At 56.2% G+C, this 112,245-nt stretch carries 108 protein-coding genes, 3 tRNA genes and 4 pseudogenes (2 of these 115 only partly in view); 48 read left to right on the forward strand and 67 right to left on the reverse strand.

The window, feature by feature from the left end:
* Together ACR42C_RS02635 and ACR42C_RS02640 are read left to right on the forward strand one after the other, a co-directional pair.
* A protein-coding gene (locus ACR42C_RS02635) for an N-6 DNA methylase (protein ID WP_117054171.1) crosses the window boundary here: on the forward strand, positions 1-1,806 show its 3' portion. The gene continues 51 nt to the left of window position 1, outside the view; 1,806 of the gene's 1,857 nt are visible here — the last part of the coding sequence; its start codon lies off the left edge, out of view; the stop codon is at positions 1,804-1,806.
* A gap of 2 nt (positions 1,807-1,808) precedes the next feature.
* Positions 1,809-2,876, forward strand: a complete 1,068-nt coding sequence (locus ACR42C_RS02640) for a DNA adenine methylase (protein ID WP_001523814.1) — start codon at positions 1,809-1,811, stop codon at positions 2,874-2,876.
* A 37-nt stretch (positions 2,877-2,913) separates the two neighbouring features.
* Here the strand turns inward: ACR42C_RS02640 and ACR42C_RS02645 are convergent, their stop codons facing one another.
* The 4 genes and pseudogenes from ACR42C_RS02645 to ACR42C_RS02660 all read right to left on the reverse strand — a co-directional run.
* Positions 2,914-4,014: an HNH endonuclease gene (locus ACR42C_RS02645; RefSeq protein ID WP_479984713.1), complete on the reverse strand. Its 1,101-nt coding sequence runs from the start codon at positions 4,012-4,014 to the stop codon at positions 2,914-2,916.
* A gap of 432 nt (positions 4,015-4,446) precedes the next feature.
* Complete coding sequence (locus ACR42C_RS02650) at positions 4,447-5,028, reverse strand: hypothetical protein (RefSeq protein ID WP_248046853.1); 582 nt, start codon at positions 5,026-5,028, stop codon at positions 4,447-4,449.
* Positions 5,029-5,382: 354 nt separating this feature from the next.
* A pseudogene (locus tag ACR42C_RS02655) lies at positions 5,383-6,252 on the reverse strand (phosphorothioated DNA-binding restriction endonuclease).
* A 165-nt stretch (positions 6,253-6,417) separates the two neighbouring features.
* Positions 6,418-6,902: pseudogene (locus ACR42C_RS02660) on the reverse strand (transposase); the annotation flags it as partial.
* A 335-nt stretch (positions 6,903-7,237) separates the two neighbouring features.
* Between ACR42C_RS02660 and ACR42C_RS02665 the strand changes: the two are divergent.
* The 4 genes and pseudogenes from ACR42C_RS02665 to ACR42C_RS02680 all read left to right on the forward strand — a co-directional run bounded on the left by ACR42C_RS02665 (position 7,238) and on the right by ACR42C_RS02680 (position 9,644).
* A pseudogene (locus ACR42C_RS02665) lies at positions 7,238-7,752 on the forward strand (DUF2778 domain-containing protein).
* On the forward strand, positions 7,733-8,251 hold the full coding sequence (locus ACR42C_RS02670; protein ID WP_316379776.1) for a hypothetical protein: 519 nt from the start codon (positions 7,733-7,735) through the stop codon (positions 8,249-8,251). Before ACR42C_RS02665 ends, ACR42C_RS02670 begins: the two are co-directional and overlap by 20 nt.
* 1 nt (position 8,252) lies before the next feature.
* Positions 8,253-8,734: pseudogene (locus ACR42C_RS02675) on the forward strand (Hcp family type VI secretion system effector).
* Positions 8,735-9,176: 442 nt separating this feature from the next.
* Positions 9,177-9,644 carry a SymE family type I addiction module toxin gene (locus tag ACR42C_RS02680; RefSeq protein ID WP_166709977.1) on the forward strand — a complete coding sequence of 156 codons (468 nt, stop codon included), beginning with the start codon at positions 9,177-9,179 and terminating at the stop codon, positions 9,642-9,644.
* Positions 9,645-9,702: 58 nt separating this feature from the next.
* On the opposite strand, the gene ACR42C_RS02685 is transcribed toward ACR42C_RS02680, so the two are convergent.
* Both ACR42C_RS02685 and trpS read right to left on the reverse strand, forming a co-directional pair.
* Positions 9,703-10,071 carry a hypothetical protein gene (locus ACR42C_RS02685; protein WP_166709979.1) on the reverse strand — a complete coding sequence of 123 codons (369 nt, stop codon included), beginning with the start codon at positions 10,069-10,071 and terminating at the stop codon, positions 9,703-9,705.
* Between the two features lie 587 nt (positions 10,072-10,658).
* Entirely contained in the window at positions 10,659-11,660 is a 1,002-nt protein-coding gene (gene trpS, locus ACR42C_RS02690; protein WP_479984714.1) for a tryptophan--tRNA ligase, read from the reverse strand.
* Between the two features lie 199 nt (positions 11,661-11,859).
* On the opposite strand from trpS, the gene fosA reads away from it, so the two are divergent.
* The gene (gene fosA, locus ACR42C_RS02695; protein ID WP_479985177.1) at positions 11,860-12,285 is read left to right on the forward strand and encodes a FosA/FosA2 family fosfomycin resistance glutathione transferase; all 426 of its coding nucleotides are present in this window, start codon (positions 11,860-11,862) and stop codon (positions 12,283-12,285) included.
* Here the strand turns inward: fosA and ACR42C_RS02700 are convergent.
* Positions 12,271-13,278 (reverse strand): LacI family DNA-binding transcriptional regulator, encoded by a 1,008-nt coding sequence (locus ACR42C_RS02700; protein ID WP_479984715.1) that lies wholly within the window; start codon positions 13,276-13,278, stop codon positions 12,271-12,273. The genes fosA and ACR42C_RS02700 overlap by 15 nt on opposite strands.
* 185 nt (positions 13,279-13,463) lie before the next feature.
* On the opposite strand from ACR42C_RS02700, the gene ACR42C_RS02705 reads away from it, so the two are divergent.
* Both ACR42C_RS02705 and ACR42C_RS02710 read left to right on the forward strand, forming a co-directional pair.
* Positions 13,464-14,555, forward strand: a complete 1,092-nt coding sequence (locus tag ACR42C_RS02705) for a cellulase family glycosylhydrolase (protein WP_479984716.1) — start codon at positions 13,464-13,466, stop codon at positions 14,553-14,555.
* Positions 14,556-14,602: 47 nt separating this feature from the next.
* A complete protein-coding gene (locus ACR42C_RS02710; RefSeq protein WP_116343931.1) occupies positions 14,603-16,024 on the forward strand; it encodes an MFS transporter in 1,422 nt (473 codons plus the stop codon).
* Here ACR42C_RS02710 and ACR42C_RS02715 read toward each other — a convergent pair.
* Genes ACR42C_RS02715 through ACR42C_RS02730 form a run of 4 tightly spaced genes read right to left on the reverse strand, consistent with a single transcriptional unit; the run spans position 15,987 to position 20,733 of the window.
* The gene (locus ACR42C_RS02715; protein ID WP_069601666.1) at positions 15,987-16,808 is read right to left on the reverse strand and encodes an alpha/beta fold hydrolase; all 822 of its coding nucleotides are present in this window, start codon (positions 16,806-16,808) and stop codon (positions 15,987-15,989) included. The two genes, ACR42C_RS02710 and ACR42C_RS02715, sit on opposite strands and share 38 nt — an antisense overlap.
* A gap of 30 nt (positions 16,809-16,838) precedes the next feature.
* Positions 16,839-18,458: an MFS transporter gene (locus tag ACR42C_RS02720; RefSeq protein WP_479984717.1), complete on the reverse strand. Its 1,620-nt coding sequence runs from the start codon at positions 18,456-18,458 to the stop codon at positions 16,839-16,841.
* Entirely contained in the window at positions 18,455-18,862 is a 408-nt protein-coding gene (locus ACR42C_RS02725) for a DoxX family protein (RefSeq protein ID WP_302219251.1), read from the reverse strand. The genes ACR42C_RS02720 and ACR42C_RS02725 overlap by 4 nt, the downstream gene beginning before the upstream one ends.
* A complete protein-coding gene (locus ACR42C_RS02730; RefSeq protein WP_163330736.1) occupies positions 18,862-20,733 on the reverse strand; it encodes an amidohydrolase in 1,872 nt (623 codons plus the stop codon). Before ACR42C_RS02730 ends, ACR42C_RS02725 begins: the two co-directional genes overlap by 1 nt.
* Before the next feature lie 219 nt (positions 20,734-20,952).
* On the opposite strand from ACR42C_RS02730, the gene ACR42C_RS02735 reads away from it, so the two are divergent.
* The 5 genes from ACR42C_RS02735 (at position 20,953) to ACR42C_RS02755 (ending at position 28,175) form a co-directional block, all read left to right on the forward strand.
* Positions 20,953-21,639: a hydrolase gene (locus tag ACR42C_RS02735; RefSeq protein WP_023331928.1), complete on the forward strand. Its 687-nt coding sequence runs from the start codon at positions 20,953-20,955 to the stop codon at positions 21,637-21,639.
* A 61-nt stretch (positions 21,640-21,700) separates the two neighbouring features.
* A complete protein-coding gene (locus ACR42C_RS02740) occupies positions 21,701-21,922 on the forward strand; it encodes a DUF1427 family protein (RefSeq protein WP_479984718.1) in 222 nt (73 codons plus the stop codon).
* The gene (locus ACR42C_RS02745) at positions 21,919-22,179 is read left to right on the forward strand and encodes a XapX domain-containing protein (protein WP_479984719.1); all 261 of its coding nucleotides are present in this window, start codon (positions 21,919-21,921) and stop codon (positions 22,177-22,179) included. The genes ACR42C_RS02740 and ACR42C_RS02745 overlap by 4 nt, the downstream gene beginning before the upstream one ends.
* Positions 22,180-22,202: 23 nt before the next feature.
* Positions 22,203-22,583 carry a response regulator transcription factor gene (locus tag ACR42C_RS02750; RefSeq protein ID WP_116343925.1) on the forward strand — a complete coding sequence of 127 codons (381 nt, stop codon included), beginning with the start codon at positions 22,203-22,205 and terminating at the stop codon, positions 22,581-22,583.
* A gap of 9 nt (positions 22,584-22,592) precedes the next feature.
* A complete protein-coding gene (locus ACR42C_RS02755; RefSeq protein ID WP_320721071.1) occupies positions 22,593-28,175 on the forward strand; it encodes a trifunctional serine/threonine-protein kinase/ATP-binding protein/sensor histidine kinase in 5,583 nt (1,860 codons plus the stop codon).
* A 3-nt stretch (positions 28,176-28,178) separates the two neighbouring features.
* On the opposite strand, the gene ACR42C_RS02760 is transcribed toward ACR42C_RS02755, so the two are convergent.
* Complete coding sequence (locus tag ACR42C_RS02760) at positions 28,179-28,796, reverse strand: response regulator transcription factor (RefSeq protein WP_116343923.1); 618 nt, start codon at positions 28,794-28,796, stop codon at positions 28,179-28,181.
* Between the two features lie 179 nt (positions 28,797-28,975).
* Positions 28,976-29,362, reverse strand: a complete 387-nt coding sequence (locus tag ACR42C_RS02765) for a VOC family protein (protein WP_320721072.1) — start codon at positions 29,360-29,362, stop codon at positions 28,976-28,978.
* 81 nt (positions 29,363-29,443) lie between these two features.
* Here ACR42C_RS02765 and ACR42C_RS02770 point away from each other — a divergent pair, with 81 nt between their 5' ends.
* The 3 genes from ACR42C_RS02770 to ACR42C_RS02780 all read left to right on the forward strand — a co-directional run bounded on the left by ACR42C_RS02770 (position 29,444) and on the right by ACR42C_RS02780 (position 32,123).
* Positions 29,444-30,214, forward strand: a complete 771-nt coding sequence (locus tag ACR42C_RS02770) for a DeoR/GlpR family DNA-binding transcription regulator (protein WP_320721073.1) — start codon at positions 29,444-29,446, stop codon at positions 30,212-30,214.
* Positions 30,215-30,277: 63 nt separating this feature from the next.
* Positions 30,278-30,880 (forward strand): ATP-dependent Clp protease proteolytic subunit, encoded by a 603-nt coding sequence (locus ACR42C_RS02775; RefSeq protein WP_028015368.1) that lies wholly within the window; start codon positions 30,278-30,280, stop codon positions 30,878-30,880.
* Positions 30,881-31,001: 121 nt separating this feature from the next.
* Positions 31,002-32,123: a ribosomal protein uL16 3-hydroxylase gene (locus ACR42C_RS02780; protein WP_320721074.1), complete on the forward strand. Its 1,122-nt coding sequence runs from the start codon at positions 31,002-31,004 to the stop codon at positions 32,121-32,123.
* A gap of 496 nt (positions 32,124-32,619) precedes the next feature.
* On the opposite strand, the gene ACR42C_RS02785 is transcribed toward ACR42C_RS02780, so the two are convergent.
* Positions 32,620-34,038, reverse strand: coding sequence for an aminotransferase-like domain-containing protein (locus ACR42C_RS02785; protein ID WP_116342280.1), 1,419 nt, complete (start codon positions 34,036-34,038; stop codon positions 32,620-32,622).
* Positions 34,039-34,214: 176 nt separating this feature from the next.
* On the opposite strand from ACR42C_RS02785, the gene ACR42C_RS02790 reads away from it, so the two are divergent.
* Positions 34,215-34,376 carry a DUF1127 domain-containing protein gene (locus ACR42C_RS02790; protein ID WP_116342282.1) on the forward strand — a complete coding sequence of 54 codons (162 nt, stop codon included), beginning with the start codon at positions 34,215-34,217 and terminating at the stop codon, positions 34,374-34,376.
* A gap of 40 nt (positions 34,377-34,416) precedes the next feature.
* Here ACR42C_RS02790 and pdxR read toward each other — a convergent pair whose 3' ends face one another.
* Positions 34,417-35,805 (reverse strand): MocR-like pyridoxine biosynthesis transcription factor PdxR, encoded by a 1,389-nt coding sequence (pdxR, locus tag ACR42C_RS02795; protein WP_479984720.1) that lies wholly within the window; start codon positions 35,803-35,805, stop codon positions 34,417-34,419.
* 101 nt (positions 35,806-35,906) lie between these two features.
* Here pdxR and ACR42C_RS02800 point away from each other — a divergent pair, with 101 nt between their 5' ends.
* The gene (locus ACR42C_RS02800; protein WP_014882392.1) at positions 35,907-36,386 is read left to right on the forward strand and encodes a carboxymuconolactone decarboxylase family protein; all 480 of its coding nucleotides are present in this window, start codon (positions 35,907-35,909) and stop codon (positions 36,384-36,386) included.
* On the opposite strand, the gene ACR42C_RS02805 is transcribed toward ACR42C_RS02800, so the two are convergent.
* Positions 36,373-37,275 carry a LysR family transcriptional regulator gene (locus ACR42C_RS02805; protein WP_316379765.1) on the reverse strand — a complete coding sequence of 301 codons (903 nt, stop codon included), beginning with the start codon at positions 37,273-37,275 and terminating at the stop codon, positions 36,373-36,375. The two genes, ACR42C_RS02800 and ACR42C_RS02805, sit on opposite strands and share 14 nt — an antisense overlap.
* A 100-nt stretch (positions 37,276-37,375) precedes the next feature.
* Here ACR42C_RS02805 and ACR42C_RS02810 point away from each other — a divergent pair, with 100 nt between their 5' ends.
* The 6 genes from ACR42C_RS02810 (at position 37,376) to ACR42C_RS02835 (ending at position 43,104) form a co-directional block, all read left to right on the forward strand.
* The gene (locus ACR42C_RS02810) at positions 37,376-38,791 is read left to right on the forward strand and encodes an aldehyde dehydrogenase family protein (RefSeq protein WP_316379764.1); all 1,416 of its coding nucleotides are present in this window, start codon (positions 37,376-37,378) and stop codon (positions 38,789-38,791) included.
* 75 nt (positions 38,792-38,866) lie between these two features.
* Positions 38,867-39,190, forward strand: coding sequence for an antibiotic biosynthesis monooxygenase family protein (locus ACR42C_RS02815; protein WP_163330745.1), 324 nt, complete (start codon positions 38,867-38,869; stop codon positions 39,188-39,190).
* Between the two features lie 68 nt (positions 39,191-39,258).
* Positions 39,259-39,954 carry an ArsR/SmtB family transcription factor gene (locus tag ACR42C_RS02820; RefSeq protein WP_479984721.1) on the forward strand — a complete coding sequence of 232 codons (696 nt, stop codon included), beginning with the start codon at positions 39,259-39,261 and terminating at the stop codon, positions 39,952-39,954.
* A 561-nt stretch (positions 39,955-40,515) separates the two neighbouring features.
* Positions 40,516-40,986, forward strand: a complete 471-nt coding sequence (locus ACR42C_RS02825; RefSeq protein ID WP_320721166.1) for a MarR family winged helix-turn-helix transcriptional regulator — start codon at positions 40,516-40,518, stop codon at positions 40,984-40,986.
* Positions 40,983-42,050, forward strand: coding sequence for an HlyD family secretion protein (locus ACR42C_RS02830; protein WP_320721184.1), 1,068 nt, complete (start codon positions 40,983-40,985; stop codon positions 42,048-42,050). The genes ACR42C_RS02825 and ACR42C_RS02830 overlap by 4 nt, the downstream gene beginning before the upstream one ends.
* Positions 42,040-43,104 (forward strand): DUF2955 domain-containing protein, encoded by a 1,065-nt coding sequence (locus tag ACR42C_RS02835; protein WP_045259544.1) that lies wholly within the window; start codon positions 42,040-42,042, stop codon positions 43,102-43,104. The genes ACR42C_RS02830 and ACR42C_RS02835 overlap by 11 nt, the downstream gene beginning before the upstream one ends.
* On the opposite strand, the gene ACR42C_RS02840 is transcribed toward ACR42C_RS02835, so the two are convergent.
* Both ACR42C_RS02840 and ACR42C_RS02845 read right to left on the reverse strand, forming a co-directional pair.
* Positions 43,095-43,475 (reverse strand): tautomerase family protein, encoded by a 381-nt coding sequence (locus tag ACR42C_RS02840; RefSeq protein WP_151413548.1) that lies wholly within the window; start codon positions 43,473-43,475, stop codon positions 43,095-43,097. The two genes, ACR42C_RS02835 and ACR42C_RS02840, sit on opposite strands and share 10 nt — an antisense overlap.
* The gene (locus ACR42C_RS02845) at positions 43,475-43,783 is read right to left on the reverse strand and encodes a carboxymuconolactone decarboxylase family protein (protein WP_320721167.1); all 309 of its coding nucleotides are present in this window, start codon (positions 43,781-43,783) and stop codon (positions 43,475-43,477) included. The genes ACR42C_RS02840 and ACR42C_RS02845 overlap by 1 nt, the downstream gene beginning before the upstream one ends.
* A gap of 96 nt (positions 43,784-43,879) precedes the next feature.
* Here ACR42C_RS02845 and ACR42C_RS02850 point away from each other — a divergent pair, with 96 nt between their 5' ends.
* On the forward strand, positions 43,880-44,743 hold the full coding sequence (locus tag ACR42C_RS02850) for a LysR substrate-binding domain-containing protein (protein WP_320721168.1): 864 nt from the start codon (positions 43,880-43,882) through the stop codon (positions 44,741-44,743).
* On the opposite strand, the gene ACR42C_RS02855 is transcribed toward ACR42C_RS02850, so the two are convergent.
* Positions 44,733-46,001 (reverse strand): DUF445 domain-containing protein, encoded by a 1,269-nt coding sequence (locus tag ACR42C_RS02855; RefSeq protein WP_479984722.1) that lies wholly within the window; start codon positions 45,999-46,001, stop codon positions 44,733-44,735. The genes ACR42C_RS02850 and ACR42C_RS02855 overlap by 11 nt on opposite strands.
* Positions 46,002-46,171: 170 nt before the next feature.
* Between ACR42C_RS02855 and ACR42C_RS02860 the strand changes: the two genes are divergently transcribed.
* On the forward strand, positions 46,172-46,459 hold the full coding sequence (locus tag ACR42C_RS02860; RefSeq protein ID WP_116342617.1) for a BrnT family toxin: 288 nt from the start codon (positions 46,172-46,174) through the stop codon (positions 46,457-46,459).
* Complete coding sequence (locus ACR42C_RS02865; protein ID WP_116342305.1) at positions 46,446-46,748, forward strand: BrnA antitoxin family protein; 303 nt, start codon at positions 46,446-46,448, stop codon at positions 46,746-46,748. The genes ACR42C_RS02860 and ACR42C_RS02865 overlap by 14 nt, the downstream gene beginning before the upstream one ends.
* 30 nt (positions 46,749-46,778) lie before the next feature.
* Here the strand turns inward: ACR42C_RS02865 and ACR42C_RS02870 are convergent, their stop codons facing one another.
* Both ACR42C_RS02870 and ACR42C_RS02875 read right to left on the reverse strand, forming a co-directional pair.
* Positions 46,779-47,417: a LysE family translocator gene (locus tag ACR42C_RS02870; RefSeq protein WP_479984723.1), complete on the reverse strand. Its 639-nt coding sequence runs from the start codon at positions 47,415-47,417 to the stop codon at positions 46,779-46,781.
* A 47-nt stretch (positions 47,418-47,464) separates the two neighbouring features.
* On the reverse strand, positions 47,465-48,208 hold the full coding sequence (locus ACR42C_RS02875; RefSeq protein WP_320721174.1) for an AraC family transcriptional regulator: 744 nt from the start codon (positions 48,206-48,208) through the stop codon (positions 47,465-47,467).
* 151 nt (positions 48,209-48,359) lie between these two features.
* Here ACR42C_RS02875 and ACR42C_RS02880 point away from each other — a divergent pair, with 151 nt between their 5' ends.
* Positions 48,360-49,730: an NAD-dependent succinate-semialdehyde dehydrogenase gene (locus ACR42C_RS02880; protein WP_116342311.1), complete on the forward strand. Its 1,371-nt coding sequence runs from the start codon at positions 48,360-48,362 to the stop codon at positions 49,728-49,730.
* A 44-nt stretch (positions 49,731-49,774) separates the two neighbouring features.
* On the opposite strand, the gene ACR42C_RS02885 is transcribed toward ACR42C_RS02880, so the two are convergent.
* Complete coding sequence (locus tag ACR42C_RS02885) at positions 49,775-50,095, reverse strand: hypothetical protein (RefSeq protein WP_116342313.1); 321 nt, start codon at positions 50,093-50,095, stop codon at positions 49,775-49,777.
* The gene (locus tag ACR42C_RS02890) at positions 50,095-50,640 is read right to left on the reverse strand and encodes a YfaZ family outer membrane protein (RefSeq protein WP_116342315.1); all 546 of its coding nucleotides are present in this window, start codon (positions 50,638-50,640) and stop codon (positions 50,095-50,097) included. Before ACR42C_RS02890 ends, ACR42C_RS02885 begins: the two co-directional genes overlap by 1 nt.
* 410 nt (positions 50,641-51,050) lie before the next feature.
* On the opposite strand from ACR42C_RS02890, the gene ACR42C_RS02895 reads away from it, so the two are divergent.
* Positions 51,051-52,409, forward strand: a complete 1,359-nt coding sequence (locus tag ACR42C_RS02895) for an esterase-like activity of phytase family protein (RefSeq protein WP_479984724.1) — start codon at positions 51,051-51,053, stop codon at positions 52,407-52,409.
* A 72-nt stretch (positions 52,410-52,481) separates the two neighbouring features.
* Here the strand turns inward: ACR42C_RS02895 and ACR42C_RS02900 are convergent, their stop codons facing one another.
* The 15 genes from ACR42C_RS02900 to hpaG all read right to left on the reverse strand — a co-directional run bounded on the left by ACR42C_RS02900 (position 52,482) and on the right by hpaG (position 69,504).
* A complete protein-coding gene (locus tag ACR42C_RS02900) occupies positions 52,482-54,329 on the reverse strand; it encodes a 3'-5' exonuclease (RefSeq protein ID WP_479984725.1) in 1,848 nt (615 codons plus the stop codon).
* Positions 54,330-54,513: 184 nt separating this feature from the next.
* Positions 54,514-55,467 carry a GTPase gene (gene yjiA / locus ACR42C_RS02905; RefSeq protein WP_479984726.1) on the reverse strand — a complete coding sequence of 318 codons (954 nt, stop codon included), beginning with the start codon at positions 55,465-55,467 and terminating at the stop codon, positions 54,514-54,516.
* A gap of 10 nt (positions 55,468-55,477) precedes the next feature.
* Positions 55,478-55,681, reverse strand: coding sequence for a YbdD/YjiX family protein (locus ACR42C_RS02910; RefSeq protein ID WP_003856610.1), 204 nt, complete (start codon positions 55,679-55,681; stop codon positions 55,478-55,480).
* Between the two features lie 111 nt (positions 55,682-55,792).
* A complete protein-coding gene (locus tag ACR42C_RS02915) occupies positions 55,793-57,946 on the reverse strand; it encodes a carbon starvation CstA family protein (RefSeq protein WP_061099346.1) in 2,154 nt (717 codons plus the stop codon).
* 190 nt (positions 57,947-58,136) lie between these two features.
* Entirely contained in the window at positions 58,137-59,054 is a 918-nt protein-coding gene (locus ACR42C_RS02920) for a helix-turn-helix transcriptional regulator (protein ID WP_302219284.1), read from the reverse strand.
* 178 nt (positions 59,055-59,232) lie between these two features.
* Positions 59,233-59,745, reverse strand: a complete 513-nt coding sequence (locus ACR42C_RS02925; protein ID WP_479984727.1) for a 4-hydroxyphenylacetate 3-monooxygenase reductase subunit — start codon at positions 59,743-59,745, stop codon at positions 59,233-59,235.
* A 17-nt stretch (positions 59,746-59,762) separates the two neighbouring features.
* A complete protein-coding gene (gene hpaB, locus ACR42C_RS02930) occupies positions 59,763-61,325 on the reverse strand; it encodes a 4-hydroxyphenylacetate 3-monooxygenase, oxygenase component (protein ID WP_014168483.1) in 1,563 nt (520 codons plus the stop codon).
* Between the two features lie 212 nt (positions 61,326-61,537).
* Entirely contained in the window at positions 61,538-62,443 is a 906-nt protein-coding gene (hpaA, locus tag ACR42C_RS02935; RefSeq protein ID WP_316379750.1) for a 4-hydroxyphenylacetate catabolism regulatory protein HpaA, read from the reverse strand.
* Entirely contained in the window at positions 62,415-63,758 is a 1,344-nt protein-coding gene (hpaX, locus tag ACR42C_RS02940) for a 4-hydroxyphenylacetate permease (RefSeq protein ID WP_479984728.1), read from the reverse strand. Before hpaX ends, hpaA begins: the two co-directional genes overlap by 29 nt.
* 21 nt (positions 63,759-63,779) lie before the next feature.
* On the reverse strand, positions 63,780-64,574 hold the full coding sequence (hpaI, locus tag ACR42C_RS02945; protein ID WP_479984729.1) for a 4-hydroxy-2-oxoheptanedioate aldolase: 795 nt from the start codon (positions 64,572-64,574) through the stop codon (positions 63,780-63,782).
* Positions 64,575-64,584: 10 nt separating this feature from the next.
* On the reverse strand, positions 64,585-65,388 hold the full coding sequence (gene hpaH, locus ACR42C_RS02950; protein WP_326432046.1) for a 2-oxo-hept-4-ene-1,7-dioate hydratase: 804 nt from the start codon (positions 65,386-65,388) through the stop codon (positions 64,585-64,587).
* Between the two features lie 131 nt (positions 65,389-65,519).
* Positions 65,520-65,900, reverse strand: coding sequence for a 5-carboxymethyl-2-hydroxymuconate Delta-isomerase (locus tag ACR42C_RS02955; protein WP_192981915.1), 381 nt, complete (start codon positions 65,898-65,900; stop codon positions 65,520-65,522).
* 9 nt (positions 65,901-65,909) lie between these two features.
* Positions 65,910-66,761: a 3,4-dihydroxyphenylacetate 2,3-dioxygenase gene (gene hpaD / locus ACR42C_RS02960; protein WP_116342619.1), complete on the reverse strand. Its 852-nt coding sequence runs from the start codon at positions 66,759-66,761 to the stop codon at positions 65,910-65,912.
* A gap of 2 nt (positions 66,762-66,763) precedes the next feature.
* On the reverse strand, positions 66,764-68,230 hold the full coding sequence (gene hpaE, locus ACR42C_RS02965) for a 5-carboxymethyl-2-hydroxymuconate semialdehyde dehydrogenase (RefSeq protein ID WP_479984730.1): 1,467 nt from the start codon (positions 68,228-68,230) through the stop codon (positions 66,764-66,766).
* Positions 68,227-69,504, reverse strand: a complete 1,278-nt coding sequence (gene hpaG, locus ACR42C_RS02970; protein ID WP_479984731.1) for a 4-hydroxyphenylacetate degradation bifunctional isomerase/decarboxylase — start codon at positions 69,502-69,504, stop codon at positions 68,227-68,229. The genes hpaE and hpaG overlap by 4 nt, the downstream gene beginning before the upstream one ends.
* 271 nt (positions 69,505-69,775) lie before the next feature.
* Here hpaG and hpaR point away from each other — a divergent pair, with 271 nt between their 5' ends.
* Both hpaR and tsr read left to right on the forward strand, forming a co-directional pair.
* Positions 69,776-70,216: a homoprotocatechuate degradation operon regulator HpaR gene (hpaR, locus tag ACR42C_RS02975; protein ID WP_479984732.1), complete on the forward strand. Its 441-nt coding sequence runs from the start codon at positions 69,776-69,778 to the stop codon at positions 70,214-70,216.
* Between the two features lie 83 nt (positions 70,217-70,299).
* Complete coding sequence (gene tsr / locus ACR42C_RS02980) at positions 70,300-71,964, forward strand: methyl-accepting chemotaxis protein (RefSeq protein ID WP_479984733.1); 1,665 nt, start codon at positions 70,300-70,302, stop codon at positions 71,962-71,964.
* Positions 71,965-72,054: 90 nt separating this feature from the next.
* On the opposite strand, the gene ACR42C_RS02985 is transcribed toward tsr, so the two are convergent.
* The 18 genes from ACR42C_RS02985 to ACR42C_RS03070 form a co-directional block, all read right to left on the reverse strand.
* A complete protein-coding gene (locus ACR42C_RS02985) occupies positions 72,055-72,561 on the reverse strand; it encodes a GNAT family N-acetyltransferase (RefSeq protein ID WP_479984734.1) in 507 nt (168 codons plus the stop codon).
* Positions 72,562-72,590: 29 nt separating this feature from the next.
* A complete protein-coding gene (locus ACR42C_RS02990) occupies positions 72,591-73,064 on the reverse strand; it encodes a hypothetical protein (protein ID WP_316379745.1) in 474 nt (157 codons plus the stop codon).
* A gap of 1 nt (position 73,065) precedes the next feature.
* Positions 73,066-73,806, reverse strand: coding sequence for a winged helix-turn-helix domain-containing protein (locus tag ACR42C_RS02995; protein ID WP_479984735.1), 741 nt, complete (start codon positions 73,804-73,806; stop codon positions 73,066-73,068).
* Positions 73,807-73,934: 128 nt separating this feature from the next.
* A complete protein-coding gene (locus ACR42C_RS03000) occupies positions 73,935-74,891 on the reverse strand; it encodes a Csu type fimbrial protein (protein WP_116342347.1) in 957 nt (318 codons plus the stop codon).
* Complete coding sequence (locus ACR42C_RS03005) at positions 74,882-77,173, reverse strand: fimbria/pilus outer membrane usher protein (RefSeq protein WP_479984736.1); 2,292 nt, start codon at positions 77,171-77,173, stop codon at positions 74,882-74,884. The genes ACR42C_RS03000 and ACR42C_RS03005 overlap by 10 nt, the downstream gene beginning before the upstream one ends.
* Positions 77,094-77,870, reverse strand: a complete 777-nt coding sequence (locus tag ACR42C_RS03010; RefSeq protein WP_166710038.1) for a fimbria/pilus periplasmic chaperone — start codon at positions 77,868-77,870, stop codon at positions 77,094-77,096. Before ACR42C_RS03010 ends, ACR42C_RS03005 begins: the two co-directional genes overlap by 80 nt.
* Positions 77,871-77,872: 2 nt before the next feature.
* Entirely contained in the window at positions 77,873-78,370 is a 498-nt protein-coding gene (locus ACR42C_RS03015) for a Csu type fimbrial protein (RefSeq protein WP_116342353.1), read from the reverse strand.
* A gap of 32 nt (positions 78,371-78,402) precedes the next feature.
* Positions 78,403-78,942, reverse strand: coding sequence for a helix-turn-helix transcriptional regulator (locus tag ACR42C_RS03020; RefSeq protein WP_116342355.1), 540 nt, complete (start codon positions 78,940-78,942; stop codon positions 78,403-78,405).
* On the reverse strand, positions 78,939-79,577 hold the full coding sequence (locus ACR42C_RS03025; protein WP_116342357.1) for an EAL domain-containing protein: 639 nt from the start codon (positions 79,575-79,577) through the stop codon (positions 78,939-78,941). Before ACR42C_RS03025 ends, ACR42C_RS03020 begins: the two co-directional genes overlap by 4 nt.
* A 180-nt stretch (positions 79,578-79,757) precedes the next feature.
* The gene (gene opgB / locus ACR42C_RS03030) at positions 79,758-82,049 is read right to left on the reverse strand and encodes a phosphatidylglycerol--membrane-oligosaccharide glycerophosphotransferase (protein ID WP_479984737.1); all 2,292 of its coding nucleotides are present in this window, start codon (positions 82,047-82,049) and stop codon (positions 79,758-79,760) included.
* Positions 82,050-82,317: 268 nt separating this feature from the next.
* Entirely contained in the window at positions 82,318-82,800 is a 483-nt protein-coding gene (locus tag ACR42C_RS03035) for a YjjA family protein (protein ID WP_116342359.1), read from the reverse strand.
* An 84-nt stretch (positions 82,801-82,884) separates the two neighbouring features.
* The gene (gene dnaC, locus ACR42C_RS03040; RefSeq protein WP_045327555.1) at positions 82,885-83,622 is read right to left on the reverse strand and encodes a replicative helicase loader DnaC; all 738 of its coding nucleotides are present in this window, start codon (positions 83,620-83,622) and stop codon (positions 82,885-82,887) included.
* Entirely contained in the window at positions 83,619-84,164 is a 546-nt protein-coding gene (gene dnaT / locus ACR42C_RS03045; RefSeq protein WP_479984738.1) for a primosomal protein DnaT, read from the reverse strand. Before dnaT ends, dnaC begins: the two co-directional genes overlap by 4 nt.
* A gap of 558 nt (positions 84,165-84,722) precedes the next feature.
* Positions 84,723-85,151, reverse strand: a complete 429-nt coding sequence (locus ACR42C_RS03050; RefSeq protein ID WP_023310299.1) for an organic hydroperoxide resistance protein — start codon at positions 85,149-85,151, stop codon at positions 84,723-84,725.
* Between the two features lie 84 nt (positions 85,152-85,235).
* Positions 85,236-85,688 (reverse strand): MarR family winged helix-turn-helix transcriptional regulator, encoded by a 453-nt coding sequence (locus tag ACR42C_RS03055; RefSeq protein WP_028015419.1) that lies wholly within the window; start codon positions 85,686-85,688, stop codon positions 85,236-85,238.
* A 41-nt stretch (positions 85,689-85,729) separates the two neighbouring features.
* Positions 85,730-86,371: a TetR/AcrR family transcriptional regulator gene (locus ACR42C_RS03060; protein ID WP_233002929.1), complete on the reverse strand. Its 642-nt coding sequence runs from the start codon at positions 86,369-86,371 to the stop codon at positions 85,730-85,732.
* Between the two features lie 67 nt (positions 86,372-86,438).
* On the reverse strand, positions 86,439-86,912 hold the full coding sequence (locus tag ACR42C_RS03065) for a threonine/serine exporter (protein ID WP_024908279.1): 474 nt from the start codon (positions 86,910-86,912) through the stop codon (positions 86,439-86,441).
* Positions 86,903-87,679 carry a threonine/serine exporter family protein gene (locus ACR42C_RS03070; RefSeq protein WP_479984739.1) on the reverse strand — a complete coding sequence of 259 codons (777 nt, stop codon included), beginning with the start codon at positions 87,677-87,679 and terminating at the stop codon, positions 86,903-86,905. The genes ACR42C_RS03065 and ACR42C_RS03070 overlap by 10 nt, the downstream gene beginning before the upstream one ends.
* Before the next feature lie 411 nt (positions 87,680-88,090).
* On the opposite strand from ACR42C_RS03070, the gene ACR42C_RS03075 reads away from it, so the two are divergent.
* The gene (locus ACR42C_RS03075; RefSeq protein ID WP_116342369.1) at positions 88,091-88,828 is read left to right on the forward strand and encodes a helix-turn-helix transcriptional regulator; all 738 of its coding nucleotides are present in this window, start codon (positions 88,091-88,093) and stop codon (positions 88,826-88,828) included.
* A complete protein-coding gene (gene bglJ, locus ACR42C_RS03080) occupies positions 88,825-89,460 on the forward strand; it encodes a DNA-binding transcriptional activator BglJ (RefSeq protein ID WP_116342372.1) in 636 nt (211 codons plus the stop codon). The genes ACR42C_RS03075 and bglJ overlap by 4 nt, the downstream gene beginning before the upstream one ends.
* 38 nt (positions 89,461-89,498) lie before the next feature.
* On the opposite strand, the gene ACR42C_RS03085 is transcribed toward bglJ, so the two are convergent.
* Positions 89,499-89,957, reverse strand: a complete 459-nt coding sequence (locus ACR42C_RS03085; protein WP_023331967.1) for a YbaK/EbsC family protein — start codon at positions 89,955-89,957, stop codon at positions 89,499-89,501.
* A gap of 328 nt (positions 89,958-90,285) precedes the next feature.
* Here ACR42C_RS03085 and ACR42C_RS03090 point away from each other — a divergent pair, with 328 nt between their 5' ends.
* Positions 90,286-91,632, forward strand: coding sequence for a PTS sugar transporter subunit IIC (locus ACR42C_RS03090; protein WP_116342375.1), 1,347 nt, complete (start codon positions 90,286-90,288; stop codon positions 91,630-91,632).
* Positions 91,633-92,164: 532 nt separating this feature from the next.
* On the opposite strand, the gene fhuF is transcribed toward ACR42C_RS03090, so the two are convergent.
* Positions 92,165-92,953 (reverse strand): siderophore-iron reductase FhuF, encoded by a 789-nt coding sequence (fhuF, locus tag ACR42C_RS03095; RefSeq protein WP_316379735.1) that lies wholly within the window; start codon positions 92,951-92,953, stop codon positions 92,165-92,167.
* Between the two features lie 94 nt (positions 92,954-93,047).
* On the reverse strand, positions 93,048-94,112 hold the full coding sequence (locus ACR42C_RS03100) for a GGDEF domain-containing protein (RefSeq protein ID WP_061099315.1): 1,065 nt from the start codon (positions 94,110-94,112) through the stop codon (positions 93,048-93,050).
* 254 nt (positions 94,113-94,366) lie between these two features.
* Between ACR42C_RS03100 and ACR42C_RS03105 the strand changes: the two genes are divergently transcribed.
* The gene (locus ACR42C_RS03105; protein ID WP_116342625.1) at positions 94,367-94,597 is read left to right on the forward strand and encodes a DUF1435 domain-containing protein; all 231 of its coding nucleotides are present in this window, start codon (positions 94,367-94,369) and stop codon (positions 94,595-94,597) included.
* 41 nt (positions 94,598-94,638) lie between these two features.
* Here ACR42C_RS03105 and ACR42C_RS03110 read toward each other — a convergent pair.
* From ACR42C_RS03110 to rsmC, 4 genes are all read right to left on the reverse strand, one after another.
* Positions 94,639-94,724, reverse strand: a tRNA-Leu gene (locus tag ACR42C_RS03110).
* Positions 94,725-94,757: 33 nt separating this feature from the next.
* A tRNA-Leu gene (locus ACR42C_RS03115) sits at positions 94,758-94,844 on the reverse strand.
* A gap of 28 nt (positions 94,845-94,872) precedes the next feature.
* Positions 94,873-94,959 (reverse strand) — tRNA-Leu (locus ACR42C_RS03120).
* 174 nt (positions 94,960-95,133) lie between these two features.
* The gene (rsmC, locus tag ACR42C_RS03125) at positions 95,134-96,162 is read right to left on the reverse strand and encodes a 16S rRNA (guanine(1207)-N(2))-methyltransferase RsmC (RefSeq protein WP_047363626.1); all 1,029 of its coding nucleotides are present in this window, start codon (positions 96,160-96,162) and stop codon (positions 95,134-95,136) included.
* A gap of 102 nt (positions 96,163-96,264) precedes the next feature.
* On the opposite strand from rsmC, the gene ACR42C_RS03130 reads away from it, so the two are divergent.
* The 8 genes from ACR42C_RS03130 to ACR42C_RS03165 all read left to right on the forward strand — a co-directional run bounded on the left by ACR42C_RS03130 (position 96,265) and on the right by ACR42C_RS03165 (position 102,627).
* Entirely contained in the window at positions 96,265-96,678 is a 414-nt protein-coding gene (locus tag ACR42C_RS03130; protein ID WP_479984740.1) for a DNA polymerase III subunit psi, read from the forward strand.
* Entirely contained in the window at positions 96,647-97,090 is a 444-nt protein-coding gene (gene rimI, locus ACR42C_RS03135; protein WP_479984741.1) for a ribosomal protein S18-alanine N-acetyltransferase, read from the forward strand. Before ACR42C_RS03130 ends, rimI begins: the two co-directional genes overlap by 32 nt.
* 19 nt (positions 97,091-97,109) lie before the next feature.
* Positions 97,110-97,787, forward strand: a complete 678-nt coding sequence (gene yjjG / locus ACR42C_RS03140; protein WP_116342383.1) for a pyrimidine 5'-nucleotidase — start codon at positions 97,110-97,112, stop codon at positions 97,785-97,787.
* 91 nt (positions 97,788-97,878) lie between these two features.
* Positions 97,879-99,468 (forward strand): peptide chain release factor 3, encoded by a 1,590-nt coding sequence (prfC, locus tag ACR42C_RS03145; RefSeq protein WP_028015433.1) that lies wholly within the window; start codon positions 97,879-97,881, stop codon positions 99,466-99,468.
* Between the two features lie 300 nt (positions 99,469-99,768).
* The gene (gene osmY / locus ACR42C_RS03150) at positions 99,769-100,386 is read left to right on the forward strand and encodes a molecular chaperone OsmY (RefSeq protein WP_028015434.1); all 618 of its coding nucleotides are present in this window, start codon (positions 99,769-99,771) and stop codon (positions 100,384-100,386) included.
* A gap of 127 nt (positions 100,387-100,513) precedes the next feature.
* Positions 100,514-100,675, forward strand: coding sequence for a DUF1328 domain-containing protein (locus tag ACR42C_RS03155; RefSeq protein WP_003856556.1), 162 nt, complete (start codon positions 100,514-100,516; stop codon positions 100,673-100,675).
* 120 nt (positions 100,676-100,795) lie between these two features.
* On the forward strand, positions 100,796-101,848 hold the full coding sequence (locus ACR42C_RS03160; protein WP_479984742.1) for a patatin-like phospholipase family protein: 1,053 nt from the start codon (positions 100,796-100,798) through the stop codon (positions 101,846-101,848).
* Positions 101,845-102,627, forward strand: coding sequence for a TatD family hydrolase (locus tag ACR42C_RS03165; RefSeq protein WP_163331155.1), 783 nt, complete (start codon positions 101,845-101,847; stop codon positions 102,625-102,627). Before ACR42C_RS03160 ends, ACR42C_RS03165 begins: the two co-directional genes overlap by 4 nt.
* Here ACR42C_RS03165 and ACR42C_RS03170 read toward each other — a convergent pair.
* A complete protein-coding gene (locus ACR42C_RS03170) occupies positions 102,622-103,482 on the reverse strand; it encodes a YjjW family glycine radical enzyme activase (protein WP_479984743.1) in 861 nt (286 codons plus the stop codon). The genes ACR42C_RS03165 and ACR42C_RS03170 overlap by 6 nt on opposite strands.
* The gene (locus tag ACR42C_RS03175) at positions 103,457-105,004 is read right to left on the reverse strand and encodes a YjjI family glycine radical enzyme (RefSeq protein WP_479984744.1); all 1,548 of its coding nucleotides are present in this window, start codon (positions 105,002-105,004) and stop codon (positions 103,457-103,459) included. The genes ACR42C_RS03170 and ACR42C_RS03175 overlap by 26 nt, the downstream gene beginning before the upstream one ends.
* A gap of 262 nt (positions 105,005-105,266) precedes the next feature.
* Between ACR42C_RS03175 and deoC the strand changes: the two genes are divergently transcribed.
* From deoC to deoD, 4 genes are all read left to right on the forward strand, one after another.
* Positions 105,267-106,046, forward strand: a complete 780-nt coding sequence (gene deoC, locus ACR42C_RS03180; protein ID WP_032644972.1) for a deoxyribose-phosphate aldolase — start codon at positions 105,267-105,269, stop codon at positions 106,044-106,046.
* Between the two features lie 109 nt (positions 106,047-106,155).
* On the forward strand, positions 106,156-107,478 hold the full coding sequence (deoA, locus tag ACR42C_RS03185; RefSeq protein WP_116342627.1) for a thymidine phosphorylase: 1,323 nt from the start codon (positions 106,156-106,158) through the stop codon (positions 107,476-107,478).
* Positions 107,479-107,531: 53 nt separating this feature from the next.
* The gene (gene deoB, locus ACR42C_RS03190; RefSeq protein ID WP_316379728.1) at positions 107,532-108,755 is read left to right on the forward strand and encodes a phosphopentomutase; all 1,224 of its coding nucleotides are present in this window, start codon (positions 107,532-107,534) and stop codon (positions 108,753-108,755) included.
* Positions 108,756-108,930: 175 nt separating this feature from the next.
* A complete protein-coding gene (gene deoD / locus ACR42C_RS03195) occupies positions 108,931-109,653 on the forward strand; it encodes a purine-nucleoside phosphorylase (RefSeq protein ID WP_010427122.1) in 723 nt (240 codons plus the stop codon).
* A gap of 39 nt (positions 109,654-109,692) precedes the next feature.
* On the opposite strand, the gene ACR42C_RS03200 is transcribed toward deoD, so the two are convergent.
* Positions 109,693-110,265, reverse strand: coding sequence for a DUF1120 domain-containing protein (locus ACR42C_RS03200; RefSeq protein ID WP_479984745.1), 573 nt, complete (start codon positions 110,263-110,265; stop codon positions 109,693-109,695).
* Positions 110,262-112,245, reverse strand: partial view of a fimbrial biogenesis usher protein gene (locus ACR42C_RS03205; RefSeq protein ID WP_479984746.1) — the 3' portion only. Its footprint extends 440 nt past the window's final position; 1,984 of the gene's 2,424 nt are visible here — the last part of the coding sequence; its start codon lies off the right edge, out of view; its stop codon occupies positions 110,262-110,264. Before ACR42C_RS03205 ends, ACR42C_RS03200 begins: the two co-directional genes overlap by 4 nt.

Raw genomic sequence — 112,245 nt, forward strand, 5'->3', positions numbered from 1 at the left:
TTAGTTGTAGAGTTAGATAGGACTGGTGATGGGCAGAGCCGTTCAGAGCTAATCCGAGAACTGCTGGAGAAGTCAATCAAAGATGCTGACAAGAAGAAGAAAAATGGTGTAGTTTACACACCACAGTATTTAGCAGATTATGTTGCTGAGAAAATTATAAGTTATTCAGATCTATTCAAGGATAAGCAAAATAGCGAAAACATTCAAGTTCTAGATCCAGCATGTGGAGATGGAATATTATTAAAAGCACTTGAATGTAGACTAAAAAAAATAAATATAACAAATGTGAAATTCACTGGGGTTGACATTGATAAAAATGCCTTAATTAAAGCAAGAAAGCCGTTTGGTAATGATTTTTTTGGTGTTAATACTAATGCTTTATGTCCATATAATAATGACAGAATAAATGGTTGGAATTTATTGAAAAATAAATTCAATAATAAACGAGGATATGATTTTATTATAGCTAACCCACCTTGGGGGGCTGATACATCAAGCTATAAAAATTTAGTTAATAATAATACTTATGAATTATTAAGTGGACAATATGACACCTCAGATCTATTTGTTGAATTATGTATTTCATTATTGAGTGATTCTGGAATTGCTGGTTTTATTATTCCTGATTCATTATTTTCACATGACAGATTTTTGTTAAGAAAACATTTGCTCAACAATGCCGAAATTTTGTTTATTGGCAGATTTGGTGAGAAAATTTTTAAAGATGTTAATCGTGCATGTGCTATTATAATATTTAGAAAAAAGACTTCCTCTACTTTTGAGGATTACGAAATTGACTGTTTTCGTCTTCCAGTTGAAGAGAGAAATAATATAATAAATGGAACTGAAGTTCTTAGCCAAGTTGAACTAAAATATAGACATAAGGTGTTGTATTCTCGCTTTAAAAAGGATTCAAAGCATCTGTTTAATTTAGACATTGATTCTACATTGCAAAGCACATATGAGTGTATTTCATCTCACGACCACAAATTTGGAGATTATCTTTGTAATCATCGTGGGGTTGAATTATCAAAAAAAGGGAAGATCGTACAATGCCAATTTTGCAGATCTTGGAGTCCAGCATCAAAAAATGAAATTATAAAATGTAAAAATTGTGGTGAAAAATTAGTAACAAAAAGCACAAATGAAAAAGTCATAATTCACAAAGGTTATAACTATAATTGTAATCCTCTGATTGTTGGTGAGGATATTAACCGTTATAAAATAGATTATAATTTATGGATTGATACTTCAAATACTGGTATAAACTATAAAAACCCAGCAATATATGAAGGGGAGAAAATTGTAGTTAGAAAAACTGGTATAGGCGTATCTGCTTCGATTGATTATACTTCTAGTTATACAAATCAAGTGGTGTATATATTCAAACTGAGATCAGATTTCTTAGGTAAAATTCCACTGGAGTTTCTTTTAGCAATTCTGAATTCAAGGGCTATTTTCTTTTTTGTCTCAATGTCTAATGGTGAAATAGAATGGAAAAGCCACCCTTACCTGACTCAGCAGCAGATTATTAATATACCAATTCCTAATCTTTTGAAGATACCTAATAACGATCTTGAAATTATAAATAACTTGTCCAAAAGGTTAAGAGTCTTTCTAGAGAAGAGTGAAAAAGTACCAAACGATTTAGACGCTGAGTTGGAGCGTATGGTTGCTAAAATATATGGCTTGGATCAAGCACACTATGATGCTATTTTTAAAGTTCTGGACAAAGCACAAGAATTGATAGCAGTTAAAGCATTGAAAAATATAAAAATTTCTGACATTTTTGTATCAAAGGCATAATTATGGGTTACCGTTATATAGGTTCAAAAGTAAAAGTTATTGATAACGTTATTGGAAAAATTTCTGAATTATGCCCCTCAAAAGGTCGGGTTGCTGATCTTATGTCAGGCACAGGTGTGATTTCAACAGAATTGAGAAAACGCGATTACAAAGTAACCGCCAATGATCTAATGACTTATTCATATCATCATTCTATCGTTAACCTAAAATTCTCTAGCGCACCTAATTTTGAGAAGTTAATAGCATTTATATCAGATTTTCATGAAGTAAAACCTGAGCTTTCACCATACGAGAATGTTATTAATTTTTTGAATAATGTTAAACCAAAATGTGGCTACTTTTGGAACGAATTTTCTTGTGAAGGAAATCCTCAAAATAGTGAGAGACCAAGGAATTATTTTAGTCCAGAAAACGCTAGAAAACTAGATGGCATTAGAGAAGTCATAAACAATTTATCTTGTGATAATATTCTGACTGATTTGGAAAGAAGTTTATTGCTACATGATTTAATAATGGCGGCTAATGATATCGCTAATATTGCTGGTACATATGGACATTACATGTCCAGGCTAAATGGCAGGGCTTTGACTCAGTTAAATCTTAAATGCACAGATTTATTACTTAAATCTGATGTTGAAAATCACATCGTAATGCAAGGTTATGCAGAGGAGAATGCAAGCAAGATTCAATGCGACCTATGTTATATTGATCCTCCATATATGAAAAGACAATATGCAGCCAATTATCATATATTAGAAACGTTAGCCCGTGGAGATGAACCAGAGGCTATAGGTATTAGTGGATTAAGACCTTGGCGAGACCAGTATTCTAATTTTTGTACGAAAACTAAAATTAGAGATTCATTTAAGGAAATTATTACAAACATGGGATGTAATGAATTTCTTATAAGTTATAGTGAAGATGGATTACTTACAATAGAAGATTTTAATAAATTACTAGCTGATTTTGGTGATGTTAAAATAGAGGCGTTCACCCATAAAAGATTTAGAAGTAATAAAAGTGAATTACAAAATGAACTTACAGAGTACTTAATACATCTTCACCGTTGATTTTTAAGAGCCATATTTTGATATATGGCTCTTCCTATCAAATGAGTGCTGTGTGTTTTGGATGCCATGTTATTGTATATGGCAAATCATTTATATTAATCTGTAAAGTTCCGACCCCATGAGCATCGATGGAAATATTTTCCAGGTTTAAACCTTTAACTGTAGCATGGTGTAGCATTTTATGAATTAATGGGTTGACAACAATCAAATTTCGGATGTCGTCAGAGCCACCTTCACCGAGGGGTATTAGATGATGAACCTCTGTGTAGTTAATACCATCTTTTTTCTGAAAGGCAAACTGATTTCCAGTTATCTGACATGTGTTATTATATAAATTCTTCAGTTTTGTAACGATGGATTTGTTTCTTGCTTTTACTTTTCTAATATACTCCTTGCTCAGAACTTCGAACTGACTATTATCATTATTAAATAAGTCATCAATAAATGTTGATTCGTCATTCGCAGGGTTATATACCCCTGAAGTATATGTTTCCGTTCCTTGAGATTGAAGAGGATAATATTTATCTAACGGGTTTAAGTAAAGATAATCATTGCTGTGAAAATTTATTATTCCACTATATCCTTCAGCGTCTGCCGGTAATGAAAACATGGAGTTAATAGATTGCGGTGGAATACCTTTAAGGGGAAGTTGTGTCGTTCCGTCATTTAAAAACCACCCCGCCCATACTTTTCCCTCATAGGTAGCGGCAAGATAAACCATGAGACCATCGGGGCATTGTGATCTATCTGTATTATCTACGGGGATAGGGAAGCCTGATTGTGGGTGCCAGGCCCTTACTCTGTTTGAGCGAGAGGAAAAAAGCTTCTGGCTAGTTATACTTACTGACTGTTGTCTTCTCTGATAAATTTTCAAAGACTGAACTGCCGGATTCTGACCATTATCTAATGTGAGACTATAGATTGGGAATGTCCAGCTCGGCCCTTGTGTTTCTTGTTGAACAGAAACTCCATTTATTCCTGTAAAAAATTCGTGCCATTGTGCTGGTGTTACTGAGCTTGTTGGAAAATCTATATAAGCTTGACCTCCACCACCTAATTCCATGCCCGGTGGCTTATTAATGTTGAAAAAATCAGCGTTGGTTAAGTGTCTGTAAACTATAGACTTTACTCTTTCCATGATACTTACCTTCTAAGGTGCCATAGACTAAGACTATTGTACAAAAAATTGATTGTAAGTACATCCCTTTAGAGTAAATACGAGGATGTATTCATATCAATATATTGGTAAATAAATTTTCTTTGAAGAAATGTTGACTAGTTTTTAAAATATAATAGATTAATTTTATCAATGTTTTTAGGGGGGGGTAATATGAACTTTAAATTAATAATGTTTGTTAGCATTTTTATACTTTTAAATTTAATAAGTGTGATGTATGTTTCACAGGCCCCTGATATGTTTTTAGTAATGTTAGGTTCAGCTCCGCAACTTAAGTCTCCTTCTTTATTTTATGCCATTTCAGTTTTAACTATATTATTGGATGTTGTTTTTCTTATGTTTTGGACTTTCATAGGATGCCTCCATCTAACTAATATAAAGCGAGAAAGGTGATTAATTTTTCTTTTTGATAAGATGATAAAATACAAGCGCCAGCACTGAAAGAGATATCCCTATTTTTGCTTTAGATAGTATAGGGCTGTTTTCTACTTTTAAGTTTTTTATAGTTGGCTTTTTATCCTCGATTTCTCTTTTCCGCTCATCACAAAATTCACTAAATGTTATGGCTACTTTTGCTACACTACACATCATAAAGAGCAGCTTAATACTAAAAGTTCCTACGCTATTAACGTTAAAAAAATATTCATTTTTAACAAGAGCATCAATACCAAAAAATAGAATTGAATAAAGCCCACAGAAGCCGATTCCTAATAATAAGAGGTCGTTAAATGCTTTGATTGACTTTCTGCTTTTTAAGTATATTTTAAAAATTATCGCGCCGCCTAAGAATGGCAATAAATATAAAATTTTTAATGCAACGTTTGAGTTTGCAAGTTCATTTAAGAAAACATACTTTTTAAATAGGATCGGTAAGTATAGTATAAAACCTGTTGATATAGTTACGGCGAATATGCATGTGAATGTAAATATAATGAAATCTCTTTTAAACGTAATTTCTTTATCAATTAACATCATATATCCCGTTACTTACATTTAAATTTTTTGTGTAGTGTATTTTTTTAGGAAACGACATGCAAACTTTAACTCACACTAAAGTGTGAAGATTATCACTATCTAATCAATGAGTTGAACCGAATAGACAAATTCAATATAGCGAAAAAGGTATTAAATTGTCTATTTTAAATGTCTTTTAGTTATAAACGGCAGGTTTATAATGTGCAAAATGCCTGGCAATGATAGGCTTATATTGTCGATTCTATGATAACCACAGCATTGATGGTATCAATGATGGTATCATGTCAAAAGTGGTAAATTTTAATCTCTTAAGATCATAAGGATAGTTGCGATGTTCGAGTCCGGCCTTCGCACTCATTCTCTAAACACCTCCTTCCTATGCCACTCCACAAATCCTTCTCTTGGATAATTCCCTTTCACCACCGGCAGCGCAATTTGCTTCCCGGCAAAATCCCAGAACAACCGCCCAACGATCCCATTCCCTTTCACCGCCTCAGATACGAGTACCCGCATACTCTCATCCAGCCCAATCGATCCCTTTTCAAACTCCTTATGATGAATTGCACACAGGGCCAGTCCACTCGGGATCTCACTCGGTCCACCAGACTGCTTCCACTTGATATGCGCGGCTTCAAGTCCAACAGAGGCGTTATCATGTCGCATGTTAAACCCGCAGATTGCACACTCATAGTTATAGGCTCGCAGCACCTGCTAGCGGAACAGCTGATCTCGAACCTTACGGATCTGTTGAATATCAAAACCCATCTCATCCGCGATCTCTTCCTGAATACTTTCTGGAAAGTGTGCTTCAAGGATCTGCCGCGCCAGCGAGCCGATCAGGTTTCTATTCTTACTCAGCAACGCAAAGTGTTCTTCATCAAACCCGCCTGCGACGTTATGGTCCACAAGTTCTTTAACAGGCGGTTGTTTACTGCCAGTAGTTGAACAGAACTCAGTATTCTGAAGATCCCAAAAACCGTCGCCTTTGAGCCGCCAGAAAGGCATATTCGGGTAATGCGCTTTCCTCTATGGGCCAAAGCGTTCTAACAGGCCAAGCAGCTGCTCGTGGACCTCGGTTCCATAATCAAACAGTCGCGCATGCCCCTGCTGATAGTTCACCAGCACGTATAGAAGCAATAAAGGCTTATGCGGCGCACGCTGTTCGCCTTTGCGCCAGATGGTGATGTCGTCAATTGCCTGTTCGAGAGTTTTGCTGGAAGCCATCGCGTTACGGTAGAAGGTAAATAATTGCGATGATGATCGCAAAACCCAGACCAATCAACTCGCAATCAACAAAAACATGACCTTACCGTACATAACATTATTTCCTGAATCCCCCTCGCAAATTCCAAATTTACCCCACACCAAACCGCTGTATTTATATTCAATGTAATGCAGATGAACGCGTTTATGGTTCCAGGTATTGCCTCGCCTGCGCAGCAGTTGAAACAACTTCTAAAACCGTAGCGCGGATAGCGCTCTACCAGCTCAGTCAGTGCCTGGATCACCGCTCCATCACCCGGACATCGAGCTGGTAAAAATAAATCTTCCTGCTCAGCGATAATGTTCTGCAGGCCTAGCGTAAACTCATGGCAAATTGCGCCGTCAGATAGCTGGCGAGTTCACGGATTATCGCGGTTTTTAAAGCTTTTATTTGGTAACGTCTTTCAGAGCCCGGCATTCAAGGCTGAAATAGGCAAACATCTGTTTGGGCGACGATTTTCATCCTCCGGATCTTTGGTTTTTTAAATATCAGCTACTTCCATCCCGCCATATTTTGCTTTCCAATTTTAATAGCTGGCCTCAGAGATACAGGCTTCGCGGCAGACATCCTTAACGGCACGTCCGGCTACGAAGGACTTCAGAACGGCAATGAACTAGTGGTCAGTGAATCGGGCTTTACGCAAGGCGAGCTCCTCAGGCGGACATAATCAGTATGTCGGAAGATCTCTAAAAGTGAATGGTTCGTTTTTGCCGGGATACTTACACTGCCAGCGGTTCGGTCTCGCCCCTGAGGGCACATGGTCAACTTGATAAACTTAGCTTCCTAATACACCTCTGATGTTACCGCTTAACGGCCTTACACGTTGTCTTACCACCAACGGGCTATTATCTGAAAATCAGAAGTCTCTCGGAAGAAAACCTTCTTATGTCCGATTGCGTAGGAGTACGATAAGCCAACAAGTCATTATAGATAAAAGGGTTATCTATGGCTCTACATGGAAAGTTTGTAATTAATGATGCGTACTACTCCCCGTTATCGTTTCCTGGTATAGGCACTTTTTTAGCTTTCTCTGGTAATGGTGCTTACCGTAATCGTGGGGCATGTGGAATGATCCCCAAAGAGGGGCCAGTACCAGCGGTAAATACTGGATTGTTGACCGCCCTCAGGGTGGACTCAAGTCACAGCTAAACGCAGTGGGAAGAGACATTTATAATCACTTCGCCAATGGTGCAACATTCAAACATTCTGAATGGTTCGCATTATGGCGTGATGATTGGGGGAGCGATGATTACACATGGATTGAGAGCGTTAAGCGTGGCAATTTCCGTTTGCATCCAGGCGTACTATCAGAAGGTTGTATCACTCTCCCACATGATTCTGATTTTGCCATGTTGCGTAATGCTCTGTTGAGAAGCCAAAAAATAGATGTTCCTTGCATGAGGAAGCTACAGGCATACGGCACGATTGAGGTGATCTCCAATGGCAAAACATGCCCTTAGTTTATTCATCAAGATAGTGCTGTTCGCTGTTGTTGTGCTGATCGTTGCTGAAATGGTTCCGTATGATGGATTAGTTAATTCTATTACGGAGCTTTTCGATTTCCAAAGCGCCGACAAGTTTACCCGCTTCATTTTAGGTGAACCTGATTCAGAAGTTTGGGAATCGTTAGACGGCTACTTTAGCATCTTAATCAATACATTAATCAGCGTACCTGTCATGAGCGCTATTACCACGGCGTACCGTGGCGCGACTCACAAAGTTAGTCCAGCTGGTATCCCCAGAGAGTGGTTCAGTTCAACATTGCGACGGTTAGCTAAAATCTTCGGGTTTACCTTCCTGTTTTGGGCGTTATTTCGCTTACTGCCTTATCAGTCTTTATTCCCGGATCAAACGTATTCAAATTTCACAATAGCGGCGATTGTGGGCTTTCAGTTGCTCTTAACGATTGTTTGCTACTGGTTCATCACGAAGAAAATCACAACTAAAAGGAGTTTGTAAAATGCCTATTCCGGCTTACATGTGGCTGACGATGGCGGCGCAGACATTAAAGGAGCCTTAGACGTTCAGGATCATGAGGGGAGTATAGAGATTGTTGGCTTTAGTCATGGTCTGAACATTCCAGTAGACAGTGCCAACGGCAAGATTACTGGCAAGCGTTCACATTCTCCGATGATGATTGAAAAGGAGTTTGATAGCTCCAGCCCGTACCTATACAAAGCCGTTGCCACCGGTCAAACGTTGAAAAGTGCGGAGATTCGCTGGTATCGCATTAACCATGCAGGACAAGAAGAGTGCTACTTCGTCATGACCATTGAGGGTGTGAAAGTGACGGGCATTAACCCAGGGATGCCAAACGCTAAAATGGCAGGAAACTCGCAGATCAACCACATGGAATCTGTTTCCCTGATGTATGACAAAATCACCTGGCGTTATGTTGATGGTAATGTCCAGTATACGGACGATTGGAACGTAAGAGCGTAACAAATAGAAAGGAGGCATTGAGTGCCTCCTCTTTATTAACGCTTATCCTCTCAAAGGAGCCTGTCCGTAATGCTGTGTAACTGCCATTGTATTAAAGGTGATCGCTCAGTCGGTCACCGAACTTGATAATAAAACGACTCATTGCCAGCCCGCAGATCGGCGAATGGTTGCTCTGAGGTTCATGCGGGCGCTCACCTTATATTCTGATAGTCCTCGCTGCGTAATTTCTCTGACCCAACCCTTTTCCTGAATCTCCCTTGCAAATTCCAAATTTACCCCACACCAAACCGCTGTATTTATATTCAGCCCTGTATAATGAGCACCAGAAATTACGCCGAACGGCAAAGGAAGTAGCAAAGAATATTTAAAGAAGAATTCGCGATATGAAGGTGCTGCAACACCCCCATACCGCTAACCACTAACAACTAATCAGGAGTTGAAAATGGCTGCGACGAATTTTAAGCCAGAGTTTACTGTTTGCAAAACAGAATCAGACGCTTTCACCGGCATGATTGAAAACCGCGAGCTGGTACGCAAAAACAGCGCCCGGCGTTTACACGGCAACCAGCTCAACGCGGCCCCCGTCCATCCCCGCGCGGAGACGCCGCAGGACAGTGCCGCCTGCTGCGAACTTTATTCCCGCATAGATATGAAATACCTTCTGCTGGGCGGCGAGTGGTTAACCCGTGCGGGCTTTATCGACGGCATGCCCGTAAAAATCCGCGCCATGAAAGACTGCATTGTGATTACGCCGCAGCATACAAGAGAATTATGGGGATGCCTGGAAGGTATGAGCGTGGTGAATATAAATAAGCAGAAAGTCGTGCAGTGGTTGAAAACCTTTCCGGGAGCGCTGAATGATACAGGTGATGTTCCGGTGATTAAGCGTGGGAGTGGGAAGGCCGTTTAAACTTAAGACTAACGAGTGCGGGCATATGAGCACATGCCCGCACTATGCTAAAAATAACTCAATCATGATCTACCTGTTCAACTGCCTTAACCAGCACAGCATGAAGCTCGCCAACGGTTAAATCGCGTATCACCGGTTCCGAAATGCCTCGCAACCGGCGAATCAAGCGGCAGATACCAAAGTAATCTATGCCCTCGGTGCTAAAAAGAAACTCGTTTTCAGCGAGAGAAAAAGTTTTCTCATAACCATCTTCTTCAGTGACGAGCGTAACGCCAAACGCTGCCTCGCAGTCTTCAATCAGGGCATCGCCATCCATGCCGCATATATCGAGGTCGGCTTCGATTAGGGTGTTCTCATCAATGCGCTTGCGATGATGTCCCGAGGACTGACGTACAACCTCAATGACCTGCGAAAGAGTGGGGTACATTATGTTGGATTCCGTGGGTGAAGAAATGACGTAGACATTGATTAATAGACTGAGTTAACGCTTGGGGCTTATTATTGAAGGTACAAAGAAAATTAAAACAATCCACGTAAACATCCCAATGATCTTTATCGGCCAGGGTTCAAACACATCCAGACACACAATTGCGCCAATAACTAATAGCGGACCTTCTATTAGTTCAGCTATCCCCCCTAAAACATGTAACTTATGAGGCAGTGCCCGATTAAGTAATGTCGCAATAAGTTGTGCACTTCCTAAGATTATTGTTATTGCGATTGTACGGTCCTCCCAGTTATCAAAACTAACCAAAGAAATGAGGCATGTAGCCAGTACATAACCACAGAATAATATATTCAGCATGTAAATAATAAACTTGCCCATAGCATTTGCCGAGACGGTTAAAAAATAAAGAGTCTATGAATATAGCGCTCTTAATAGAATGACAAACAACAATGGCTAATAATGCATTTAAGAATTTATTGCGCCTTGCTTATTTTCGTAATAAACGAGTTAGCGGCTTGATGCCGGTACCATACACTCCACCGCTAACTCTCTCTTAACTCACACTTTCAAAACACCGGCACCCCCAGCCCCACCTTCACCTCCCTCAACGTCGCCTGCGTCACCCCCTGCGCCCGTTCCGTGCCGCGCTTCAGCATCGCCATCAATTCCCCCTTGTCCTGCATATACATCGCCCTCCGCTCCCGCATCGGCGCAATCAGCTCCTGCAAACACGCCTCCAGCTCGTTCTTACACGCCCGGTCGCCCAGCCCGCCCGCCTGATAGTGCGCCTTCATCGCCGCCACTTTCTCCTTGTCCGGATGAAACGCGTCGAGGTACGTAAACACCACGTTCCCCTCAATCTGCCCCGGGTCGCTCACCTTCAGGTGGTTCGGGTCGGTGTACATGGCGCTCACCGCACGATGAATGGTCTCTTCGCTGGCCGAAAGGTGCAGCGTGTTGCCCAGCGATTTTGACATCTTGGCGCTGCCGTCGATGCCGGGCAGGCGGCTGGTGTCGCTCAGCATCGCCTTGCAGTGGCGCAGCACCGGGGCGGGCAGCAGGCTGTTCATCTTGTGCACAATCTCGTTGGTCTGCTCAATCATCGGCAGCTGGTCGTCGCCGACGGGCACGCACTCGGCCTTAAACGCGGTGATGTCCGCTGCCTGGCTGATGGGGTAGGCCATAAACCCGACCGGCAGCGAGCGGGCAAAGCCTTTCTGGGCAATCTCGTTTTTCACCGTCGGGTTACGCTCCACGCGGGCGACGGTGACGATGTTCATATACAGCATCGTCAGCTCGGCGAGGGCGGGCAGGGCGGACTGCAGGCAGACGGTGGTCAGGTTCGGGTCGATGCCCGCGGCGAGGTAGTCGGCCAGCACTTCGGGAATGTTGTCGCGAATTTTTTGCGGGTTGCTGCCGTTGTCGGTCAGCCCCTGCAGGTCGGCTATCAGCACAAACTGGTTGTGCGTCTGCTGCAGCGCCACGCGCTGGCGCAGCGATCCGACGAAGTGGCCGAGGTGCAGCGGGCCGGTTGGGCGGTCGCCGGTGAGGATGGTTTGCTTGTTCATAAAGACTCCTTAACGTTGTAATGCCGAAAGGGGTCTTAGATGTGTGAAAGCCGCCTTTCGACGGCTATCTGAAAATGGGAAAAACTACTCCGTGCCGCCTTTAAGAAGGCAGCCACCAGCGGTTTACGGTGAGCACGGCGTGGTTTATGTTCATCTCTTTACCGTACCACGTCCGGCGCGAAAAACAAAAGGGCACGTCATGCTGCAATCTCTCAACCATCTGACCCTCGCGGTCAGCGACCTGCAAAAAAGCGTCACCTTCTGGCACGAGCTGCTGGGGCTGACCCTGCACGCCCGCTGGAATACCGGGGCCTATCTCACCTGCGGCGATCTGTGGGTCTGCCTGTCGTACGACGAGGCGCGCCGGTACGTGCCGCCGCAGGAGAGCGACTACACCCATTACGCGTTTACCATCGCGGAGGCGGATTTTGAACCGTTCTCGCAAAGGCTTAAGCAGGCGGGCGTCACCGTCTGGAAGCAGAACAAAAGCGAGGGGGCGTCGTACTATTTTCTCGACCCGGACGGGCACAAGCTGGAGCTGCACGTGGGCAGCCTCGCCGCGCGGCTGGCGGCGTGTCGCGAGAAGCCCTACGCGGGCATGGTGTTTACCTCAGACGAGGCTTGAGGCGCGCACCTTCAGCCTGCCCGCCAGCGTCACGTGCGTGGCGGCATCTTCCTGATTGCACAGGTACTCCACCGCCAGCCGTCCCAGCTCGCTGTAGGGCAGCTGGATACTGGTCAGCGGCGGGGTGAGCTGCTCGGAAATCTTCTGGTCGTCGTAGCCCGCCAGCAGCATGTCCTGCGGGATGCGCACGCCGTTCACCGCCAGCGCCTGATAGCAGCCAATCGCCAGCCAGTCGCTGGCGCAGAAGATGGCGTCCGGGCGCTCGGTCAGCTCCAGCAGAGAAGTCGTGGCGGTAAAGGACTCGCTGAACTGCCAGTTGGTCTGGCGCACCAGGCTGTCGTCGCACGCCAGTCCGGCCTGCTGTAATGCCGCCTGGTAGCCCGCCAGACGCTGGCGCGAGGCCTCCATCCAGCTCTCCCCGGTGATGTGGGCGATGCGCGTGGCCCCGCAGGCGATGAGGTGTTTAGTCACCTGAAAAGCGTTGGCGTAGTCGTCCGGGATAAACGACGGCAGCAGCGGCGAGCCGGGGTCGCGCTGGTTGAGCAGCACCAGCGGGATGCGGGTGCAGTCCTGGAACGCCGTCATGTCCACCAGCGTGGTGACCGGAGACGCGAGAATAATCCCGATGCAGTTACGCTTCTCCAGCTGGCGGATTATGTTCAGCGCCAGCTCGATGTCGTCGCCGTAGTCGTAGACGGTGAGCAACGTCTCGTTGCGCCACGCCGCTTCCCGCGCCTGGCTGATGGCGTCGATAAACGGGTCGAAGCTCTGCATGGAGCTCACCAGCAGGGCGATCTCCTCCTGGTTGCGCGGGGCGTGAACGGCGGGGAGGCGGTCGTAGCCGAGCTCGGTAGCCACGTTAATCACCCGCTGGCGGGTGTCGTCGCTGAGCTTGATGTTGCGGGACTGGTTAAGCACCAGCGATACCGTCGCCTGCGACACGCCCGCCGCCCGCGCAATATCGTTCATCGTCACTTTCGTTTTTCGCTTCATCCGTCCTCTCCCTTTCGCGATTTCGCATCATACCCTAACCGCACGCTTTAGCGCCGTCGATCACGTTTCTCATTCATCGAAGCGTGAACTTTGTGAGAGCCGTCGCTTTTCGGTGCGCCGTGATTTGCGCATTTATCCCGCAACTAATATTTATTAGCTAAATATTATCAGTAAGAGGACGCGTAATGAAAGAGCAGTGGAGCAGGGAGCAGGCACAGGCGTGGTACGAGCAAAAAGGCTGGCTGTGCGGGTTTAACTATCTGCCGTCGACGGCGGTGAACTGGACCGATATCTGGCAGGAAGAGACCTTCGATGCCAGCACCATCGAGCGCGAGCTGGGCTGGGCGGCGGACGCGGGCTATAACACCCTGCGCATCAACCTGCCGTTTATCGTCTGGGAGCACGACCGTGACGGGCTGATGGCGCGCATCGACCAGTTTTTGACGATTGCCGACGGTCACGGGTTCAGCACCATGCTGACTCTGATGGACGACTGCGGCTTCTCCGGCGACGAGCCGTACCTCGGCCCGCAGAAGCCGCCGGTGCCGGGCAAGCACAACAGCCAGGCGGCGGCGAGCCCCGGTCGCGATAAGGTGTGCGATCCCGACTGCCGGGCAGACATTGAACGCTATATCCGCGACGTAGTCCGCCAGTTTCGAGACGATAAGCGCGTGCTGCTGTGGGATCTCTACAACGAGCCGGGCAACCGCGGCATTTTCGCGACCGGCACGCAGGAGGTGCAGTACGACGCGAAGCTGGAGACCTGCGCGCACGAGCTGATGAAGCTGGCGTTCCGGTGGGTGCGTGAGGAGGACCCGACCCAGCCGCTCACCGTCTGCGCCTGGCGCCTGCCGCCGGAGGAGGAGGGCGAGACGTTCTTCCGGCATCCGCTGGACCAGACCGCGCTGGCACTCTCGGACGTGGTGAGCTTCCACGCCTACACCCACACCGGGCGCATGACGGCGATTATCCAGCAGCTGCAAAAGCTCGGTCGGCCGCTGTTCTGCACCGAATGGCTGGCGCGTCACGTGGGCAGCACCATCGAAGAGCAGCTCCCGCTGATGTACGCGGCGAAGGTCGCGCCGTACCAGTGGGGGCTGGTGCGCGGCAAAACCCAGACGTGGCTGCCGTGGCCGGTGGTGATGAAGGAGTCGACGGACTACTGCCGCCTCTGGTTCCACGACGTGTTTGAGGAGAACGGCATTCCGTTCTCGCGCCGTGAAATCGCCCTGATGCAGCAGCTGCGCAAGATCGCCCCTCAGGCGCAGGACAAATAATATCGACCCGGCGGACCACCGCCGGGCAACCAGGCAGGCATATAACAATGGCAACGACAATGAAAATACCGTCTCGCGAGTTGTGGTCTTATTTTGGCTATGGTTTAGGTCAGTGTTTTAGCTTTGGTTTAGTGGGTTCGTTTATTAACTATTTTTACACCGACGTGCTGGGGATCTCGGCGCTGGCGGCGAGCACCATCTTCCTGATTGCCCGCGCGTGGGACGCGGTTCACGATCCGCTGTTTGCCAGCATTATGGACACCATTAACAGCCGGTTCGGCAAGTTTCGCCACTTTTTGCTGATCGCGCCTTTGCTGATCACCGGCGTCACGCTGCTCTCGTTCTATAAAATCGAAGCGGACATGACCACCAAAATCCTCTACGCCGGGGTGACGTATATCCTGTGGGGGACACTGTACGCCATCTCCGATATCCCGTTCTGGTCGATGTCGTCGGTGATGACCAACGACTCCGCCCAGCGCACCCGCGCGGTGACGGCGGCGATGCTCGGGGTCAACGCGGGGATTGCCTGCGCCAACATCTTCTTCCCGAAGCTGGCGGCGTTCTTCGCCCAGTACAGCAACGATAAAGGTTACTTTATGGCGGCGCTGGTGATGATGCTGGTGGGCCTGCCGCTGATGCTCAACGGCTTTATGCAGATCAAAGAGCGCGTGCCGCCGAGCCCGGAGAAGGTGACCATCCGCGACACCTTCCACAACCTGCGCCAGAACAAGCCGCTGTTTATCGTCCTGCTGTCGTTCTTTTTCTGCGTGTTCCACAACGTGGCGGGCGGGCTGTATATCTACTTCTTTATCAACAACCTGGGCGACGGCAGCCTGCAGATGGCGATTGGTGTGATGGGGATCGTGGCGGCGGTGCTGTGCCTGGTTGCCCCGATGCTGACGCGCCGGATGCAGAAGCGGAAGCTGTTTATGATCCTCTGCGGGCTGGACGTGGCGGTGCGCGTGGTGATGTGGTTTGTCGGCTATCAGCAGGTGACGATGCTGTTTATTCTGCTCGGGCTGAGCACGCTGTTCGTGATGATGACCAACATCCTCACCTCGTCGATGATTGCCGACACCATCGAGTACGCGGAGTACCACACCCACAAGCGCTGCGCGGCGATTACCTTCTCCGGGCAGACCTTTACCGGCAAGATGTCGGTGGCGGTGGGCGGCGGGTTAATCGGCGTGTTTCTGACGATGATTGGCTACGTGCCGCAGGCGCAAATCCAGAGCGAAGGCGTACTGTCGGGGCTGTTCTTCGGGATCTGTTTGTTACCGGCTATCGGCTCGCTGATCCGAATGGGCTTTATGTCGCGCTTTACCTTCACCGAGGAGAAGCATGCGGAGATTTGTCGGCTGCTGGCGGAGCGGAACGCGTCTGCGAAAGCGCCGGGTGGCGGCTGCGCCTTACCCGGCCTGGAAAAAATTACAGCGACTTCACAAACGCCAGCAGATCTTCGTTGAGCTGATCCTGGTGGGTCAGCGCGAAGCCGTGCGGCGCGTTGTCGTACACCTTCAGCGTGGCGTTTTTGATCATCTCCGCCGCCAGCTTGCCGGTGCTTTCAAACGGCACGATCTGGTCGTTGCTGCCGTGAATAACCAGCGTCGGCACGTCGATTTTCGCCATATCCGGGCGGAAGTCGGTTTCGCCGAAAGCGGTCACGCAGTCGATGGTGCCCTTCAGCGACGCCAGCAGGGCGATGTTCAGCGTCTGGGTCAGGGCACCGGCGGAGACGGTCTGCCCGGCGTTGGTACCGTAGAACGGCGTCGCGAAGTCGCTGATGAACTGGGCGCGATCTTTACGCAGTCCGTCGCGAATGCCGTCGAACACGCTCTGATCCACACCCTGCGGGAAGGAGTCGGATTTGCCGAAGATCGGCGTTACCGCGCCCAGCAGCGCCAGACCGGCCACGCGCGCGCTGCCGTAGTTGTTGATGTAGCGCGTCACGTCGCCGCCGCCCATGGAGAAGCCCACCAGCGTCACGTCGCGCAGGTCCAGGGTGGTAATCAGGTCGTTGATGTCGGACGCAAAGGTGTCGTAGTCGTAGCCGTTCCACGGCTGATCCGAGCGGCCAAAGCCGCGACGGTCAAAGGCGATGGCGCGGAAGCCGCGCTCCGCCAGGTAGTTCAGCTGGCTGTCCCACATGTCGCCGTCCAGCGGCCAGCCGTGGCTGAAGAGAACCGGTTTGCCCGCGCCGCAGTCTTTGTAGTAAATCTGCGTGCCGTCTTTTGCCTTAAACGTTGCCATAGTGTCTTCCTCTACAGGTGATTGTTATGTTTAAACCGGCGCGACCAGATAGCGAATTGCCGGTGATGTTGTGCCCTGATGAAAAGCCAGAACGCGGCTCTGCAGCAGGAGGTCATTCATGGTGTGGCGCTCCTGCTGGCGCAGATGCTCAATCCAGGAGCCCATCAGGAAGGTCTCGATAAACAGACCGGGGCGCTCAATATCCTCGTACACCGCCCAGCTCATCGCCCCGGCGCGGCGGCGCACCCGGCGCAGCTCGTGTACCGCCTCCAGGAAGGCCTTCGCGTTGTGCGGGTCGATGATGTACTCGTGCGATACCAGCACCGGGCCACGCTCGTTGGGCAGGTCAATCTCCACGCCGTCCAGCGGCTGGCCGCTCAGGTCGAGGTTCAGGTCCGGATCTTTCTCCAGCTTCCAGCGGAACACGGTGGCGCTTGCCAGCACCATCCCCAGCGTGGCGACCACCAGCGAGGTCGGGGTGCCGAACTGCGAGGCGATTTGCCCCCAGATGGCGCTGCCCGTGGTCATCGAGCCGAAGAACACCGTCAGGTAGACCGCCAGCGCGCGGGCCTTCACCCAGCGGGCGGCGCTGCGCTGCGCGCCGAGGTTGAGGGTGGAGAGCACCGCAATCCACGCGAAGCCGGTGAAGAACTCAAACAGGTTGAGCAGCCAGACGTGGCGCACAAACGCCAGCGCCAGCATGGTGAGGGCAAAAGTCAGGCTGGCGGCCACCATCAGGCGGTCGGCGTTCAGCCGCTGGCGCAGGCGCGGTAGCAGGATCGCCCCGGCAATCGCCCCCAGGCCTATGCACGCCAGCATCACGCCGTAGCCCGCCGGACCTAAGCCCAGCTCGCGGCGCGCCACCAGCGGCAGCAGCGCCCAGCCCGCGCTGCCGAAAACGAAGAAGGCCACGGTGCGCACCAGCACGTTGCGCAGCACCGGGGCGGCGTGCACGTAGCGAATGCCGGAGCGCACCGCAGAGAAGAAGTGCTCCGGCGGCAGGCGCTGCACGGATGGCGCCGGACGCCAGCGCCACAGCACCCACGCCACGCCGACCACGGACAGCGCGTTCAGGGCAAACACCATCCACGGCCCGGCGAGCGACAGCAGAAAACCGCCCAGCGCGGGGCCAATCGCCCGGCTGATGTTCACCCCGAGCGAGTTCAGCGCCACGGCGGCGCCCAGCTCCGGCTTGCTCACCAGATCGGGCACCACGGCCTGGAACGGCGGCGAGCTCATCGCCGCGCCCACGCTCAGCAGAAACGTTGCCACCAGCAGCACGGTGGGGGTGACGTGTCCGGTGAAGGAGAGCACCGTCAGTACGGCGGCGGCGATGAACACCCACAGCTGGGAGAAGAGCAGGTATTTACGTCGGTCGACGATGTCCGCCATCACCCCGGACGGCAGGGCGAAGAGAAACATCGGCAGGCTGCTGGCCGCCTGTACCAGCGCGATATCCAGCGGGTCGGCGCTCAGGGTCAGCATGCTCCAGTTGATGCCGACGTCGCTCATCCATGAGCCGACGTTAGAGACCACCGTGGCGATCCACAGCATGCGGAACACCGGCTGGCTCAGCGGTTGCCACGGCGAAACCGCCTGCGCGGGCGTCGTCTCGACGTGTGCGTCGCGAACGTCGTTAACCTGGGTCATGCGAACCTCTCCGTTGCCTTACGCTGTAGCCGCCACTGGCCCGGCCCGGTGAGGGCGAGGGTGGTGAAGATAATCAGCAGCAGCCAGCCAAACTGCCCTTCGGCAATCGACCAGTTCGGGTGGACCGCCAGCATCGCCACCAGCAGCACGGCGATAATCGGCAGGCACGCCAGGCGGGTGTACACGCCCGCAATGATAAACAGCGGGCAAATCACCTCGGCGACAATCGCCGGGATCAGGCTGGCGTAAGGCCCGAAGCCAAACGGATCTTCAATGCGCGTCAGCTCTTCGCTGAAGTGCAGCACCTTTGGCAGGCCGTGCACGTAGAGCAGCAGCAGGCTGCCGGTCAGGCGCAGGAAGAACAGCCCCAGGTCGACCCGGGGCGGCATAGTAGTGTTTTTCATCAGAATGCAAAGCAGCTGCAGCCCAGCGCCCCCCAGAAAGCGTTATCGTCGGACACCGGCATCTCTGACGTGCGGGCGAAATCATGCTGGTGGCTGTGAACCCCGCACGGGCCGCTGCAGTGGTGAGCCACACTCAAGCCGACGCGTGCGGCCTGCGGCGGCGCGCTGCGGTAGTGGCCCGGCACCTTCACCACCGGGGACCACTCGGGCAGAACCGGAATGGCCGGCGGCGCGAGCGGGCCAAAGCTGCCTGCGGCGTAGACGATGTCGCCGTTGACCACCGTCAGGACGGACTCGATGCCCTTGATCTCCTCTTCCGGCACGCGGAAGTAGTCTTTGCTCAGCACGGCCAGATCGGCAAGCTGGCCGACCTTGATCTGCCCCTTCTGGTTCTGCTCGCTGGAGAACCACGCGCTGCCCTGGGTCCAGAGCATCAGGGCGGTATCGCGATCCAGACGGGCACTGTGGTCGTACATCTGCATTCCGCCGACGGTGCGCCCGGAGACCAGCCAGTAGAGCGCGGTCCACGGGTTGTAGCTCGCCACGCGGGTAGCGTCCGTTCCTAAGCCCACCGGCACGCCGGTCTCCAGCATTTTCGCCACCGGCGGCGTGTGGCGGGTGGCTTCGATGCCGTAACGCTCGGCAAAGTACTCGCCCTGGAAGGCCATGCGGTGCTGCACGGCAATGCCGCCGCCCAGCGCTTTGATGCGGTCGATGTTGGCCTGGGTAACGGTTTCCGCATGGTCGAAGAACCAGTGCAGGCCGTTGAACGGAATGTCGCGGTTCACCTTCTCGAACACGTCCAGCATGCGGCTGATGGATTCGTTGTAGGTGGCGTGCAGGCGGAACGGCCAGCGGTGCTCCACCAGATGGCGCACTACGCGCTCCAGCTCGTCCTCCATGCCTGGCGCGAGGTCCGGGCGAGGTTCGAGGAAGTCTTCAAAATCGGCGGCGGAGAAGACCAGCATCTCGCCCGCGCCGTTGTGGCGAAAGAAGTCGCTGCCCTGGCCCGGCGTGAGCATGTCGGTCCATTTTTCAAAGTCTTCCAGCTCGTGGCCCGGACGCTGGGTAAACAGGTTGTAGGCGATGCGGATGGTCATCTGCTTTTTCTCGTGCAGCTCGGCAATCACCTCGTAATCTTCCGGGTAGTTCTGGAAGCCGCCGCCCGCGTCGATGGCGCTGGTCAGCCCCAGGCGGTTCAGCTCGCGCATGAACTGACGGGTGGAGTTGACCTGCTGCTCCAGCGGCAGCTTCGGCCCTTTGGCCAGCGTGGCGTAGAGGATCATGGCGTTCGGACGGGCAATCAGCATCCCGGTCGGGTTGCCGTTGGCGTCGCGCTGGATCTCGCCGCCCGGCGGGTTGGGCGTGTCTTTGGTGTAGCCGACCACCTTCAGCGCGGCGCGGTTGAGCAGGGCGCGGTCGTACAGGTGCAGGATGAAGACCGGGGTATCCGGCGCGGCGTCGTTAATTTCGTCCAGGGTCGGCATGCGGCGCTCGGCAAACTGGAACTCGGTCCAGCCGCCCACCACGCGCACCCACTGGGGCGACGGCGTGCGCAGGGCCTGCTCTTTCAGCATCCGCAGGGCGTCGGCCAGCGACGGCACGCCTTCCCAGCGCAGCTCAAGGTTGTAGTTCAGCCCGCCGCGAATGAGGTGCAGGTGCGAGTCGTTCAGGCCGGGGATGGCGGTGTGGCCTTTCAGGTCCACCACTTTGGTGCCGTCGCAGTGGTGTTGCATCACCTCGGCGACGGTACCCACTTCCAGAAATTTTCCGTCGCGCACGGCAACGGCTTCCGCGACGGGGTTTTCGCGATCGACGGTGTGAAACTGGCCGTTAACCAGAATGAGATCGGCTTTACCGAGGGTAACCATAACTGCTCCTGACTGAGAGGGGGAATGGTCAGGATTATGGGAACCGGTTTCGGCAAAGATCCAGTTATACAATAGGATAGGTATACCAAAGTATAACTATACCTAAGGTTAACTATACGAAGAGATAATTACGCGCGGCGACGGAAAACCGCAGGATGAGGGTGACTTTATCGTCGTGGCACTCACGGCGATTTCTACCCTTAACCACTGGAAAATGCTATGACCTCTTCAAAGCTCGAAGTGTTAACCCCTGCGAACTGTCAGATCATCTTTATCGATCACCAGCCACAGATGGCGTTTGGCGTGCAGTCTATTGACCGCCAGGTGCTGAAAAACAACACCGTGGCGCTGGCGAAAGCGGCCAAAGTGTTCAACATCCCGACCATCATCACCACCGTTGAGACCGAAAGCTTCTCCGGTAACACCTATCCGGAGCTGCTGGACGTGTTCCCGGGCCAGGACATCCTGGAGCGTACCTCCATGAACTCCTGGGACGACCAGAAGGTACGTGACGCGCTGAAGGCAAACGGCAAGAAGAAGGTGGTGGTTGCCGGCCTGTGGACCGAAGTGTGCAACAACAGCTTTGCCCTGTGCGCGATGCTGGAAGGCGACTACGAAATTTATATGGTGGCGGACGCGTCCGGCGGCACCTCCAAAGAAGCCCACGACTTCGCGATGCAGCGCATGATCCAGGCAGGCGTGATCCCGGTGACCTGGCAGCAGGTGATGCTGGAGTGGCAGCGCGACTGGGCGCGTAAAGAGACCTACACCGCGGTGATGGATATCGTGCGCGAGCACTCCGGCGCGTACGGCATGGGCGTGGATTACGCCTACACCATGGTGCACAAAGCGCCGTCTCGCCAGAAGAGCGAGCACCGCACCTTAGCGCCTGTTCCGGCACGCTAAGTTCCGCTGGCGGGCTGGTCCCTCATCCGGCTCGCCGCTGCCTCTTTCTCTGGAGTTCACAATGAGTACTGGGCTGATATCCCTTGCGGCAGGCGTGTTGATTGGCCTGATGTATGCCGTGCTGAAGGTGCGCTCCCCCGCGCCGCCCGCGCTGGCGCTGATTGGCCTGCTGGGGATGCTGGCGGGTGAACAGGCGACGCGCCATCTGTTATCCCGCGACGGCGCGCCGCCGTCTCAGGTGATTGCTCCGCAGGCCAAATCGCAGACGGGAGCGACCTCATGAAAGCATGGATAATTTCTCTGGTGTGCGGCGTGGGTGCTGGGGTAATTTACGCTCTGCTCAACGTCCATTCCCCGGCGCCGCCGGTTGTCGCCCTGCTTGGCCTGTTTGGCATGCTGGTGGGCGAACAGCTCATCCCGGTGGGACGGCGTTTACTGAGTCGCGAACCGCTTACCCTCGCCTGGTTTCGTCACGAATGCGTACCGAAAATCAGCGGCACGGCGCCTCCTGCGCCCGCGAAGGACGATCGCGACGTTTAATGATTTGTTTGAGGAAAGACAGCATGACGCTGCCGTGGCGCATTGCCATCATTGATGACGAACGTTCCGTCCGCAGCGGGCTGAGTAATCTCCTGGAATCGGAAGGCTATGCCGCCGACACGTTTGATTCGGCAGAGGTATTTCTGAGCCATCCGCTCGCCCTGTCCGGCGCGGCGATGGTGATCGCCGATATCAAGCTGCGGGGCATGAGCGGCCTGGAGCTGTTTGAAAAGCTACGGCTGCTGGCCGTTCCCCCGCCGCCCGTGATCTTTATCTCCGGTCATGCTGATGAAAATATGCAGCGGTACGCTCTCAGCCTGGGCGCCGCTGCATTTTTGCGTAAACCCATTAACATCGATATTCTGCTGGATCATATACAGCGGGAGCTGGCCCGCCGACGATAAGGATCGCGGATGAACGAACACGAGCAGCCTGCATTCTGGCCCGCCCAGGGGAATCTTCACCAGGGGCGGGTTTTTGTCCTTAAAGAGGATGTGATTTTTACCGTGCTGGCGCAGGAGGGCGGTATCTCCTGGATGAACGCGCGCCATCCCCATTCCGGCGGCTCGTTCATCATTGCCACCGCGGTGAGCGACGAAGAAGAGGAGCGGGCGACACGGCTGCTCAAAAACGAGTTTGCTCTGCGCGACGTGCTGCAGGACAGCTGGGCCATCCGCGCCGTCGCGTCCACCCAGTACCGGGGGCGTTTCGCGCTGGTGTATGCGCCGTTTTCGTTTGAACTGCTGGCGCGGCGCGCGGGCAGGGCGATCTCGGGGATCTCGCGCTTTATCGAACTGGCGATCCAGATCTGCGCTCCCCTGCGCCAGATGCACCTGCAAAACCTGATCCACGGTGATATCAAGCCCGGCTCGATTTTTGTTCATCACGATGGCGCCTGCCGTCTGGGCAGCTTTGGCCTCTCCTGCAGCCTCTCCGGCGCCTTTTCCCAGACCCGGCTTGCCGTTTCAGGCGGTACGCCCGCCTACATGTCGCCGGAGCACACCACCCGCACCCGGCGCCCCGTTGACGGCCGCAGCGATCTCTACAGCCTCGGCATGGTGCTGTATGAACTCCTGACCGGACGCCTGCCGTTTGAGTTGGGGGAGGACGATCAGACCAACTGGGCGCACTACCATATTGCCTCGGAGCCGCTGGCCCCGGACGTGATTCGCCCGGACGTGCCGGGAATGCTGTCCACCATTATCCTGAAGCTGCTGGAAAAGCATCCCGATAACCGCTACCAGACGGTCGACGGGCTGATTGCCGACCTCCGCCGCTGCCAGGCGACGCTGACCTGCGAGGGCGAGATCGTCGCCTTTACCCCCGGCCAGCAGGACCGCACCCCGGCGATCCATCTGGCGGACTCGCTGTTCGCGACGCATCCGCAGGCGAATGACGTCATTGCTGCGTTTGAGCGGGTGGGGCAGAGCCTGGTGCCGGAGCTGGTAACGATCGGTGGGCCGTCGGGGATCGGCAAATCGTCGATCATCGCGACGGCGCTCAAAACGCTGCAGCAGCGTAAGGTGCTGCTGGCGGTGGGGAAAGTCGATCAGTTTTCGCCGTCCCTGCCCTACGGCGTATTAAGCTCCGCGTTCCGCACCTTGACGCTGCACCTGCTGGGGCTGCCCGCAGACGAGGTGGCGAAGTGGAAAATCCGCCTCTCCCGCGCCCTTGAGGGGTACGAAGCGCTGGCCGTCAGCCTGGTGCCCGAGCTGGGCCTGCTGCTTGAGAGCAAGCCGCGCTTCTCGGCGGATACGTTTTCCATTGATGCCCGGGCGCGCTTCAGCCATATGGTGCTGGCCCTGGTGAAAACCTTTGCCACTCAGGGCTGCCCGCTGGTGCTGGTGCTTGACGATCTTCAGTGGAGCGACGCCGCCAGCCTGTATACGCTGAAACATCTGCTGGTGACCTGCGGCGCTATCCCGCTGCTGCTGGTAATCGCCCACCGCGATATCGGTTCGTTGTCCGAACCGACACTGCAACAGCAGCTGGCGAGCCTGCCGGAGGCAGCGCAAAACGCGACTGAAATTGTCCCGCAGGCGCTGTCCGTGAAGGCGGTGGCGCGCTGGCTGGCGACGATATTTCGCACCCGCAGCGCGGCGACGACCGACCTCGCCACGCTGATCCATGAAAAAACCGGGGGCAACCCGCTCTTTGTGCACGAGTTTTTCCGCCGCATCGTGGATGACGGGCTGGTGGTGCACAACAAATATCAGGATAAGTGGCACTACGATCTGCAGGCGATCCGCGCCCGACACTACACCGAGAACGTCGTGACTCTGGTTCTGGAGCAGCTTGAAGAGCTGCCCGACGAGACGCGCCGTCTGCTGGGCAGCCTCGCCTGCCTCGGCGGCACGGGTGAGATGGAGATGATATGCCGCGTGGTCGGCATGTCGATGGCGGAAATGCGCTATGCGCTGCACCCGGCGGTGATGGCCCAGCTCATCGTGCTGACGGAAAAAGAGTACGCCTTCACCCATGACAGGGTGCAGGAGGCCGCCTTTGCGCTGCTGGATCAGCATGAGAAAAGCCATCTTCACCTGACCACAGCCAGCCTGCTGGCCGACGCCGCGCGTCAGGCGGCGGGGAACGAACTGCTGTTCCGCGCCGTTCACCACGTCACGGCCGCGCTGGACAGCATTCAGCCCGCGCCGCAGCGGCAGATGTTCCGCGAGCTGAGCCTGCTGGCCGCGCGACGGGCGAAGCGCACGGGGGATTATCTTTCGGCGCTCGGCTATATCCAGACCGCCAGAGCGCTGGGCAACGCCGGGGCGGTGTCAGACTTCATGCTCGATATCGAAGAGGCGGGCTGCGAGTTTGCGCTGGGCCATCTGGAGCGGACCCGCGAGCTGTGTGACGCCATTCTCGGCTGCCCCGGCGGGCTGACCGAAAAGGCGCTGGCGGCCAACCTGCTGGTGGAAGTCTACACTCGCCAGTCGGACAGCCGTCTGGCGCTGGAGGCGGCGCTCTGCTGGCTGGGGATTTTTGGTATTCAGATTGGCCGCTATCCGGAAGATGCCGACTGTGACGAGGCTTGGGCGCTCTTTTGCAACCGCACGGGCGACGCGCCGCAAAATCTTTTTGCCCAGCTCTCGCGGATGGATAACCCGGAAACCGAAGCGGTGATGAACCTGCTCTACAGCGCCAGCATTTGCGCCGGCTTCATCTGCCCGCGTCTGCACTTTTTGCTGCTCTGCCGCATGATGCACCTGACGCTCGACCACGGCATCACCGGCGCCTCCACCACGGCGATGGCCTGGTTTGGCGTGCTGATTGGCCACCGCTACGCCGAGTATCGCCTCGGGTTCCAGTACGGCACTCTGGCCCGCGAGATGGTGAACCGCCACGGCTACGACGCGTTCGAAGCCAAAACCCTGCTGCCCCTCGACCAGCTCAGCGTCTGGACCCAGCCTTTATCGTTTACCATCGAGTGCGCAAAGGCCTGCTTCACCGCCGCAGTGACCCACGGGGATATGACGGTAGCCTGCTTTGCGGCCTGCCATCAGGTCATTAACTTCCTCTCGCGGGGCGATCACCTGGACGGGGTGTTGACCAGCATCGATCGTGGCCTGGCGTTTGTGCGTAAAACCCACTTCCAGGACGTTGAGACCATTTTGATGCTCCAGCGCACCTTCGTGGAGTTTTTGCGCACGCCTGTCATCGGTACCTGGACCGCGTCGCAGGCGCTGCCCGAGACGCTGCTTCCCGCGTCGCCGGAGCAGGCCCCGGAGCAGACCTCGACCATGCTGTTCTGGTACTGGCTCTACCGCGGCATGGCGCACTTTACCTGCGGCGAGTATGCCGACGCGCAGGCGGATCTCGAGATGGCGGGCTGGTACGCGTGGTCTGCGCCGGGGCACATTCATCTGCTGGATTACCATCTCTACAGCGCGCTGGCGCTCTCCCGCCAGCTGACGCCGGAGACGTTTTCGGCGAATCACCGCCGCAGCATTCACGCCCACTACGACAAAATCGCCCTCTGGGCACGCGTTAATCCCGGCACGTTCGCGGATAAAGAGGCGCTGATCTACGCCGAAATCGTCCGTCTGGACGGGATGAACAGCATTGCGCTTGAGCAGTATGAGAAGGCGGTCCGGCTCTCCCGCGAGGGCGGGTTTAACCCTATTAACGCCCTGGCCCACGAGCTGGCGGGCCGCTTCGCGCTGGCCTGCGGCTACCCGACCGCGTCGGACGCCCACTTCCGCGGCTCGATTGCCGCCTGGGGCCGCGCGGGCGCGCAGGCTAAGGTGCGCCAGCTGGAGCAGGATTTCCCGCACCTGCTGGCCTCCGGGCAGGCCAGCGCCTACGACACGGTGGCGTTCGCCCAGAATGAAACGATCCGCGATCTGCAGAGCGTGATCAAAGCTTCCCGCGCGCTGTCGGAAGAGATCAATCTTGAGCGCCTGATCGAAAACCTGATGACGATCCTGCTCGAACGCGCCGGGGCGCAGCGCGGTCTGCTGCTTCGCGTGAGCGATAACCTGATCCCGGAGATCGAGGCCAGCGCCTGGACCAGCACCGACGGCGTGCGGGTGCGGATCCTGAAAGACGTGCCGACGGCGACCGACATGCCACTGTCGGTGCTGGCAGCGGTGATCCGCACCGGGCAGGAGATCCGCACCGGTAAGCCGGAGGAGTTTCATCCCTTCAGCCAGGATCCCTATCTGGTGACCTCGGGGGCAGCGGTCATGTGCGTCCCGATGTTCAAGCAGGCGCGGCTGGTGGGCGTGCTCTACCTGGAAAACCGCCTGATGCCGGAGGTCTTCACCGCCGAGCACTCGCGCGTGGTGAGCCTCTTGGGCGCGCAGGCCGCGGTCTCCCTGGAGACGGCGCGGCTCTATGCCGAGCTGCTTGCGGAGAACATCCAGCGCCGCCGGGTGGAAAAAGAGCTGCGTGCCAGCCAGACCTCGCTGATGCTGGGCGAGCAGATCAGCCACACTGGCAGCTGGCGCTGGGAGCTGGAGCAGGATCTGATGTTTGTCTCGGAAGAGTACGCCCGCATTCTCGGCCTGCCCGAGCAGCAAAAGATGATCTCCATGGCGGAGTTTTTGACTTTCGTTCACGAGGACGATTACGCCCGCATAAGCGCCATCGTTACCCAGAGCGTGCGCGACGGGCTCTCCATGCGCGCGGAGTTTCGCGTTAAGCGTCCCGACGGCTCAACGCGCTACATCCTCGGCATTGGCGATCCGGTGGGCGTGGGCAGCGAGGTGAACGAGTACTACGGCATCATCACCGATATCACCAGCCAGCGCGCCGCGGAGGATGCCATGCGGGTCGCGCAGGCGGATCTGGCGCGCGTTTCCCGGGCCACCACCGTCGGACAGCTGACCTCCTCCATCGCCCACGAGATCAACCAGCCGCTGATGTCCATCGTCTCGAACGCCGGGGCGAGCCTGCGCTGGCTCAGCCGCGAGCCCGCCCGGCTGGATAAAGTGCGTGAAGGGCTGGAGGAGATCGCCGCGGAAGGCGCGCGGGCGGGGGAGATCATTCGCAGCATTCAGTCCCTGACGCGCAAGCAGGATCCCACCTTCTCGCGCATCGACATGCACTACCTGATCCGCCATATCCTCACGCTCTCCCGCAGCGAGCTGGAGCAGCGACACATTAGCGTTGATTATCTGTTAAAGGCGCAGGACAGCTTTATCACCGGCGACAGCGTGCAGATCCAGCAGGTGCTGCTGAATCTGGTGATGAACGCGGTAGAGGCGATGGCCGAGGTGAAGGATCGCGCCAGCACCATTACCCTCAGCACCGGCAACGCGGACGGGAAAGTGATCGTCGAGATCGCTGACACCGGCAGCGGCATTGAGCCCGAGCGGCTGGAGCAGATTTTTGACTCGTTCTACTCCACCAAGCCGCAGGGGATGGGGATGGGGCTGACCATCAGCGCCAGCATCATCGAGCGCCACTGCGGGAAGCTGAGCGCGCGCCGCCGGGAGCCGCACGGCACGGTGTTTACCTTCGCGCTGCCGCTGGCGGCGCAGGAAGGGTAAACGTTACTCCGCGGGCTGGCTTTTGGTCAGGCGCTCAACGGCCCTGACCAGTTCCGCCACGGAGCGTACCTGCATTTTTTCCATCACGCGGCGGCGGTGCACCTTCACCGTGATCTCGCTTACGCCCAGCTCGGCGGCAATCTGCTTGTTGAGCTTGCCGGTGATGGCAAGCTCAAGCACCTCGTGCTCGCGCGGCGTAAGGGACAGATGACGCTGCTTCAGGGCGTAGTGCTCTTTATTGCGTGCGGCGTTGTGTTCCGCCAGCTGAAGCGCGGATTCAATGGCGTCGATAAGCGCAGTGGATTCGACGGGCTTGGTGAGAAATTCGTACGCGCCGCCTTTAATGGCGCGCACCGACATCGGAATAGTGCCGTGGCCGGTGAGAAAAATAATCGGGATCTCGCGCCCGCTGTCCTTGAGCGCGTCAGCCACCTCAAAGCCCGAGATGGCGGGCATTTGCATGTCGAGGATCACGCACGACGGCAGATCCTCAAAGCGATGCTGAAGAAACGTTTCTGCCGATGAAAAGCCGACGGCGTTCAGGCCCGCTGATTCCAGCAGCCCGATTACGGACTGCCTGACTGCGTCATCGTCATCAACCACATACACAATGTGTTCCATTCACCGCCCCGGTGCAGATTTAAATGTCGAGGATGCAAACCGTCCCGGTGGGTACGTAAGGGACTGTTTATGCTGCCTTTCATCTTAACACATTAACTATCATTATCATTTAACAATATGATAACCATATGAAGTATAGCGAGCCGGGGCAGGGGCGGTGAAGGAGCGAAACGCTGTTTTTATGCACCGACAAGCTCAATGCGGTTGCCGTCCGGGTCCGCGATCACCGCTTCATAAAAGCCGTCTCCGGTCATGCGCGGGGCGCTGAGCAGCGTGCCGTTTGCCTGCGCCTGCGCTGCCATGCGGTCCACCTGCGCTTTGCTGCCGACGTTGATGGCGATATGCGCCCAGCCGATAAACTCCGGGTGCGCGGGGGCGTCCGGCAGGCCCGGCAGCGTCATCAGCTCGATGGTCGGCCCGTCATCCAGGGTAATAAAGTGTGATTCGAAACCGGGGCGATTTTTACTGACGTAGCGTTCGTTGCTGCGGCCATTAAAAACCGTTTCCCAGAACTGAACCTGTGCGTTCAGGCTGCGGGTCCAGAGTGCGACATGTGCAATATTCATAGTTACCCTCGTTGTTTGTGTTGCGCGGTTATGCAACATTATGCGCATTGATACTCGATTAGACTTTTCAAAGGACTTTAAATGCTCGATTATGCAACTTTTCCTGAACAGCGACAAGAGCGGATCCGACAGATCCTTCAGGAGAGCGGAAGGGTGGTCTGTACCGAGCTGGCGAGCCAGATGAACGTATCCGAGCACACTATTCGCCGTGATTTACATGAACTTAGCAAAGAGGGCTATTGTAAAAAGGTCTACGGCGGCGCGGTACTTCAGCTTCCGGATGCGGGCAGTTTTTTCAGCCGTGAGCAGAAAATAAGTGCAGAAAAGCACACAATCGCGCAGAAAGCAGCAACACTGGTTCAGGCAGGTGGGTGCATTTTTATCGACGCGGGGACAACAAACCTGGCGCTGGCAAAAGCCCTTCCGGCGGATCTTAACGTCACGGTGGTGACCAATTCTCCGGCGATTGCCGCGGAGCTGCTGCATCATCCTCTGTGTGAGGTGATTGTCACCGGCGGGCAGATCCAGCGAGCGTCCGGCGGAACGGTTGGCGCCACGGCGGCGAGCCAGATTCAGGACATTATCTTCGATCAGGCCTTTATCGGCGGCTGTGCGATGGATCCTGAGGCGGGGCTTACGGGGTTTGATTTTGCCGACTGCGAGTTTAAAAAAGCCGTGATTGCCCGGAGCACCCAGACCATTGTGGCCCTGACCGCAGACAAGCTTCCTGGCGTCGCGCGCTTTGTGGTAGCGAAGAGCCGCGACATTGACGTGCTGGTGGTGGAAGAGGGGATGGAGCAGGGCGTTTTTGACGCGCTGGCGGCGCAGGATGTTCGCATTGTGTGCGCCTGAGGACTTTCACGGGTAAAACAGGCTACACTCTGGTTTTGAGCGCTAAATGCTGAGGACGTAACAATGCACTACACACTGAAAGAAAGCGACAAGGATAAAGCGGAAGGGTCAAGCGGCGCGGGCGCTCTGCAGCAAAAACTGCTGGAGTCCCGTTCGATTGTTATCTCCGGTGAGATCAACCAGGAGCTGGCGCAGAAAGTGATCACCCAGATGATCCTGCTGCAAAGCGTCAGCAACGATCCAATCAAGCTGTACATCAACAGCCAGGGCGGCCACGTGGAAGCGGGCGATACCATCCACGACTTCATCAAATTCATTCGCCCGGAAGTGCACGTCATCGGCACCGGCTGGGTGGCGAGCGCCGGGATCACCATCTTCCTTGCGGCGAAAAAAGAGCACCGCTACTCGCTGCCGAATACCCGCTTCATGATCCACCAGCCACTGGGCGGCGTGCGCGGTCAGGCAACGGATATTGAGATCGAAGCGCGCGAGATCATCCGCATGCTGGATCGCGTGAACAAGCTGATCGCCGACGCCACCGGCCAGCCGCTGGAAAAAGTGAAAAAAGACACCGACCGCAACTACTGGATGTCTCCGGCAGAAGCGCTGGACTACGGCATCGTGGGTAAACTGATTACCCATTATGACGAGCTGAACCTGGATTAAGTTTTCGCGGCGTTAGGTCGGGTGATACCCGACCTACACGCCCTCGTTTGACCCATGACAAGTTCCCCCTCTGCCTTCTTGCCTATAATCGCGCCTGTTTCTCCTCTCACTGGTGCTACCCATGGCGTATCAACTGAACCTGAACTGGCCGGAATTTCTTGAGAAATACTGGCAAAAACAACCCGTAGTGCTGAAAAATGCCTTCCCAAATTTTGTCGACCCGATTACCCCGGACGAGCTGGCAGGCCTGGCGATGGAGCCGGAAGTCGATAGCCGCCTGGTGAGCCATTTCAACGGCAAGTGGCAGGCCAGCAATGGTCCGTTTGAGCACTTTGACGATCTGGGCGAAACTGGCTGGTCGCTGTTGGCGCAGGCGGTGAACCACTGGCATATGCCCGCGGCGGAGCTGGTGCGTCCGTTCCGCGTCCTGCCGGACTGGCGTCTGGACGATCTGATGATCTCCTTCTCCGTGCCGGGCGGCGGCGTGGGTCCGCATATCGATCAGTACGACGTGTTTATCATTCAGGGGATGGGCAGCCGCCGCTGGCGCGTGGGCGACAAGCTGCCGATGCGTCAGTTCTGCCCGCATCCGGCGCTGCTGCATGTCGATCCGTTTGAGCCGATTATTGACGAAGATCTGGCCCCGGGCGATATCCTCTACATCCCGCCTGGATTCCCGCACGACGGCTTTACCCATGAGACGGCGCTCAACTACTCCGTTGGCTTCCGCGGGCCGAACGGTCGCGATCTGATCAGCAGCTTCGCCGATTACGCGCTGGAAAACGATCTGGGCGGCGAGCACTACAGCGATCCGGATCTGACCTGTCGCGAACACCCGGGCCGCGTGGAGAAGTACGAGCTCGATCGCATTCGTCAGATGATGATCGACATGATCGGCAAGCCGGATGATTTCACAAAATGGTTCGGCAGCTTTGTCTCCACGCCGCGCCACGAGCTGGATATCGCCGCCGCCGAGCCGCCGTATTCGGCAGAAGAGGTGCTGGACGCGCTGCAGGGCGGCGAAACGCTGTCTCGCCTGAACGGCCTGCGCGTGCTGAACGTCAATGGCAGCTTCTTCATCAACAGCGAGCAGCTGGAGACGGTGGACGCGAAGGCGGCGGATGCGCTGTGCCGTTACACCGAACTCGGGCAGGCCGAGCTGGGTGAAGCGCTGAATAATCCGGCGTTTGTTGAAGAACTCACCGGGCTGATTAATCAGGGGTACTGGTACTTCGACGAGTAGTGCGGCACGGTTTTCTCCCTCTCCCTGTGGGCTGAGGAATCCCCAGTAATGATTAAACAGAAGCAATAACGTTGTTTCAGAAAGATTGAAGACTTACAGCGACGCCCTGGTCCGGCTGTAAATCGCTGAGGCGTTTGCCTTCCGGCCGGGGCGAGGCGCAGGGATGCGCCGAGAGGGCGGGCTTTACAGGGACGTTACCTCCGCCCGTACCCGATAAGCCGGAAGGAATAAGCCGAGGGCACCGCGAAGCGGCGATTTACCGCCGGGAGCCCGGGTCGCCAGGGTGGTGGCGACTGAGCCACCCTGGCACGTTCACCGGTCATGTCGTTACAGAGTAGCAAGGAACATAAAGTGAACGGAATGACCACCAGAGCTGTATGTTCCCCCTCACCCCAGCCCTCTCCCTCAAGGGAGAGGGGGTCGTCCGTGCTGGCATTATTTTGTGGGGATCCCTCAGCCCTGTGGGAGAGGGGCGGAGTGAGGGCACCAGGCCGCACTAGCCCTCCTCCATCGCAATCACAATCGCCTCGCCCATCTTCTTCAATGCCTCGCGATTTTTCTCCGTCGGCGGCAGCGCCACGTTGATCCGCAGACAGTTGCGGTACTTCCCGGAGGCGGAAAACAGCGACCCGGCCGCGGCCTGGATCTTCAGCCGACACAGCTGCTTGCTGACGCACACCATGTCGACCTTCTCCGGCAGCTCAATCCACAGCAGGAAGCTACCCTGCGGGCGTGTGACGCAAATCTCTGCCGGAAAATACTGCCGCACCCAGCAGGTGTAGGTTTCCATATTTTGCTGATAAATCTGGCGCATACGGCGCACGTGGCGATGATAATGCCCGTCGCGAATAAACGCCGCCACCGCCATCTGGGTGCCAGGCACGTTAAACCCGCCCGCGGCGTATTTCATGTGCATCACCCGGTCGTAATAGCGCCCCGGCACAATCCAGCCGACGCGCAGGCCCGGCGCCACGGTTTTGGTAAACGAGCTGCAGAGGATCACGCGGCCGTCGATATCCATCGAATGAATAGTGCGAGGGCGCGGGTACTCCGCCGCCAGCTCGCCGTAAATGTCATCCTCCACAATCACGATATCGTGCCGCTGGGCGAGGGCTAACACCTGCTTTTTCCGCGCTTCGGGCATGATAAAGCCGAGCGGGTTATTGCAGTTGGGCACCAGGATCACCGCCTTGATCGGCCACTGCTCCAGCGCCAGCTCTAACGCCTCGATGCTGATCCCGGTCTCGGGATCGGTAGGAATTTCAATCGCCTTGATGTCAAACCCGCGTAGCATCTGCATGGTGCCGTGGAACGACGGCGATTCTACCGCCACGATGTCCCCCGGTTTACACACCGAGAGCAGGGCGATCGACAGCGCGCCGTGGCAGCCGTTGGTGATGACAATCTCGTTCGCCGCCACGGTAGAGCCGCTGTCCAGCATCAGGCGGGCGATCTGCTCGCGCAGCTCCAGGCGCCCGTCGAGCACGTCATAGCTCAGCATCTCGCTCGGGTTATGCTGCGCGATACGGCTCATCTCGCGCCACAGGGGCTTCAGGCTCGGCTGATTCACGTCCGGCGAGCCGCCGCCGAAGGAGATCATCTCTTTGTCGGCGCGGGCGTCCAGCAGCATCATCACCTCGTCCCACTGGGTGACGTCCACCGGGCGCTGAACCGGGCGGGTCATGGCCGGGACAGGCGGCTGGGCCTTGCGCTGCGAGACAAAATAGCCGGAGCGCGGCTGGGGTGTGATGAGCTGGAGGTTTTCGAGGATCTGGTAGGCCTGCTGTATGGTGCTGATGCTCACGCCGTGCTCCTGGCTCAGCGCGCGCACCGACGGCAGACGTTCGCCGCTGCGGTACAGCCCTTGTTCAATGCGTTCTGCCAGAAGGTTGGCCAGATGTTGATAGCGCGTCATGCTGTATCCTTTGTTTTCACCATACAGATTATAAAACCAGTACAGATTGCCGTAAAAATTGGCATGCAGATACTGTTTTAGCGGATCTGTATGTTAAAAAAAAGTTGTTTTTGAGTCTGTATTGCATGGGCCGATTTCCAGGATGATAACCCTACTGGCACAGCGAGGAGAGCATCATGGAATTCTACGAAAACCGTTCAAAACGTCCGTTTATTGTGTTTGTCTGGATCGGCAAAACGATCTGCAGCTGGTATCGCATCAACCGCACCCGCCGCATCCTGAGCCAGATGAGCGACGAGCAGCTCAAGGACGTTGGGTTATCCCGCAATGATATTTAAACCGCAGGCCGGGTAAGGCGTAGCCGCCACCCGGCGACGTTCAGCTCAACAGCGCAAGCGTCTGCCGCTTCGGCCTTTCCAGCAAATCCAGCGCCTCCTGATACGACCGCACGTTGTTATAGCCCATCACCAGCCCGTAGCGTTTGCCCGACCCGCGATACCACTCCGAAAGCGCGTTCACCTGCAGCTGCTGTTCCTGCCAGCAGCGCGCCACTTCCCGGTCACAGCTTCCTTTGGTCAGGAACGCCACAACATGCATTCCGCCGTCGTTTTGCTCGGTGAAAAACAGATCGCCATACAACTCGCGCAGGGCGGCAATCATCCAGTCGCGGCGGGTCTGATACAGCGCGCGCATCTTTTTCAAATGACGGAAAAAATGCCCTTCGTTGAGAAACGCGGTGAGGATCTTTTGCGTCAGCACCGGCTGGCCGCTGGTGGTAATGTCCGCGCAGTCGGTAAAAGCCCCGACGGTGCTGGCGGGCATCACCACGTAGCCCATGCGCAGCGACGGCATGATGGTTTTACTGAAGGTGCCCATAAAAATCACCCGGTCATGCCGGTCGAGGCTTTTCAGCGACGGCAGCACCTTGCGGGTGTAGTGAAACTCTCCGTCATAATCATCTTCGATAATCCACGCTTCGTTCTGGCTGGCCCAGTCGAGCAGCTGCTGCTTGCGCGGCAGCGAGAGCGTCACCGCCAGCGGGCTCTGGTGCGACGGGGTGACGATGGCAAAACGCGCGTCGCGATGGTGACGGAGCAGGTACTCGGTATCGATACCCGAACGATCGACCGGCACCGTGTGCAGGCGCGGCACGATCCGCTTGAGCAGTTGCTGGCCCATAAAATAGCCCGGATCCTCAAACACCACCTTGTCGCTACGGCTGGCGAGGGTGTCGAGGATCAGCCGCAGGCTGCCGCTGTAGCCGCTGGTGATCAGCACCTGTTCGGCGCTGCAGGACAGCCCACGTGAAATGTTGAGATAGCTGGCGATGGCCTGGCGCAGCGGATACCAGCCCAGCACCGGCGGGTTGAGCATCTCTTCCTGACGCATGGCGCGCGTCGCCTGGCCCGCCAGCAGCAGCCATTTTTTATACGGGAAGCTGTCGAGGGCGGGGATGCCGGGGCGCAGAAACCCCGCCCGCTCTCGCTGGCTAATGAGCGATGCCGGAAGCGCTCCGGTGGGCTGTTCCGCAGGGGCAGGCTTATCTGGCAGCAGTAAATCGGGGTTAACCCGCGTGCCGCGCGCGCCCTGGCTCACCAGATACCCTTCACCCGTCAGAATGGCATACGCCGTTTCGACGGTTTTACGCGCCACCTTCAACTCTTCCGCCAGAACGCGGATGGCAGGCACCTTATCGCCCGGCTTCAGCACCCCACGCGTGATGTTGTCGCGATAGCGGGTATAAATCTCGTAATAGCCCGGCTTCATGTCCTACCTCATTTCACGCTTTTTGTATCTTTTTACTATGTCATGAACGGCGTAGATTTGCCTCATCGCATGACACATGCCGCACAAAAAGAGGAAAGACAATGAGCACTCGCGTTAACCACCATAAAGTTACACCTGCCCTCGCCAACGCGCTGTCTGCCCTGAGCATGGAGGTGGCAAAAACCTCCATCGACCCGGCGCTGAAGCATCTGATCGACATTCGCGTATCGCAGCTGAACGGCTGTACCTTCTGCCTGGATATGCACTCGAAAGAGGCCAAAATTGCCGGCGAGCGCGAGCTGCGCCTGTACCATCTGGCGGCCTGGCGCGAGTCCCCGCTGTTCAGCGCCCGGGAGAAAGCCGCGCTGGCCTTCACCGAAGCGCTGACCCAGATTGGCGTTCACGGCGTGAGCGACGCGCTGTACCGCAGCGTGGCGGAGCACTTCTCGGACGTGGAGATTTCAGAGCTGAACTTCGCCATCGTGGCGATCAACGCCTGGAACCGTCTGGGGATCACCTCCCGCATGGCGCCGGGCTCGCTGGACGCGGCTTACGGGCTGAATAAGGCTAACCTGGAATAGTTCCGCGCTCGCGGATCATCGCCACCAGCGCCCGTAATCCAGGCGGGACGTGGCGATGGCCGGGGTAATAGAGGCGCAGCCCGGCAAAGGGCTGCGCCCAGTCGTTTAACACGCTAACCAGTTCTCCACGCTCAAGCTCTTCCCGGATATACAGTTCCGGCAAAAATCCCACACCTAATCCCGCTTTTACAGCGCGGATCGAGGCAAAAAGATCGGATGTCGCAAAGCGCGGCGGTACGGCAAGGGCGTACGTTTCCCCCCGACGCGCCAGCTCCCAGCGGTAGATCCCGCCGTGGGCCATGCGCATGCCGATCCCCTGATGTGAAAGCAGATCGTCCGGCGTCTGCGGAATGCCGTGACGGGCAAAATAGTCCGGCGTGGCTGTGACCAGCTGGCGGATCTCTCCGGTCAGCGGCACGGCGATCATATCCTGCGGCACGGACTCTTCGAGGCGGATCCCCGCGTCATAGCCTTCCGCGACGATGTCGATCATCTTCGCTTCGCTCACCGTTTCCACGCGCATCTTCGGATAGCGGATCATAAAGTCGATCAGCAGTTGGTCCAGAAACAGAGTGCCGATATGGTTCGGCACGTTCAGACGCAGCGTGCCGGCGGGTTCCCCGGTGTCGCTGTGGATCTCCTCGCCGGCGAGACGGATCTCCTGCAGGGCCGGGCCGATACGCGCCACGTAGCGCTGTCCGGCGTCGGTGAGCGCCACGCTGCGGGTGGTGCGGTTAAAGAGGCGGGTATCAAGGCGGCTCTCCAGCCCGGCGATGGCGTTGCTTACCGCCGTGGCGGACATGCCCAGCTCCTGCGCCGCGCCGCGAAAGCTGCCGCGCCGCACCACCGCCATGACCACTTCCAGCTCTGTCAGACCTGAACGATGCATAGATTATCCTGAAAATCGAAACAACCCTTGCAGCATAGCGTGGATTATCGCAACGGAGAAGCCGTGCCAGACTGTGCTCACACAGCCTGAGGAGGTTTATATGCACACCATCGAACAGATCTTTATTAACGGCGAATTTGTTACCCCGCACGGCACCGAGTGGTTTGATTTGTACAACCCGGCGACGGCGCAGGTTATAGGGCAGGTACGTCTGGCGGATGAGGTTGACGCAGAGCGCGCCGTTGCGGCGGCAAAAGCGGCGTTTCCGGCGTGGTCGAAGACCACAAAGCAGGAACGCATCGCGGCGCTGAAGCGCATGCACGCCGCCGTGGCCGCTCGTCACGACGATCTGCTGGAAGCGGTCATCGAAGAGTACGGCGCCCCCGCCTCGCGCTCGGCGTGGATGGCCAGCTATCCGGCGGAAGTGATTGCTCAGGCCATCGAGGCGCTGGAGGCGTTTGAGTTCGTCACCTCCGCAGGCGCTGCAACGGTGCAGATGACGCCGCTTGGGGTGGCCGGGCTTATCACACCCTGGAACAGCGACGCCGGGTTTATCTGCGGCAAGCTGGCGGCCGCGCTGGCGGCGGGCTGCACGGCGGTCATCAAGCCGAGCGAAATGAGCGCCCTGCAAACGCAGATTGTCACCGAAGCGCTGCGCGACGCCGCACTGCCGCCGGGCGTGTTTAACATCGTCACCGGACGCGGCGAGACGGTAGGTGAGACCATCAGCCGCCATCCGGACGTGGCAAAAATCTCGTTTACCGGCTCCACGAATACCGGCAAAGCGATCCTGCGCAATGCGGCGGAGAGCTTTAAGCGCGTAACGCTGGAGTTAGGCGGTAAATCGCCGACCATCCTGCTGGATGATGTGGATCTGGCGCAGGCGATCCCGCTGGTGATTCAGGCCGGGTTTATGAACAGCGGGCAGGCGTGCGTGGCCGGAACGCGCATTCTGGTGCCGCAGGCGCGTAAGGCGGAGATTGAAACCGCGCTGGCGCAGGCCGTGGCGGCGGTGAAATCCGGCGACCCGCGCGACAGCGCGACGGACGTCGGCCCTATGGTCAGCGAAAAGCAGTGGCAGCGGGTGCAGGGCTATATCCGTAAAGGCATCGAAGAGGGGGCGCATCTGCTGGCGGGTGGTGAAGGGAGACCGGACGGGACGCGAGACGGCTGGTTTGTGCGCCCGACGCTGTTTACCGACGTGAACAACCGGATGACGATTGCCCGTGACGAGATTTTTGGCCCGGTGCTGTGCGTCATCCCCTATCGTGACGAGGCGGAGGCTGTTGCGATTGCCAACGACACGGACTACGGCCTGAGCGCGATGGTGCTGGGCGGCGATGCGGAGCGCGCGCGCCGCGTAGCGCAGCAGATTGTCTCCGGTCGCGTGCTGGTGAACACCCTTGCCCATGAACCGAAAGCGCCGTTCGGCGGGTTTAAGCACTCCGGCGTGGGGCGCGAGATGGGCGAGTGGGGGATTAGGGCGTTTATGGAGCCGAGGTCGGTCCTGGGCTAAAACTTCGCTCTTTACCGAAGCATTGTGCTTTTCCATCCTGCATTCTCTCCTCAACATCACAGCGGAGAGACCCTCATGATCGCAGTCATTTTCGAAGCCAAAGCCGCGCCTGCCCATCAGGCGCGCTACCTGCAGCTTGCCGCAGAGCTTAAGCCTTTGCTGGCCGACATCGACGGCTTTATTGATATCGAACGGTTCCAGAGCCTGACGACCGACGGCAAAATCCTGTCCCTTTCCTGGTGGCGGGATGAAGAGGCCGTCCGCCGCTGGAAGCAGAACGTTTTCCATCAGGCGGCGCAGGCCGAAGGGCGGGAGTCGATTTTTACTTTCTACCGTATTCGGGTGGCGCAGCTGGTGCGGGAGTACAGTTCCGAAACCGGAGGGCACGCGGATGTATGACGTTCACCTTATTCTGCTGACGGATAATGATAAGCTGGCCGCAGAGATCACCAAACCCTGGGCGACATATGTTAAAAACGAGCCTACCTCCTGATAACAGCGCGGCGCTGGAGCAGGCCATTGCGGCGGTGGCGGCGGCAATGGCCGATCCGTCGCGCGTGAAGATGCTGTGTGCGCTGATGGACGGGCGGGCGTGGACCGCCACCGAACTGAGCACCGCGGCAGACGTTGCGCCGTCGACCGCCAGCGGGCATCTCGCCCGGCTGGTGGAGGGAAAGTTGATCACCTGCCTGTCTCAGGGGCGGCATCGCTACTATCGCCTGGCGGGGCACGACGTGGCGGCGCTGGTCGAGCAGATGATGGGGCTCTCCTGGAGCCGCATTGCGCCGCCGGAAACCACCGCGCCGAAGGCCATGCGGGAAGCGCGGACCTGCTACGACCATCTTGCCGGAACGGTCGCGGTGCAAATCTATGATTTCATGCAGGCAGAAGGCTGGCTGGAGTCAGACGGTTCAGCGCTCACACTGCATGGCCGGGAGCAGTTTATGAAGCTTGGGATTCCGCTAAATCCTAATACCCGTCGCAAGGCCTGCTGCGCCTGTCTGGACTGGAGCGAGCGGCGGTTTCACCTTGGCGGTGAGGCAGGCGCGGCGCTGCTTATTCATCTGGAAAGCAAAGGGTGGATACAGCGGGTGCCGGGGTACAGGGAGGTAGTGGTGACGGCGTCGGGGAAGGTTGCCGTCAGGAAGTATTTTAGCCGCTAAATTCCTCTGCGGGCTGAGGAATCCCCAGTAATTTCTCTACCTGAAGCGATGGATGTTGCTTCAGGAAAATGAATGGCTTTCAGCGACGCCCTGGTCCGGCTGTAAATCGCTGAGGCGTTTCCTGCAGGCCGGGGCGAGGCGCAGGGATGCGCCGAGAGGGCGGGCTTTACATGGATGTTGCCTCCGCCCGTCCCCGATAAGCCGAAAGGAATAAGCCGAGGGCACCGCGAAGCGGCGATTTACCGCCGGGAGCCCGGGTCGCCAGGGCGGCGGCGATTGAGCCGCCCTGGCACGTTCACCGGTACAGGAATCAAAGAGTAGCAAGGAACATAAGGTGAACGGAATGACCACCAGAGCCGTATGTTCCCCCTCACCCCAGCCCTCTCCCTCAAGGGAGAGGGGGTCGTCCGTGCTGGCATTCTTTTGTGGGGATCCCTCAGCCCACAGGGAGAGAGGGAGAGCGGGAACATCCTTTTCGCAATTCCTGCGCTTTTACCTCTCGTTTCTTGATACTTATCCTGATAACTATTATCTTGCCTGCGTGTGACGAGAGGTTTCCCCATGAGTGAAGAAGAACTGTTTAGCCGCAGGCCGATGGGCATGCGGATGGCGATGATCGTGCGCCAGTGGCGTGCGGTGATCGATGACGCCATTCTCGATACCGGGTTAACCCAGTCGAGCTGGACGGTGATGATGCAGCTTCATCAGCTTGGGGATAACGTTTCAATGAGTGAGCTGGCGGAGGTGCAGGGTATTGAACTGCCGCCGCTGATGCGCACCCTGACACAGCTGGAAAAACAGGGTTACCTGCTGCGCACCACATCGCCTTATGACAAGCGCATCCGGCTTCTGACGCTGACGCCTGAGGGAAAAGCCATATTAACAAGGCTCACTCAGGTGATTGAGACCTATCAGGCGCGCGTATCGCAACACATCGCGCCGGAACATATCGAGATTTTCAGCGCTACGTTGAATCAAATCGCCTGCAATTTGCGGACAATCCGCGAAGAAGACAACAAGACCGAAAAATAATGACCCCTGAACAAAAGTTTGCCCGCTGGGTAAGGGTGAGTATTGCCTCTTTCCTGCTGATGTTTATCTATTTTGTCGTCGCGGATATCTGGATCCCGCTGACGCCGGACTCCACCGTGATGCGCGTGGTGACGCCGGTTTCTCCGCGCGTCTCCGGCTACGTGGCGGCGGTACATGTCCACAACAACAGCCAGGTGAAGAAAGGCGATCTGCTGTTTGAGCTCGACGATACGCCGTTTCGCAATAAAGTGGAGGCGGCGCAAATCGCGCTGGAGCAGGCACGCCTGTCCAACGAACAGCTGGACGCGCAGATCGCCGCCGCGCAGGCCAGCCTGAAAACCGCGGTGCTGACGGCGCGGAACGACAAAGTGACCTTTGACCGCTACCAGAAGCTGAGCACGTTACAGAACGTTTCGCAGGCAGATCTGGATAAAGTTCGCACCGCCTGGCAGAGCAGCGAGCAGTCCGTCAGCTCCATTCAGGCCAACATCCGGAACCTGCGCATCCAGCGCGGCGAGCGCGAAGAGCACCGCAACGTGACGCTGCAAAAATACCGCAACGCGCTGGATGAAGCAGAGCTGAACCTCGGCTGGACGAAGGTCTACGCCCAGGCGGACGGCACGGTCAGTAACCTGCAGTTAAGTCCCGGTTTTTATGCCTCATCCGGCTCTGCCGCGCTGGCGCTGGTAAACAACCAGACCGATATCGTGGCCGATTTCCGCGAGAAGAGCCTGCGCCATACCCATCAGGGCACCGATGCCGTCGTGGTGTTTGACGCCTTCCCGGGGCAGGTGTTCCGCGCCCACGTGGCCAGCAGTGACGCGGGGATCCTCGCAGGCCAGGAGGCGGTTAACGGCCAGCTCTCCCAGCCGGAGACCTCTAACCGCTGGGTACGAGACGCCCAGCGCATGCGCATTCACGTCACGCTGGATGATTCGCTGCCGAAGCCGCTGCCAACCGGCGCGCGGGCAACCGTGCAGCTCTACAACAGCGAAGGGCCGTTTGCGCGCTTCTTCTCAGGGATGCAGATCCACCTGGTGAGCCTGCTGCACTATGTCTATTAATACGCTGGCGCGGGTGTTCACCCCGCACGGCAACATCGTCTATACGGCAAACGACTTTCGCCAGACCCTGCGCATCGTCTTTGCCGGGATGATTGCCCTGAGCATATCGAGCTTCTACAACACCAGCTATGGCGTGTTTTTCGTGGTCTACCCGATCATGCTGCTGTCGCTGGTGCCGGTCTTTAACCGCCACGTGGCGAAGCAGTTTATCTTCAGCGCATCGCTAAACTGCGTCGAAATGGTGATTATCATCGGCTATCTGTCGCAATGGCCGGTTATCATGACGCTGGTGGTGTTTGCCCTGTACGTGATGCGTTTTCGTTTTATGAGCAAAGGGCCGCTGTTCCTGTTTGGCTCGATGGGCGTGGTGTGCCAGAGCGTAATGCTCAACTTTATGAGCTACCCCACCACCAACTGGCACACGCTGCTGTTTTCCAACATCGAAGCGAGCGTGATGGCGGTGTGCCTGAGCGCGCTGATGAACTACCTGCTGCCAGACGTTGAGCCCCGCAAGCCGCCGCCGCTGATTGAGAAAGACGACGCCCGCGTGCGCCACGAGTCGCTGCTCTCCGGCAGCGTCGCGACGATGATTTTCGTGGTGTTTCAGATTAGCGACTTAAGCGATTCGCTCTCTGCGCTGATGGCGGGGATCCTGATCCTGTTCCCGATGCACTATCGCGGCGCGGTGATGAGCTCCATCTGGCGCGTGGTCGGGGTGGTGCTGGGCTGCCTCTATATTCTGGTGGTGCAGCTTATCCTTTACGATCACAGCAGCCATATGCTGCTGATGATGCCGCTGATTGGCCTCGGGCTGGCGTTTGGCGCGCGTCTGCACGTGATGGAGAAAGTGGGCGCGGGGGTGGGTTTTTCCAGCATCACCACCATCGGCATTATGTTCGGGCAGAACATGCACCCGGACAGCGATCTGGTGTTCAGCGATCTCTACCGCATCACCTCCGTGACATTTTCGCTGGTGGCGACGCTGACGATGGTCTTTCTGGTGCATTTGATCCTCAACCGCTTCGCTGCCACGCGCTACGTCATTCAGGGCTGATAGCGTATACCGCCGCTGAAGCTCCAGTCTTCAGCGGCAGTAAACTGGATAACGACCATCACGTCCCCACCATCGATGCCCATCTTCTGATTCAGTTGCGCAGCCAGCTGGCGATAGAGGGAAGCTTTCTGTTCATTGCTCCTCGGCTTACCGGCCACGATATTGAATAATATCGCCCCCTCCGTTCTGCCCGTGCTGAGATAGTGCCGGTCAATGTATCGATCCCCGGCAGCGAAGCATTCAAAAAAATGAAACCGGTCCTGCGCGGGAACGGCGAAGGTTTCCGTGAGCGCCTGGTGCAGAATGTCCGAGATCTGTTTTTTCTGCATCTCGGTATAGCGGTCACCCGTCATGATGCGAACAAACGGCATTATTTTTTCTCCTCTGCCAGGCAGGTCAGAGCGCTGACGGCTGCCGGCCAGCCTGCGTAAAATGCCAGGTGGGTAAACGCTTCGGCAATCTCGTCGTCCGTCACGCCGTTTTGTCGGGCGAAGTCGATATGCCAGGGAAGCTGCGCGGTGCGCCCCAGGGCGGCCAGTGCGGCAAGCGTGATCAGGCTGCGGTCCCGCGGGGTCAGCTGCGGACGCTGCCAGATATCGCCAAAAAGCACCTGCTGGCTGAGTTCCGCCAGTTTAGGGGAGACCTGCGCAAGCGTGTCGCGATTCAGTGTTGTATTCATTTTTTTCCTCCTGTTGTCTGGCAATGACTCTCGCAGGCTGCCACCATAAAGAAAATCGCAATGTTTCGGACGAAACGTCCCGAAAATGAGGATGATATGGATAAACGGTTTTCAGTATTAGACCTGGACGCGCTGCGCAGCTTTGTGGAGGGTATTCAGTCCACCAGCTTTGCCGTGGCGGCGGACAGGCTGTGCCGGTCTACCTCTGCGGTTAGCGCCCAGCTAAAAAAGCTGGAGCAGCAGTGCGGCGTGGCGCTCACCGTGAAGCAGGGGCGAACGCTGGCGCTGACCCCGGAGGGTGAAATTTTGCTGAGCTACGCCCGACGCATGCTGGCGCTAAATGATGAAGCGCTCCGGGCAATCAAGGGAGAGCAGCTGCAGGGAGAAGTGCGTCTGGGTATGCAGGAGGACTTCGGGGAGTCCGTGATGCCGCAGGTGCTCGGCGATTTTAACAGACAGCACCCTGAGCTCCGGTTGACCGCACGCGTCGAACGCAACCAGCCGCTGCTGCGGGGTGTTGAGGCAAACGAACTCGATCTGGCGATGGTCTGGCAGGAAGGACGAGAAGGCGACTATGTGCGCAGCGAACCGCTGGTATGGATTTGCCGGTCCCGTGAGGACGTTGAAGCACTTTTGCAACGAGGGGAGCCGCTGCCGCTGGTGATGTTTGACGCGCCCTGCCTTCTGCGCAGCCGAGCCATCGCGGCGCTGGATTCGGCAGGTATACCCTGGCGTATCGCTTTTACCAGCCATAGCCTGAGCGGGCTGTGGGCGGGCGTCAGCGCGGGGCTGGGGATTACGCTTCGCACAGGTATTGGCCTGCCAGAGACCTTACAGATCGACAACCGCCTGCTGCCCTACGCAGGAGAGCTGGGGATTGCGCTGCATCAGGGGAGCGCCTCCGCCGATGCAGCTATTACCAGCATGAAGGCGCTGATCCTCAGGACGCTCAATGGATAAGCGTCGGAATTTGCGAGAGTAAAAACAGGATCAGACCAATCGTCCCGCCCACCAATGTGCCGTTGACGCGGATAAACTGCAGATCTTTACCGATGTTAAGCTCAATCTGGCGGGACATGTCTTTGGCGTCCCAGCTTTTGACCGTGTCGCTGATGTGGCGGGTCAGGAAGGCCGCGAAATCCGGCGCGACGCGGTGCGCGGCCTGCTCCAGATGCTCGTTCAGCGACGCGCGCAGGCTGGCATCGTTAGACAGCGTTTCGCCAAACCACAGCCCGGCGTTGGCGATGCGCTGCTTCACCCGCGAGTCCTCGCTCTGCATATCCGCCTTCAGCCACTGGCGCAGGTCGGCCCACATCTCTCCCAGATAGCGGTTAAACGCCTCGTCGTTTTTCAGGTAGTGCTTGATGTTGTCGGCTTTGGCCGCCATCTCCGGGTCGTTTTTCAGGTTGTCGATAAGCTTCAGCGTGGCGCGGTCAAACGCCTGACGGATCTGGTGCGTGCGGTCGTGGCTGATATCGTCCAGCAGCGTATTCACCGCGTTTGACACCATCTCCGCGCTTTGATCGCCCAGCCACTCGGTGGGCAGCACCATCGCCTTGCGCGGGTGTTCGGTCTTCAGCCAGTGGACGATCTGGTCAGAGATAAACTCTCGCGTGCTTTCCCGCTGAATCAGGGTAATCAGGCGGTTGATGATGGCGTCCAGCAGCACCTGGTGGCGGTTGTTTTTGGTCATGCTCTCCAGCATCACGGCGCTGGTCTCGGTGAAATCCACCTTGTCGATGGCCTTATGCACCGCCCGTTTAAGCAGGCGCTGAATGCGTCCGTCATCGGTCAGTTCGAGAAAACCACTCATCACCTGCATCAGATGCAGCCCGACGCGCTGGGCGTTGTCGGGCTTGCTGAACCAGGCGCCAATCATTTGCGCGGGTTCATAGCGGCGGATCAACGCGACCAGCGACTGGGTATCGAGAAATTTCTCCTGCACAAACTGGCCGAGATTGTCGCCGATCCGGTCCTTATTGCGCGGGATAATCGCCGTATGGCGCGAGATAAATGGAATGGGCACCCGGCGGAACAGCGCGACGACGGCAAACCAGTCCGCCAGCGCGCCGACCATCGCCGCCTCGGCAATGGCCTTCACGCCGCGCACCCAGAAGGTTTGCGGCAGGAACAGGGTGGTGATAAACGCCGCGGCGGCAACCAGCAGCAGCGACAGCGCAAGAAGCTTGGCGCGTTTGAGTTCAGCGATTTTTTCCATGGGTTAAGGATAGAGGGAAGCGGGGGGAAAGTGCAAAGAAGGAGAAGGACCTCCGCGTTTCAGCTTCTGGAATACGCCTTCAGAAAATGAAATTGAACGATGTCGACCGGTTCAATTTACGAACGTTTTGTATATGCTTTTTTGTATATACAATAAGGGAAGGGTACACTATGCCAACGGAGTTTGAATGGGATACCAACAAAGCGAAAAGTAATCTTATTAAGCATGGGATCCACTTTGAAGAGGCTGTTCTGGTGTTTGACGATCCTTACCATTTATCTCTGCAGGATCGTCATGAAAATGGAGAGTTCCGTTGGCAGACCATTGGTCTTGTACATGGTCTAATTGTCATTATGGTCGCACACACGGTACGTTTTGAAAGTGGTGACGAAGTCATTCGAATCATTAGCGCACGAAAGGCGAACCGTAAAGAGAGGAGCCGTTATGAGCATGGTTAAACATAAACGCGGTAGTGCGCCTGAGGTTAGTGCTCGTCGTGAGGCTGAGCTCAAAGCACTCGCCGAAAAATCGGAAGCAGAGATTGATTACAGCGATATCCCTGCCACGGGGGATGAACAGTGGTCAGGGGCGGTGCGAGGGAAGTTCTATCGACCACTCAAAACTCAGGCATCTGTACGTATCGACGCTGACGTGATGGAGTGGCTTAAACGGCCTGGAAAAGGTTATCAGACGAGGCTCAATGCTATTTTGCGTGAAGCAATGCTGCGCGATCAAAACAAAAAATAAGCAATGGGCGGCGTCAGGCTGCCCGCTATCTCAGCGTATAATTTCCAGTAGCCGCCACAGCACCCACCCCCCAAACCCCATCAACACCACCCCCGCCGTGCGCTCAATCCACCACAGCGAACGGCTGAGCTTCTGTTGCACCGCCGATAAGCCCATCAGCGTCACCAGCGCCAGATCCCACGCCAGCACTACCATTACCATCCAGACGCCGCAGGTCGCCTGCTGAAGCAGCGTGACGTCCGGCCCCAGCAGCGCCTTCATCAGCGCCAGATAGAACAGCGCGTTCTTCGGGTTAAGCAGCGCCGAACCGAGCCCCAGCAGGATCTGCTTCATCAGAGAAGGGCACCGCTGTCGGGTTTCTGCAAGCGCCAGCGCCTGCGGCCGGCTGCGCACCAGATGCGAGCCGATCCACAGCAGGTACAGCGCGCCGCAAAGTTCGATAAGCGTAAACAGCCACGTAAACTGGCGCAGCGCGCTCCAGCCGATAATCACCAGAACAATATAGAGCGCGTTACTCGCGGCGATGCCGACGCACAGCCCGGCGCTGCCGCGCAGTCGATAGCGCGCCGCGTAGCCCACAAGCAGGAAAAAATCCGGGCCCGGGCTCAACAGCGCAACAAAATGCGCCAGCGCCAGAGCGGGAAAAGCGGAAGGGAAGAACAGTTCCATAGCGACCTCAGTTAACCATCTGAGGACAGGCTATGGCGCTGCAGAACCTATTTATTGTCTGATATTGATCGGCCCGTGGCGTACTGGCGCGGCGTGGCGGCGGTATAGCTGACGAAGGTCTTATGAAAATGGCTCTGGTCGGCAAAGCCGCTCTGGTAGCCGACGTCGGCGATGTCGTCCCCGGCGCGCAGCCGCGCTTTGGCGAACTCCACGCGGGAGATGTTGAGGAAGCTGCCCGGCGTCAGGCCGGTGTCCTGCCGGAAGGTGCGGATCAGCGTCTCCTTGCGCAGCGAGAAGCGTTGGGCAAGTTCGTCGAGAGAGGGCGGGCTGGTGAGATTGGAAAGAAACGCCTCCTGAACCTGCTGGCTGGTTGGCCGAAGCGCGTCTGCGTTATCCGCGCAGCGGGGAAGGGCAGAAAGCAGCGCCTCCACGGACACTGGAGACATTGTCTTAACGACGTCCAGGTAACGGGCAAACAGGGCAGGGTTACGAATCACCTGTAGCGCCAGAGGAAGATCGGTGTCGATATAGAGCATATGGTAGCTGCGCGGCTGCCCGTCGACGGGGTTGCAGCTGTGCGGCGCATAAGCCGGGATCGCAATCAGGTCCCCGGGATGAAGAATGTACTCTTGATCATGGCACACGCAGCAGGTCTGGCCCTCAACAATCGCCCCGATGGAGAGTTGAGGGTGACAGTGGCGTTTGTACGCCTGCGTGCTTTGCCAGGTGCTGCGCAGCTCAAGGCCCCTGGCGCGGTGAAAAGTCTGGCGAACGTGTCGGGTATCGGTCATGGAAACTCCTTCTGGACGTTTTTTATACCACGTCAGCGAACCGTCCGGCACTGCTTAACTCAGAACCTTCCGGATATACCCAACTTTACGTCCACAGCCAGTCATGTTGACTACCCTTAATACCCTAAGCGGTAAAACATGGAGATTCGATATGGCTTATCAGACAGTAAATCCTGCCACTAACCAGCTCATCAAAGAATACCCCTCACATACCGACGCGGATATCGAAGCGGCGCTCAGAGCGGCCGATGCGCTTTATCATTCCGAGTGGGCGAAAGGCGACATCAACCAGCGCCTGCCGGTGCTGCATAAGCTCGCCGACTTGATCGACGAGCGCGTGGAGGATCTGGCGAAAATTGCCAGCCAGGAGATGGGTAAGCTCATCGAACAGAGCCGCGGCGAGGTGAAGCTGTGCGCGCAGATCGCCCGCTACTACGCCGACAACGCGAAGCAGTTCCTGGCCCCGGTGAAGTATGACTCTGAACTCGGGGAAGCGTGGGTGGAGCATCACCCCATCGGCGTGCTGATGGCCGTTGAGCCGTGGAACTTCCCGTATTATCAGCTGATGCGCGTTCTGGCGCCGAACCTGGCGGCGGGGAACCCCGTCATCGCCAAGCATGCCAGCATCGTGCCGCACTGCGCCGAGACCTTTGCGCACCTGGTGCGCGAGGCGGGGGCGCCGGAAGGGGCGTGGACCAACCTGTTTATCTCGTCCGAGCAGGTGGCGAACATCATTGCCGACGATCGCGTACAGGGCGCAGCGCTGACCGGCTCTGAAAAGGCCGGCAGCGTGGTGGCCGCGCAGGCGGCGAAGCACATCAAAAAATCTACGCTGGAGCTGGGCGGTAACGACGTCTTCGTCGTGCTGGATGATGCAGACCTTGAGAAGGCCGTCAAAATTGGCGTGAATGCGCGACTCAACAATGCCGGGCAGGTCTGCACCGCGGCGAAGCGCTTTATTCTGCATGAGAAGATTGCGGATGCCTTCCTGAGCAAATTCACCGAAGCGTTTAAGCAGGTGAAAATTGGCGATCCGCTGGACGAGAGCACCACGCTGGGGCCGCTGTCGTCTAAAGATGCGCTGGAAACGCTCACCAGACAGGTTAACGAGGCGGTGAAAAACGGTGCCACACTGCACTATGGTGGCAAGCCGGTGCAGCGCGACGGGAGCTTCTTCGAACCGACGATCCTGACGAATATCTCCCGCGACAACCCGGCGTACTTTGAAGAGTTCTTCGGCCCGGTAGCGCAAATGTACGTGGTCAAAAACGACGACGAGGCGGTCGCCCTGGCAAACGACTCCCACTACGGCCTGGGCGGGGCGGTGTTCAGCCAGGATATCGAGCGCGCGAAGAAAATGGCGTCGCGGATCGAGACCGGGATGGTGTATATCAACTGGCTCACCGATACCGCGCCAGAGCTGCCGTTCGGCGGCGTGAAGCGCTCCGGCTACGGGCGCGAGCTGTCGGATCTGGGTATCAAAGAGTTTGTGAACCAGAAGCTGGTGGTGGTGCGTAAGTAAGAGGTAATAAAAAACCTGCCAGCCGGCAGGTTTTTTTAAAGGGATTATTGCACTTCGATCTTGTCCCAGCCGCTTTTAAACATGCAGCTGTCGACTAACGTATCCCGGCGATATTCATTCGCGTCTTCTACCGTGTAGCTCGTGGAAATATCCTTTTTCTTGTTCTTTTTGTCCGTTTTTTCCGAGCTCGAACCGGTCACTACGTTATCCGGGGGCAGATCGATCAGGGCCTGTGCTTCGCATTCCGTGAGCTTTTTATTCATCTCAGTATCGCTGACGCCTGGTTTTACCCATTTGTACTGGACGCACCCGGTGAGCATCAGCGTGAGGCTCAAAACGCAAAGCGCGGTGATGCGGTGTTTCATCAGAAGCTGACTCCACCGCCTACATATGCGCCGTCAATCAGGGTGTGGTTTGGACGACCATCTTTGCCGTCAACGCTCACGTGGCGGTAGCCCACTTTCAGCGTAACCGGTTTGATTGGGGTCCAGCTTACGCCGCCGTTGGCTTCCACGTAATTTTTCACGCTGTTGTTCAGGCCTTCTGGTGCCGCATAGCCTTCACCGTACACGTGGATGCTGTCGGTCAGCGCAACGTTTACGCCGCCGCCAATCGGGAAAGCAACGCCGTTATCGCCTTTTTTCGGGCCGATGTAGATGGCTTTTGCGCCCGCGTTCAGCATCACCGGGCCCACTTCCAGGTTGTAACCTGCGCCCACGCCGCCAGTCTGGGTACCGTCGTCGGTGTTTTTCAGCCAGTTACTTTCGAGATAAACACCGGATGAGGATTTCCCCATTTCCAGATTGAGGTTGGTAAAGTTTTTACCCTGTTCAATGCTGCCGCCCATTGCCAGTGCGGAACCTGATACGGCAGCCAGAGCAGAAAGGAGAAGGATATTCATTTTTTTCATGTTTCGTGCCTCATCATCAAATTAATCTGGGGGCACCTTAACAAGCGATGTTTATGACTGCAAATGTGATGCAAATCGACTTTTAATGCTGGTATTGTTAATTTTTTTATCTTTATTTGTAACGCCAAGGTTGGGTTGTTGGTGTGTCAACGCACAAATTTCAGGCGTTGAGGAACAGTTTAATTTTGTGACTAAACGAAATCTGAACGAGCCGGGGATAGTAATTTGAGATGAATTAATTGGGATTCTAATAATTTCCAATTCCATTTCTAAAATCACATAAAAAAACAATTTTTTACATCTTTGTGGTCAATATTCGTTCAGATGCCCGGCCACGTTTTCGTTCTATGTCATTTTTCTGACACGTTTGTTCATTACGTTGTGGGCTTCACTTTCTGGATACTAACAATATGAAAAGAAAAATTATTCCTGTGCTTATCGGTTGTGCGCTCTCTTTCTCTGGCCTGGCGGCACAGCCCACGGCGGAGCGCTATGTCGTCAGCTTCCCTGACGGCTCACACGTAAAATACAGCGGCGCGTTTGCTGACGCGTTTCCGAATGGACTCCCGGTGGGGATTGGTTCTGGCCTGCTGTTTACGGGCAAGCAGGGCGATGCCCTTACCTTCGCGACCGTGACCGATCGCGGTCCCAACGCCGATGCGCCCAAAATGGGCAAAAACGAAGCCAAAATTTTTGTCACTCCGGATTTCGCGCCGCTACTGATGACTATCCGCGTTCAGAACGGCAAAGCTGAGGCAACGGATGCCCGCCCGCTGCATGATGATAAAGGCGAGATTAACGGCCTGCCGCTGCAAAGCGGCGTGATTGGCTCCACCAATGAAGTAGCGTTCAGCGATACCCTCAAAATTCTGAAGGGTGACAACCGCGGTCTGGACACGGAAGGCATCACCCCGGACGGCAAAGGCGGCTTCTGGCTGTGCGACGAGTATGGCCCGTTCCTGATTAACGTCGACAGCAAAGGGAAAATTCTGGCGATCCACGGGCCGCAGGCCGCGGAAGGGGAAAAATCCATCGCGGGCGGTCTGCCAAACGTTATCAAATGGCGCCAGCCGAACCGTGGCTTTGAAGGCCTGACCCGGATGCCGGACGGGCGTATTATCGCCGCCGTGCAAAGCACGCTGGATATCGACGGTAAGAGCAAAAAGCAGGCATTGTTTACGCGTCTGGTCAGCTTCGACCCGGCGACCGGGAAAACGGCGATGTACGGCTACCCCATCGACAGCGCGGCCTACAGCAAAAACAGCGATGCTAAAATCGGCGACATCGTGGCACTGGATGACCAGCACATCCTGCTGATTGAGCAGGGTGAGGATAAAAACGACGCGATGCGTAACCTTATCTACAAGGTGGATCTGAGCAAGGCGAGCGACCTGACCACCTTCGACAAGCCGGGCGAGTACCCGGAGTTTGATGATGAGAAAACCCTGGCGCAGCGCGGCATTACCCTTGCTGCAAAAACGCAGGTCGTCGATCTGCGCGCGCTGGGCTGGCAGCAGGAGAAAGCTGAAGGGCTGGCGCTGATCGACAGCAAACGGCTTGCGGTGGCGAACGATAACGACTTTGGCGTGAAGGTGGCGATGCAGCACCCGGTCGAGGGCAAAAAGCTCAAGGATTATCGGGTGAACGCGGAAGGCAAGCTTACGCTGGATGATAAACCGGTGGAAACCACGCTCAGCGTGAAGCCGCTGAAGAAGCCGGAATCGGACAGCGAGCTGTGGATTGTGACGCTGCCGGAGGCGTTGAAATAATACCAGGCGTTACCCCTCACCCTAACCCTCTCCCCGCAGGGGAGAGGGGATTGTTCGGTGCTTACTGGACAGCTAGACCGTCTTAACGCTCTTTTCCCAGGTCTCGACCAGATGATCGCGCAGACTTCCGGTTCCGTGCATGGTCACCAGAAGATTCTGGCGCGCGCGGGTAAATCCAACATACAGTCGCTTAATATCGTCGCTCAGATCTTCTTCATTCCTTTCCTTTGCGGCATCCATAATGGCGACCGATTGAAATTCAAGACCCTTACTGCTTGGCAGCGGCATTACGCAGAGGAAATCATTCTGTGGTGACCAGTGTTTTTTATCATCGCTGGAGACAATCATCTGGTAGGGGATCTTGCGGGCTTCGAGCCTTGGTCCGAGCATACCCGAAATGCTGTAAGTTGAGGGGCAGAGTATGGCGATTTCCGACCAGGCAACACCCTGTTGTCGCTGCTCAGTGACCCAATCGAGAACGCGTGTAATTTCCTCGTCCTGATTATCAAAGCTTGCCAGCGCCGGATAGTTTCCGGACAGTCCACCTGCGGCGGGCAGCTGGTATTTGAGGGAATCTTCAATGTGATTATTGAGATAATTAAAAGCAATACTGCTGGCAAAATGGAGTATTTGCCGGGTGTTGCGATAATTGGTATCCAGAATAGTGGTGCGGCCCTGCGCCTTTATATCGACGCTGGACAGGGTAAAATCGAGAGCTTTCTTTTTCTGATAGATTGACTGAGCGTCATCGTAGAGGAAAAGCAGGGAGCTATCTTTATCGTCCGGCATCTTAGCGAGGATTCTTAGCCATTCCGGCTTAAAATCATGTCCTTCATCTATCAAAACGGCGCTGTACTGTTCTGGTTTGATAATGCCCTCTTCAAATGCCACCGTCAGCGCATTTTCCATTAGCTCAATAAAATTTTTGCCCCTGGGGGGAAGTCGTCGATGCGCGTTTAATTGCTGGTAGCACCAGGCATGAAAATGGATAACCTCGACAGGAAGCCTCAGGCTGTGCTGTTCGAGCTGCGCTTTGAGCTTTTTGGCCAGCGTAATGTTGTAGCAAATCACCAGTATCGGTTTGGTGTTTTCTATATTGTTGGCAAGCTCGATGCAGCGGTGATACAAAATGAGCGTTTTGCCTGATCCTGCCACACCATGAATGACCCGGTGTCCCGTCCCCATACTTCTGGCGAGTTGTTCCTGGTTCCTGTCCATCATGCATACCACATCAGGGGTGTGGAACGTAAAATTATCCAGGTCAACCCGCGTGACCGATGGGTTAATGCGGACATCGGGATAAAGATGCCATCGGATGCGGTCGAGCTGCTGTGGTGTTGTGTGATGAACGAAGTGGTGTTTGAGAAGGGATTCGAGCCGGGCGGAGATTTGTTCTCGGGTCATAAACTCGGTCAGTTCATCTTTGCAAATCACCTGGCTGGTGGGCAATATTTCTTCTAACGCTTCGGGGGTAAAACTCTTTTCCAGCTGTGCCCGGGTGATGTTGCTCAAATAAACACCGTATCCATACGGCATAATAAAGCTGCCTTCATAATCCCCTTGTTGTTGACGAAGCAGAGGATCGTTTTTCAGACTGTCAATGGTGTTAAAGGTATATTGTCGAACCTGTTCGAGTGGGTTTTTCAACGGCTCAACGCCGTTTTTGGTTTCATAGTGAATATGCGTTTTGTTGGCCGACTTTATTTTTGTGACAAACCAGTCTTTGACTTCTATAAACAGCAAACCTTTTTCGGGGGCGAGAATCACAAAGTCGGGATGCTCTTGCTTATCGCCCATTCGGGTATCATACCAGCAGGTACACTGTTCGCTGAGGCCCCCCTCCAGGAGTCTTGCCAGCCTTTTTTCTCCAGCCGTGATCTTCTCGCTACAGCTGCTGATTGTGGGAATAATGAGTGCCATGTGATGTCTACCAATTCATGAATAGTATAACTCTGCGCAATTAATATTGTCGTAAATATTAATCTAAGCAGGATTTCATTATTGTTAAGGACATTAACAGACAATATTGCAAACAGAAAGAGTGAAGCGCGGAATTTGCTTTAGGGGAACGCGCTCCCTTTCAGGATTATAAGGGAGCGATTGTTTATTTTTTCAGACCCGCAAACGCTGCCCGGATTTCTTCTTCCGGCAGCTGTATGCCAATAAACACCATCACGCTGTGCGGCGCTTCATCGCCCCACGGGCGATCCCAGTCGGCGCTGTACAGGCGCTGTACGCCCTGGAACAGCAGGCGGTTCGGCTCGCCGTCTATCCACAGCATCCCTTTGTAGCGCAGCAGCTTGTCGGCAAACGACAGCAGCAGGTTTTCCATCACGCGGGAGACCTCGCTCATGTCCACCGGGTAGTCCAGCTCCACCACAATCGACGCCACGTCGTTTTGCTTGTCGGACATAAAGTGGAAGCGCTGTTTCGCGGTGACGTTCTCCTCCAGCATAAAGCCGTTGGTGTTGAACAGCTGAGACAGATCGATGTCGCCATGCGTCACCGTGTAAATCGGCGCGCGGGAATTAATGCGCGTCAGCCGTTCGCGCAGTTTTTCGCTGTCGCCCGCCACGTCGGTTTTGGTCAGCAGGATGCGGTCGGCGTAGCCCACCTGAGACTGGGCGATGGTGAACTGGTTCATCTGCTCGTCGGCGTGAACCGCATCCACCAGGGCAATCACGCCGTCCAGCAGGTAGCGTTGGCAAAGAATCTCATGGGAGAAAAAGGTCTGAATGATCGGGCCGGGGTCGGCCATGCCGGTGCACTCGATCACCAGGCGGTCAAAGTCGATGTCGCCGCGATCGCGGCTGTCGAGCAGGTCCAGCAGGGCGTCTTCGAGCTCGTTAGAGCGGGTGCAGCAGATGCAGCCGTTGGTCAGGGTTTTGATCTGGGTGGCGCGATCGCCAATCAGCTGATCGTCTACCGAGACTTCGCCAAATTCATTTTCGATGACGGCGATTCTGAAGCCGTGCTGCTCGTTCAGGATGTGGCGCAGCAGGGTGGTTTTACCGGCGCCGAGGAAACCGGTCAGCAGGGTAACGGCAATCGGGGTCATGGTCTCTCCTTTAGCAGCAGCGGACGCCGCCTTCTCCACTTCCGCCGTAGCGCGCTTCCTGACGCTCGCGGAAGAATTCGGTGTAGGTCATGTACGGCTTGTCCGGATGATTGGTCTTCATATGCTCAACGTAGTTGTCATAGTCCGGAATGCCAATCAGCATTTTCGCCGCCTGACCGAGGTATTTTTTCGCTTCGCCTAAGTTACCAAACATTGTGGGGTCCAGACAGGAAAAGCCCCTCACCCCGGCCCTCTCCCCAAGGGGGAGAGGGTGTATAAAGTTTCCTCTCCCCTTTGGGGAGAGGGTTAGGGTGAGGGGGGATGATTAATGGTGCGAAGAGGTTTTCACGCCGCCTTCCGGTACCGGCACGTACGGGGTTTCTTTATCCGTACGGCCTTCGGTGTTGCGCACTTTCATCCAGGTTTTGATGCCGTAGAAGATAATGCTGTACACCACCACCAGGAACAGAATGCTCAGACCCGCGTTGGTGTAGTTGTTCACCACGATATGGTTCATGTTGGCAATCTGCTGGGCGGTCAGATCCGCGCCGCCTGCGGCAATCTTCTCTTTGTACTGGTTAGCCATGAAGAAGAAGCCTTCCAGTTGCGGGTTGGTGCTGAACAGCTTCAGGCCCAGCGCCCAGGTGGTGCAGAGCAGCAGCCACAGCGCAGGAACAACCGTTACCCAGATGTATTTGGTGCGTTTCATCTTCACGAGGACCACGGTACCGAGCACCAGAGCAACGGCTGCGAGCATCTGGTTAGAGATACCGAACAGCGGCCACAGGCTCTTCACGCCGCCGAGCGGGTCGACAACGCCCTGATACAGCAGATAACCCCACAGACCTACGCAGCCGGCAGTACCCAGAACACCTGCTACCAGAGAGTCGGTTTTCTTCAGGAACGGCACGAAGTTGCCGAGCAGATCCTGCAGCATAAAGCGGCCCGCACGGGTACCTGCATCCAGCGCGGTGAGGATGAACAGCGCTTCAAACAGAATACCGAAGTGGTACCAGAAGCCCATGTCCGCCCACGGCAGCACTTTGTGGAATACGTGTGCGATACCCACTGCCAGCGTCGGTGCACCGCCTGCACGGTTCAGCACGGACGGCTCGCCGATGTCTTTCGCGGTCTGCATGATCTGCTCAGGCGAAATCACGAAGCCCCAGGAGCTGACGGTCGCCGCCGCATGTGCGCTGGCCTCTTTCAGCTGCGCCATGATCAGCGCGGTATTTTCGCCACCCATCTCGTGCAGGTTTGGCATGGTGATGCCCAGACCCGCCGGCGGGGTGTTCATCGCGAAGTACAGACCTGGCTCGATGATAGACGCCGCGACCAGCGCCATAATCGCCACGAAGGACTCCATCAGCATTGCGCCGTAACCGATGAAGCGCGCGTCAGTTTCGTTGGCCATCAGCTTCGGCGTGGTGCCGGAGGAGATCAGCGCGTGGAAGCCAGACACGGCACCGCAGGCGATGGTGATAAACAGGAACGGGAACAGGGCGCCTTTCCACAGCGGACCGGTGCCGTCAATGTACTGCGTCACCGCCGGCATTTTCAGCTCAGGGTTGATGATCACAATCCCGATCGCCAGCCCGACGATCACGCCGATTTTCAGGAAGGTCGCCAGGTAGTCGCGCGGAGCCAGAATCAGCCACACCGGCAGCAGGGCGGAAACGAACGCGTAACCGATCAGCGCGAAGGTGATGGTGGTGTCTTTGAAGGTCAGCGCCGGGCCCCAGTACGGGTCGTGCGCAATCACGCCGCCGAAGTAGATGGAGGCGACCAGCAGCACGATACCGATGACCGACACTTCACCCACGCGGCCCGGGCGCAGGAAGCGCATGTAGATGCCCATGAACAACGCAATCGGTACGGTAGAGCAGACGGTGAAGACGCCCCACGGACTTTCGGCCAGCGCTTTCACCACGATCAGCGCCAGCACCGCCAGGATGATGATCATAATCAGGAAGCAGCCGAAGAGAGCGATCGTGCCCGGCACGCGGCCCATCTCTTCTTTGATCATCTCGCCCAGCGACGAGCCGTTACGGCGCGAGGAGATAAACAGCACCATAAAGTCCTGCACCGCCCCCGCCAGCACCACGCCCGCCAGCAGCCAGAGCGTACCCGGCAGGTAGCCCATCTGCGCGGCCAGCACAGGGCCGACCAGCGGGCCAGCGCCTGCAATGGCGGCAAAGTGGTGACCAAACAGCACGTAGCGGTTGGTTGGCACGTAGTTCAGGCCGTCGTTGTTAATGACCGCCGGGGTGGCGCGCGTCGGGTCGAGCTTCATGACCTTCTGCGCGATGTACAAGCTGTAGTAGCGATAAGCCACAAGATAGACGGAGACAGACGCGACCACGATCCACAGGGCGCTTACGTGTTCGCCCCGGCGCAATGCGACAACCGCCAGACAGAAAGCACCGAGGATCCCGAGTAAGGCCCAGGGCACGTGCTTAAGTAGTTTTTTAGTATCCATAGTAAGACCTGGTTTTTTATGTAATGAAAAAAGGGTCAGGGTTCGTTGTGAGGAGGTATTGATAATGCTGGAGCGATCGTGCCAGATCCGCGCGCGCGTAAAGGGCGGTAAATGCGTGAGTGGTTGAAAGTGACGGGTGAGCGGTCAAAGAACGCGGCGAGTGGTTAAGGCTCGCCGCTGGCGGGGGAAATTATGTGATTGAGATCACGTGGTTTTCCGGGCTGCGCTCCATCGACAGATAGTTTTCCAGCGTCTTGATGAGCTTCTCCTTCAGCCAGCTCGGCTCCAGGATCTGAATATTCGGCAGCCAGTAGAACAGCAGCGGCAGGATCTGGTTTTCGTGTGCCGCCTGGCAGCGAAGCGTGACGCCGCCGCGTTGTTGCTCCAGCAGCTCTTGTTCCGGCAGGAGATCGCGGCGCAGGAAGTAATGTGAAATATTATCCTTAATGAATATTTTCACGGTGAAAGTAGTTTCAGAAACCCACGGGTCGAGGCTTTTTTCCAGCAATGCCCGCACATTTTCATCAGGGGTAAAAACGTTTTTTTGAATATCAAACCAGCTAATCTGGCTTAATGAAAAGGATTTCAACCGGCTATTTTCGGTAGCTTGTAAATACCATATATTTTTTTTGTTAATGAGTTTATAGGGATTAATCAGACGGGTTTTACCCTTATAAACGATCTGACAGACATTATGGTTCTTAATCGATTTCTCGATTTTTGCTAAATGGCGGCGGATATCACGCTGTACCGTGTGCTCTGCGTCATTACCGAGGATGAGAATATGGTTTTCGTCGACGCGCGCCTCCAGCTTTTGCCAGAAGTCCGTATTTCTTTCAGGGAAAAAATTATCGGCATTCAGGAAGTTAGCCAGAGCGTGATGTAATCCCTGCCCGCCGGGAGATTGGGCGGAGTGGATCAGCCGATATAGCCCGTTACCGGTATGTTCAACAATGGGCGAGAGCGCATTTAAATCCCGGTAGACGGTACGCTCGGTAATTTTAAATTTCTCCATTAGCGCACTGCGGTTTACCACGCCGTGTAAATGTAGCTCAAGGAGAATATCGACCAGACGTTCAGCCGAGCGGCTCCGCGTCGTTTTAGCCATAAGGTCTTCCTGTATATTGGGTATGCGCTGAACAATGCAAAAAGCACTGACCGGAGATGTCAGTATTCAGGCACAGAAAATTTCTCTTATGGATATATAACGGCGTGATTTAGTGGAAACCTTAGGAATTTTTGTAGAAAGCGGCGCTGGCCCGAAAAAAGGCCAGCGCGAGGGGGGATCACACGGCGGCTTCCGCCTCCATCATGACCGGATGGAAACGACGCCTGAAGTAGATCAGGCCGTGTCCCGCGTCACTCAGGATGATGTTTTTCACTTCGACAAGATAAACCAGATGCGTGCCGATGGTTTGCACCTGGGTAATCTCGCCTTCGAGGCTGGCCAGCGCACCTTTCAGCACCGGCTGCGCCAGCGGGCCTTTCTGCCAGCAGGAGAGGGCGAAGCGCTCCTCCATTGTCATGCCGGTCATGCCGGCGAAGTGGCGGGCCATGATCTCCTGCTCGTGGTTCAGCACGTTAACGCACAGCCTGCCGTTGCCCTGAAAGACCGGGTTCATGGCGCTGTTGGCGTTGATGCACACCATCACCGACGGCGGGGTATCCGTCACCGAGCAGACGGCGGTGGCGGTAATGCCGCAGCGTCCGGCGTCGCCTTCGGTGGTGACCACATTGACCGCCGCCGACAGGCTGCTCATTGCGTCGCGAAAACGCAGGCGTTGTTCATCTAAATGCATTGCAACCTCCCGCTGCGCTATTTCAGCAGCTTGTCGAGCATGTTGATATCGCTGTTGTTGTGCAGGTGCGGCACCGTCCAGCCGTGCTGGTCGTATTCGGACATGCAGCGGTCGACCATCGCCATCATTTTGTCCATGTTGCCGGAGCTCTGCGCCTGACGCAGGCACTGCAGGCGGATCTCATCCTGGCTGCCGGAGTAGTTGATTTCGTACAGCTCGTGGCGGCCGCCAAACTCACTGCCGATGGCGTCCCACATCAGTTTTAAAATCTTGATGCGTTCGACGTGGTCCATACCGTTGGAGCCGCGCACGTATTTCGCCAGATACTGGTCGATCTGCGGGTTGTTCAGATCCCGGGCGCTGGACGGCAGGTAGATCAGCCCGGACGTCACGTTACGCTCGATGATGTTCTTGATCTTCGCGTAGGCCATCGGGGCCATGACGCGGTAGGTTTGCAGCGCGGCGTGATCCGGCAGATACGCGCCGTTTACCCACGGGGTGGCTTCGGAACACATGGAGTCGCTCAGCGCCCAGAACATATTGCGCCAGGCCACCACTTCGCCGAGATCCGCCTGTACGCCGCGGAACTCCAGGGTACCGGTGCACTCCAGGGATTTCTTCAGCAGGGCAGTGATGAAGTCGAGCTTCACCGCCAGGCGCACGCAGGCCTGCAGCGGGTACATGCGTGCAAAGCCGCCCTCCATCGTCCAGCGACGGCAGCGGTCGAAATCGCGGTAGATCAGCACGTTTTCCCACGGGATCAGCACGTGATCCATCACCAGAATCGCGTCGTTCTCATCGAAGCGGCTGGAGAGCGGGTAGTCGTACGGGGAGCCGGTAGCGCCTGCCACCATCTCGTAAGAGGCGCGGGAGATCAGCTTCACGCCTTCGGCATCCATCGGCGCGACGAACATCAGCGCGAAGTCCGGGTTTTCACCCATCACCTGCGCGGAGCCGAAGCCGATCATGTTGTAGTGGGTCAGCGCCGAGTTGGTTGCCACCACTTTCGCACCGCTGACGATAATCCCGGCGTCGGTCTCTTTCTCCAGCTTGATGTAGACGTCTTTCACCTCGTCCGCAGGCTTGTGGCGGTCGATCGGCGGGTTAACGATGGCGTGGTTGAAGTACAGGCCGGTTTCCTGAATGCGGGTGTACCAGTTGCGGGCGTTCTGCTCGAACTGGCCGTAGAAGGCCGGGTTGGCGCCGAGCGCGCAGCCGAACGCGGCCTTGTAGTCCGGCGTACGTCCCATCCAGCCGTAGCTCAGGCGCGACCACTCAGCGATGGCGTCGCGCTGCTGGCGAAGGTCGTCGGCGCTTTTCGCCACGCGGAAAAACTTGTGGGTATAGCCGCCGCTGCCGGTGTCGGTGCCCCAGCAGAGCGTGTCCTGCATGTCCGGCTTGTGCAGGGCGTCGTACATCTGCGCGATGGAGGCCGCCGCGTTGCGAAACGCCGGATGGGTGGTGACGTCTTTGACGCGCTCGCCGTAGATATAAATCTCACGACCGTCCTGCAGGCTTTTTAAATACTCTTCGCCGGTTAACGGACGTTTGGCGTCTGCGCGAAAATCTTCAGGCTTCATAGGGACCTCGTATCGGAATTGGGTTGTTAAATTTATGTTTTGTTTTTGTTGTTTAATTGAAGCCTGAGAGGGGCGAGACGTGAAGGGACGATTGGGACAACGGCGGGTACTTTTCGGGCGGGATTGGGATTTGTGATCGTTGTCCCCTCACCCCGGCCCTCTCCCCAAAGGGGCGAGGGTGTAATCGTTCCCTCTCCCCTTTGGGGAGAGGGTTAGGGTGAGGGGAAAGGTTTTACCGGTACTTTCTGCGCCCGATACGCGCTCGGTGAGCACCCCACTAATCGGTTAAAAAACCGGGCAAAATAGGCAGGATCCTTAAACCCCAGCTGCCAGGCAATCTCGCTGACCGCGCTGTCGGAGAAGAGCAGCAGCCGTCTGGCTTCGCGCAGCTGGCGGTCGAAGATCAGCCGCTTCGGCGGGCGGTTGGCAAAGCGGCGGCAGATATCGGTCAGGCGGGATTCGGTGAGGTGCAGCTCGCCAGCGTATTCCGGCACCGTCCAGTGCTGGTGGTAGTGCGCATCAATCAGCTGGGTAAAGCGCTGGAACAGCTTCAGCTCGCCGCGCATACCGCCCGAAGCGTGGTCGTCGAGCTTTGCGTTGCGCAGCAGCAGGGTAAAGACCGCCTGCGCCAGCAGGACCAGCGTGTGCTCGCGCCCCGGCAGCTGTTCCGTGGATTCCCGGGCAATCAGCTGCCAGTAATGCTTCAGCGCCGCCAGCTCGTCCGGCCTGTCGGCCAGCGAGAGGCAGATCCCCGGCAGGCCGAAGGCTTCCCGGGTGCCGGGGTAGAGCACCTCCAGCAGCGGCCAGATCAGATCTTCGCGTACCGTCAGCACGTGGCCGTCGCTGTCGGATTCGGTGATAAACGCGTGCGGCACCGACGGCGGCGTGAGGACAAACAGCGGGGCCTGCACCGAGTAGCGGTGATCGTCGAGCTGGAGCTCAATTTGCCCGGTATCGAGAAAGTGCATCTGAAAATACTGATCATGACGATGCGCCTGCATGTCGCGGCCAAAAAAGGCCGCCATGCGGGCGAACGACTGGTAGTGCACATCGTCGGTGCCCAGACTTTCGTCGTACTCCTTGCTGATATCAATGTTGGCGATAGGGCTCTGGCACATGCTCGTTCCTCTGTTGATCCCGCTGCGTCATCGGAATGCGCGTCAGCACCAGCGCGCCGACCACCAGCAGCCCGGCCACAAACCACAGCCCGGAGCTGAAGCTGCCGGTCGCGTCGCGCAGGATCCCAATCAGCAATGGGCTGACGGCGGATCCGACGTTGCCGATGGCGTTGATCACCGCCAGCGCCACCGCGCGGGACTGCAGGCTAATAACCTGGTCCGGCGTGGTCCAGAATATCGCCATGGCGGTAAAGGATCCGGTTGAGGCCATAATGATGCCAAGCAGCTGGATCAGGCTGTGATCGGTGGCCGAGGCCAGCATCCATCCCGCCGCGGCGAACAGGTACGGCAGGATGGTGTGCTTTTTTCGCTCTTTCAGCCTGTCGGAGCGGCGGCTCCACCAGATCATCCCGAGGATGGTGCAAAACTGCGGGATCGCCGCCAGCAGACCGATGACGATGTTGCTGCTGCCCGTGTTGAAGCTTTGCAGGATCTGTGGCGTCCAGATGTTAATGGCGCTCAGGGTGTTGGTCAGGCAGAAGTAGGCCAGCGTGTAGAGCAGTACCGCAGGCGTCAGCACCTCGCTCAGCGTCGATCGCGGTGTGACGGATTGGGCAATGGCGATCTCCTGCTCGCGGGCGATCATCGCTTTCAGCGCCTGCTTTTCGTCATCGTCCAGCCAGGTGGCCTGATCCGGCGTGTCGTTGAGGTAAAACCAGGTCACCACGCCGAGCACCACCGACGGCAGCCCCTCCAGCAGGAACAGCCACTGCCAGCCCTTCAGGTTCCATAGCCCGTCCATCGCCAGAATGTAGCCGGAGAGGATCGAGCCAAGCATCATGGTCACCGGCATGGCGATCATAAACAGCGCGTTGGCGCGGGCGCGGTGATAGGCCGGGAACCACCAGGTGAGATAGACCAGGATCCCCGGCAGGAAGCCAGCTTCGGCGATGCCCACCAGCATGCGCAGGACGTAGAGCGTTTCGGGGCTGGTGGCGAACATGGTGCAGGTGGAGGCGATGCCCCACACCACCATGATCCCGGCGATCCAGCGGCGCGCGCCGATTTTCGCCAGCATGATGTTGCTCGGGATCCCGCACAGCACGTAGGTGACGTAAAACAGCGTCGCGGCCAGGCCAAACATGGTCGACGTAAGGCCCAGATCTTTACCCATCGTCAGCCCGGCAAAGCCGATGTTGATGCGATCGAGAAACGAGAAAACAAACAGGATAAAGAGAAACACGATCAAACGACGGAACAGCTTATTTATTGCGCGATGTTCTACATCTTTATTATGCAGGGTTGAGGTCGTCATGTTGCGCTCCACATCGTACGTTTAGTAGACGGATTTATTGTTATCAACTGCTGTGGTGACGTCGGTAAAGCGGGCCGCCAGCACTTCGGCGCTGCGGGCGAGCAGGGTGGTATCCACACCGACCGCCACAAACAATGCGCCGAGGCCGAGATAGCGTTTCGCCAGCTGTTCATTCGCCATCAGGATGCCGGGCGCTTTGCCCGCGCTGAGGATCTGCGCGATCGCCTGCTCGATGGCGGCCTGCACCTCCGGGTGCTGCGGATTGCCGGCAAAGCCCATGTCGGCGCTCAGATCCGCCGGGCCGATAAACACGCCGTCGACGCCTTCCACGTCCAGGATCTGCGGCAGGTTTTTCAGCGCCTCGCGGGTTTCGATCTGCACCAGCACGCACATGGCGTCGTTAGCCTGATGCAGGTAATCCGGGATGCGGTTCCAGCGCGAGGCGCGCGCCAGGGCGCTGCCGACGCCGCGGATGCCCGCAGGCGGGTAGCGGGTGGCGCTTACCGCCAGCCGCGCCTCGTCAGCGTTTTGCACCATCGGCACCAGCAGGGTTTGCGCGCCTATGTCCAGCAGCTGCTTGATCTGCACCGGATCGTTCCACGACGGGCGCACCACCGGCTGGCTGGGATAAGGGGCGATAGCCTGAAGCTGAGTCAGGATGGTCTGCACGCTGTTCGGCGCGTGCTCGCCGTCGATCAGCAGCCAGTCAAAACCGGCCCCGGCCATCAGCTCGGCGCTGTAGCTGCTGGTCAGCCCCAGCCATAAACCGATTTGCGGGCGGCCCGCCTTCAGCGCCGCTTTGAATGCGTTTTGCATGGTCGCCTCCTTACACAAAGCGACAGCTGATGGAGCCCATGTTGCCGTAGTCAACATGGAAGGTGTCGCCTCTGCTGGCGGCAACCGGACGGGTAAACGAGCCGCCGAGGATGATTTGTCCGGGCTCAAGCTGCACGTCGTACGGCGCGAGCTTGTTCGCCAGCCACGCCACGCCGTTCGCCGGGTGGTTAAGCACGCCAGCGGCGACGCCGGTCTCTTCGATCACGCCGTTGCGGTAGAGCAGGGCGGAGATCCAGCGCAGATCCAGCGCGTCGGGCTTAATCGGACGACCGCCGAGGATCACCCCGGCGTTGGCGGCGTTGTCGGAGATGGTGTCGAACACCTTGCGCGGGCGCTGGGTCTCCGGATCAACGTTGTGGCAGCGGGCGTCGATCAGCTCCAGGGCGGGAATGACGTAATCCGTGGCGTTGTAGACGTCGAAGATCGTGCAGTCCGGGCCGCGCAGCGGTTTTGCCAGCACGAAGGCCAGCTCCACTTCGATACGCGGGACGATAAAGCGATCGACGGGAATGTCGCTGCCGTCGAGGAAGAACATGTCGTCCAGCAGCGCGCCGTAGTCCGGCTCGCTAATCTGCGAGCTGGCCTGCATCGCTTTCGAGGTGAGGCCAATCTTGTGGCCTTTCAGCACGCGGCCCTCGGCAATTTTCAGGCTCACCCATTCGCGCTGTACGGCGTAGGCGTCTTCGATGGTGATCTCCGGGTACTCCAGCGAGATCGCGCGGATCTGCTCCCGGGACTGTTCCGCCTGATGCAGGCGGTGGGCGATCAGGGTATGGGTATGTTTGTCGAGCATGGCGATATCCTGTTATACGTTTGTTTTCTCCCTCTCCCCGTGGGAGAGGGACGGGGTGAGGGCATCAGGCCGCAGAGATTTGCCCTCACCCTAACCCTCTCCCAAAGGGAGAGGGGACAGTCCGTGCGGTATTACTTAAACAACGCGTGCACGTTGTTCTGCTTAAAATTCAGCGTCGGGTGCAGCTCGTCGAGCTCGAACGACAGCGCCAGATAGCGGCTCGCCATCAGATCTGCAAAATGCGTTTTGATCAGTGCAAACAGCATCTCCCCCACGGCTTCCCGGCTCTCAAGACTGCGCCCGGCGCCGATTTTCAGCGTCATATGCACAAAGGCGTAATCGTGCTTGCCGTCGGCCATCTGCCAGGTATCCAGCCAGTGGGCGCGACTGCGGATACCGCCGATGGGGAAGATGCCCGTGGCGGCGAGTGCCTCGTTCACTTTGGCGAACAGCCCCGGCAGGTCGGCCTGCTCGCGGATGTTGTCGGTACATTCGGCAATAAAGTGCGGCATGGTGGCTCCTTACGCGGGCAGCGGGAAAACGGCGTTAACCTGGCCGGTGCCGGAGCTGGCGAACAGCTCGGTGAGGAACTCCACCCTGCCGTCGTATTTGTCCCAGCCGAGCATCCCCAGCAGCATCACCGTGTCGTGCATGTTGCCCTCGCCGTAGCAGTAGTCGGCGTACTCCGGCAGCATGCTGCAGAATTCTTTGAACTGGCCTTCGCGCCACAGCTTCACCACGCGCTCGTCCATCTGGCGGTCGAACTCGCGGGTGTAGCTGTTCATTCCCTCTTCCGCGCGCTGGTCGTCGATAAAGCGGTGCGACAGCGAGCCGCTGGCGAGCACCGCCACGGTGCCGTCGTATTTCTCGATGGCGCTGACGATGGCCTCGCCCAGCCGGCGGCTGTCGGCGAAGTCGTGAACCGTGCAGAACGCCGAGATGGAGACCACTTTGAAGTGCTTATCCGCGTTCATGTAGCGCATCGGCACCAGCGTGCCGTACTCCAGCTTGAGGCTCGGGATGTTGTGCGCTTTGGCGCGCACGCCCAGCTTCACCGCCTCGTCGGCAATCAGCTGGCCGAGCGCCGGGTTGCCGTCGTAGTCGTAGGTCATGTCGCGGATAAAGTGCGGCAGCTCGTTGCTGGTGTAGACGCCCGAGAAATGGTCCGCACAGTTAATGTGGTACGCGCTGTTCACCAGCCAGTGGGTGTCGAACACGATGATGGTGTCCACGCCCAGCTCGCGGCAGCGCTTGCTGATTTCTTTATGTCCGTCGATGGCCGACTGTCGGCAGCCGTGGTTTTTGCCCGGCAGCTCGGAGAGGTACATCGACGGCACGTGGGTGATTTTTGCCGCTAACGCCAGTTTACCCATGATCAGATCCCCCATTTTGGAATCGGGTGGTCGCCCATCGAGATGCAGACGTTCTTCATCTCGGCGAACACTTCGAAGCTGTACTCGCCGCCCTCGCGGCCGGTGCCGGATGCCTTCACGCCGCCAAACGGCTGGCGCAGGTCGCGCACGTTCTGGGTGTTGACGAAAACCATCCCCGCTTCGATGCTGCGCGCCAGGCGCAGCACTTTGCTGACGTCCTGGGTCCAGATGTACGACGCCAGGCCGTACTCCACGTCGTTGGCCAGGCGCAGGCCCTCCGCTTCGTCCTTAAACGGCAGCAGGCAGGCCACCGGCCCGAAGATTTCCTCCTGCGCCACGCGCATGCGGTTGTCGACGTCCGCCAGCACCGTCGGGCGCAGGAAGTTGCCGCCTTTCAGGTGCGCGGGCAGATCGGTCGGTTTGTCCGGGCCGCCCGCCAGCAGGGTTGCACCCTCTTCAATGCCGAGGCGGATATAGCCGGAGACTTTCTCCCAGTGTTGCTGGCTGATGAGCGCGCCAACCTGGGTATTCGGATCGTTTGGATCCCCAACGCGCAGGCGGTTGGCGCGCTCGGCAAAGCGCTTGACGAACTCCGGGTAGATGCTCTGCTGAATGAAGATGCGCGAGCCCGCGGTGCAGCGCTCGCCGTTGATCGAGAAGATGGTGAACAGGGCGGCGTCCAGCGCGCGCTCGATGTCGGCATCTTCAAAAATCAGCACCGGGGATTTGCCGCCCAGCTCCATGGAGTATTTCTTCAGCCCGGCGTTTTTCATGATGTTGCGCCCGGTGGCGGTGCCGCCGGTGAAGGAGACAGCGCGCACGTCGTGGTGGCGCACCAGCGCGTCGCCTGCCGTTGCGCCGTAGCCCTGCACCACGTTCAGCACGCCCGCCGGAATGCCCGCCTCCAGCGCCAGCTCGCCCAGACGGTCGGCGGTTAGCGGGGAGAGTTCAGACATCTTCAGCACCGCGGTGTTTCCGAGTGCCAGGCACGGCGCGACCTTCCAGGTGGCGGTCATAAACGGCACGTTCCACGGCGACACCAGCGCGCAGACGCCCACCGGCTGCACCAGGGTGTAGTTGAGCATCTTGTCGTCAACCGGGTAGGTTTTGCCGTTCATCTGCTGGCACACCTCGGCGAAGAACTCGAAGTTGTGCGAGGCGCGCGGAATGAGCACGTTTTTGGTCTGGTGGATCGGCAGGCCGGTGTCGGCTGTTTCCATCGCGGCGATCTCAGGCACGTTTTGGTCGATCAGATCCCCCAGGCGACGCATCAGGCGCGCGCGCTCCTTCATCGGCAGGTTAGCCCACTTCGGGAATGCCTCTTTGGCGGCGGCGACGGCCTGGTGAATTTCAGCTTCTCCGCCGGAGGCGACTTCTGCTAATACCTCGCCGGAGGCCGGGTTGGTGGTGTGGAAGTACTCGCTTCCGGCGACGTTTTTACCGTTGATCCAGTGGTTAATCTTTTTCATTTTGCAGTCTCCTCGCTGACAATCCGGTTTACCAGGCGGCCTACGCCTTCCACTTCCACCACCACTTCATCCCCCGGCACCACGTCTGACAGCCCTTTTGGCGTGCCGGTGGCAATCATGTCGCCCGGCTGCAGGGTCATAAAATCGCTCAGGTACGCGATCAGGAACGGGATGCTGAAAATGAGATCGGCGGTGGTCCCTTCCTGACGCAGCTCGCCGTTGACGAAGGTGCGAAGACGAAGGTTGTGCGGGTCGGGGATGGCCGCTTTCGGCACGATGTTCGGGCTAATGGGCGTAAGCCCGTCGCGGCTTTTGACCCGCAAGTTCGGGCGGTAGTAGTTTTCCAGGTAGTCGCGGATGGCGTAGTCGTTGCAGACCGTATAGCCCGCAACATACTCCATCGCCTCGGCTTCGCTGACCTTACGCGCGGTTTTACCGATGACCACCACCAGCTCCGCTTCGTAATGCATGTATTCGATATTGTTCGGGCGCACCGAGGTCTGGCCGTCGCCATTAAAGGTGTTTGGCGCTTTGATAAACACCAGCGGCTCGGTGGGGGGCTTGAAGTCCAGCTCGCTGGCGTGGTCGGCATAGTTCAGGCCGAGGGCAAACAGCGTGGCCTGCGGCGGCGTGCTGTGCGCAATAATGACGTTGCGCTCATCCACCACCGGGTTTTCCAGCGGCGGAAACCCTTCCGCCAGAATACGCACGCGATCCCCCGGGCGGATCTCAACGCGGCTTTGCGGGGTGCCGAGCAATATTGCATCGCCGGGATTAAGGGTGGCGAACTCGCTCAGGGCGCTCAGCAGTTCGGCGGCGTTGCGCTGAAGATCGGCCGTGTTCCAGTGGTCCGCTTCGCGGCCGTTGATCTCGGTGATAATGGTCAGGTTGTCTACGTTATCAACGGCGACAGGTTCGCCGAGCGGGCAAAATCCGTCCCGGCATTTGGCCTTGATGGCCGGGCGGTAGAAGCTCTCCTCCGGCAGGCTCACCTCGTTAGCCAGCGCATACCCCGCGATGTATTCCGCGGCCTCCTCCACGCGCACCCTGCTGGCGGTTTTACCCACCACCATTGCCACCGTCGCGCCGCTCAGCACCGTTTCCCCCTGCGGGAAGGGGATCGGTTCGCCCGCGCGAATCACGGTGTTATGCGGTTTGATAAACCACACCGGCGTTTTCGGCGGCGTGTTGTAGGGGGCTTTTTCAAATGCCTCACGCCAGGCTTCACGCTGGCTGTGATGGTTCAGCGCGACGGCAAAAACGGTACCTTTCATTCACATACTCCTTACCCCGACGGCCCGGGTTATGATTTCATTAATATATTAATGATCTGGTTTTATGCTTTTGCTGTTCATTTCGCAATCAGAAGTGAAGAATTTGTGATATGAATAACAATAAATTTACATATTGATTTTTATGTCTATTAAAATCATATTGTTAAATAAATTGACTGGTTTCTGTTAGACTTTTTGACGGAAAACGTGTTGTTTATAAAAACATCTTTTATGGATTGTTTACTTGTTAATGATGCAAAGGGGAGAGGCTATGCATGATTCATTAACCATCGCGCTATTGCAGGCGCGGGAAGCGGCGATGTCCTACTTCCGACCGATTGTGAAGCGCCATAACCTCACCGAGCAGCAGTGGCGCATCGTGCGCGTGCTGGCTGAGCATCTGTCGATGGATTTTCACGACCTGGCGTTTCGCACCTGCATTTTGCGCCCGAGCCTGACCGGCATTCTGACGCGCATGGAGCGCGACGGCCTGGTGCTGCGCTTAAAGCCGGTGAACGACCAGCGCAAGCTGTACGTGTCGCTGACCAAAGAGGGTAATGCGCTGTACGAGCACGCCCAGGCGCAGGTGGAAGAGGCGTATCAGCAGATTGAGGCGGAATACACGCCGGAGAAGATGAAGCAGCTGACGGCGCTGCTGGAAGAGTTTATTGAACTCGGAAACCGCCATAACGCAGCGCGGGAAGAAGAGTAAAAACCACAAATTCCAGGATGATTTTCGTAAAGTTTTCCCTTTCCAGGCCGAAAATTCTGTATCTGTCTGAGGAAAGAGAAAACATGTTAAACCGTATCAAGATTGTCACCAGCTTAATGCTGGTTTTAGCTATATTTGGCCTGTTACAACTCACATCCGGTGGTCTTTTCTTTAATGCTCTGAAGAATGACAAAGAGAATTTCACCGTCCTGCAAACCATTCGTCAGCAACAATCCACCCTGAACGGGAGCTGGGTTGCGCTGCTGCAAACCCGTAATACCCTTAACCGCGCGGGCATCCGCTACATGATGGATCAGAGCAATATCGGCAGCGGCGCGACCGTTAACGATCTGATGCAAATTGCGTCTGCCTCGCTGAAACAGGCGGAAAAAAACTGGGCTGACTATGAAGCCCTGCCGCGCGACCCGCGTCAAAGCGACGCCGCTGCGCTGGAGATTAAGCGTAACTACGATATCTACCACGGTGCGCTGGCAGAGCTGATTCAGCTGCTGGGGGCAGGTAAAATCAACGCCTTCTTCGACCAGCCGACCCAGAGCTACCAGGATGGTTTTGAGAAGCAGTACGTGAGCTACCTGCAGCAGAACGACAAGCTGTACCAGATGGCGGTTGAAGACAGCAACAGCTCCTTCAGCCAGGCGATCTGGGTGTTGATAAGCGTGCTGGTTGCCGTGCTGGTGGTGATCGTGGCTGTCTGGCTGGGTATCAAGCAGGCGCTGCTCTCTCCGCTGACGCGTCTGATCGACAATATTCGCCATATCGCCAGCGGCGACCTGGTGAAGCGCATTGACGTGGAAGGGTCCAACGAGATGGGTGAACTGGCTGACTCGCTGCGTCATATGCAGAGTGAGCTGGTGCGTACCGTGGGCGACGTGCGTAACGGCGCGAATGCGATCTACAGCGGCGCGAGCGAAATCGCGATGGGCAATAACGATCTCTCTTCCCGTACTGAACAGCAGGCCGCTTCCCTGGAAGAGACCGCTGCCAGCATGGAGCAGCTGACGGCGACCGTTAAGCAGAACGCCGAGAACGCCCGTCAGGCGAGCCATCTGGCGCTGAGCGCGTCTGAAACCGCGCAAAAAGGCGGTAAAGTGGTGGACAACGTGGTGCAAACCATGCGAGACATTGCCGGTAGTTCACAGAAGATTGCCGACATTATCAGCGTGATCGACGGCATTGCCTTCCAGACCAACATCCTGGCACTGAACGCGGCGGTAGAAGCGGCGCGTGCGGGCGAGCAGGGCCGTGGTTTTGCGGTGGTGGCAGGGGAAGTGCGTAACCTGGCCCAGCGCAGCGCCCAGGCAGCTCGTGAAATTAAGAGCCTGATTGAAGACTCTGTGGGCCGCGTGGAAGTGGGCTCAACGCTGGTAGAAAGCGCCGGTGAAACCATGGGTGAGATCGTGAACGCGGTGACCCGCGTGACCGACATCATGGGCGAGATTGCGTCTGCCTCTGACGAGCAGAGCCGCGGTATCGACCAGGTGGGTCTGGCGGTAGCAGAGATGGACCGCGTGACCCAGCAGAACGCCTCGCTGGTGGAAGAGTCTGCCGCAGCGGCGGCGGCGCTGGAAGAGCAGGCGAGCCGCCTGACGCAGGCCGTGGCGGTGTTCCGCATTCAGCAGGAGCAGATGAAGGCGCGCGAGTTTGCTGCCGCGAAAAGCGTTGCCGCGCCGGTGATATCGCGTAAGGCCGCGACGGCGGACGCGGGCGATAACTGGGAAACGTTCTAATCCTGCGCGTTGTGCCGGGTGGCGGCTGCGCCTTACCCGGCCTACGGAAAGGTGTTGTAGGCCCGGTAAGCGAAGCGCCACCGGGCGATATCAAAGCGGCAGACGCATGGCGCAGCGTGAGTTATACGCTAAGCCGTGCGCTGCTTCTTCTTCACGTTTTTCAAGCAGTTCAGGCGTGAGTTCAGTGACGTATTCAAACCCCAGCTTTGCATAGAAGGGCGCATTCCACGGAACGTCCCGGAACGTCGTCAGTGTCAGCGATGTCAGTCCCACTTTGCGGGCATGGTCAGCCGCACGGGCGATGAGCTGCCGGCCGATCCCGTTTCCCTGCCAGGCCAGATCAACCGAGAGCTCCACAATAAACAGTGACGAAGGGTGTGCCTCTGCAAGGAGAAACCCCACGGGACGCTCGTTCGCCAGCGCCAGCCAGCTTAGCCCCCGTTCGGCATAGCCGAGGTGCTGTTCAGCGGAAATGACCTCACCCTCGGCAAGCCAGGCGAGATCCGGGTCGTCACGAAAACGTTCGCCCGCCGCGCGTTCAAGGGCGGGCAGGGCGGCAACGTCGTCGCAGGTGGTGGGGCGAATGTAAATGTTCATGGCGGGAAGTATAGCCTGACCTTCCGACATTATTCCGAGCAGACCAGCACCGGCGAGTAAAAGTTGCTAATCACCAGCGCATCATGCGGCGTGCGCTCTATCGTCAGGAGCCTTTTTTTCCCCAGCGTCAGGCCTGCCACGTATTTTTCAAATACGCCGGGCGGCATCGCATCGTGGCTAAAACGCTCCACTTTTTGAATGATGATTTCATAGAGTTCCCCCTCCACGTGCCGCCACTTAAACATCTCCTGCCGCGACACTTCCCAATTTTGCGGGGCGTTCTCGACGTTGCCGTTTAGGGTGATGTACCCGGTTTTGTCGGGGTGGAACCGCATAATGATCTCCCCATCAAACGTGAAATCATGATTGTCGCGTCTGTCGGAGAAGGTCAGGTTACCGTCGCAGGCCACCGCCAGCGGGGGCGTGTAGAAGTACCACGCCAGCGCGGCGCCGATGAGCATCAGGTTAAAGATCAGAATGAGCCAAATTTTTATCTGTCGCATATCACCACTCGTAATAGTAAAGCGTACGGCAGGCGCTCGCTTTATCCCGCGTGAGGGAACACTGGGAAAGCACCAGCCGTCCTTCGTGGCCGTAAAAAAGCGTTCTCTGGATGTGCATATAGAAAATGGAATTTTGCAGACACGGGAGATGGCCGTCCTGCTGAAGGGTTTGCGCCAGGGCAATCGCCTTCTCGTGAAACACATCCGCCAGCGGCGTAAAGGTGTAGACCGGACAGGTGCCGATATGGGTCAGCAGATGGATCTCCCGCTGCGGGTTTACTGGTTTGATCGCCGTTATCCAGAGGCACAGCGTTACGATCGCCAGAGTAAGCGCGCCGCAGAACAACCGTTCCGGTCGAGCGCGCCATGCCGGTTTCGCCATTTTGGCGGCCGGGGGCGCTTCCTCCTGGGGCGTTACCGTGACGTCGGCGCTGAGCATAAAGCCCGTCTTAGGGACCGTGACGATAAACAGCGCGTCGGGAAGCAGGCTTGCCAGCATTTTGCGCAAAATACTGATGTACTGGTTTAACGAGTTGTTCGATCCCTGGAGCCCTCGCCGATCCCAGACCTCATGGAGAAAGGTGTCCCGTTCAATCACGTTGCCATGATGCTGGACCAGCAGCTTCAGGATGGTATTGGCCGTGCAGGTGAGGATCTGCGCATCCTCATCCGGCGCATTGATAAGAGAAACAGAACCGTCCTCGTCGTTGTAGACGATGGCGTCAGCAAGCAGATATTTCATAAGTTGTTGTAAAACAGACAGAGATAATGAAAAAAAAGAGAAGGTGTTTACATCTTCTAAGCAGAGATGCTGGCTATTTTAACGCCATTGTTACCGATAACATTGATCCAGACGGTTTTTTGAGTGGTTTAATAAGTCAGCGTAATTATCACGTCGTCAATAAATTCCCCCGTACCGCTCAGAGGCTGGGCCGGGACTTCTCCGTAAACGGTGAAGCTTTGGGTGCCGCCTGCGGGATGGGTGACGACCAGCGCATCCCCGCTGCGCGAATCGCCCCAGCGTTGCGTGGCAGCGGCATCCTGCCAGAGCGCATAGCGCAGGCATTGGCCTTCGTCGTTGCAAAGCTGCCGCTGATTGCCGCTGGCATGGTTGCCGTTGCCCATGGCAAGGGTAAACGCCGTGCCGGCCGGACATCGCGTGGTGAGTGTTGCCGTGGAACGCGTCGGGTGCAGCGTGGCGGTGCTGCTCAGCGTGCCGAAGTTAAGCGGGGTGACGCGTTCTATGTAGCACCCTTGGCTGATTTCGGCCTGCGCGCTGGTGCCGCCCTGCACCTGCTCGCCCTCCGCGGAGCCGTCCGAGCAATTTTGCAACGCATCCTGACGGGGGGCGCTGTGCCAGGCGATGCGCAGATTCATGTTGTAGTTGTAATAGTGGTACGCCGGCAGTTGGTTTTGCCCCGGCGGGAGGGTGGCGATAAGCGGAAAGCTACCGCTGATGCTGGTATTGCTTTGTGCAGTCAGGGTCTGCTGAATGAGATCCCCGCCGCTGGCGGGGCCCAGCTCCTGAGAGCGCGCGACGCCGTTAAGCAGGCGGAAGAGCAGGGTGTACTGTTTCCCCTCCTGGTCCCCGTTCGAGAGCATCTGAAAGGGTGGAGCATCAATGCTGCTCAGGCAGACGTTGATATATTCCATCGTGCCGTTATTGTCGGCCTGACAGCTAAATTTAACCTCGGTGTTGGTCGAGGCGGCATTTCCCGCCACGACGCTGCCAAAGTTGATGGCGGCGGGTGAGGTTATCCAGCACGCTGCCGCCATCGCCTTCATGGACAGCACGAGCAGCAGCAATAACGGTGTTTTTAATGACACAGTTGTTCTCCAATATTCTGTATTGATGACGCGGTGCGCGGGGCCGGAAGCGTGACCCGACACTCCCCCTCGCCGGTTTTCACCACCAGTTCACCCGGCAGGGGCGGATCTTCAAGCCAGATAAAACCGTCGCGTCCGACGATGGTCGCGCCGCGTGGCGTTGAAACGATGCTGCCCAGCGGGAGCGGCTTGTGGCGGCTGTCGACCAGCCGGGCCTGAACCGTCACGGCGTGATGGACATTAAAATCGACCTTTACCGCGCTGCCGTTGCCCGGTCTGGCATCCATGTCGGTGACGGGGGCCATAACATCGGCAGGGAGATCCAGCGGATTGATGCTGACCTTGCTGCTGTGGTATTGCGGCAGGTCGGTCAGCAGCAGATAGCCGTTTTCATCGGTTTCGCCTGCAGGGCGGTTTTCCAGCATTACCGGCACGTGTCCAACGCCGTGGGTGGAGACCAGCGCCAGACCCTGTTGGCTGTAGCGCAGGGCATGAAGGCTGCCATCCAGCAGCGTCAGGCTGCCTTCGGCTGAGGCGTACTGGTTGCCCAGCTTAGCGCCTTGCTCCAGCCCGACGTGCCACTCGCCTGCATGACCCAGATAGCCCACGTCCGCATAGGTATCCCGGCGCTCACCAACGCTTTGTCCCAGCTGCCATGACCAGCCGCCGAGCCGATCGTCCGGCTGGTGGCGATAATCCATGCGTGATGTCTCGCGGCTGGTCTGAACGGAGAGAGTATCCGCACGGCCTAACGGGACCGAAAGCATAAGCTGAACGTTACTCGACGCATCCGTAAACGAACGGGTATAGCTCAGCGTGGTGGAGAGATGGGCCGGCAGCGAGACGGACCAGGAGGCGTTGAGGTAGCGCTGTTTGTTGCCCTGAATGTTTTGCTGTACCCAGCCTGCGCCTACGGTACCAAAATGAGGAACGGAGTGGCTTAGCCAGACGCTATCGCTGCGTCTGACCGGCAGGGCGCCGATCGTGCGGGCGTTATCGGCAAAATTGGCATCAGTACGGACGGTGCTGGCAGAGAAGCCCGTCCCGCTGCCGTTCCATTGCCAGCCAAGGCCCCACTGTTTTCCCTGGCCATAAGGGCTGTCGCTCAGGGCAACATGCTGGCTAACAATCCCGATGTCGGGCGAGATCAGCCAGTCGACGCCTGTCCCGACATTGCGCAGTTTGCTCTGCTGTTCCGTGTGCAGCGCCAGCGTCAGCCGGTTACTTACCCCATAGCGCCAGCCCGCGTCGAGCACGGGATCGGGGGCATAGTCATTCGATCGCAGGGCGTAGTTTTGCCGCATCCAGCCGATATCCAGCGAGCCGCTGCTGAGCCCTTCCGCCAGCATCCCCGGTGCGCCGTAGAGATCGAGCTGTACGGTGCGACGCTGACCGTTGATGTCGGTAATGACCACCTGCGCCTGTCCGCTTCCGGTGAAGGAGGGTAGGGTATCCAGCAGAAAATCCCCCGGTGTCACGTGCTCGCTGCTCTGCTTAAGCCCGTCGATGTAAAGATCGACCGTTGAAGGCAGGACGGCAGTGTCGCTGTAGCGGCTGCGCGGTTCGGTGTTGAGCTGCGGATTAAGCTCAAAATTCCGCGCCCAGTGCAGGCCGCCAAAACGTACCTGCCGGCTCCAGCGGGTGCCCGTGGTGATGTTGTCGCCCAGCGCCAGGCTGGTCAGCGAGTCTGCGTTGTCCCACTGCCAGCGGGTTTCAAGACGCGTGTGGCTGGGCCGCCCAGCGCTGTTTTCCTCCCCCGCATGGCTTGAAAAGCTGCTGCTGAAGGTGCCGGGAAGCGCCCCGGATGCGGTCAACGAGGTCTGCGCGTTAAGCTGGCGGTTCCCCTGAGAGTCGCTGGCATAAAGGGCATACCCGAGCGTAAACGCGCTGATGGGCTGCGCCTCGGGATAGCGATACTGCGCGGTCGGCCTCTCGATAGTCAGGCGCTGCTGGCCGTCGAGCGCCTCTGCGTCGGCGGTAAGGGAGACCTGCTGAGCGTGTAAGTCGAGACTGACCTTCAGGCCAGGCAGGGACGTCAGTTCAACCCATTCGCTGTGGTCATCCGGGGCGCGAAGCCCCAGCTTTTTGAGGTCGCCGCGGTCAATCCACAGCGCCTCACCCACGACCCGGCAGGCCCACAGCTCCCCTCGAGGAGCGTGATTCACCGTGATGGCCAGCCATTGTACGGTGTCGGCGGCGGGTTCAACCCGGGCTGACAGCGTGAGCGGTAGCCAAAGCAGGAGCGCGAGTAGCGAGCGGGCGCAGGGGGATCTGGCTGGCATGGTGTTCATCATTGAGATAGGCGCGCAGTGCGCTGAGCGTGTGGTGTGAAGCCTGCTTAAGTGTCACAAGCGCGGTCTGTCCCGGTAGCACATAGCCCGCCAGCCCTTTCACCGATCCCACAACCTGCCCGCTGGCCGTCAGGGCCTGCAGGTGGCTCAGGCGAATATGGCTGTTCCCGGCGTTATAGCAGCGGATCGTTCCCGGGGGCTCCGCCTGTTCGCAGCTCAGGGCATCGCGGCTAACGGGCATATTCTGGTTTCCGGCAATAAAGACGGGAATCGAGTAGCGCAGCAGAAAGTGCACCGCGTTGGGGTTGGCCGCACGGGACGTTTCATCCGGCAGCTCATCAATGACCAGGCGGTAACTTTGCTCCTGTTCACGGATGCCGGGCTCCATAACGATGATGCGCACCAGCTGCTGCTGGCCCGGGGCCAGAGAGGTCATCGCCGGGCTACTGACCACCTCGTCGGTGGCCGTTAACACATCTTTGCCGTTTTGCTGGGTCCATTCGTAAACCCGTATCTGAGCATGGATGGCCGCTTTGCCGCTGTTCGTGAGGTAAACCGCGGATGCTCTTTGACCGCTCTGGAGATCGAGCGTCACGGGGGCCACCTGAAGCGTGGCGGCCAGCGCGTAGCGAGACAGCAGCGTCAGCATCAGGAGCCACAGAATGAAGCAGGGAAGACAGCGCCGCATGATCAATACACCAGATTTAAGGTGACATCGTCGCTGTAGGCGCCCGCCTGCGCGGTCGTCAGCGCCCCTGCGTCAATAACGCCATACAGCGTCTCTTCCTGCGCCATGCCGTTGCCGGTATCGGTAAGCCCATCGGTGCTGGTGATTTGTGTCTGTTTGCTCTCATCGGCAAAAAGTTTCCACGCTATCTTCTGTGCGCCCGTTTCACCGTTTTCCGGCTTCAGCCAGAAGGTGCCGTTTTCGCTGCTATCATTGCTGGTGGCGGAGAGCGTGAATGGCGTACCGTTGGTACAAACAATATCGACCTGCGTTTTGGCCTGAATTTCGCTTGATTCATCCGACCCGTGGCGTGAGAAATTGAGGTCGTTGGCTTTGAGGGTGCAGGATTTTACCACCTCAAGTGAAACGTGCATCGTCGCGCTTGCGGTGCTGTCTGCGGCGATCGCAGCGGCAGGAAGCAGGAGAGCGGAACAACATACAGCAGTGGAGATAATTTTCATGATCTTATTTCCTGACGTGAATAACAGTGCAATTACAGAGAAGTGGCCAGAGCGTCCAGCAGGCAGAGTTTTCGATGGAATTCTGCCAGGTTCTGACAGCAAAATTTGTTCATCGCGTTACGCTTGTGGGTGTAGATCGTTTTCGGTGACTTATTAAGGATTTGTGCGATACGCACCGGGCTGAAGCCTTTTTGAAGCAGCATGCAAACCCGCATTTCCTGGTACGTGAGCGTGGCGGTATTTTCTAAAGAGAAGGTCATGTCGCTAAAGCAGTGGCTTAGTTGGGCAAGGGACACATTTCCCGGGACCACTCTGATCCGCTCATTGCCTGGCAGGGCGTTAATGTCGTTGACCCTGGCCGTATCCGTAAATAACAGCCAGCTCTGCCCGGCGTGCGTGCTGAGCAGCTCCTGCAAACGCAGAAGCCCTTCTGGAGTAACGTTGTTGATCCAGTACGCCTCAGGACGGGGGGACACGGCCGTCGATACTATCGAATGGAGGCCGAGCCACAAAAACGCATTGCTGCTCAGAACGATGACCTGATAGCCGGCATTCGGGATGAAAGGCGTCATTTCATGCCCCACAGATAACCCTGGCCGTAGTCGGCCACGCTGGCGCGGGCCAGCGCGAAATCACCCGCGGTTTCGATGCCTTCTATCAGTACCTTACTGGCGACACGCTTGTACTGGCGGGTAAGGTGCAGGAACTTAGCCTGCTCGGTACGTCCGATCCAGAAGGTATGTTTGTCAATTTTGACGCCGCAGAAGCGGATCTGGCTGGCAAGCAGCTCGGGAAGAATGTCTTCGCAGACGTCGTCGGCCCACACTTCAACGCCCCATTGATGGAGCATCGCGATACCTGTTCGCAGGGACCGGCTTTGCATATCGTCGAGTTGTACCATCGTATGGAGATCGGTAACTTCGATAGCCAGCCTCTCCGGGCAGGAGGTTTCTTCTTTCAGCCTGTCGAGGAAGTCCGGTTCCAGCAGCAAATCCGATGTCGCATTGAGGTAATACTTGTCGCCTTCTTCGCAAGACAGGGTATGGCGAAGCTGCGCAAAGAAGTGTTCTTTACGCTGCGCAGAGGGCATTGAGCTAAAGTAGTCTTCAAGATTGACGTGGGGCTTTGCCGTGGACAATACCTCCCAGGCAATGACATTTTCACTGCGCAATGCCCGGATGGACTCGAACTTATAGCCGGTTAGCATGATAAAAGTGTGTACCGCTCCGTAGTGATTTCAGGAGCTGTACATTCTATGGTGGTGGCTTTTGGTGGGATATTTATAAATAAAATTGACTTATATAAAGAGTTTTTATCTGATTTATAAAATTTATATAGAATTATTTATTTTCATAACCGCCCGACGGAATGCCGGGCGGGGCATGCGTTAGCCTTGCTTGCTGACAATTTTGATTTCGACCATGCCAATCCCGAGCTGGCGGGGTGAGTGGCCGAGAATATTCCCTTCATTGGTGGACTGCGGGTCTGGCGGCACAATGACTAAAGTATTGCTGCGCGATGGATTGGTGAAATGCAGCGTGTGAGTGCTTACGTCGTTACCAAGCGTCAGCGTCTGCTCTTCATCGCCCACGCGCACCGGCACGGGCTTATTCGCGTTGGGCCCGTAAGCTCTGGCTGTGATCAACAGGTCGAACTGTTCCGGCAGCGGATGGGTGTACTCAATTTTCACCTCGTTGCCCAGCTGCGCGTTCGACCAGCGCCCCCAGGACTCCGGACGGGAGATGCCGCTAAACTGCTTCACTTCTTCAGGCGCACCTGCCACGTTAAAGATGAAGCTGTCCGCTTTATAGCGAATGTCGTTGTCGACGATTTTAAGCATGTCGATGTTGTGCTGATAGCGAGCCGTATCAATCACCGTATCTTTAAAGGCGGTTTTGCCTTTCCACTGAGCTTTGTCGACATGCTGCACGGTTTGTTCCCCGCCAAGCTGCCCCTGAGAGACGCACCAGTCGGTAGAAAGCGCCAGCGGCTGTGACCAGAGCTGGCCCATTTTGTAACACCGGTCGATCCAGACGAAGTTGTCGCGAGGGGCGAAATCGGCCAGCTGGAAACGCAGCGGCGCGGAGTACTCACTTTCCGGCAGCGGTTCAACGCGGCTATCCGACACGCGTACCAGCAGCGGCAGACGGAAATTGCTGCCGGAGAAGGCGACGGTGTTTTTATCCCGATCGATGGTGAAGTCTTTCATCTCTTTCGGGAAGTTCCACAGGCGGATGATGTCGGGCTTCCAGGCGAGAATTTTCTCCTTCATGTTGAGGAAGACCTCCGACAGGGATTGTCCGGACAGCGTGCTGCGCCCAAGGCCAATAAAGTTGTCGCCGCCCAGAATGTCCAGCACCGTCGCGCCGTTATCCATGGAGTTGCGCTTGGTGGCGATCGTCTCCTGCTGCGGCTTGTCGCCGCGCAGGACGAAGAACAGATTGCTGCGGTCCTGCTTGTTGAGCTGATCCCACGCGCTGTTTTTCATCGCCAGATGATCGGACGAGACGACGATGACGGTGTTTTTAAACCAGGGCGAGGTTTTGATTTTCTCGACCAGCGCGGCGATGTGCTCCTGGCTACAGGTCACGGCGCTGAAAGACTTATTGTTTTTGCCATCCACGTCATAGCTTTTGCGCTTACAGGTGCGCGAGACGAACCCGTCCGGATGGTGGGTATCCACCGTCAGCGCAAAGAGAGAAAAACGCTTCCCGGCGCGGGACAGTTCCTCAAATTTCTTCCAGGTTTCGTCCAGCACCGTATCGTCATAGAAGCCCCAGTCGTTGCGGTAGGTCGGATCGGCAACCGTCGTTTTTAACTCTTCCGAGCCATACAGGTGGTCAAAACCGTGGGATTTCAGAAACACATCTTTTCCGGCAAAGCGCAGGTTTGCTCCCTGCATAAAGTAGTTTTCATAGCCGGAGTTTTTCAGAATATCGCCCAGGCAAATATTCTGCGGGAAGAACGTCGACATTGAAGCGGAGGCGTTGCCTTCAAAAGGCGCGAAGAGCGGGATACCGCACTGGGAAGCCACCATTCCGGCGATAGTGTAATCCGTGCCGGGCAGTTGCATGGTGTGGCTGAAGTCGAGACCTTCATTTTTCAGCGCGCCCAGGTCCGGCGTCAGGTTAGGGAACGCGTCGTTATCAAAGTAGGTACGCTCCAGGCTTTCACCGTAGATGTAGACAAGGTTGAGCTTCGGGTTGGCGATCGTTTTCGACGGCTCTTTGTAATAGGCCACGAAGTCCGGATCGCCGTCACGCGACTGGGATTTCACAAGCTCGGTAATTTGATGAAACGCCGGGCTGGCATCAACGGAGGCCAGCGCCAGGAACAGCGCCAGCAGGCTGTAGCCATGATGGTGAGGGAGATGGCGACGGCGGCGCAGCACCCAGGCGAGCGCGCCGAAAATCGTCACCAGCGCCACGATCAGCCCCAGCCCCGGAAGGATGTACTTACCCACCCCCGCGCCCGTCAGGCTGTTCGTCAGGGTGTAGAGCACAGCATCGTTAATGCCGTCGCCGGTGAAGTAATCGCTGGCGTATAAGGTAATGTTTAAAATGATAAAAATGCCGAGCACCACCAGCGTGGCGATAAACCACCAGGTGTTACGGCCGGCTTTCCAGGCATAAACGCCGACGGAGGCCAGGAAAAGGATAAGAGAGATAAATTCTGACAACAGCATATCCTCATGACGCCAGGTGCTTCGCTGGCTAACTGTTTATTTTTGGTAAGACAATGTAATGGCGATGCCGTTTAGCTGCAATTTTAGTGTCACGAAAGTGTGCTGTTGTTAGGATTTGGTTTATAAAATCGTTTTTATGAAGGCGGTCTCATCCTGACAAACGGACGCTGAGACGGTGACAGGTAGGAAAAACGCTCGTTTAACGCCGCGATGCAAGCCTATCGCATTAAACGCGGCGTGTTGTGGCAGAAAATGGGGCGGATCAGGAGATGAAATTAACGCCTTGTTTCAGCACCAGATCGCAGGCTTTGGTTTTCACCTGTTTTGCCAGAGAGGAGTTGCCAAGGGTGCTCAGGTTAAGCTGCTGGCCGTTTTGCGCGTTAAGCAGGCCCTGAATGCCGTCCATATAGCTGGTATCTGCTTTCTGTTCCTGCGTATCGAGACCCAGTTTACCCAGCACCTGGTTTTTCACGTTTTGCGCGTCGGTCACGGACGCCAGCTTCTGCTTCGCGCAATATTCCAGAATCCCCGCCGCGTTGTTCATCGTGCCCGCGCTCAGGCTCTGGGAGCTATTGCTCAGCAGGCTGGTGAGAGAAGAAGCCGAGAGCCCGCCCTGGGCGCTGCTGCCCTCTTTGGTCAGCTCATTTGCTGCGCTTGACAGGGAATCCTGCCAGGAAGCCGCTTGCGCTGCGCCGGTAACCAGCAGCGCGCCTAAAAAGGTGCTGATAAGAATCTGTTTTTTCATAATGGCTTTCTCAAAAAGGTCCGTTTTGGGCCGGAAGGGGTTCCAGTATATACCTGCGCCCTGCTGGTGATTCCTGGAACTGTCTTAATACTCTTTGCCGGTGACGCGGCTGCGGTAACTGTCCCAGTCGAAGATGACATACAAACTGTTGCCCAGCTTCATGCGGTCCATGACGCGTTCACCCAGTAAACGGGTCATCTCGTCAATGTTGTGGTTCGTCAGCATGCCGGTGGGGCGTTTGGAGGAGGAGCGGCGATCGACAATCTGGTTAATGATGACCTTTTCATAACGGGATTCCGTCTGAACGCCTATCTCGTCGATGACCAGGAGATCCACATTGCTTAGATCGTTAAGCAGCTGTTCTTCGCTGGTTTCACGGTTGCTGAAGGTGTCTTTCATGGCGGACATGATATCGGCCACGGTGATGATGAGGACCGATTTACCGCGCAGAAGCAGCTCGTTGCAGATGGCGGCTGCGAGGTGGTTTTTTCCGGTCCCGGGCTTGCCGCTAAAAATGAAGCTCGCGATATTGCCGTCGAATTCATCCACGTACTGACGTGCGGCGGCAAGCGCGTTCATCTGCCCGGTGGTCTCAATTTTATAGTTATCAAACGAGCAGTTCTGATGCAGGGGACGAATACCGGAGCGGTTAAAGGTGCGCTGCATTTTCATCGCCCGGTTTTCGCGGGCGAGCGCGGCGGCACGAATTTCACCTTGCTCCTTTTGCCACGCCAGCAGCTCTTCACCCGTGGTGAAAGCGGGCTTCACGTTGGCAGGCATCATTTTTTGCAGACGTTTCATCAGGTCGCCGACGTTCTTCATTTCGCACCTCGGAATCCGCTTGGGATCTGTTTATCCGGTTCTGAAAACGTGTTGATATCGCGCTTTGGCTGGCCATTGTTGCTGGCGCGGGTTATTTGAAGATGACGCGCGAGCTTTTGCTGCCACTGGATGTGGGTGAACACTTTGCCTTCCGCCTGCCACCAGGCGGTAAACGCGGCGAGCTCTTCCGCGGTGGCGGGTTGGGTTAACGCAATGCCCCACAGTGCAGCCTGCCGCTGAAAATCCGCGTCAGGCTGCCAGCCCGCGTACAGGGCAAATTTACCCATCGGAACGGCCAGTGGGGCATTAACCGGTTCATCAAAGAACTGGTTATCCAGCGTGACGTCGCTCGCCGGGCGTGACAATTGCGCCTCGATCTCCAGAAGCTGTGCCAGACGTTCCGGCGTGATTGCGTAAAACGCCGGCGCGTTGTCGGCAAAAACCGCAACCGTGCCGCCTTCGGCGTGGGTCAACACACCGCGTGGGTCGCGCATAAAGGCATCAATGCCAGCAATGCTGGTGGTCAGAATTCTGGAGGACATAACGCTTACTCAACTGATTACTACGGGCGTGATATGGGCTTATGGTAGCACAGAGAGGGGGAAGGAAAGGAGGGGGAAGTGCAGGCTGGTGCCCTCATCCTGGCGGGCTGAGGGATCCCCAGTAATTTATAAGCAGAAGCAATAAGGTTGTTTCAGAACGAGTTAAAGCTTTCAGCGACGCCCTGGTCCGGCTGTAAATCGCCGAAGCGTTTCCGTAAGGCCGGGGCGAGGCGCACGGATGCGCCGAGAGGGCGTGGCCTGCAGGGATGCAGGCTCATGCCCGACCCGATAGCCTGAAGGAATAAGCTGAGGGTACCGCGAAGCGGCGATTTACCGCCGGGAGCCCGGGTCGCCAGGGCGGTGGCGATTGAGCCGCCCTGGCACGTTCACCGGTCATGTCCTTACAGAGTAGCAAGGAACATAAAGTGAACGGAATGACCACCGGAGCCGTATGTTCCCCCTCACCCTAACCCTCTCCCCAAAGGGGCGAGGGGATTACTCACTGCTCGCATTAATTTGTGTGGATCCCTCTCCCGGCGGGAGAGGGAACAGAACCGATTACGCGATGATATTCAGCGTGACGTCAATATTGCCGCGGGTCGCGTTAGAGTAAGGGCAAACAATGTGCGCCGCATCGACCAGTTTTTTAGCTTCAGCAGGATCCATACCTTCTACGTGGATATTCAGTTTTGCTTCGATACCAAAACCGGTTGGCAGCGGGCCGATACCCACTTCGCCTTCAATAAACGCATCTTTTGGCAGGGTAAATTTGTCGCGAGCCGCCACAAACTTCATCGCGCCCAGGAAGCAGGCAGAGTAACCCGCGGCAAACAGCTGCTCAGGGTTCGTGACTTCTCCCCCCATGCCGCCCATCTCTTTTGGTACGCCCAGTTTGACATCTAGTACGCCATCGGAAGAGGTCGCGCGGCCGTCACGGCCCCCGGTTGCTTTTGCTTTGGCGGTATAAACAACTTTTTCTAAAGACATGGCAGGTTCCTCATCTTACTTTTGTATGTGCTATTTAATAGCGTGCGATATATATGGGTAAACTAAGACGCGTAAAGTATAGCCTCACGCGCGTTGAATCTGTTGTCGCAAAAGTTCCAGCTGTTGCTTGAGCGCCAGCATGGTGTCGGTATCACACTGTGCGGCGCATCCCACCGCATGTGGGATACCCAATGCCTGCTGCTGAAGTTCACGTCCGGCTTCAGTCAGCGTGACGGCGACCTGACGTTCATCTTTGCGGGAACGGTGGCGGTTGATGAGCCCTGCGCTTTCCAGACGCTTCAGGAGCGGCGTCAACGTTGCGGAGTCAAGGAACAACCGTTCACCGATGTCCGACACCGTCACGTCATCCTGCTCCCACAGCACCAGCATCACCAGATATTGCGGGTAAGTCAGGTTCAGCGGTGCCAGCAGTTGCCGGTACAGCTTATTAAGCGCCAGATTTGCCGAATAGAGGGCAAAACAGAGCTGGTTATCCAGCAGGAGCGCAGCGGTCGTGTCGTTCGTTTTTGCGTTCATGAAATGAATATAGATTGTGTGCGATTTAATTGCAAGCAATATTATGGGCAGGTATAACGCAGCGCCACCTGAACGGCCATTTTACGGTAGTGCTGGCGCTGGGCCTGTTCGTCTGCACCCTCTTCAAACAGCAGGGTGAAGGTGTAGCTGTTGGCAACGTAGTGAAAGCTGAAGCTGCTGATCAGACGGTGAAGATCGCGGGCGTCAACCGTCTGGCTGAATAGCAGCTTTTCTTTGCCCCGGTGCAGGATGCCTTCCAGCAGGTCGAGCGCGCTGCGGTTGACCTGGCGAAGATAGTTTGACTGCTGCATAAAGCGGCCGCGCTGCATGTTTTCCATGCAGATTATGCGGATGTAATCCGGGTGGTCGGCGTGATAGTCAAAAGTGGCTTCAACCAGGTGGACCAGCGCTTCGACAGGGGGCATATCCGCCAGGCTGAGCGCTTTTTCACTGGCGCGAATTTGGGTGTAAACGTATTCCAGGACAAGCAGGTAGAGATTTTCTTTGTTTTTAAAATGGTAAACCACCATGCGTTTGGTGGTACCCGCTTTCTCGGCGATCTGCTCCATGCGGGCACCGTTCAGTCCAAATTCGGCAAACAGCGCGATAGCGCTCTGAAAAATTTTCTCTTTCAGGCTCGATTCTTCACTGTGCTCGGGGTGTTCGCTGCCAGGGTTAGCCACATCCTTTCCTTATTTTTACCAAACGGACCAGAAAGATTATCTCCACGGCAGCGAAATAACACAAATATCAAACGCGCGGGCGCTTGCGGTAGAGCCATAGCCCGGGTATCGACAGCCCGATAGAGAGCGCGCCGACGATGGAGGACGCCTTAAGAAAGTTGCTCAGGAGAAGAATCATCTGCGGCTCGGTGTAGCCAAAATGGCTGATTTTCACCGCGGAAATCATCGCCGTATAGGCAGATATGCCGGGGAACATCGGAATAACGGCGGCGACGGTGAACACTTTCGGATGCGCCAGATACCAGCGCGACCACTGAATACCGATGCTGCCGACCAGCATAGAGGCGATAAACGTCGACCATTCGATGTTAAAGCCCGCCGTCATCATCACCATTCGTGAGCCATGACCGATTGCGCCCAGCAGGGCACACCACGGCAGCGCGCGTTGCGGAACGTTAAATACCATCGCAAAGCCGACGGCAGGAATGGCGGCCAGGAGCATGTCCTGTGCCAGCGCCAGCAGAAAATCTATCACGCCCATCCGCGTAGCCCCCACAACGTCATCGCCATCACCACGCCGATGCAGGTCGCCAGCGTCAGCAGGCTGGCGATGGCCCAGCGTGCCAGGCCGGTATTGATGTGCCCTTTAAACATGTCGGCGACGGCGTTAATCAGTGGGAAGCCCGGCACCAGCAGAAGCACGCTGGCGGCCATCGCAATCGTCGGGGTAGAGGCAAACTGCGGCAGGCGCAGCAGCAGGCCAGACACCGTGGTGGCAACAAACGCGGTGATGCAGAAATTAATTTGTGGGTGCAGCTGCCGGTGCGTCAGCATCTGGCGCACGTACATGGCGATGCTGCTGGCGAAAAAGGTGACGATCGCGCCGTCCCAGCCGCCTTTATTGAGCTTACAAAAACAGGCGCACGATAGCCCCACCATGAGCACGACCAGCCAGCGTGGATAACGTAATGGCTTGATTTGGTTAAACCGTTTTTCAATCTCCTTGAGATCGAGAAGCTTATGCTCAGCCAGGATGACGATGTGCTGGACCTCAGTTACAACGTGCATATTAATGCCGCGGTCGTGGTTTTTACGGGTGGACGTCAGACACTGCCCGTCTTTAATGGTGGTCAGCACAATGGCGTTGGATGAGATAGCACTTTCAACGCTGTCCATTCCCAGCGCCAGTCCCAGCCGGGTTGAAAGCTCCTCGACCAGCGCGCTTTCCGCGCCGTGCTGGAGCAGAAAAAGACCGCACTGAATACAGAGCCGCGTGATAGCACGCTGCGTTGACCGATCTGCCTGCATGTCGTGTCCCGAAGAGAAAGTGGATAGTTGCCGATTGGCCCATAATGCCTACTTTTAGCACAAAGTGCGGTGACCTTTGCTGTGGATCAGATCAAGGTTTATGCAAACAGTTGCGACCCCCGCCACGAAAGGTTTTTTGTATTAATTTATCAATGCGGTGAATTATTAATTTGGAAATATAAGATATTTGTATTTAGTTATTCTAATTTTATATTGTCGTTATTTTAATGACTACGTAATTAAATTTATTTGCGCTTTGTGAGATATTAGCGCTGTTTTAGGCGTTTCTTAAACCAAGAACATATCTCATCTTCTGCTTGTATTAATCCGTTTTACACTCAGGGACGAAAATACTTATACATTGATGCGTTTAAGGTTACTCATCAAATGAAAAATGGACACGGAGGGTCTATGTTGTCACTGCCTGGTAAGCATGGCGTTGTCATTAGCCGAATACCCGTAATGCAAAATGGGCTAGGGGACGTAATGGCGCGTCATTTCCCCGATTTTGAATTGACCTACTGCCGCTCACTACAGGAGTTAACCCTGCTTCAGTTGCGCCGCGCAGACGTGATTATCGCCGATGTTTCAGGCGAATACAGGAACCCACGGGGTACGCTCGAAGAGTATTACCGCTTACTGAACCAGTACCGGGAAATCCACTGGATCTTTTTGGTCTCCCGGCCGTTTTACCCTATTGCCGTTGAGCTGCTTATGCGGCCGGAAAGCACGCTGCTTTCTGATATGGAACCTATTGAAGGTGTCGTTAACGCTATCCGGGCAGGGAGTGAACGCGCGGAGCGGATAAGCCAGACGTTATTAACCCCAGAACCTCAGGAAAGTGATGATGATGACGAACACTTTATTGCGCTCACGCACTCTGAACGTAAGGTGCTTCGCCTGTTAGGCAAAGGGTGGGGGATTAACCAAATCGCTACATTGCTTAAAAAGAGCAATAAAACGATCAGTGCGCAGAAAAACAGTGCGATGCGAAGGCTCTCATTGCGGAGTAATGCCGACATGTACGCCTGGATCAACAGTACACAGGGAATGAGAGAGCTGAGTTTAATGTCAGCCTATGGAGAGTTCGAGGAATGGAAAAAACCGATTCAACAAGACATATCGCCATCATCGAAAATTGCGCGATGAGTGCGGTCGGGCTGCAGCATCTTTTTACGCAGTCTGAACTCAGCCAATATCAACTGCACCTGTTTAATGATTTTGATGGCTTTAAGAAAGCACTGCATCACGTGAATTTTTTTTCGCTGATCTATTCGCTTTCCGATGCGCGAGAAGAGCGCCGTAACTGCCTGGCGCATCTGCGGGATCTTGCGTTTACGCATAGCCATATCCAACGCATTATCCTGGTCTCGGATGAGATGGAAGCGCGGTTGATTAGCCATCTTTCGCCTTCACGTCTGCACGGTGTGGTCAGTAAATCGGTGACCCTCGAACACCTGATGAAGGAATTCATGGTGTTGTTGAGCGAAACGCTGCGCATTAATGACAATATGCTTAACCACTGGTACTGCAGTCAGAACCGGATGTTAAGCCCAACGGAAAGAGCGATTTTGCGTTATATGTCATGCGGGTATTCCATCCCCGAAATCGCGGCGCAGCTTGAGCGCAATATCAAGACTATTCGCGCGCATAAATTTAATGCGATGGTGAAGCTGGGGGTGAACTCTGACGTAGGGTTGCTTGATGCAGCGGATATTCTTACCCATCTCCCGGTTAGAGAACCGCGAACTGCGGGGCTAAGCAAACCGACATTTTTGTAACCTGCCTTTTGCGCGCCAGATACGCTCTGGCGCATCATTCAGATGCACACATCAACCCACTTTGCGGATGTCAGCTCTGCCATTCTGTCTGGAGAAATACGCACGGCACTATGAATTGCGCCAGCGGCGGGGAGCACTTCAGCGTATTGTTTTAACGAGATATCGCAGTAAACCGCGAGCGGGTTTTCCAGCCCGAACGGGCAGACGCCACCAACGGGATGACCAGTAACGGTAACCACTTCATCGCTGCTGAGCATGCGTGCTTTCGCGCCAAACGTGTCTTTCAGTTTTTTGTTATCCAGACGCGCATCACCCTTCGCCACGACAAGAATCACCTCATTTTTAACCTTCAACGATAAGGTTTTGGCAATTTGTCCCGGCTCTACACGGTGGGCGGCAGCAGCCAGCGCAACGGTAGCCGTACTCTGGCTAAGTTCTATTACCTCTATCTCCGGCGCGTTGTCGGCAAAAAACTGCTGTACGGACTGCAAACTCATTGTTTCCTCCTGACAAATATCCTGCGTAATCTGTCATAAGAATTTATGCTCTGTAAATATCTCTTAAGTAACAAATATCCAGGATGGCTGATTTCTGGATCCTCTTCACAATCACAGAAACCGGTTACAGTAACCGGTTGCAGAGCGTGATGCGTAGATTAATACTGAGTATGTAACGTCCCCTGTATCCAATAATAAGAGCCAATTATGAAACCATTTCGTCTGAGCAGTACCGCTGGTACGCAAGCCAGCAAGGTTGTGAAGCTGATTTATGGAACAACGTGCGGCGCGAGTGCGCCCGTAATAAACGTCTGACAGGAGATCAACCATGTCTGCCAACCATGCTGCGTTTAATCTGATATTCCGTTTCGTTGAAAATTACGTGAGCCCGATTGCCGGGCGTATCTCGTCCCAGCGTCATGTCATGGCTATCCGTGATGGGTTTATCTCCGCGATGCCGTTCATGATTGTAGGTTCATTTTTATTAGTGTTTGCTTACCCGCCGTTTTCGCCTGATACCACCTGGGGTTTTGCGCGCGCCTGGCTGGATATGGCAAAGCAGTTTGAAGGCCAGATCCTGACGCCGTTTGATATGACGATGGGCATCATGTCCATTTATATCTGCGCGGCCATCGCCTATAACCTTGGCAAACATTATGTCAAAACGCACCAGCTGGACCCGTTCATGTGCGCGATGCTGTCTCTGATGGCGTTTCTGCTGGTTGCAGCCCCTAAAACTAAAGGCACGCTTCCCGTCGACAGCCTGGGTGGAACGGGTATTTTTACCGCCATTCTGGTGGCGATTTACTGCGTTGAGATGATGCGTTTCCTGAAAGCGCATAACATCGGTATTCGCCTGCCAGACCAGGTGCCGCCGATGATCAAAAACTCCTTTGACCTGCTGATCCCGGTGCTGGTGGTGGTGTTAACGCTTTATCCGCTAAGCCTGTTGATTCAGTCTCAGTTTGACATGCTGATCCCGCAGGCAATTATGTCCATCTTCAAGCCCCTGGTTTCCGCGGCGGACTCACTGCCCGCAATCCTGCTGGCGGTGTTGATTGGGCATCTGCTGTGGTTCGCCGGGATCCACGGGGCGGCCATCGTCTCCGGGATGCTGCAGATGTTCTGGCTGACTAACCTCGGGGCTAACCAGACCGCGCTGGCCGCCGGTCATCCCCTGCCACATATTTTTATGGAAGCCTTCTGGACGTTCTTTATCGTGATTGGTGGGTCGGGTGCGACGATGGGGCTGGTGATTTGCTATCTGCGTAGTCGCTCAGCGCATTTACGCTCTATCGGCCGATTGAGCGTGGTGCCCAGCTTCTTTAACATCAACGAACCGGTTATCTTCGGTACGCCGATCGTGATGAACCCGGTGTTCTTTATTCCGTTCCTGCTGGCCCCGATGGTTAACGCCGTGCTGGCCTGGGCGGCGATGACGTTTGATCTGATTGGCCGTGTTATTTCCGTAGTACCCTGGACGGCACCGGCGCCGATAGGCGCAGCATGGGCGCTGGGCTGGGATTTCCGTGCCGCTATTCTGGTGGTCGTTCTGGCCTGCGTATCGGCAATCATCTACTTCCCGTTCTTTAAAGTGTACGAGAAACAGCTGCTGGAGCAGGAAGCGGAAGAAGCGCAGCGTAACGCGGAAGAGGACAATCAGCAGGTGGCCTAGGTAAAAGCAAAACGGCAACTTTCAGGTTGCCGTTTTTAGTGTTTGTTCCCTCTCCCACGGGGCTGAGGGAACCCCAGTAATTTTTTAGCAGAAGCAATAAGGTTGTTTCAGAACGATTTAAGGCTTTCAGCGACGCCCTGGTCCGGCTGTAAATCGCCGAAGCGTTTCCGTAAGGCCGGGGCGAGGCGCACGGATGCGCCGAGAGGGCGTGGCCTGCAGGGATGCAGGCTCATGCCCGACCCGATAGCCTGAAGGAATAAGCTGAGGGCACCGCGAAGCGGCGATTTACCGCCGGGAGCCCGGGTCGCCAGGGCGGTGGCGATTGAGCCGCCCTGGCACGTTCACCGGCCATGTCCTTACAGAGTAGCAAGGAACATAAAGTGAACGGAATGACCACCAGAGCCGTATGTTCCCCCTCACCCTAGCCCTCTCCCCAAAGGGGCGAGGGGATTGTTCACTGCTCGCATTAATTTATGGAGATTCCTCAGCCCTGTGGGAGAGGGGCAGGGTGAGGGCATCAGGCCGCACTCTACTATTTCAGCGTGCAATCCCCGCACTGCTTGACGTCCGGCAGGCGATAGCGCTGGCAGCAGGTACGACGCACCAGAAGCCCGTCACGGAGCACAACGGTACGGAATAATGGGTTATCGCGGCCATCGGAAAGTTGTTTTGCAAAGAAGCAGGACTGACGCAGGGCCTCCACTTTCTCATCGCCGAGCAGCGGTTTCATTTCCGTTAAATACCAATGGATTAAATATCCGGTATTACTCCAGATAAGCTTCCCGTTGATCTCGCCCGTTGCTTCAAGTGCCTCCACCACTGGGATCAGGGCCTGGATGACAAGCTGTTCCAGACGTTCCTGAGCAGAGAACTGCTCTGCGCCGCGATCTTCGTGCAGGTCAATCCAGAAACAGGCTGCTCGGCCAGTTTCGTGGAACTCGACGTGAAAATGATCCGGGGAGAGCGCCAGCATGCTCTTTTGGGTTAACACCGCCAGCATGAGCGGGGGAACCATCAGCCCGATATACCATTGTGCCCACAGGGAAAGCAGCGGTTTATTTTCCCGCGTTAGGGTCGGCTGATTGCGATAGATATGGTCGGAATAGGTTGCAAGTAGCGACTGCAGCGTAGAGGGTTGCTGCCACTGAGCGAGCGTCATGGCGTGATGCGGGGGCGCTTCATCAAGCCTGATAAAGTCCAGAAGGTGGGCACGCGTCTGTGCAATCTTATCCCGTATGGCATCCGCAAGCGACGCATCCCCGCTGGTGAGCGGCGCTCGCCAGAGGAGTGGTTCAACGATGTGTGCGGTTTGCGTAGCCATAGTTGAGATAGGAATCTAAATGATAATGATTGCCAATCCTAACTATTGCTCATACCAATGGCAAGACTTTTGTCCTGATTAACCGCTTACGCGCTTAAGCGGTTTGTAGCTCTTCACTTAGCAGAATGTTATTGCGACCTAAATGCTTTGCTTCATAGAGCGCTCTGTCTGCTCTCTCCAGCGCGCCTTCAACGTCTTCATTTTCGAAAATGGCAATACCGATGCTGATGGTGACGTTGGTGGCGACACTTTCGTTGAAAAGATGAGGGATTTTCAAATCATAGACTTTCTGACGGATCCGCTCTGCCGTATGGCGGGCGTGTTCAAGGGAAATATTCGTCAGCAGCACCATGAACTCTTCCCCACCGAAACGCGCCACAATATCGCGTGAACGGACGGCATCACGGATGGCCGCAGAGACGCGTTTCAGTGCCTGGTCGCCCATCATATGGCCATAATGGTCGTTATAGGCTTTGAAGTGGTCGATATCCATCAGAAGGACAAAGTGTTCGCCGTTTTCTACCGCCGGCAGGTTCTCCAGACGGCTCTGCAGGCCGCGACGATTATAGAGCCCGGTTAGAGGATCCATCATGCTGAGATCGGTCAGCGTTTCCCGTTCTTCCAGCAGGCGAGAGAGCAGCTCCTGGGCGAAGCGATCGTTGCGCCTTTGCAAAATGTTATGAATAGCAATAGCCACCACAGGAAGTGCGAAAGAATAGGACATTCTTAGCCATATATCTTGGTCGCTTAACCACAGGCAGACAATAAAGGCGGGGAGCGAGTGCAGCGTAAATGCTTTGATATTACTGGCGAAGGCCAGCGTTCCGATAAAAAGCACCGTGAGTAAGGCTATTATCAAATACATAGCCTGGTCATGGGTAATTAGCGAAAATTTCGAATCAATTTGCCAGGCCCACAAAATACCAAAGATTGCTGAAACGGCAGGAATATTTATCTTCCGCGCGCGCTTTTTCCAGTGCCAGACGAACAGGCCAGTACTGATCGCGAAAATTGCAATCAGAGGGGCAGAAAACACGCGTACAGAATAGAGCGGGTTTGTTACCGAGAACACGGCTGAAGTTGCGTTCAGAAATAAAAATAAACGTAACGATAATTGATATTTTCTTTGAACCAAAGACCGCCAGGATTGTGATGTCATAGTCGTGCGTTTTTATTAAAATTTAATTAAAACAGATAAATAGGTGTGGTTTCGCACTAAAATATGCAAAAAACTCAAAGCGTAATTATAAGAAAAACTTTATGTGTAGTTAACAGGTGAGCAATTTATCACCTTAGGAAATTTCTGTCATTCTACATAAGGGTAAAGGCCGATCTTTTTTGCTTCACTGCGCGACAAATGATAATTTTTATCATATGATATTGTTTATCATTATCGTTATGAAAGGGCGATGTATGTTGAACAGGGCGCTGGGAAGTGCATGGGGAGTATTGTTGCCGGGCGTAATCCTTGGCGTGTTGATGTTTGCCGATCTCTCCATCAATATCTGGAAGGCCATCATTGTGTCAGGATTGCTGGTTACGTCAGGCATGATATGGCATAAGCAACTTCGTCACTTTGTTTTACTGCCATCGTGTGTCGCATTGATCAGTGGAATTCTGGTAATACTGATGAGTTTGAAATAACAGGGAAAACAAGAGGAGTTACAGAAGGGATGTAAGATAATTGGTGCGAGGGGGGGGACTCGAACCCCCACATCCTAAGGACACTAACACCTGAAGCTAGCGCGTCTACCAATTCCGCCACCTTCGCACAGTCATCTTACTTTTTTTGATATCGCCTCGTTGGTGCGAGGGGGGGGACTCGAACCCCCACATCCGTAAGGACACTAACACCTGAAGCTAGCGCGTCTACCAATTCCGCCACCTTCGCCCAGTGCGAGCAATATCAACGTGATTTATGGTGCGAGGGGGGGGACTCGAACCCCCACATCCGTAAGGACACTAACACCTGAAGCTAGCGCGTCTACCAATTCCGCCACCTTCGCATACCATCGATACTGTAAAAGTATCGTAACCACGGAGGCGCATTCTAGATGTTTTCAGCTTTACGTCAACTGAAAATTGCGCGCCTTTTATTGATTGCTGCAAAAATGGACGGAATTGAGACGCCTGCTTGCCGGATGGCGCTGGCGCTTATCCGGCAAGCATTTTATGGCAAATTATTTCTTTGCCTGACGCGTCATCACGGTGCGGTAGACCTTAAAGCGGCCAGTCTGGGCGATCACTTCATGGAAGCCGAAGGTTTCGTCCAGCACTTTCGGGTACGCCAGGAAGGCGTTCGCCACGATGCGCAGCTCGCCGCCGCTGTTGAGGTGGCGAGTCGCGCCACGGATCAGCGTTTGCGCAGCTTCGAGGCTGGTCTCCATGCCGTCGTGGAACGGCGGGTTAGAGATAATCATGTCAAAGCGGCCGGTCACGTCAGAGAAGACGTTGCTGGCAATCACGTCGCCTTCAATGCCGTTTGCGGCAAGCGTTGCGCGGCTGGCTTCAACCGCCGGGGCGCTTACGTCACACAGGGTTAAACGCACTTTTGGTGAATGACTGGCAAGCACCGTTGAAAGCACGCCCGCGCCGCAGCCCACGTCCAGCACTTTGCCTTTGGTGTGCGGCGTCAGGGTGGAGAGCAGCAGCTTGCTGCCCGTATCCAGCGCATCACGGCTGAAGACGCCCGGCAGGGTTTTGATGGTCAGGCCGTCAAGCTGGTATTCGTCCCAGAAGGTGTTGGCATCGAACGTTGTCTGCTTTTCCAGACGGCCATGATACAGACCGCAGCGACGCGCGCTGTCGACTTTGGTCAGCGGCGCGTAGGCTTCCAGCATCTGCTCGGCGCTACGGACGCCGCTGCGGTTTTCACCGACCACGAAAATATCACAGCCAACCGGCAGCAGGGAGAGCAGGTTCATCAGCTGGAACTGGGCTTCCGGCTTGTTCTTCGGCCAGTAGTAGATCAGCGTATCGCAGTCGGCAATATCGCTCTGCTCCGCCACCAGGCTGAAGCGCGCTCGCTCGCCCATCTGGCGGCTCAACACCTGCCAGTGGTGGTAGTATTGGGTGTGGGCACGGCTTTCAGCACAGTCGAAACGCGCGGGCAGGTCATCCTGCATATCTCCGGCAAACAGAATACGGCTTTCTTCGAAATCATCACTGTGACGCAGCAAGACTTCACTTGCCGGGGTAAATGCAGACATGAATTGTTCCTCAATAAACTCAGGCGGGGATTATAGTAGGTAGATGGCGCACTTTCGACACATTTGCTATATTTGCGCGCCTGAGAGACAGGAGTTATCCCTATGACATCCCGACGAGACTGGCAGTTGCAGCAGCTGGGCATTACCCAGTGGGCCTTGCGTCGCCCGACGGCGTTGCAGGGCGAAATCGCCATCTCCATCCCTGCGCACGTTCGGCTGGTGATGGTAGCGGAAGAACTGCCTGCCCTGAATGAACCCCTGATCGGTGATGTCCTTCGCAGCCTGAAGCTGACGCCCGACCAGGTCTTACAGCTGACGCCTGAACGGGTTGCCATGCTTCCTCCTGATAGCCGCTGTAACAGCTGGCGCATCGGAGAGACTAGCGACATCTCTCTTCAGGGGAGCAAAATCAGCTCGCCAGCACTGGACGAGCTGAAAGCCAATCCAAAGGCGCGCAGCGCGCTATGGCAACAAATCTGCGAATATGAACACGATTTCTTCCCTCACGACGCCTGACCTGACCGCAGCGTTCGCGATTGAAACACGCGCCCACACCTTTCCGTGGAGCGAGAAAACCTTCGCCAGTAATCAGGGCGAACGGTATCTGAACTTCCGTCTGGACGTTGACGGCACCATGGCCGCCTTCGCGATCACGCAAGTTGTTCTTGATGAAGCGACGCTGTTTAATATTGCGGTTGATCCCGCGTTCCAGCGCCGTGGGCTGGGAAGAGAACTGCTCGAGCACCTCATTCGCGAGCTCGAAACCCGTGACGTTTTCACCCTGTGGCTGGAGGTGCGCGCGTCGAATGTCGCCGCCATCGCGCTTTATGAAAGCTTAGGCTTTAACGAGGCGACAGTCCGCCGTAACTACTACCCCACCGCAGAGGGACGTGAAGACGCCATCATAATGGCTCTGCCGATTGGATAACGAAGATAAGGTTGTAACGATGAAATGGGACTGGATTTTCTTTGATGCCGACGAAACGCTGTTTACGTTTGACTCGTTTGGCGGCCTACAGCGGATGTTTCTCGACTATAGCGTGACCTTCACCGCTGAAGATTTTCAGGACTATCAGGCGGTGAACAAGCCGCTGTGGGTGGATTACCAGAACGGTGCCATCACTGCGTTACAGCTTCAGCACCAGCGTTTTGACGTCTGGGCGGAGCGCTTAAACGTGAGTCCGGGCTCGCTGAATGATGCTTTTCTCAATGCGATGGCGGATATTTGCGCGCCACTGCCGGGCGCGGTTTCTCTGTTGAATGCGTTGAAAGGCAAAGTGAAACTGGGAATCATCACTAACGGCTTCACCGCGCTGCAGCAAATCCGTCTGGAGCGCACCGGCCTGCGCGATCATTTTGACGCGCTGGTGATCTCCGAAGAGGTGGGGGTGCCGAAACCGGATCCGCGGATTTTCGATTATGCGCTGGCGCAGGCCGGTAATCCCGACCGCGATCGCGTGCTGATGGTGGGGGATACCGCAGAGTCTGATATTCTTGGCGGTATGAAGTCAGGTTTGTCGACCGTCTGGCTAAATGCGCATGGCCGCGTGAAGCCTGAAGGCATCGAGCCAACCTGGACCGTCACGTCATTGACCGAACTGGAGCAACTCCTGTGTAAACAATGATTGCCTGCCCCCCGTTGATGGGTAAAATAGCCGCAATTTTGTATTCCATGATGCGTGGCGTGCTGCCGCGCTTATAAAAGAAGATTTAATTATGACGTTGTCTCCTTATCTGCAAGAGGTGGCCAAGCGCCGTACTTTTGCCATTATCTCGCACCCGGATGCCGGTAAAACGACCATCACCGAAAAGGTGTTGCTGTTCGGACAGGCGATCCAGACTGCGGGTACCGTTAAAGGCCGTGGCTCCAGCCAGCATGCAAAATCTGACTGGATGGAGATGGAAAAGCAGCGTGGTATTTCGATTACCACCTCCGTGATGCAGTTCCCGTATCACGACTGCCTGGTAAACCTGCTGGACACCCCGGGCCACGAAGACTTCTCCGAAGATACCTACCGTACCCTGACGGCGGTGGACTGCTGTCTGATGGTGATCGACGCCGCGAAGGGTGTAGAAGATCGTACCCGCAAGCTGATGGAAGTTACCCGCCTGCGCGATACGCCGATCCTCACCTTTATGAACAAACTCGACCGTGACATCCGTGACCCGATGGAGCTGATGGATGAAGTGGAAAACGAGCTGAAGATCGCCTGTGCGCCAATTACCTGGCCAATTGGCTGCGGTAAGCTGTTCAAAGGCGTTTACCACCTCTATAAAGACGAAACTTATCTGTATCAGACCGGTAAAGGCCACACCATTCAGGAAGTGCGCATTGTGAAAGGTCTGGACAACCCGGATCTGGACGCCGCGGTTGGCGAAGAGCTGGCCGCGCAGCTGCGCGACGAGCTGGAGCTGGTGAAGGGGGCGTCTCACGAGTTCGACAAAGAGCTGTTCCTGAGCGGTGAAATTACCCCGGTCTTCTTCGGTACCGCGCTGGGTAACTTTGGCGTAGACCACATGCTGGACGGTCTGGTGGAGTGGGCTCCGCAGCCAATGCCGCGTAAAACCGACACTCGCGAAGTGGAAGCGAAAGAAGAGAAATTCACCGGTTTCGTCTTCAAAATTCAGGCCAACATGGACCCGAAACACCGCGACCGCGTGGCCTTTATGCGCGTAGTGTCCGGTAAGTATGAGAAGGGCATGAAGCTGCGCCAGGTGCGTATTGGCAAAGATGTGGTGATCTCCGACGCGCTGACCTTTATGGCGGGTGACCGCTCGCACGTTGAGGAAGCGTATCCGGGCGACATCATCGGTCTGCACAACCACGGTACGATCCAGATCGGCGATACCTTCACCCAGGGCGAAATGATGAAGTTCACCGGGATTCCGAACTTCGCGCCGGAGCTGTTCCGTCGTATTCGTCTGCGCGATCCGCTGAAGCAGAAGCAGCTGCTGAAAGGCCTGGTTCAGCTCTCCGAAGAGGGCGCCGTGCAGGTGTTCCGTCCAATCGCCAACAACGATCTGATCGTCGGCGCGGTGGGTGTGCTGCAGTTCGACGTGGTGGTTGCGCGTCTGAAGAGCGAGTACAACGTGGAAGCGATTTACGAATCGGTCAACGTGGCCACCGCGCGCTGGGTTGAGTGTTCAGACGTGAAGAAATTCGAAGAATTTAAGCGTAAGAACGAAATTCAGCTGGCGCTGGATGGCGGCGACAACCTGACCTATATCGCGCCAACGATGGTCAACCTGAACCTGACGCAGGAACGTTATCCTGACGTACAGTTCCGCAAAACGCGCGAACACTAATCCCCTCTCAGAGCACGGCAATCGCCGTGCTCTTCTTTTATTCCAGTCTTATTAATCCCTTGCGGAATGTTCTTAATTCACCGCTATTTCACGCTATTCGCGCGTTTTTTACTCAATTCTGAAAGCGGCATTGTGAGAGTGATCTATATTTAACTCAGTGTTTAGCACCGGGTGTGGATGAATTAACTGTTCAATGCATGTCGATTGGTTCTCCATTTCACCCGTGTGTTTATTCGCAATATATAAAACTACTAAGGAAGTATGTAGCCCGAATAGCGGGTAAAACACAGGAATAAATCGATGAATATGACAAGACTGAAGATTTCTAAAACTCTGCTGGCTGTAACACTGGGTAGCGTTCTGGTTAGCGGTTCCGCCCTCGCGGAAAGCAGCACCATGGATAAAGCACAGTCCACGGCCGATACCGCAGGGCAAAAAATCGATAGCTCTATGAATAAAGTCGGTAATTTCATGGACGACAGCTCTATCACAGCAAAAGTGAAAGCCGCGCTGGTGGATGATGAAGCCATCAAGAGCACCGATATTTCCGTTAAGACCGACAAGAAAGTGGTCACCCTGAGTGGCTTCGTGGAAAGCCAGGCGCAGGCAGAACAGGCGGTGAAAGTCGCTAAGGGTGTCGAAGGTGTGGCCTCCGTGAGCGATAAACTGCACGTTCGCGACGGTAAAAACGCGTCGGTGAAAGGTTATGCCGGGGATGCGGCAACCACCAGCGAAATCAAAGCTAAACTTTTAGCAGATGACATCGTGCCGTCTCGTAAGGTGAAAGTAGAAACCACCGATGGTGTGGTTCAGCTTTCCGGTACGGTTGATTCCCAGGCGCAAAGTGAACGTGCCGAGTCAATTGCGAAAGCCATTGATGGTGTGAAAAGCGTTAAAAACGATCTGAAAACGAAGTAATTCTGGACCATTCGCCCGCCGGGCTAAATCCTGCGGGCGAAATAAGAACGACTCTGGAAAAACGCCGGTGAGTGACCTGAGCGCTCACGTTTAGCGGCCGACATTAACTATGGTAAAGGAGAAGCTTATGTTTCGTTGGGGCATTATATTTCTGGTTATCGCGTTAATTGCCGCCGCATTGGGCTTTGGTGGTCTGGCAGGTACAGCGGCATGGGCAGCTAAAATTGTCTTCGTCGTCGGTATTATTCTGTTCCTGGTCAGCCTGTTTACGGGGCGTCGACGTCCATAGCAAACGCAATATTTCTTCAACAAAATAAAGCCAGTCCCTGCGACTGGCTTTTTCTTATTTGCGTTACAGGTCGGGTGCGTTACTGTGGAGTGATAAAATAATCAAAACAGGAAAGCAGAGGTGGGGCAACGAATTCCCGTTACGATCGGCAATATTGCGCCGCTGACGTTAAAACCGTTTCGCGCGGGTCAACTCGCACTGGTTTGTGAGGGGGGAGGACAGCGCGGCATTTTCACCGCCGGCGTGCTGGATGAATTTATGCGCGCGCAGTTCAACCCGTTTGACCTCTACTTCGGTACGTCCGCCGGGGCGCAGAATCTCTCTGCCTATGTCTGTAACCAGCCCGGCTACGCGCGAAAAGTAATCATGCGCTACACCACGGCGAAAGAATTTTTTAACCCGGTGCGCTTCGTGCGCGGCGGCAACCTGATCGATCTCGACTGGCTTCTGGAGTCGACCTCCAGCCAGATGCCGCTGGCCATGGATACCGCCGCCCGTCTGTTTGATAGCGGCAAAGCGTTCTGGATGTGCGCCAGCCGGGGGGATGACTACTCGCCGGGCTATTTCTCACCGCAGAAGGATAACTGGCTGGACATCATCCGCGCCTCCAGCGCTATTCCCGGTTTTTATCGTACCGGAGCTCTGCTGGACGGCATCAGCTATCTGGACGGCGGCATCAGCGACGCGGTGCCGGTGCAGGAAGCCGCCCGGCGCGGGGCGAAAACCATCGTGGTGATCCGTACCGTGCCGTCGCAAATGTATTACACACCCCAGTGGTTTAAACGGATGGAGCGCTGGCTGGGCGACAGCAGCCTGCAGCCGCTGGTGAACATCGCAAAGCAGCATGAAACCACCTACGGCGCGATGCAGCGCTTTATTGAAAAACCGCCGGGTAATCTGCGAATTTTTGAAATCTATCCGCCGAAGCCGCTGCTGAGCATGGCGCTGGGCAGCCGCGTCCCTGCGCTGCGCATGGATTACAAAACGGGGCGGCTGTGCGGGCGTTACTTCCTGGCGACGGTGGGGAAAATGCTGGCAGAGCAGCCGCCGCTTCATCGGCATAAACGGATTATTATGCCGCCTGCGGTTGTCGCCAATGATGCCCTGACGATGCCGCTGGTGGATATCCCGCAGGCGAATGACGCTTTACTGGATAACGAGGATCTGGCGTGACGCACCTCTTTGTTGATACCCACTGCCACTTTGATTTCCCGCCGTTTGCGGGGGATGAAGCGCAAAGCATTGCGAAAGCTGCCGAGGCAGGCGTTCAGGCCATCATTGTGCCGTCAGTAGAAGCGGCCTATTTTTCCCGCGTGCTGGATCTTTCCACGCGCTACCCCGCGCTTTATGCCGCGCTCGGCCTGCATCCGATTGTCATTGAGCGCCATCGTGATGAGCATCTTGAAGAGCTGGATCAGGTGCTGCAAAGTGCAGGAGAGAAACTTGTCGCCATCGGCGAGATCGGCCTCGATCTCTATCGCGAGGATCCGCAGTTTGAACGCCAGCAGACGATCCTCGACGCGCAGCTCAGGCTGGCAAAGCGTCACGATCTGCCGGTGATCCTCCACTCAAGGCGCACGCACGATAAGCTCGCAATGCACCTTAAACGTATCGATCTGCCGCGAAGAGGCGTTGTACACGGTTTTTCCGGCAGCCTGCAGCAGGCGCAGCGTTTTATTGAGCTGGGGTATAAAATTGGTGTCGGTGGCACCATCACCTATCCGCGCGCCAGTAAAACCCGCGATGTGATGGCTCAGCTGCCGCTGTCCGCGCTTCTGCTGGAAACTGACGCGCCGGATATGCCGCTGAATGGTTTTCAGGGGCAGCCGAATCGCCCGGAACAGGCGGCGCGCGTTTTTGACGTGCTGTGCGAACTGCGTCAGGAACCTGGAGATGTGATTGCCGGCGCGCTGCTGGAAAATACCCGTTCGGTTTTTGGCATCACGCTATAGATAAAGCGCCGGACGAATCACCGTTATTTTCTTTTTTTCCAGCGCCCGGGCCAGCGGTTCAACGTCCTCCGGCGTGGCGCTGCGCCATGACGCTGCCTCGCCGTAAACCCCATGCGCATGAAAAGCGTTGATGCGCACCAGCACATTCCCAAGCCCGTGGATAAAGGTCGTTAGCGGCTTGAGATGTTCCAGGTAATCACACTGCTCCGGAATAACCAGCAAGCGGAGTTCCGTCAAACGGTGACGATCTGCCAGCCAGCGGATGCTCTGTTTAATCTGCGGGTTTTCGCGCCCGGTCAGGAAGCGGTGATGCTCGTTCCCCCACGCCTTCAGATCCAGCATCGCGCCATCCAGTACCGGCAGCAGCTTTTGCCAGCCGGTTTCGCTTAACAGACCGTTGCTGTCTACCAGACAGGTTAAATGATGTAGCTCAGGATCGGTTTTGATCGCGGTAAACAGGGCGATTAAAAACGGCAGCTGCGTGGTGGCTTCGCCCCCGCTGACGGTAACGCCCTCAATAAAGGGGGCGGCTTTTCGGATCTGCGTGAGGATCTCCTCCACGCTCAGGCGGTTCGCCATAGGCGTTGCCTGCTGCTGGCACAGGCGCAGGCAGGTGTCGCACTGCTGGCAGTGACTCTCCTGCCACCAGACGCGTCCTGCCTGAATGGTCAGCGCGTCATGCGGGCAGTGGGGCACGCAGTCCCCGCAGTCGTTGCAGCGCCCGATGGTCCACGGGTTGTGGCAGGTTTTGCAGCGCAGGTTGCAGCCCTGCAGGAACAGCGCCAGGCGGCTGCCCGGCCCGTCCACGCAGGAGAAGGGAATGACCTGACTAACTAAAGCGCATCTGCTGTTCATGGCTTATCACGCGAGGCTGACGTTCCAGAATTCGAGTATTGCGTGCGGCTTCTTCACCCAGCCAGGTGGTATTGGTGCGCGATCCGGCTTCGCGGTACTTTTCCAGATCCGACAAGCGCACCATATACCCGGTTACGCGGACCAGATCGTTACCGGCGACATTCGCGGTGAACTCACGCATACCGGCCCTGAACGCACCCAGGCAAAGCTGAACCACCGCCTGAGGATTGCGTTTTACCGTCTCATCCAGCGTTAAAATATCGCTAATCCCGGAGTGATAGTGTTTATGGTGCGGCGCAACGGCCAGCAGATGACTGATGGGGTCCGGCTCGTCGCCGTAGGGCAGACGCGCGCCCGGCGTGGTGCCCGAATCGGAGCTGATGCCTGACTGGGCGTGCAGCATCGCGCGCTGCTTCCAGCCGTGTTTCACCGGCGTGTTTTCGACAAACGCTGCAAGCTGTTCGCTGATGCGATAGCCCAGCGCGTTAGCCTGTTCGTCCTTTCCGTAGCGTCCCGCTATTCCTGCTTTCTCACAGAGCGCGTTTACCGCTTCCGCCAGGCCGTACATGCCAAACATCGGCACAAACCGATCGGCATCAATCAGCCCCTCTTTCACCAGGAAGCTATTCTCAAAGAAGCCGGATTGCTCATACAGGAACTCGCAGCGGGCATTGATGATGGCAATTTGCTGCTGACAGTAGTGCGGGAGCGTGCGGGTGAAGAAGTCTTCAATGGATGTGCTGCGTTCGGCGATTGCCTTGAGGTTAAGGCGCACCAGGGTGCTGCCACCGCCTGCAAGCGGCAGGGAGTTGTAACAACTCACCACGCCGTAACGGCCTTTTGTGAAAATTTTATCATTCATTGGGCCATTGGAAATATGCGGTTTGCTGCATTCACATATGTTTTTTGCCACCTCAAGCAGCAAGTCGTCCGGGGTGATATCGGGATCGTAGATAAAGGTCAGGTTCGGCGCGACCTGCTTCAGCTCTGCGTCGGCACGCAGAATGGCGCGGGTGATGGGGCCGTCGGTAGGCCCGATGTTTGCGTGCATAAACGCATCCGGCAGCGTACGGTCGAGATAGCGCCAGAAACGTTTTACTCGGCTATCGATCTCTTCTTGTGTTAGAATTCTAACATACGGAGTTAATATCGCATCAAGCTGACCGAGATAGACCGGCATCGATGTGACGGACGGAACATGGTGGTAGAGGATGGTTAACAGCGAGAGGGCGTCGTCGAGATCTTTCGCCCCTTCCAGCTCCAGCCATTCTGAACCGTTAGCCAGAAATTTTGCGTAATCCGGCAGAACGTAACGGGGTTTGTAAGGCGCGTGGCCTTCGAACATGTCGCAGATAAACCCTTCGTCCAGCGCGGCTCGCGCGGCCTCAGGAAGTGTCGGATACGGCAGGTTGTTTTCCGCTTCCAGCGCCAGAAAATGACGTTTTTGTTCCGGGGTTAACACCGGGCTTGTCACAATGTGCTGGCAACGTTGTTGCAGGGCGTCGGGGCTGGAGTGGGGCATATTCGCTTCCTTGAGTGTTCTGCGGATGATGAGCGAATTGTAGGAAGCCAGCCTGTCGGGGCTTTTGATCCGACAGGGGGTATCGCTGCTTTAGTCGGCAATTTACGCGCTAAAGTTTGAAGAAGATCTCATTACAGTAATGCAAATTTGTACGCAGTTTTCATTAACTGTGATGAATGTCGAAGTGTGGATGCGGGTGGATGTTAGAATACTCACAGACCCGCAAGGTAAAATTTATACGGCACTGCCGTTGGAGAATGTTATGACCGATTTAACTGCAAGCAGCCTGCGCGCGTTGAAACTGATGGACCTGACCACCCTGAACGATGACGACACCAATGAAAAAGTCATCGCCCTGTGCCATCAGGCGAAAACGCCAGTGGGCAACACCGCCGCTGTCTGCATCTACCCGCGCTTTATCCCGATTGCCCGCAAAACGCTGAAAGAGCAGGGCACTCCGGACGTGCGCATTGCAACCGTGACTAACTTCCCGCACGGCAACGACGATATCGAGATCGCGCTGGCGGAAACCCGTGCGGCGATTGCCTACGGTGCAGACGAAGTTGACGTGGTGTTCCCTTACCGCGCGCTGATCGCTGGCAACGAGCAGGTCGGTTTTGACCTGGTGAAAGCCTGTAAAGACGCGTGTGCGGCGGCAAACGTGCTGCTTAAAGTGATCATCGAAACCGGCGAGCTGAAAGAAGAGGCGCTGATTCGTAAAGCGTCTGAAATCTCCATCAAAGCCGGTGCGGATTTTATTAAAACCTCTACCGGTAAAGTGCCGGTGAATGCGACCCCGGAAAGCGCGCGCATCATGATGGAAGTGATCCGCGACATGGGCGTGTCCAAAACCGTTGGCTTCAAGCCTGCGGGCGGCGTGCGTACCGCGGAAGACGCGCAGCAGTTCCTGGCAATTGCCGACGAGCTGTTTGGCGCAGAGTGGGCGGATTCCCGTCACTACCGCTTCGGCGCGTCCAGCCTGCTGGCCAGCCTGCTGAAAGCGCTGGGTCACGGCGACGGTAAGAGCGCAAGCAGCTACTGATTGCCAGACAATGCCGGATGACGCTTCGCTTATCCGGCCTAAAGGATCGTAGGGCGGGTAAGCGTAGCGCCACCCGCCACAACTCCCCCGATTCCGCATGGAGGTTACCGTGTTTCTCGCACAAGAAATTATTCGTAAAAAACGTGATGGTCAGGCATTAAGCGACGAAGAGATCCGCTTCTTTATCAACGGCATTCGTGATAACACCGTCTCAGAAGGGCAGATTGCGGCTCTGGCGATGACCATTTTCTTCCACGATATGTCGATGCCCGAGCGCGTGTCGCTGACCATGGCGATGCGAGATTCAGGAACCGTTCTGGACTGGAAAAGCCTTAACCTTAACGGCCCGATTGTGGACAAACACTCCACCGGCGGCGTGGGCGACGTGACGTCTCTGATGCTCGGCCCCATGGTGGCAGCCTGCGGCGGTTACATTCCGATGATCTCCGGGCGCGGCCTGGGCCACACCGGCGGTACGCTCGACAAACTGGAAGCCATTCCGGGCTTCGATATCTTCCCGGACGACAACCGCTTCCGCGACATTATTAAAGACGTTGGTGTGGCGATTATCGGCCAGACCAGCTCTCTTGCTCCGGCAGACAAACGTTTCTATGCAACCCGCGATATCACCGCGACCGTTGACTCCATCCCGCTGATCACCGCCTCTATCCTGGCGAAGAAACTGGCTGAAGGGCTGGACGCGCTGGTGATGGACGTGAAGGTGGGCAGCGGCGCCTTTATGCCGACCTATGAACTCTCTGAGGCGCTGGCCGAAGCGATTGTTGGCGTCTCTAACGGCGCGGGCGTGCGCACCACCGCGCTGCTGACCGACATGAACCAGGTGCTGGCTTCCAGCGCCGGTAACGCGGTTGAAGTCCGCGAAGCCGTGCAATTTCTCACCGGCGAATACCGTAACCCGCGTCTGTTCGACGTCACTATGGCGCTGTGCGTGGAGATGCTCATCTCCGGCAAACTTGCTAAAGACGATGCGGAGGCCCGCGCGAAGCTGCAGGCGGTGCTGGACAACGGCAAAGCGGCGGAGATCTTTGGCCGCATGGTGGCGGCGCAAAAAGGCCCGACCGATTTCGTCGAAAATTACGCGAAGTACCTGCCGACCGCGATGCTCAGCAAAGCCGTCTATGCGGATAGCGAAGGCTTTGTCTCTGCCATGGACACCCGCGCGCTCGGCATGGCTGTCGTGTCTATGGGCGGCGGTCGTCGTCAGGCATCCGACACCATTGATTACAGCGTCGGCTTTACCGACATGGCCCGTCTGGGCGACAGCGTTGACGGCCAACGTCCGCTGGCGGTGATCCACGCCAAAGATGAAGCCAGCTGGCAGGACGCGGCGAAAGCGGTGAAAGCCGCCATTACGCTTGATGATAAAGCGCCGGAAAACACCCCAACGGTCTATCGCCGTATCACCGAATAGCGGTATACTGATCTGATCGCATTTTTATGAAGCACTAAGTACGGAGAACAATTATGAAACGTGCATTTATTATGGTGCTGGACTCATTCGGCATCGGCGCAACCGAAGATGCAGAACGTTTTGGTGACGTGGGTTCCGATACCATGGGTCACATCGCGGAAGCCTGTGCTAAAGGCGAAGCGGACAACGGTCGTAAAGGCCCTCTGACTCTGCCAAATCTGACCCGCCTCGGTCTGGTGAAAGCGCATGAAGGTTCTACCGGTAAAATCGCAGCCGGTATGGACGGCAACGCGGAAGTGGTGGGCGCCTACGCCTGGGCGCACGAGCTCTCTTCCGGTAAAGACACCCCGTCCGGTCACTGGGAAATCGCCGGTGTGCCGGTGTTGTTCGACTGGGGCTATTTCTCCGATCACGAGAACAGCTTCCCGCAGGAGCTGCTCGATAAGCTGGTCAAGCGTGCCAACCTGCCGGGCTACCTCGGTAACTGCCACTCTTCCGGTACCGTGATTCTGGACCAGCTCGGCGAAGAGCACATGAAAACCGGCAAGCCGATTTTCTACACTTCTGCTGACTCCGTGTTCCAGATTGCCTGCCACGAAGAGACCTACGGCCTGGATAAACTCTACGAGCTGTGCGAAATCGCCCGTGAAGAGCTGACCGAAGGCGGCTACAACATTGGCCGCGTGATCGCGCGTCCGTTTATCGGCGACAAAGCGGGTAACTTCCAGCGTACCGGTAACCGTCATGACCTGGCCGTTGAGCCACCAGCGCCAACCGTGCTGCAGAAGCTGGTTGAAGAGAAAGACGGCCACGTGGTTTCCGTGGGTAAAATCGCGGATATCTACGCCAACTGCGGCATCACCAAAAAGGTCAAAGCGACCGGTCTCGATGCGCTGTTCGATGCCACCATCAAAGAGATGAAAGAAGCGGGCGACAAAACCATTGTCTTTACCAACTTCGTGGACTTCGACTCCTCCTGGGGCCACCGTCGCGACGTTGCGGGTTATGCTGCTGGTCTTGAACTGTTTGACCGCCGTCTGCCTGAGCTGATGGAGCTGGTGGGTGAAGATGACATTCTGATCCTGACCGCAGACCACGGCTGTGACCCAACCTGGACCGGTACCGACCATACCCGTGAGCACATCCCGGTGCTGGTGTATGGCCCGAAAGTGAAGCCGGGCTCGCTCGGTCACCGTGAAACCTTCGCGGACATCGGCCAGACCCTTGCGAAATATTTTGGCACGTCTGACATGGAATATGGCAAAGCCATGTTCTAAACGGATTGGGTGCGGCCTGATGCCCTCATCCCGCTCCTCTCCCACGAGAAATACGGGTGCGGTCTGATGCCCTCACCCCAACCCTCTCCCACGAGAAACACGGGTGCGGCCTGATGCCCTCACCCCAACCCTCTCCCACAGGGAGAGGGAGAAATTACATGAAAAGGAACTGAAGATGGCAACTCCTCACATTAACGCAGAAATGGGTGATTTCGCTGACGTCGTATTGATGCCGGGCGACCCGCTGCGCGCGAAGCACATTGCAGAAACCTTCCTCGAAGACGTGCGTGAAGTGAACAACGTTCGCGGCATGCTGGGCTTCACCGGTACCTATAAAGGCCGCAAAATCTCCGTCATGGGCCACGGTATGGGTATCCCATCCTGCTCCATCTACACCAAAGAGCTGATCACCGACTTCGGCGTGAAGAAAATCATCCGCGTGGGCTCCTGCGGCGCGGTGCGCATGGACGTTAAGCTGCGTGATATCGTTATCGGCATGGGTGCCTGCACCGATTCCAAAGTTAACCGTATGCGTTTCAAAGACCACGACTTCGCGGCGATTGCTGACTTCGGCATGGTGCGTGACGCAGTCGACGCGGCAAAAGCGCTGGGCGTTGAAGCGCGCGTGGGTAACATCTTCTCTGCTGACCTGTTCTATGCACCGGACGGCGGCGAGATGTTCGACGTGATGGAAAAATACGGCATCCTGGGCGTGGAAATGGAAGCGGCGGGTATCTACGGCGTCGCGGCTGAGTTTGGTGCGAAAGCGCTGACCATCTGTACCGTCTCTGACCACATCCGTACCCACGAGCAGACCACCGCTGCCGAGCGTCAGACCACCTTCAACGACATGATCAAAATCGCGCTGGAATCCGTTCTGCTGGGCGATAAAGAGTAATGTTGTCTTTGCCGGGCAGCCATGCTGCCCGGCATGTTCTTACTGCTGCGTTAACACTTCCCACATCAAATCACTTTCAAGCGTTGTGATATCCGTTGAGTATGAAAATTGCCTATCGTTAAGTACGGGCGTCAATTTCATGGTGAAACTCATATGGCTACCGCTTACCGGAGCCTGGTTATCGACGGCAATGATCCCATCGTTATTACGCAGTAACAGGCTTTCCTGACTCTCTCCGCTCGGGGTGAACTGCGTGCGATCGACCGTTTTTGAGAACGCGTAGCTTTTTCCGTCCACCACCATATTGCTCACGCGCACTGCCAGACCGCTGTTATCACCAAAGTAGAAACGGCCTTTTTCCCCGGCGCGCCCCTGGATAAACAGGGCGATGGGCTGGCTTTCCGGGCAGTTGACGTTGACGTTGATCTCCCTGGACGGCATCTGGTTCCAGCCTTGTTTTGCCTCCACGACGTCATTCTGCTTCAGCAGGCCAAAGCTGACGCCGCTGTTCGTAAAGGAGAGCTGGCATTCATCATCCGCCAGGGCCATGCGGGCTGAAAGTGAAGATAAGGCTGCAACGGCAATCAGCAGATATTTTCCCCGGGAACTCATTGGCAAACTCCTTGCGCCATTTCATAGAACGCTTCTTTGTCCTGAGCGTCACTCAGCGTGTATTTGATGCGGCACAGGCGCTGCATATTGTCATCCACGGCATACAGCGTCGGACTTTTCGACATATCGGAAACGAAAATGCGCCCGTCATCGACGGTGCTGACCAGATAGTTGTTTTTCTCATCCACAATACTGGTGCCTTTCGGTAACCAGCTGCCGTCAGCCTGTTTCACTTCCAGCATGACGCGGCGGGTGTTCAGTACCTCAAAATTCAGCTCTTTGAAGGCGGCGTGGGCTGCCGAGATATTTTTGATCCCGTTAGCCAGGTCCATGCTCTTCGGTAAGGTGTTGGCGTTCACTTCGATACGTGACTTCCGCCACTCCGTCATTTCAGGAACGACGGCCTGACCCCAGCGGTCGGTCCAGACGCGGCCCTGAGGCGTGGAGATTTCAATGCCGCTCTCAGGTTCACTCAGACGAGCGATACCGAAGGTCTCTTTCACCTCGTATGGCGAGAAGGTCAGGCCATGTTGGTGCGCGGCGATCCCGCCGGAGAGCGTTGCGCTGTAGTTGCGCTGGTCGCTGCCAGTGGTTCCTCCTCCAATACCGAGCTGGGTGTAATGGAGGTTAGTATTAATGTTGCCGTTGAAGCTGTTTTCGTGATTCTGGTCATCACGATCGGCAGAGAGATAGTAGTTTGTGTCCTGTCCCAGCGAACCGCTATTTTGCAGGCCATAGTTGGTCTTCTCACCCTGGCTGCGCATATACGCACCGACACGCTGCGATCCCAGCGGGAAGCTGACGTTGACGTAAAACATATCATCGTCGTTCAGCGTGCTGCCGTCGTCGTCGTCCGACTGCTGATTCACGGCGTGCTGCCAGTTGGCAGTAATATTTATGTATTTGAACGACTGGCTCCAGGAGACGATCACGTTGCGGGTATCATCGCTGTCGTTGGTTGCCTGATAGCCGTAATAGCCCAGAGAGAAGGTACCCAGCATATTATTGCTCCAGCTCAGGTTCGCGCTGTAGCTGCTCTGATAACCGTCAAAGTCGTCGACAAGGGCTTCCGTCAGTTCGCGATAGCCGGTGCTGTATTTCGCCGCGCTTAAGCTGACGTTCAGGTTGCCCGGCATCGACATCCCGGCCCTCAGTTCTCCCTTCGCCCCCTGCTGCGATTCGCCGTAGTTTGCTTTGCTGCCCAGCAGCGAGCCGGAAAGCGTCATGCGATCAGCCGGGAGCCACTGCAGCATGCCCCCGACGGCCTGGTAGTCCTGGGCGAGTACGCCGGATGCGGTGGTGATCCAGTCCCTGTCGAGACGCCATCCGTCGGAAACGTTGTAGACCCAGGGCATGGAGTAATCGCTGTCGACGTCGCGAACGCGGCCCAGCGACATCGCCAGGCCCACCGGGCGCGATACCTGGAAGTTGAACGAAGAGGACGGCACGGTAAAGCGGGTAATGGAGTTGTCGGTTTCCACCACGCTGACGTCGAGGTTGGCGTTGCTGCGGACAACTGGCACGTTTTCAAGGCTGAACGGCCCTGCGTTAACCAGCGTGGAGTAAATCAGCTGTCCTGACTGGCGAACTTCAACGCGCGCCTGGTTGCCCCGCGCAAGCCCCTTAACAGTAACGCCAGGCGTATCCTGCGCTAAACCCTGTTCGGGAATAAACTGTACGCCGTTGATGGCCGCACCGCCGAAAAGCTGAGACTGAACGTTAATTTGCCCGACCTGCGCGCGAACCTTCTGTGACTGGAACACGTGTTCACCGTAGGTATACAGGCTGTCTGAACGGTATTTCCCGTTGTCGTCGGTGATCATGTAGCGGCTACGTACCGCCCACTCCGAGAGGTTAAATCCGGCTTCGAGGTTGGCCTGGGTATAATCCTGGCTTTCTGAACCGCTAAATTCACTGCGGCTGCTGAACAGGTTGTAGTTTAACAGCCCGGCGGTACCGCCCTTAATGAAGTTTTGCGGG

The sequence above is a fragment of the Enterobacter sp. MG-EB028 genome (genome assembly GCF_056673305.1).

Coding starts and splice junctions, on each gene's coding strand:
- ACR42C_RS02640 (WP_001523814.1), top strand. CDS start 1,809: ATGGGTTACCGTTATATAGGTTCAAAAGTAAAAGTTATTGATAACGTT.
- ACR42C_RS02645 (WP_479984713.1), bottom strand. CDS start 4,014: ATGGAAAGAGTAAAGTCTATAGTTTACAGACACTTAACCAACGCTGAT.
- ACR42C_RS02650 (WP_248046853.1), bottom strand. CDS start 5,028: ATGATGTTAATTGATAAAGAAATTACGTTTAAAAGAGATTTCATTATA.
- ACR42C_RS02670 (WP_316379776.1), top strand. CDS start 7,733: ATGGCAAAACATGCCCTTAGTTTATTCATCAAGATAGTGCTGTTCGCT.
- ACR42C_RS02680 (WP_166709977.1), top strand. CDS start 9,177: ATGGCTGCGACGAATTTTAAGCCAGAGTTTACTGTTTGCAAAACAGAA.
- ACR42C_RS02685 (WP_166709979.1), bottom strand. CDS start 10,071: ATGTACCCCACTCTTTCGCAGGTCATTGAGGTTGTACGTCAGTCCTCG.
- trpS (WP_479984714.1), bottom strand. CDS start 11,660: ATGAACAAGCAAACCATCCTCACCGGCGACCGCCCAACCGGCCCGCTG.
- fosA (WP_479985177.1), top strand. CDS start 11,860: ATGCTGCAATCTCTCAACCATCTGACCCTCGCGGTCAGCGACCTGCAA.
- ACR42C_RS02700 (WP_479984715.1), bottom strand. CDS start 13,278: ATGAAGCGAAAAACGAAAGTGACGATGAACGATATTGCGCGGGCGGCG.
- ACR42C_RS02705 (WP_479984716.1), top strand. CDS start 13,464: ATGAAAGAGCAGTGGAGCAGGGAGCAGGCACAGGCGTGGTACGAGCAA.
- ACR42C_RS02710 (WP_116343931.1), top strand. CDS start 14,603: ATGGCAACGACAATGAAAATACCGTCTCGCGAGTTGTGGTCTTATTTT.
- ACR42C_RS02715 (WP_069601666.1), bottom strand. CDS start 16,808: ATGGCAACGTTTAAGGCAAAAGACGGCACGCAGATTTACTACAAAGAC.
- ACR42C_RS02720 (WP_479984717.1), bottom strand. CDS start 18,458: ATGACCCAGGTTAACGACGTTCGCGACGCACACGTCGAGACGACGCCC.
- ACR42C_RS02725 (WP_302219251.1), bottom strand. CDS start 18,862: ATGAAAAACACTACTATGCCGCCCCGGGTCGACCTGGGGCTGTTCTTC.
- ACR42C_RS02730 (WP_163330736.1), bottom strand. CDS start 20,733: ATGGTTACCCTCGGTAAAGCCGATCTCATTCTGGTTAACGGCCAGTTT.
- ACR42C_RS02735 (WP_023331928.1), top strand. CDS start 20,953: ATGACCTCTTCAAAGCTCGAAGTGTTAACCCCTGCGAACTGTCAGATC.
- ACR42C_RS02740 (WP_479984718.1), top strand. CDS start 21,701: ATGAGTACTGGGCTGATATCCCTTGCGGCAGGCGTGTTGATTGGCCTG.
- ACR42C_RS02745 (WP_479984719.1), top strand. CDS start 21,919: ATGAAAGCATGGATAATTTCTCTGGTGTGCGGCGTGGGTGCTGGGGTA.
- ACR42C_RS02750 (WP_116343925.1), top strand. CDS start 22,203: ATGACGCTGCCGTGGCGCATTGCCATCATTGATGACGAACGTTCCGTC.
- ACR42C_RS02755 (WP_320721071.1), top strand. CDS start 22,593: ATGAACGAACACGAGCAGCCTGCATTCTGGCCCGCCCAGGGGAATCTT.
- ACR42C_RS02760 (WP_116343923.1), bottom strand. CDS start 28,796: ATGGAACACATTGTGTATGTGGTTGATGACGATGACGCAGTCAGGCAG.
- ACR42C_RS02765 (WP_320721072.1), bottom strand. CDS start 29,362: ATGAATATTGCACATGTCGCACTCTGGACCCGCAGCCTGAACGCACAG.
- ACR42C_RS02770 (WP_320721073.1), top strand. CDS start 29,444: ATGCTCGATTATGCAACTTTTCCTGAACAGCGACAAGAGCGGATCCGA.
- ACR42C_RS02775 (WP_028015368.1), top strand. CDS start 30,278: ATGCACTACACACTGAAAGAAAGCGACAAGGATAAAGCGGAAGGGTCA.
- ACR42C_RS02780 (WP_320721074.1), top strand. CDS start 31,002: ATGGCGTATCAACTGAACCTGAACTGGCCGGAATTTCTTGAGAAATAC.
- ACR42C_RS02785 (WP_116342280.1), bottom strand. CDS start 34,038: ATGACGCGCTATCAACATCTGGCCAACCTTCTGGCAGAACGCATTGAA.
- ACR42C_RS02790 (WP_116342282.1), top strand. CDS start 34,215: ATGGAATTCTACGAAAACCGTTCAAAACGTCCGTTTATTGTGTTTGTC.
- pdxR (WP_479984720.1), bottom strand. CDS start 35,805: ATGAAGCCGGGCTATTACGAGATTTATACCCGCTATCGCGACAACATC.
- ACR42C_RS02800 (WP_014882392.1), top strand. CDS start 35,907: ATGAGCACTCGCGTTAACCACCATAAAGTTACACCTGCCCTCGCCAAC.
- ACR42C_RS02805 (WP_316379765.1), bottom strand. CDS start 37,275: ATGCATCGTTCAGGTCTGACAGAGCTGGAAGTGGTCATGGCGGTGGTG.
- ACR42C_RS02810 (WP_316379764.1), top strand. CDS start 37,376: ATGCACACCATCGAACAGATCTTTATTAACGGCGAATTTGTTACCCCG.
- ACR42C_RS02815 (WP_163330745.1), top strand. CDS start 38,867: ATGATCGCAGTCATTTTCGAAGCCAAAGCCGCGCCTGCCCATCAGGCG.
- ACR42C_RS02820 (WP_479984721.1), top strand. CDS start 39,259: ATGTTAAAAACGAGCCTACCTCCTGATAACAGCGCGGCGCTGGAGCAG.
- ACR42C_RS02825 (WP_320721166.1), top strand. CDS start 40,516: ATGAGTGAAGAAGAACTGTTTAGCCGCAGGCCGATGGGCATGCGGATG.
- ACR42C_RS02835 (WP_045259544.1), top strand. CDS start 42,040: ATGTCTATTAATACGCTGGCGCGGGTGTTCACCCCGCACGGCAACATC.
- ACR42C_RS02840 (WP_151413548.1), bottom strand. CDS start 43,475: ATGCCGTTTGTTCGCATCATGACGGGTGACCGCTATACCGAGATGCAG.
- ACR42C_RS02845 (WP_320721167.1), bottom strand. CDS start 43,783: ATGAATACAACACTGAATCGCGACACGCTTGCGCAGGTCTCCCCTAAA.
- ACR42C_RS02850 (WP_320721168.1), top strand. CDS start 43,880: ATGGATAAACGGTTTTCAGTATTAGACCTGGACGCGCTGCGCAGCTTT.
- ACR42C_RS02855 (WP_479984722.1), bottom strand. CDS start 46,001: ATGGAAAAAATCGCTGAACTCAAACGCGCCAAGCTTCTTGCGCTGTCG.
- ACR42C_RS02860 (WP_116342617.1), top strand. CDS start 46,172: ATGCCAACGGAGTTTGAATGGGATACCAACAAAGCGAAAAGTAATCTT.
- ACR42C_RS02865 (WP_116342305.1), top strand. CDS start 46,446: ATGAGCATGGTTAAACATAAACGCGGTAGTGCGCCTGAGGTTAGTGCT.
- ACR42C_RS02870 (WP_479984723.1), bottom strand. CDS start 47,417: ATGGAACTGTTCTTCCCTTCCGCTTTTCCCGCTCTGGCGCTGGCGCAT.
- ACR42C_RS02875 (WP_320721174.1), bottom strand. CDS start 48,208: ATGACCGATACCCGACACGTTCGCCAGACTTTTCACCGCGCCAGGGGC.
- ACR42C_RS02880 (WP_116342311.1), top strand. CDS start 48,360: ATGGCTTATCAGACAGTAAATCCTGCCACTAACCAGCTCATCAAAGAA.
- ACR42C_RS02885 (WP_116342313.1), bottom strand. CDS start 50,095: ATGAAACACCGCATCACCGCGCTTTGCGTTTTGAGCCTCACGCTGATG.
- ACR42C_RS02890 (WP_116342315.1), bottom strand. CDS start 50,640: ATGAAAAAAATGAATATCCTTCTCCTTTCTGCTCTGGCTGCCGTATCA.
- ACR42C_RS02895 (WP_479984724.1), top strand. CDS start 51,051: ATGAAAAGAAAAATTATTCCTGTGCTTATCGGTTGTGCGCTCTCTTTC.
- ACR42C_RS02900 (WP_479984725.1), bottom strand. CDS start 54,329: ATGGCACTCATTATTCCCACAATCAGCAGCTGTAGCGAGAAGATCACG.
- yjiA (WP_479984726.1), bottom strand. CDS start 55,467: ATGACCCCGATTGCCGTTACCCTGCTGACCGGTTTCCTCGGCGCCGGT.
- ACR42C_RS02910 (WP_003856610.1), bottom strand. CDS start 55,681: ATGTTTGGTAACTTAGGCGAAGCGAAAAAATACCTCGGTCAGGCGGCG.
- ACR42C_RS02915 (WP_061099346.1), bottom strand. CDS start 57,946: ATGGATACTAAAAAACTACTTAAGCACGTGCCCTGGGCCTTACTCGGG.
- ACR42C_RS02920 (WP_302219284.1), bottom strand. CDS start 59,054: ATGGCTAAAACGACGCGGAGCCGCTCGGCTGAACGTCTGGTCGATATT.
- ACR42C_RS02925 (WP_479984727.1), bottom strand. CDS start 59,745: ATGCATTTAGATGAACAACGCCTGCGTTTTCGCGACGCAATGAGCAGC.
- hpaB (WP_014168483.1), bottom strand. CDS start 61,325: ATGAAGCCTGAAGATTTTCGCGCAGACGCCAAACGTCCGTTAACCGGC.
- hpaA (WP_316379750.1), bottom strand. CDS start 62,443: ATGTGCCAGAGCCCTATCGCCAACATTGATATCAGCAAGGAGTACGAC.
- hpaX (WP_479984728.1), bottom strand. CDS start 63,758: ATGACGACCTCAACCCTGCATAATAAAGATGTAGAACATCGCGCAATA.
- hpaI (WP_479984729.1), bottom strand. CDS start 64,574: ATGCAAAACGCATTCAAAGCGGCGCTGAAGGCGGGCCGCCCGCAAATC.
- hpaH (WP_326432046.1), bottom strand. CDS start 65,388: ATGCTCGACAAACATACCCATACCCTGATCGCCCACCGCCTGCATCAG.
- ACR42C_RS02955 (WP_192981915.1), bottom strand. CDS start 65,900: ATGCCGCACTTTATTGCCGAATGTACCGACAACATCCGCGAGCAGGCC.
- hpaD (WP_116342619.1), bottom strand. CDS start 66,761: ATGGGTAAACTGGCGTTAGCGGCAAAAATCACCCACGTGCCGTCGATG.
- hpaE (WP_479984730.1), bottom strand. CDS start 68,230: ATGAAAAAGATTAACCACTGGATCAACGGTAAAAACGTCGCCGGAAGC.
- hpaG (WP_479984731.1), bottom strand. CDS start 69,504: ATGAAAGGTACCGTTTTTGCCGTCGCGCTGAACCATCACAGCCAGCGT.
- hpaR (WP_479984732.1), top strand. CDS start 69,776: ATGCATGATTCATTAACCATCGCGCTATTGCAGGCGCGGGAAGCGGCG.
- tsr (WP_479984733.1), top strand. CDS start 70,300: ATGTTAAACCGTATCAAGATTGTCACCAGCTTAATGCTGGTTTTAGCT.
- ACR42C_RS02985 (WP_479984734.1), bottom strand. CDS start 72,561: ATGAACATTTACATTCGCCCCACCACCTGCGACGACGTTGCCGCCCTG.
- ACR42C_RS02990 (WP_316379745.1), bottom strand. CDS start 73,064: ATGCGACAGATAAAAATTTGGCTCATTCTGATCTTTAACCTGATGCTC.
- ACR42C_RS02995 (WP_479984735.1), bottom strand. CDS start 73,806: ATGAAATATCTGCTTGCTGACGCCATCGTCTACAACGACGAGGACGGT.
- ACR42C_RS03005 (WP_479984736.1), bottom strand. CDS start 77,173: ATGCCAGCCAGATCCCCCTGCGCCCGCTCGCTACTCGCGCTCCTGCTT.
- ACR42C_RS03010 (WP_166710038.1), bottom strand. CDS start 77,870: ATGCGGCGCTGTCTTCCCTGCTTCATTCTGTGGCTCCTGATGCTGACG.
- ACR42C_RS03015 (WP_116342353.1), bottom strand. CDS start 78,370: ATGAAAATTATCTCCACTGCTGTATGTTGTTCCGCTCTCCTGCTTCCT.
- ACR42C_RS03020 (WP_116342355.1), bottom strand. CDS start 78,942: ATGACGCCTTTCATCCCGAATGCCGGCTATCAGGTCATCGTTCTGAGC.
- ACR42C_RS03025 (WP_116342357.1), bottom strand. CDS start 79,577: ATGCTAACCGGCTATAAGTTCGAGTCCATCCGGGCATTGCGCAGTGAA.
- ACR42C_RS03035 (WP_116342359.1), bottom strand. CDS start 82,800: ATGAAAAAACAGATTCTTATCAGCACCTTTTTAGGCGCGCTGCTGGTT.
- dnaC (WP_045327555.1), bottom strand. CDS start 83,622: ATGAAGAACGTCGGCGACCTGATGAAACGTCTGCAAAAAATGATGCCT.
- dnaT (WP_479984738.1), bottom strand. CDS start 84,164: ATGTCCTCCAGAATTCTGACCACCAGCATTGCTGGCATTGATGCCTTT.
- ACR42C_RS03050 (WP_023310299.1), bottom strand. CDS start 85,151: ATGTCTTTAGAAAAAGTTGTTTATACCGCCAAAGCAAAAGCAACCGGG.
- ACR42C_RS03055 (WP_028015419.1), bottom strand. CDS start 85,688: ATGAACGCAAAAACGAACGACACGACCGCTGCGCTCCTGCTGGATAAC.
- ACR42C_RS03065 (WP_024908279.1), bottom strand. CDS start 86,912: ATGGGCGTGATAGATTTTCTGCTGGCGCTGGCACAGGACATGCTCCTG.
- ACR42C_RS03070 (WP_479984739.1), bottom strand. CDS start 87,679: ATGCAGGCAGATCGGTCAACGCAGCGTGCTATCACGCGGCTCTGTATT.
- ACR42C_RS03075 (WP_116342369.1), top strand. CDS start 88,091: ATGTTGTCACTGCCTGGTAAGCATGGCGTTGTCATTAGCCGAATACCC.
- bglJ (WP_116342372.1), top strand. CDS start 88,825: ATGAGTGCGGTCGGGCTGCAGCATCTTTTTACGCAGTCTGAACTCAGC.
- ACR42C_RS03085 (WP_023331967.1), bottom strand. CDS start 89,957: ATGAGTTTGCAGTCCGTACAGCAGTTTTTTGCCGACAACGCGCCGGAG.
- ACR42C_RS03090 (WP_116342375.1), top strand. CDS start 90,286: ATGTCTGCCAACCATGCTGCGTTTAATCTGATATTCCGTTTCGTTGAA.
- fhuF (WP_316379735.1), bottom strand. CDS start 92,953: ATGGCTACGCAAACCGCACACATCGTTGAACCACTCCTCTGGCGAGCG.
- ACR42C_RS03100 (WP_061099315.1), bottom strand. CDS start 94,112: ATGACATCACAATCCTGGCGGTCTTTGGTTCAAAGAAAATATCAATTA.
- ACR42C_RS03105 (WP_116342625.1), top strand. CDS start 94,367: ATGTTGAACAGGGCGCTGGGAAGTGCATGGGGAGTATTGTTGCCGGGC.
- rsmC (WP_047363626.1), bottom strand. CDS start 96,162: ATGTCTGCATTTACCCCGGCAAGTGAAGTCTTGCTGCGTCACAGTGAT.
- ACR42C_RS03130 (WP_479984740.1), top strand. CDS start 96,265: ATGACATCCCGACGAGACTGGCAGTTGCAGCAGCTGGGCATTACCCAG.
- rimI (WP_479984741.1), top strand. CDS start 96,647: ATGAACACGATTTCTTCCCTCACGACGCCTGACCTGACCGCAGCGTTC.
- yjjG (WP_116342383.1), top strand. CDS start 97,110: ATGAAATGGGACTGGATTTTCTTTGATGCCGACGAAACGCTGTTTACG.
- prfC (WP_028015433.1), top strand. CDS start 97,879: ATGACGTTGTCTCCTTATCTGCAAGAGGTGGCCAAGCGCCGTACTTTT.
- osmY (WP_028015434.1), top strand. CDS start 99,769: ATGAATATGACAAGACTGAAGATTTCTAAAACTCTGCTGGCTGTAACA.
- ACR42C_RS03155 (WP_003856556.1), top strand. CDS start 100,514: ATGTTTCGTTGGGGCATTATATTTCTGGTTATCGCGTTAATTGCCGCC.
- ACR42C_RS03170 (WP_479984743.1), bottom strand. CDS start 103,482: ATGAACAGCAGATGCGCTTTAGTTAGTCAGGTCATTCCCTTCTCCTGC.
- ACR42C_RS03175 (WP_479984744.1), bottom strand. CDS start 105,004: ATGCCCCACTCCAGCCCCGACGCCCTGCAACAACGTTGCCAGCACATT.
- deoC (WP_032644972.1), top strand. CDS start 105,267: ATGACCGATTTAACTGCAAGCAGCCTGCGCGCGTTGAAACTGATGGAC.
- deoB (WP_316379728.1), top strand. CDS start 107,532: ATGAAACGTGCATTTATTATGGTGCTGGACTCATTCGGCATCGGCGCA.
- deoD (WP_010427122.1), top strand. CDS start 108,931: ATGGCAACTCCTCACATTAACGCAGAAATGGGTGATTTCGCTGACGTC.
- ACR42C_RS03200 (WP_479984745.1), bottom strand. CDS start 110,265: ATGAGTTCCCGGGGAAAATATCTGCTGATTGCCGTTGCAGCCTTATCT.